This is a genomic window from uncultured Algoriphagus sp., assembly GCF_963974835.1.
Lineage (GTDB): Bacteria > Bacteroidota > Bacteroidia > Cytophagales > Cyclobacteriaceae > Algoriphagus.
Map to the genome: position 1 here is coordinate 115,343 of NZ_CAXBET010000009.1, position 108,742 is coordinate 224,084.

Annotated in this window: 100 protein-coding genes and 1 pseudogene (1 of these 101 only partly in view); 60 read left to right on the top strand and 41 right to left on the bottom strand. The window is 39.6% G+C overall.

Going from position 1 to position 108,742, the window contains the following annotated elements; all coding sequences use genetic code 11:
• The 10 genes from pdxA to AACZ73_RS16625 all read left to right on the top strand — a co-directional run.
• On the top strand, window positions 1–75 hold the 3' end of the coding sequence (gene pdxA / locus AACZ73_RS16580) for a 4-hydroxythreonine-4-phosphate dehydrogenase PdxA (RefSeq protein ID WP_339879564.1). The gene continues 948 nt to the left of window position 1, outside the view; 75 of the gene's 1,023 nt are visible here — the last part of the coding sequence; the start codon falls outside the window, past its left edge; it ends in the stop codon at window positions 73–75.
• 109 nt (window positions 76–184) lie between these two features.
• On the top strand, window positions 185–754 hold the full coding sequence (locus AACZ73_RS16585) for a DUF177 domain-containing protein (RefSeq protein WP_339879566.1): 570 nt from the start codon (window positions 185–187) through the stop codon (window positions 752–754).
• A gap of 18 nt (window positions 755–772) precedes the next feature.
• A complete protein-coding gene (gene rpmF, locus AACZ73_RS16590) occupies window positions 773–964 on the top strand; it encodes a 50S ribosomal protein L32 (protein WP_057938136.1) in 192 nt (63 codons plus the stop codon).
• A gap of 229 nt (window positions 965–1,193) precedes the next feature.
• Window positions 1,194–2,192 (top strand): beta-ketoacyl-ACP synthase III, encoded by a 999-nt coding sequence (locus AACZ73_RS16595; protein WP_339879568.1) that lies wholly within the window; start codon window positions 1,194–1,196, stop codon window positions 2,190–2,192.
• Window positions 2,193–2,220: 28 nt separating this feature from the next.
• Entirely contained in the window at window positions 2,221–2,784 is a 564-nt protein-coding gene (gene efp, locus AACZ73_RS16600) for an elongation factor P (RefSeq protein ID WP_339879569.1), read from the top strand.
• A gap of 96 nt (window positions 2,785–2,880) precedes the next feature.
• Window positions 2,881–3,357 (top strand): acetyl-CoA carboxylase biotin carboxyl carrier protein, encoded by a 477-nt coding sequence (gene accB, locus AACZ73_RS16605; protein WP_339879571.1) that lies wholly within the window; start codon window positions 2,881–2,883, stop codon window positions 3,355–3,357.
• Window positions 3,358–3,381: 24 nt separating this feature from the next.
• On the top strand, window positions 3,382–4,731 hold the full coding sequence (accC, locus tag AACZ73_RS16610) for an acetyl-CoA carboxylase biotin carboxylase subunit (RefSeq protein ID WP_339879573.1): 1,350 nt from the start codon (window positions 3,382–3,384) through the stop codon (window positions 4,729–4,731).
• Window positions 4,732–5,429: 698 nt separating this feature from the next.
• On the top strand, window positions 5,430–7,742 hold the full coding sequence (locus AACZ73_RS16615; RefSeq protein WP_339879574.1) for a PSD1 and planctomycete cytochrome C domain-containing protein: 2,313 nt from the start codon (window positions 5,430–5,432) through the stop codon (window positions 7,740–7,742).
• A 1-nt stretch (window position 7,743) separates the two neighbouring features.
• Window positions 7,744–9,198, top strand: a complete 1,455-nt coding sequence (locus AACZ73_RS16620; RefSeq protein ID WP_339879576.1) for a DUF1501 domain-containing protein — start codon at window positions 7,744–7,746, stop codon at window positions 9,196–9,198.
• 7 nt (window positions 9,199–9,205) lie between these two features.
• A complete protein-coding gene (locus AACZ73_RS16625) occupies window positions 9,206–11,335 on the top strand; it encodes a c-type cytochrome domain-containing protein (RefSeq protein WP_339879577.1) in 2,130 nt (709 codons plus the stop codon).
• A 9-nt stretch (window positions 11,336–11,344) separates the two neighbouring features.
• Here AACZ73_RS16625 and AACZ73_RS16630 read toward each other — a convergent pair whose 3' ends face one another.
• Window positions 11,345–12,229 (bottom strand): PPK2 family polyphosphate kinase, encoded by an 885-nt coding sequence (locus AACZ73_RS16630; protein ID WP_339879578.1) that lies wholly within the window; start codon window positions 12,227–12,229, stop codon window positions 11,345–11,347.
• 143 nt (window positions 12,230–12,372) lie between these two features.
• On the opposite strand from AACZ73_RS16630, the gene AACZ73_RS16635 reads away from it, so the two are divergent.
• The 5 genes and pseudogenes from AACZ73_RS16635 (at window position 12,373) to AACZ73_RS16655 (ending at window position 17,515) form a co-directional block, all read left to right on the top strand.
• A complete protein-coding gene (locus AACZ73_RS16635) occupies window positions 12,373–13,491 on the top strand; it encodes a DUF5009 domain-containing protein (RefSeq protein ID WP_339879580.1) in 1,119 nt (372 codons plus the stop codon).
• Window positions 13,492–13,568: 77 nt separating this feature from the next.
• Window positions 13,569–14,570, top strand: coding sequence for a hypothetical protein (locus AACZ73_RS16640; RefSeq protein WP_339879581.1), 1,002 nt, complete (start codon window positions 13,569–13,571; stop codon window positions 14,568–14,570).
• Between the two features lie 27 nt (window positions 14,571–14,597).
• Window positions 14,598–14,741: pseudogene (locus AACZ73_RS16645) on the top strand (DUF4287 domain-containing protein); the annotation flags it as partial.
• Window positions 14,742–15,131: a DUF5655 domain-containing protein gene (locus AACZ73_RS16650; protein ID WP_339879726.1), complete on the top strand. Its 390-nt coding sequence runs from the start codon at window positions 14,742–14,744 to the stop codon at window positions 15,129–15,131.
• Between the two features lie 95 nt (window positions 15,132–15,226).
• On the top strand, window positions 15,227–17,515 hold the full coding sequence (locus tag AACZ73_RS16655) for a DPP IV N-terminal domain-containing protein (protein ID WP_339879582.1): 2,289 nt from the start codon (window positions 15,227–15,229) through the stop codon (window positions 17,513–17,515).
• Between the two features lie 143 nt (window positions 17,516–17,658).
• Here the strand turns inward: AACZ73_RS16655 and AACZ73_RS16660 are convergent, their stop codons facing one another.
• Window positions 17,659–18,249 (bottom strand): riboflavin synthase, encoded by a 591-nt coding sequence (locus AACZ73_RS16660; RefSeq protein WP_339879584.1) that lies wholly within the window; start codon window positions 18,247–18,249, stop codon window positions 17,659–17,661.
• A gap of 110 nt (window positions 18,250–18,359) precedes the next feature.
• Here AACZ73_RS16660 and AACZ73_RS16665 point away from each other — a divergent pair, with 110 nt between their 5' ends.
• From AACZ73_RS16665 to AACZ73_RS16685, 5 genes are all read left to right on the top strand, one after another.
• Window positions 18,360–19,022 carry a protein-L-isoaspartate(D-aspartate) O-methyltransferase gene (locus AACZ73_RS16665; protein ID WP_339879586.1) on the top strand — a complete coding sequence of 221 codons (663 nt, stop codon included), beginning with the start codon at window positions 18,360–18,362 and terminating at the stop codon, window positions 19,020–19,022.
• 132 nt (window positions 19,023–19,154) lie between these two features.
• Window positions 19,155–19,673: an acyl-CoA thioesterase gene (locus AACZ73_RS16670; RefSeq protein ID WP_339879587.1), complete on the top strand. Its 519-nt coding sequence runs from the start codon at window positions 19,155–19,157 to the stop codon at window positions 19,671–19,673.
• Between the two features lie 98 nt (window positions 19,674–19,771).
• A complete protein-coding gene (locus tag AACZ73_RS16675) occupies window positions 19,772–20,338 on the top strand; it encodes a hypothetical protein (RefSeq protein WP_339879589.1) in 567 nt (188 codons plus the stop codon).
• The gene (locus tag AACZ73_RS16680) at window positions 20,338–20,655 is read left to right on the top strand and encodes a DUF3817 domain-containing protein (RefSeq protein ID WP_339879591.1); all 318 of its coding nucleotides are present in this window, start codon (window positions 20,338–20,340) and stop codon (window positions 20,653–20,655) included. The genes AACZ73_RS16675 and AACZ73_RS16680 overlap by 1 nt, the downstream gene beginning before the upstream one ends.
• 3 nt (window positions 20,656–20,658) lie before the next feature.
• On the top strand, window positions 20,659–21,681 hold the full coding sequence (locus AACZ73_RS16685; protein WP_339879592.1) for a hypothetical protein: 1,023 nt from the start codon (window positions 20,659–20,661) through the stop codon (window positions 21,679–21,681).
• Between the two features lie 6 nt (window positions 21,682–21,687).
• Here the strand turns inward: AACZ73_RS16685 and rfbA are convergent, their stop codons facing one another.
• A complete protein-coding gene (gene rfbA, locus AACZ73_RS16690; RefSeq protein WP_339879594.1) occupies window positions 21,688–22,548 on the bottom strand; it encodes a glucose-1-phosphate thymidylyltransferase RfbA in 861 nt (286 codons plus the stop codon).
• Window positions 22,549–23,145: 597 nt separating this feature from the next.
• Here rfbA and AACZ73_RS16695 point away from each other — a divergent pair.
• The 11 genes from AACZ73_RS16695 (at window position 23,146) to AACZ73_RS16745 (ending at window position 35,092) form a co-directional block, all read left to right on the top strand.
• Window positions 23,146–24,633 carry a glycoside hydrolase family 32 protein gene (locus tag AACZ73_RS16695; protein ID WP_339879595.1) on the top strand — a complete coding sequence of 496 codons (1,488 nt, stop codon included), beginning with the start codon at window positions 23,146–23,148 and terminating at the stop codon, window positions 24,631–24,633.
• 63 nt (window positions 24,634–24,696) lie between these two features.
• Window positions 24,697–25,041 carry a hypothetical protein gene (locus AACZ73_RS16700; protein ID WP_339879596.1) on the top strand — a complete coding sequence of 115 codons (345 nt, stop codon included), beginning with the start codon at window positions 24,697–24,699 and terminating at the stop codon, window positions 25,039–25,041.
• A 67-nt stretch (window positions 25,042–25,108) separates the two neighbouring features.
• A complete protein-coding gene (locus AACZ73_RS16705; RefSeq protein ID WP_339879597.1) occupies window positions 25,109–25,603 on the top strand; it encodes a hypothetical protein in 495 nt (164 codons plus the stop codon).
• Window positions 25,604–25,756: 153 nt separating this feature from the next.
• Entirely contained in the window at window positions 25,757–26,191 is a 435-nt protein-coding gene (locus tag AACZ73_RS16710) for a (4Fe-4S)-binding protein (protein ID WP_339879599.1), read from the top strand.
• Between the two features lie 11 nt (window positions 26,192–26,202).
• Window positions 26,203–26,763 carry an NAD(P)H-dependent oxidoreductase gene (locus tag AACZ73_RS16715; protein WP_339879601.1) on the top strand — a complete coding sequence of 187 codons (561 nt, stop codon included), beginning with the start codon at window positions 26,203–26,205 and terminating at the stop codon, window positions 26,761–26,763.
• An 11-nt stretch (window positions 26,764–26,774) separates the two neighbouring features.
• The gene (locus tag AACZ73_RS16720; RefSeq protein ID WP_339879603.1) at window positions 26,775–28,667 is read left to right on the top strand and encodes a monovalent cation:proton antiporter-2 (CPA2) family protein; all 1,893 of its coding nucleotides are present in this window, start codon (window positions 26,775–26,777) and stop codon (window positions 28,665–28,667) included.
• 58 nt (window positions 28,668–28,725) lie between these two features.
• Window positions 28,726–29,337 carry a TetR/AcrR family transcriptional regulator gene (locus AACZ73_RS16725; RefSeq protein ID WP_339879605.1) on the top strand — a complete coding sequence of 204 codons (612 nt, stop codon included), beginning with the start codon at window positions 28,726–28,728 and terminating at the stop codon, window positions 29,335–29,337.
• Between the two features lie 57 nt (window positions 29,338–29,394).
• Window positions 29,395–30,750: a TolC family protein gene (locus tag AACZ73_RS16730; RefSeq protein WP_339879607.1), complete on the top strand. Its 1,356-nt coding sequence runs from the start codon at window positions 29,395–29,397 to the stop codon at window positions 30,748–30,750.
• Window positions 30,751–30,752: 2 nt separating this feature from the next.
• The gene (locus AACZ73_RS16735; RefSeq protein WP_339879609.1) at window positions 30,753–31,805 is read left to right on the top strand and encodes an efflux RND transporter periplasmic adaptor subunit; all 1,053 of its coding nucleotides are present in this window, start codon (window positions 30,753–30,755) and stop codon (window positions 31,803–31,805) included.
• Window position 31,806: 1 nt separating this feature from the next.
• Window positions 31,807–34,839 carry an efflux RND transporter permease subunit gene (locus tag AACZ73_RS16740; RefSeq protein ID WP_339879611.1) on the top strand — a complete coding sequence of 1,011 codons (3,033 nt, stop codon included), beginning with the start codon at window positions 31,807–31,809 and terminating at the stop codon, window positions 34,837–34,839.
• 4 nt (window positions 34,840–34,843) lie between these two features.
• Entirely contained in the window at window positions 34,844–35,092 is a 249-nt protein-coding gene (locus AACZ73_RS16745; protein WP_339879613.1) for an acyl carrier protein, read from the top strand.
• Between the two features lie 91 nt (window positions 35,093–35,183).
• Here AACZ73_RS16745 and AACZ73_RS16750 read toward each other — a convergent pair whose 3' ends face one another.
• Window positions 35,184–35,657: a hypothetical protein gene (locus tag AACZ73_RS16750; RefSeq protein WP_339879614.1), complete on the bottom strand. Its 474-nt coding sequence runs from the start codon at window positions 35,655–35,657 to the stop codon at window positions 35,184–35,186.
• Window positions 35,658–35,679: 22 nt separating this feature from the next.
• Window positions 35,680–36,138 (bottom strand): lipocalin family protein, encoded by a 459-nt coding sequence (locus AACZ73_RS16755; RefSeq protein WP_339879616.1) that lies wholly within the window; start codon window positions 36,136–36,138, stop codon window positions 35,680–35,682.
• Between the two features lie 69 nt (window positions 36,139–36,207).
• Here AACZ73_RS16755 and AACZ73_RS16760 point away from each other — a divergent pair, with 69 nt between their 5' ends.
• Window positions 36,208–36,513, top strand: coding sequence for a YwbE family protein (locus AACZ73_RS16760; protein WP_339879618.1), 306 nt, complete (start codon window positions 36,208–36,210; stop codon window positions 36,511–36,513).
• Here AACZ73_RS16760 and AACZ73_RS16765 read toward each other — a convergent pair whose 3' ends face one another.
• From AACZ73_RS16765 to AACZ73_RS16790, 6 genes are all read right to left on the bottom strand, one after another.
• The gene (locus AACZ73_RS16765; RefSeq protein ID WP_339879620.1) at window positions 36,514–36,978 is read right to left on the bottom strand and encodes a DUF1456 family protein; all 465 of its coding nucleotides are present in this window, start codon (window positions 36,976–36,978) and stop codon (window positions 36,514–36,516) included. It lies immediately after the preceding gene.
• Window positions 36,979–37,242: 264 nt separating this feature from the next.
• Entirely contained in the window at window positions 37,243–37,680 is a 438-nt protein-coding gene (locus AACZ73_RS16770; protein WP_339879622.1) for a VOC family protein, read from the bottom strand.
• A gap of 153 nt (window positions 37,681–37,833) precedes the next feature.
• Window positions 37,834–40,554, bottom strand: coding sequence for a hypothetical protein (locus AACZ73_RS16775; protein WP_339879624.1), 2,721 nt, complete (start codon window positions 40,552–40,554; stop codon window positions 37,834–37,836).
• Window positions 40,555–40,910: 356 nt separating this feature from the next.
• Window positions 40,911–42,296: an arginine decarboxylase gene (locus tag AACZ73_RS16780; protein WP_339879625.1), complete on the bottom strand. Its 1,386-nt coding sequence runs from the start codon at window positions 42,294–42,296 to the stop codon at window positions 40,911–40,913.
• 129 nt (window positions 42,297–42,425) lie between these two features.
• A complete protein-coding gene (locus AACZ73_RS16785; protein ID WP_339879627.1) occupies window positions 42,426–42,848 on the bottom strand; it encodes a hypothetical protein in 423 nt (140 codons plus the stop codon).
• Window positions 42,849–42,983: 135 nt separating this feature from the next.
• Window positions 42,984–44,132 (bottom strand): methionine aminotransferase, encoded by a 1,149-nt coding sequence (locus tag AACZ73_RS16790; protein WP_339879628.1) that lies wholly within the window; start codon window positions 44,130–44,132, stop codon window positions 42,984–42,986.
• Window positions 44,133–44,455: 323 nt separating this feature from the next.
• Here AACZ73_RS16790 and rocF point away from each other — a divergent pair, with 323 nt between their 5' ends.
• The 8 genes from rocF to AACZ73_RS16830 all read left to right on the top strand — a co-directional run bounded on the left by rocF (window position 44,456) and on the right by AACZ73_RS16830 (window position 51,655).
• Window positions 44,456–45,406, top strand: coding sequence for an arginase (gene rocF, locus AACZ73_RS16795; protein ID WP_339879630.1), 951 nt, complete (start codon window positions 44,456–44,458; stop codon window positions 45,404–45,406).
• Window positions 45,407–45,463: 57 nt separating this feature from the next.
• Window positions 45,464–45,868 (top strand): GxxExxY protein, encoded by a 405-nt coding sequence (locus tag AACZ73_RS16800; protein ID WP_339879632.1) that lies wholly within the window; start codon window positions 45,464–45,466, stop codon window positions 45,866–45,868.
• 68 nt (window positions 45,869–45,936) lie between these two features.
• Entirely contained in the window at window positions 45,937–47,727 is a 1,791-nt protein-coding gene (argS, locus tag AACZ73_RS16805; protein ID WP_339879634.1) for an arginine--tRNA ligase, read from the top strand.
• Window positions 47,728–47,838: 111 nt separating this feature from the next.
• Complete coding sequence (locus AACZ73_RS16810; RefSeq protein ID WP_339879636.1) at window positions 47,839–48,423, top strand: glutathione peroxidase; 585 nt, start codon at window positions 47,839–47,841, stop codon at window positions 48,421–48,423.
• A gap of 19 nt (window positions 48,424–48,442) precedes the next feature.
• Window positions 48,443–49,363: a 1,4-dihydroxy-2-naphthoate polyprenyltransferase gene (locus AACZ73_RS16815; RefSeq protein ID WP_339879638.1), complete on the top strand. Its 921-nt coding sequence runs from the start codon at window positions 48,443–48,445 to the stop codon at window positions 49,361–49,363.
• A 62-nt stretch (window positions 49,364–49,425) separates the two neighbouring features.
• Window positions 49,426–50,283, top strand: coding sequence for a universal stress protein (locus AACZ73_RS16820; protein WP_339879640.1), 858 nt, complete (start codon window positions 49,426–49,428; stop codon window positions 50,281–50,283).
• Between the two features lie 69 nt (window positions 50,284–50,352).
• A complete protein-coding gene (locus AACZ73_RS16825; RefSeq protein WP_339879641.1) occupies window positions 50,353–50,706 on the top strand; it encodes a translation initiation factor in 354 nt (117 codons plus the stop codon).
• 61 nt (window positions 50,707–50,767) lie between these two features.
• Window positions 50,768–51,655: a DMT family transporter gene (locus AACZ73_RS16830; RefSeq protein WP_339879642.1), complete on the top strand. Its 888-nt coding sequence runs from the start codon at window positions 50,768–50,770 to the stop codon at window positions 51,653–51,655.
• A gap of 4 nt (window positions 51,656–51,659) precedes the next feature.
• On the opposite strand, the gene AACZ73_RS16835 is transcribed toward AACZ73_RS16830, so the two are convergent.
• The 3 genes from AACZ73_RS16835 to AACZ73_RS16845 form a co-directional block, all read right to left on the bottom strand.
• Window positions 51,660–52,562: a transglutaminase family protein gene (locus AACZ73_RS16835; RefSeq protein ID WP_339879643.1), complete on the bottom strand. Its 903-nt coding sequence runs from the start codon at window positions 52,560–52,562 to the stop codon at window positions 51,660–51,662.
• A gap of 88 nt (window positions 52,563–52,650) precedes the next feature.
• Window positions 52,651–55,191, bottom strand: a complete 2,541-nt coding sequence (locus AACZ73_RS16840; RefSeq protein ID WP_339879645.1) for a circularly permuted type 2 ATP-grasp protein — start codon at window positions 55,189–55,191, stop codon at window positions 52,651–52,653.
• A 40-nt stretch (window positions 55,192–55,231) separates the two neighbouring features.
• The gene (locus AACZ73_RS16845; RefSeq protein WP_339879647.1) at window positions 55,232–58,573 is read right to left on the bottom strand and encodes a transglutaminase family protein; all 3,342 of its coding nucleotides are present in this window, start codon (window positions 58,571–58,573) and stop codon (window positions 55,232–55,234) included.
• A gap of 249 nt (window positions 58,574–58,822) precedes the next feature.
• Between AACZ73_RS16845 and AACZ73_RS16850 the strand changes: the two genes are divergently transcribed.
• The 5 genes from AACZ73_RS16850 (at window position 58,823) to AACZ73_RS16870 (ending at window position 64,857) form a co-directional block, all read left to right on the top strand.
• On the top strand, window positions 58,823–59,497 hold the full coding sequence (locus AACZ73_RS16850; protein ID WP_339879649.1) for an ROK family protein: 675 nt from the start codon (window positions 58,823–58,825) through the stop codon (window positions 59,495–59,497).
• 194 nt (window positions 59,498–59,691) lie between these two features.
• Window positions 59,692–60,969 (top strand): serine hydrolase domain-containing protein, encoded by a 1,278-nt coding sequence (locus AACZ73_RS16855; protein WP_339879651.1) that lies wholly within the window; start codon window positions 59,692–59,694, stop codon window positions 60,967–60,969.
• Window positions 60,970–61,204: 235 nt separating this feature from the next.
• Window positions 61,205–62,419 carry a tRNA 2-thiouridine(34) synthase MnmA gene (gene mnmA / locus AACZ73_RS16860; protein ID WP_339879653.1) on the top strand — a complete coding sequence of 405 codons (1,215 nt, stop codon included), beginning with the start codon at window positions 61,205–61,207 and terminating at the stop codon, window positions 62,417–62,419.
• 203 nt (window positions 62,420–62,622) lie between these two features.
• Window positions 62,623–63,324, top strand: coding sequence for a pseudouridine synthase (locus AACZ73_RS16865; RefSeq protein WP_339879655.1), 702 nt, complete (start codon window positions 62,623–62,625; stop codon window positions 63,322–63,324).
• Window positions 63,325–63,384: 60 nt separating this feature from the next.
• A complete protein-coding gene (locus tag AACZ73_RS16870) occupies window positions 63,385–64,857 on the top strand; it encodes a M28 family peptidase (protein ID WP_339879657.1) in 1,473 nt (490 codons plus the stop codon).
• A 419-nt stretch (window positions 64,858–65,276) separates the two neighbouring features.
• On the opposite strand, the gene AACZ73_RS16875 is transcribed toward AACZ73_RS16870, so the two are convergent.
• The 5 genes from AACZ73_RS16875 to AACZ73_RS16895 all read right to left on the bottom strand — a co-directional run bounded on the left by AACZ73_RS16875 (window position 65,277) and on the right by AACZ73_RS16895 (window position 69,434).
• Entirely contained in the window at window positions 65,277–65,534 is a 258-nt protein-coding gene (locus AACZ73_RS16875) for a hypothetical protein (protein ID WP_339879659.1), read from the bottom strand.
• A 61-nt stretch (window positions 65,535–65,595) separates the two neighbouring features.
• Window positions 65,596–66,882, bottom strand: a complete 1,287-nt coding sequence (locus tag AACZ73_RS16880; RefSeq protein ID WP_339879660.1) for a nucleoside transporter C-terminal domain-containing protein — start codon at window positions 66,880–66,882, stop codon at window positions 65,596–65,598.
• Between the two features lie 207 nt (window positions 66,883–67,089).
• Window positions 67,090–67,686, bottom strand: coding sequence for a bifunctional nuclease family protein (locus AACZ73_RS16885; protein WP_339879662.1), 597 nt, complete (start codon window positions 67,684–67,686; stop codon window positions 67,090–67,092).
• A 6-nt stretch (window positions 67,687–67,692) separates the two neighbouring features.
• Complete coding sequence (locus AACZ73_RS16890) at window positions 67,693–68,661, bottom strand: electron transfer flavoprotein subunit alpha/FixB family protein (protein ID WP_339879664.1); 969 nt, start codon at window positions 68,659–68,661, stop codon at window positions 67,693–67,695.
• A 35-nt stretch (window positions 68,662–68,696) separates the two neighbouring features.
• Window positions 68,697–69,434, bottom strand: coding sequence for an electron transfer flavoprotein subunit beta/FixA family protein (locus AACZ73_RS16895; RefSeq protein WP_339879666.1), 738 nt, complete (start codon window positions 69,432–69,434; stop codon window positions 68,697–68,699).
• A 79-nt stretch (window positions 69,435–69,513) separates the two neighbouring features.
• Here AACZ73_RS16895 and AACZ73_RS16900 point away from each other — a divergent pair, with 79 nt between their 5' ends.
• Together AACZ73_RS16900 and AACZ73_RS16905 are read left to right on the top strand one after the other, a co-directional pair.
• Window positions 69,514–69,846 (top strand): tetratricopeptide repeat protein, encoded by a 333-nt coding sequence (locus AACZ73_RS16900; RefSeq protein ID WP_339879668.1) that lies wholly within the window; start codon window positions 69,514–69,516, stop codon window positions 69,844–69,846.
• 100 nt (window positions 69,847–69,946) lie between these two features.
• Window positions 69,947–70,432 (top strand): hypothetical protein, encoded by a 486-nt coding sequence (locus AACZ73_RS16905; RefSeq protein ID WP_339879670.1) that lies wholly within the window; start codon window positions 69,947–69,949, stop codon window positions 70,430–70,432.
• 6 nt (window positions 70,433–70,438) lie between these two features.
• Here the strand turns inward: AACZ73_RS16905 and AACZ73_RS16910 are convergent, their stop codons facing one another.
• Together AACZ73_RS16910 and dnaB are read right to left on the bottom strand one after the other, a co-directional pair.
• Window positions 70,439–71,437, bottom strand: coding sequence for a zinc-binding dehydrogenase (locus AACZ73_RS16910; protein WP_339879671.1), 999 nt, complete (start codon window positions 71,435–71,437; stop codon window positions 70,439–70,441).
• 6 nt (window positions 71,438–71,443) lie between these two features.
• Window positions 71,444–73,024: a replicative DNA helicase gene (gene dnaB, locus AACZ73_RS16915; RefSeq protein WP_339879673.1), complete on the bottom strand. Its 1,581-nt coding sequence runs from the start codon at window positions 73,022–73,024 to the stop codon at window positions 71,444–71,446.
• Window positions 73,025–73,349: 325 nt separating this feature from the next.
• On the opposite strand from dnaB, the gene AACZ73_RS16920 reads away from it, so the two are divergent.
• Window positions 73,350–74,705 carry a Mur ligase domain-containing protein gene (locus AACZ73_RS16920; RefSeq protein ID WP_339879674.1) on the top strand — a complete coding sequence of 452 codons (1,356 nt, stop codon included), beginning with the start codon at window positions 73,350–73,352 and terminating at the stop codon, window positions 74,703–74,705.
• Window positions 74,706–74,816: 111 nt separating this feature from the next.
• Window positions 74,817–75,620: an exonuclease domain-containing protein gene (locus AACZ73_RS16925; RefSeq protein WP_339879676.1), complete on the top strand. Its 804-nt coding sequence runs from the start codon at window positions 74,817–74,819 to the stop codon at window positions 75,618–75,620.
• Between the two features lie 32 nt (window positions 75,621–75,652).
• Here AACZ73_RS16925 and AACZ73_RS16930 read toward each other — a convergent pair whose 3' ends face one another.
• Together AACZ73_RS16930 and AACZ73_RS16935 are read right to left on the bottom strand one after the other, a co-directional pair.
• Complete coding sequence (locus AACZ73_RS16930) at window positions 75,653–76,018, bottom strand: hypothetical protein (RefSeq protein WP_339879678.1); 366 nt, start codon at window positions 76,016–76,018, stop codon at window positions 75,653–75,655.
• 100 nt (window positions 76,019–76,118) lie between these two features.
• Window positions 76,119–76,910 (bottom strand): M48 family metallopeptidase, encoded by a 792-nt coding sequence (locus tag AACZ73_RS16935; RefSeq protein ID WP_339879680.1) that lies wholly within the window; start codon window positions 76,908–76,910, stop codon window positions 76,119–76,121.
• Window positions 76,911–77,054: 144 nt separating this feature from the next.
• Between AACZ73_RS16935 and AACZ73_RS16940 the strand changes: the two genes are divergently transcribed.
• Window positions 77,055–77,501: a DUF4442 domain-containing protein gene (locus tag AACZ73_RS16940; RefSeq protein WP_339879681.1), complete on the top strand. Its 447-nt coding sequence runs from the start codon at window positions 77,055–77,057 to the stop codon at window positions 77,499–77,501.
• Here the strand turns inward: AACZ73_RS16940 and AACZ73_RS16945 are convergent.
• Complete coding sequence (locus tag AACZ73_RS16945; RefSeq protein ID WP_339879682.1) at window positions 77,498–78,235, bottom strand: carboxypeptidase-like regulatory domain-containing protein; 738 nt, start codon at window positions 78,233–78,235, stop codon at window positions 77,498–77,500. The two genes, AACZ73_RS16940 and AACZ73_RS16945, sit on opposite strands and share 4 nt — an antisense overlap.
• A 318-nt stretch (window positions 78,236–78,553) precedes the next feature.
• On the opposite strand from AACZ73_RS16945, the gene AACZ73_RS16950 reads away from it, so the two are divergent.
• Window positions 78,554–79,432, top strand: coding sequence for a glutamate--tRNA ligase family protein (locus tag AACZ73_RS16950; RefSeq protein ID WP_339879684.1), 879 nt, complete (start codon window positions 78,554–78,556; stop codon window positions 79,430–79,432).
• 45 nt (window positions 79,433–79,477) lie between these two features.
• On the opposite strand, the gene AACZ73_RS16955 is transcribed toward AACZ73_RS16950, so the two are convergent.
• From AACZ73_RS16955 to AACZ73_RS16970, 4 genes are all read right to left on the bottom strand, one after another.
• Window positions 79,478–80,959, bottom strand: coding sequence for a carboxypeptidase (locus tag AACZ73_RS16955; RefSeq protein WP_339879686.1), 1,482 nt, complete (start codon window positions 80,957–80,959; stop codon window positions 79,478–79,480).
• An 87-nt stretch (window positions 80,960–81,046) separates the two neighbouring features.
• Window positions 81,047–81,748 (bottom strand): potassium channel family protein, encoded by a 702-nt coding sequence (locus AACZ73_RS16960; protein WP_339879688.1) that lies wholly within the window; start codon window positions 81,746–81,748, stop codon window positions 81,047–81,049.
• Window positions 81,745–82,554, bottom strand: coding sequence for a PhzF family phenazine biosynthesis protein (locus AACZ73_RS16965; protein ID WP_339879689.1), 810 nt, complete (start codon window positions 82,552–82,554; stop codon window positions 81,745–81,747). The genes AACZ73_RS16960 and AACZ73_RS16965 overlap by 4 nt, the downstream gene beginning before the upstream one ends.
• A gap of 2 nt (window positions 82,555–82,556) precedes the next feature.
• Window positions 82,557–83,072 carry a DinB family protein gene (locus AACZ73_RS16970; RefSeq protein WP_339879691.1) on the bottom strand — a complete coding sequence of 172 codons (516 nt, stop codon included), beginning with the start codon at window positions 83,070–83,072 and terminating at the stop codon, window positions 82,557–82,559.
• Window positions 83,073–83,140: 68 nt separating this feature from the next.
• Here AACZ73_RS16970 and AACZ73_RS16975 point away from each other — a divergent pair, with 68 nt between their 5' ends.
• The 4 genes from AACZ73_RS16975 to AACZ73_RS16990 all read left to right on the top strand — a co-directional run bounded on the left by AACZ73_RS16975 (window position 83,141) and on the right by AACZ73_RS16990 (window position 87,512).
• Window positions 83,141–84,487, top strand: a complete 1,347-nt coding sequence (locus AACZ73_RS16975; protein WP_339879692.1) for a M28 family metallopeptidase — start codon at window positions 83,141–83,143, stop codon at window positions 84,485–84,487.
• A 99-nt stretch (window positions 84,488–84,586) separates the two neighbouring features.
• On the top strand, window positions 84,587–85,129 hold the full coding sequence (locus AACZ73_RS16980; protein WP_057938189.1) for a ferritin: 543 nt from the start codon (window positions 84,587–84,589) through the stop codon (window positions 85,127–85,129).
• A gap of 204 nt (window positions 85,130–85,333) precedes the next feature.
• Window positions 85,334–86,344 carry a hypothetical protein gene (locus AACZ73_RS16985; protein ID WP_339879695.1) on the top strand — a complete coding sequence of 337 codons (1,011 nt, stop codon included), beginning with the start codon at window positions 85,334–85,336 and terminating at the stop codon, window positions 86,342–86,344.
• Between the two features lie 73 nt (window positions 86,345–86,417).
• Window positions 86,418–87,512: a formylglycine-generating enzyme family protein gene (locus AACZ73_RS16990; RefSeq protein WP_339879696.1), complete on the top strand. Its 1,095-nt coding sequence runs from the start codon at window positions 86,418–86,420 to the stop codon at window positions 87,510–87,512.
• A gap of 180 nt (window positions 87,513–87,692) precedes the next feature.
• On the opposite strand, the gene AACZ73_RS16995 is transcribed toward AACZ73_RS16990, so the two are convergent.
• The 3 genes from AACZ73_RS16995 to AACZ73_RS17005 form a co-directional block, all read right to left on the bottom strand.
• Window positions 87,693–89,801: a plastocyanin/azurin family copper-binding protein gene (locus AACZ73_RS16995; RefSeq protein ID WP_339879698.1), complete on the bottom strand. Its 2,109-nt coding sequence runs from the start codon at window positions 89,799–89,801 to the stop codon at window positions 87,693–87,695.
• Window positions 89,802–89,816: 15 nt separating this feature from the next.
• Complete coding sequence (locus tag AACZ73_RS17000; protein WP_339879699.1) at window positions 89,817–91,691, bottom strand: family 16 glycoside hydrolase; 1,875 nt, start codon at window positions 91,689–91,691, stop codon at window positions 89,817–89,819.
• A gap of 230 nt (window positions 91,692–91,921) precedes the next feature.
• Window positions 91,922–92,821, bottom strand: coding sequence for a DUF3078 domain-containing protein (locus AACZ73_RS17005; protein WP_339879701.1), 900 nt, complete (start codon window positions 92,819–92,821; stop codon window positions 91,922–91,924).
• A 48-nt stretch (window positions 92,822–92,869) separates the two neighbouring features.
• On the opposite strand from AACZ73_RS17005, the gene AACZ73_RS17010 reads away from it, so the two are divergent.
• The 3 genes from AACZ73_RS17010 to AACZ73_RS17020 all read left to right on the top strand — a co-directional run bounded on the left by AACZ73_RS17010 (window position 92,870) and on the right by AACZ73_RS17020 (window position 95,935).
• Entirely contained in the window at window positions 92,870–93,145 is a 276-nt protein-coding gene (locus AACZ73_RS17010; protein WP_339879703.1) for a DUF202 domain-containing protein, read from the top strand.
• 3 nt (window positions 93,146–93,148) lie between these two features.
• Window positions 93,149–94,930: an SLC13 family permease gene (locus tag AACZ73_RS17015; protein ID WP_339879704.1), complete on the top strand. Its 1,782-nt coding sequence runs from the start codon at window positions 93,149–93,151 to the stop codon at window positions 94,928–94,930.
• Window positions 94,931–95,047: 117 nt separating this feature from the next.
• Window positions 95,048–95,935, top strand: a complete 888-nt coding sequence (locus AACZ73_RS17020) for a phosphatase (protein WP_339879705.1) — start codon at window positions 95,048–95,050, stop codon at window positions 95,933–95,935.
• Between the two features lie 16 nt (window positions 95,936–95,951).
• Here the strand turns inward: AACZ73_RS17020 and ppk1 are convergent, their stop codons facing one another.
• The 5 genes from ppk1 to AACZ73_RS17045 form a co-directional block, all read right to left on the bottom strand.
• Window positions 95,952–98,075: a polyphosphate kinase 1 gene (gene ppk1 / locus AACZ73_RS17025; RefSeq protein ID WP_339879706.1), complete on the bottom strand. Its 2,124-nt coding sequence runs from the start codon at window positions 98,073–98,075 to the stop codon at window positions 95,952–95,954.
• Window positions 98,076–98,185: 110 nt separating this feature from the next.
• Window positions 98,186–100,144 carry a DNA topoisomerase (ATP-hydrolyzing) subunit B gene (gene gyrB, locus AACZ73_RS17030; RefSeq protein WP_339879707.1) on the bottom strand — a complete coding sequence of 653 codons (1,959 nt, stop codon included), beginning with the start codon at window positions 100,142–100,144 and terminating at the stop codon, window positions 98,186–98,188.
• A 168-nt stretch (window positions 100,145–100,312) separates the two neighbouring features.
• Window positions 100,313–100,699 (bottom strand): CoA-binding protein, encoded by a 387-nt coding sequence (locus AACZ73_RS17035; RefSeq protein ID WP_339879708.1) that lies wholly within the window; start codon window positions 100,697–100,699, stop codon window positions 100,313–100,315.
• A complete protein-coding gene (locus AACZ73_RS17040; protein WP_339879709.1) occupies window positions 100,674–101,645 on the bottom strand; it encodes a GNAT family N-acetyltransferase in 972 nt (323 codons plus the stop codon). The genes AACZ73_RS17035 and AACZ73_RS17040 overlap by 26 nt, the downstream gene beginning before the upstream one ends.
• Window positions 101,642–102,460 (bottom strand): 1-acyl-sn-glycerol-3-phosphate acyltransferase, encoded by an 819-nt coding sequence (locus AACZ73_RS17045; protein ID WP_339879711.1) that lies wholly within the window; start codon window positions 102,458–102,460, stop codon window positions 101,642–101,644. The genes AACZ73_RS17040 and AACZ73_RS17045 overlap by 4 nt, the downstream gene beginning before the upstream one ends.
• A gap of 314 nt (window positions 102,461–102,774) precedes the next feature.
• On the opposite strand from AACZ73_RS17045, the gene AACZ73_RS17050 reads away from it, so the two are divergent.
• Window positions 102,775–103,671 (top strand): class I SAM-dependent methyltransferase, encoded by an 897-nt coding sequence (locus tag AACZ73_RS17050; RefSeq protein ID WP_339879713.1) that lies wholly within the window; start codon window positions 102,775–102,777, stop codon window positions 103,669–103,671.
• Between the two features lie 14 nt (window positions 103,672–103,685).
• On the top strand, window positions 103,686–104,873 hold the full coding sequence (locus AACZ73_RS17055; RefSeq protein WP_339879715.1) for an aspartate aminotransferase family protein: 1,188 nt from the start codon (window positions 103,686–103,688) through the stop codon (window positions 104,871–104,873).
• 27 nt (window positions 104,874–104,900) lie between these two features.
• On the opposite strand, the gene AACZ73_RS17060 is transcribed toward AACZ73_RS17055, so the two are convergent.
• The 5 genes from AACZ73_RS17060 to AACZ73_RS17080 form a co-directional block, all read right to left on the bottom strand.
• Window positions 104,901–105,062 (bottom strand): hypothetical protein, encoded by a 162-nt coding sequence (locus AACZ73_RS17060; RefSeq protein ID WP_339879716.1) that lies wholly within the window; start codon window positions 105,060–105,062, stop codon window positions 104,901–104,903.
• Window positions 105,063–105,178: 116 nt separating this feature from the next.
• On the bottom strand, window positions 105,179–105,739 hold the full coding sequence (locus AACZ73_RS17065) for a 1-acyl-sn-glycerol-3-phosphate acyltransferase (RefSeq protein WP_339879718.1): 561 nt from the start codon (window positions 105,737–105,739) through the stop codon (window positions 105,179–105,181).
• Window positions 105,736–106,539: a patatin-like phospholipase family protein gene (locus AACZ73_RS17070; RefSeq protein ID WP_339879720.1), complete on the bottom strand. Its 804-nt coding sequence runs from the start codon at window positions 106,537–106,539 to the stop codon at window positions 105,736–105,738. The genes AACZ73_RS17065 and AACZ73_RS17070 overlap by 4 nt, the downstream gene beginning before the upstream one ends.
• The gene (locus tag AACZ73_RS17075; protein WP_339879722.1) at window positions 106,529–107,368 is read right to left on the bottom strand and encodes an MBL fold metallo-hydrolase; all 840 of its coding nucleotides are present in this window, start codon (window positions 107,366–107,368) and stop codon (window positions 106,529–106,531) included. The genes AACZ73_RS17070 and AACZ73_RS17075 overlap by 11 nt, the downstream gene beginning before the upstream one ends.
• A 50-nt stretch (window positions 107,369–107,418) precedes the next feature.
• Window positions 107,419–108,366, bottom strand: a complete 948-nt coding sequence (locus AACZ73_RS17080; RefSeq protein ID WP_339879724.1) for an acetyl-CoA carboxylase carboxyltransferase subunit alpha — start codon at window positions 108,364–108,366, stop codon at window positions 107,419–107,421.
• Between the last annotated feature and the right edge of the window lie 376 nt (window positions 108,367–108,742).

Below are 108,742 nucleotides of genomic sequence, written 5' to 3' on the forward strand. Positions count from 1 at the left end.
GGCTCTATGCGCGCTGCGATTTTCTTAGCATCGGACATTATTCAACAACATAACCCGCAGGAGTTAGAGGATTAAGAAGGAAAACCAGAGATTTATTGAATTAAACCAAAGATTATTTCAAGATCTCTTTCATCCTTTTATAATTATTCACTATTTTTGCGGTCTTAAATCGAGAGGAGGTATCGTGAAATTCTGGAGAACATTTGATATTGAGGTCATTAAGTTCCTCGAAGGCATCCACGAAATTGACTTCGAAATTGGAGATTCATTTTTCCAACACTTCGAAGACAATGAATTAGTCGAAAAAGGCAAGCTGACCGCACGGGTCATCATGAAAGTCGGAGCAAACGTAATTGAAATGGATTTTCATATTGCAGGAACAGTCATACTGACTTGCGATAGAAGTCTGGAGCTATTTGAACAACCTCTGGATTTTCATGAAAAGATGATCTACAAATACGGAGCGGAAGAAAAAGAAATCGATGAAAACGTCATTATGATTACTAGGGATACTCCCAAAGTCAATGTCGCTCAGTTGATTTACGAATTTATTTTATTGGCTTTGCCTCTGAAAAAAATTCACCCGGATTACAGAAACGAAATGGATGATGAGGAATACGAAGGAGAAGGAATCTACGCTTATATAGATGGGCAGGATTCCAGCAGCTCGGAAGATGATTCAGAATCCGATGAAGATAATACACCAGTCGATCCTAGATGGGATCTTTTAAAAAAGTTAAAAAACAAGGAATAATCATAAACCACGCATAAAATGGCACATCCTAAACGAAAAATTTCGAAAACCAGAAGAGATAAGAGAAGAACTCATTACAAGTTAGAGGCTCCAGGTTTGGCTAAATGTCCTACTACAGGCGAAATGCACCTTCCGCACAGAGCTTTCTGGTTGGACGGTAAATTGTACTACAAAGGACAGGTTATCATCGAAAAAGAAATCTTGGCTTAATCAGCCACATAAATCTGAAAAAATCCATTTGCTAATTGCAGATGGATTTTTTTGTTTTTACCCTTATTCAATCTCCGTATTAAGTAGGGCTATTACTTTCCATTGATGGATTTCTTTTGGTTCAGAATGACAATTGTAATATTTTTGCCTTCCTTACAGGATAGAAAACATCCATAACATACAGCTCGAGATGATTATGATTTGATCATCTTAGCTTAAACCCAGCATAATGGACAAACTCAGAGCCATGATCACCGGAATACAAGGATACGTTCCGGAATATAGGTTGACTAACAAAGAACTTGAGAAGCTTGTAGATACGAACGACGAGTGGATCGTCTCAAGAACAGGAATAAAAGAAAGAAGAATACTTAAAGGAGAAGATCAAGGCACCTCTGTAATGGGAGCCGAAGCTGTAAGAGGTCTTTTAGAAAAAACCGGAACGGATCCCCTTGATGTGGATTTGATCATTTGTGCAACAGTGACTCCTGACATGCCATTTCCTGCCACAGGTAATTTTATCGCAAATCTAGTCGGTGCAAAAAACAGCTACAGCTTTGATGTAGGTGCTGCCTGTTCCGGGTTTTTATTTGCATTGCAGATGGGAAGTCAGTTTATACAGACAGGAACTCACAAGAAGGTTATCGTGGTAGGAGCAGATAAAATGTCTTCGATAGTTGATTACACTGACCGTGCTACTTGTATTCTTTTTGGCGATGGAGCTGGCGCTGTAATGCTGGAACCTACCACAGAAGATTACGGTATCATGGATGCTATACTGAAATCTGACGGATCAGGCGCTCCTTACCTTCACATGAAAGCCGGAGGCAGTAATAGACCAGCAACACACGAGACAGTCGACGCCAAAGAACACTTTGCTTATCAGGAAGGCTCTACAGTATTTAAGTTTGCTGTAACTAATATGGCAGATGTTAGCGCCGAAATTATGCAGAAAAACAACTTGACTGGTGAAGACATTGCCTGGTTAGTCCCTCATCAGGCTAATATGAGAATTATCAATGCAACGGCGAACCGTATGGGGATCGGATCCGAAAAGGTGATGATGAATATAGAAAAATACGGGAACACTACTGCCGCTACCATACCACTATGTCTGTGGGATTACGAAAGCAAATTGAAAAAAGGTGATAATTTAATCATGGCAGCCTTTGGAGGCGGATTTACCTGGGGTTCCATTTATCTAAAATGGGGCTACGACCCAAAATAATTTTATTAAAACAATACGATAATACTTTATGGCTAGTACCGCAGATTTTAAAAACGGACTTTGTCTGGTGATGAACAATGATATCTACACTATTGTAGAGTTTCAGCATGTCAAGCCTGGCAAAGGTCCTGCATTTGTGAGAACAAAAATGAAAGGAATCACTTCTGGGAAGACTCTTGATAAAACTTTCAGTGCTGGGGAAAAAGTAGAAACTGCCAGAGTGGAAAAAAGACCACATCAGTTTCTCTATGCAGATGACATGGGTTATAACTTTATGGACACTACCTCTTTTGAGCAGATTTCTATTGACGAGAAATTAATAGAAAGAGCCAATCTGCTGAAGGATGGTCAACTGGTGGATATTTTGATTCATGATGAGACTGAAACACCACTTGCAGTGGAGCTTCCTCCTTTCGTAGAATTGATGATTACCTACACAGAGCCCGGCATCAAGGGGGATACAGCGACAAATGCTCTAAAACCTGCTACCGTGGAGACAGGCGCTACAGTGATGGTTCCATTGTTCGTAGAGCAAGACATTCTTATCAAAGTGGATACTCGGGACGGTTCCTACTCAGAAAGAGTAAAATAACTTAGTTAAGCTGTCTGATTTCATTAAATTACACAGCTTTATTCTTTTAAAAAATCATTCTAAAATGCCTTTTGGCACACCTAAATAAATAGACCTATGAAAGCAAAAGAGATTCAGGAGTTGATTGATTACATCTCCAATTCTGGTTTGGCGGAAGTTAAAATCAAAACTGACGAGTTTGAACTTTCTATTAAAAAATATGCTGATTCCTCTGCCCCTAGAATGGTGGAAGCTCCCGCACCAGCTCCTATCGCAGCACCAGCCCCAGCTCAACCGGCAACACCACAAGCTTCGGCTCCTACTCCTGCAGCAGAGGCGGCTCCATCAAATTTGGTAGAGATCAAATCCCCAATGATCGGAACTTTCTATCTTACCTCAAGCCCGGATGCTGATCCTTTTGTAGCAGTGGGAGATACTGTAAAAGCTGGAGAGACAGTGTGCATAATAGAAGCAATGAAGCTTTTCAATGAGATCGAATCTGAAATTTCAGGGAAAATCGTTAAAATTTTGGTGAGCAATTCTACGCCTGTAGAATATGATCAGCCCTTGTTCCTTGTAGATCCAGCGGGTTAATTTTTTAATTAAAAATAAATAGCTGTGTTTAAAAAAATACTAATTGCCAATAGAGGCGAAATTGCACTCAGAATAATCCGTACCTGTAAAGAAATGGGGATTGAGACTGTGGCTGTCTACTCTACTGCGGATAAAGATAGTTTACACGTAAGGTTTGCTGATGAAGCAGTTTGCATAGGTCCGGCACCGAGCCGAGAATCCTACCTAAACATCCCAAGAATTATTGCTGCTGCAGAGATTACCAATGCAGATGCTATACATCCAGGATATGGATTCCTTTCAGAAAATGCAGAATTTTCTAAAATCTGTGAAGAGTACGGAATCAAGTTTATAGGTGCCAGTGCTGAGATGATCAATCAGATGGGTGACAAGGCTACTGCCAAAGCAACCATGAAAGCGGCTGGTGTTCCTACCATTCCAGGTTCAGAGGGAGTTTTGGAAACTATGGAGCAAGGCATCAAGCTTGCCAATGAAATGGGATATCCAGTTATCCTAAAAGCAACCGCCGGAGGTGGTGGACGAGGAATGCGTATTGTGAAGGAAGAAGCTGGTTTCAAAAAAGCTTGGGACGACGCAAGAATGGAATCCGGTGCAGCCTTCGGAAACGACGGCTTGTATCTTGAAAAATACGTTGAAGAACCTCGCCACATAGAGATTCAAATTATTGGAGATAAAACTGGTAAAGCATGCCATCTCTCAGAAAGAGATTGCTCTATTCAGAGAAGACACCAGAAATTAGTTGAGGAGACCCCTTCCCCATTTATCACTGACGAACTTCGTGAAGCTATGGGAAAGGCTGCTATCAAAGGCGCTGAAGCTATTGGTTACGAAGGAGCCGGAACCGTGGAATTCCTTGTCGATAAGCATCGCAATTTCTTTTTCATGGAGATGAATACCCGAATTCAGGTAGAGCACCCAATCACTGAAGAAGTTACAGATTTCGACTTGATCAAAGAACAAATCAAAGTAGCAGCTGGTGAGACGATTTCCGGAAGAAATTACTATCCAAAGCTTTACGCCATGGAATGTAGAATCAACGCAGAAGATCCTGCTCATGGTTTTAGACCTAGTCCAGGTAAAATTCAGAATCTTCATATTCCTGGTGGACGTGGAGTTAGAATTGATTCGCACGTATATGCAGGCTATGTCATTCCTCCTAATTACGATTCGATGATAGCCAAGCTGATAGTCAGTGGCCAATCAAGAGAAGAAGTAATCGTGAGAATGAAAAGAGCTTTGGAGGAATTTGTAATTGACGGTGTAAAAACTACAATTCCTTTCCATATCGCATTACTGGAAAATGAACAATTTAAGGAAGGTAACTTCACTACGAAATTCTTAGAAGACTTCGATTTCTCTGTAATCAAAGGATAATCAATAGTTACCTCAATTGAAAAGCTGCCTTTAAGTAGGCAGCTTTTTTTGCTTATATATCATCTGGACCAATAGGTCCATGCTAAAGTGGCACCCAAGCTTTCCGTCTAACTTTGATATACTCTATTTGATTTATAGGAATACGAATGGCCTTAGGTTGGTTTAACTTTTTGCCTCCATCCTTCCATACTTCTCCAAAGAGATACCCTCCCTCTCCTCTAGCAAAGACCAAGTAGGCCATCTTCATACCCTTTCTTGCTACTTTTATTTCTTCACCTTCCAGAATGTTTTGAAGTCCTAGGATTTCATCTGCAAGTTCAGGAGTCTCAATTATATACTTTGGATTAAGACTGTTGTGATTTTTGTAAGCCTTGCAGGAAGTTAGGAAAAGAATAGATTGTTAAAATGAAAAATGAAGCTCGTTTTTTCATTGCCAATTTTAGCCTTTGTTTAATCTAAACTTCTAATTAGTAAAACTATAGAACCTAAAAAATAAAACTTACTTCTGCAAAGTAGATGCTTGAAATTCATTAATTGCAAAATCTAAAATTTGCAAAACTTTCTTTTGTTAAATGATATTTTCACTTAAGTTATTGCCATTCAATTAAAAAACGAATTCAAAAATCTTCTGATCAGGATGCTATTTGTCCAAATTATCACTAGTTTGAAAATGTTTTAACCAGTGATCTGACCCAAAAATGACTTTCCCCACTATCAATAGACTTTTGGCATTAACTTGCCTCGGATTCACGATTTTTAGTTGTAATACAAAGCAGTCCAGCGAAATACAACTTTCGGAGATCGAACAGGTCAGCTACAACTTCCATATTCGGCCTATACTTTCTGACAAATGCTTTGCTTGTCATGGTCCGGATGCAAATAAAAGAGAATCAGATCTTAGGTTAGATACAGAAACTGGAGCTTTTGCAGCTTTGAAAGATGACCCCAGTCAATTTGTAATTAAGCCAGGCAACCTAGAAGAATCTACTGTTTATCATAGAATCACTTCCGAAGACCCAGGAGAGCTCATGCCTCCGCCAGAGTCAAATCTTGCCTTATCTAACACGGAAATAGAGCTAATCAAAAAATGGATTGAGCAGGGTGCCAAATACGAACCACACTGGGCTTTTGTACCAGCAGAAAAATCCCCTCTTCCTGAAGAAACTGCCTGGACTACAAACGAAATTGATCGCTTTACCTTAAAGAAAATGAAGGAAAAAGGCCTTCAGCCAAATCCAGAAGCTGAGCCTTATGAATTAATTAAAAGAGCAAGTCTAGATCTTACAGGCTTACCTCCTAGCCCAGAAGTATTGGATAAGTTTGGTGATTTCTCAGGAGAAAATTCTTATGAAGATTTACTGGATGGATTACTTGCTGATCCAGGTTTTGGAGAAAAACTAGCTATACTCTGGATGGATATATCCCGATATTCAGATAGCTACGGTTATCAGGATGATAATATCCGCACGCAGTGGCCATACCGTGACTGGGTGATTCATGCGTTCAATGAAAACATGCCATATGATCAATTTGTCACCTGGCAACTTGCTGGAGACCTTTTGCCAGATCCTAGCAAGGAACAAATATTAGCAACTGCATTCAATAGAAATCATAAGTACACTGAAGAAGGTGGTGTAATAGACGAAGAATACAGAATCGAGTACGTGCTGGATAAAACCAATACGGTAAGCAAGGGACTTTTAGGAGTCACTATGGAGTGCGCTCAATGTCACGATCACAAGTACGATCCTTTCTCGCAGAAAGAGTATTATCAGATGTTTGCCTTTTTTAATAATTCTCCTGAAAAAGGATATGAAGGTGACGTCTCTCAATCAAAGCCCGCTAAAACCCCGATTCTATGGGTGGACCAGGAAGATCTTTCTGGGGTAATGAGTTTCATTAACTATTCTGACACTACTAAACTGAGTGTTTCAGTAATGGGAGAATTAGAGGAACAAAGACCTACCTACATTCTGGATAGAGGTGTTTATGATGCTCCAACAGTGGAAGTTGAGCCATCTACGCCAATTTCGATCATGGAGTTCTCTCCAGAATTGGAAAAGAACCGTTTAGGACTTGCCAATTGGATTACTGACAAAAAGAATCCGCTGACTGCCAGAGTGTTTGTTAATTTGATGTGGCAGGAGATTTTCGGCCAAGGAATTGTCAAAACTGCTGGTGATTTTGGTATGCAGGGTGATCTACCGACGCACCCAGAACTTTTGGATTGGCTGGCAGTTGATTTCATAGAAAATGGCTGGGATATAAAAAGGTTGATGAAGCAAATACTCACCTCGTCAACCTACAAGCAAAGCGCTGTTATCACAGAAAAGCATCTCAACACCGACCCAGCAAACCTCTACTTAGCAAGAGCTCCCCGACTTAGACTACCTGCCGAAAACATTCAGGATTTGGTATTGGCTAGTAGTGGATTGCTTGTAAGAAAGCTTGGTGGACCTAGTGTTAAGCCTTATATGCCAGAAGGAATCTGGGAGGCTGCCACTTCTGGAAGAGGTGTATTGGCAACCTATGTTCAAGACAAGGGAGATAAGCTTTATAGAAGAGGGTTATACAATTTCATCAAATTAACTGTGCCCCCACCAAAAGCTATCATTTTCGATTCGAGCAATCGGGATCGATGTGAGATTGGTAGAAGCAGAACAAATACCCCACTACAAGCACTAGTAATGATGAATGACCCTATGATTTTGGAGGCATCCAGAGTCTTGGCGAGTAAGATGTGGGAGGAAAATAAAGAAGAGGAAAAAGCAATTGCGACCTCTTTCAAACGCATAGTTTGTAGGGATTTAACAAGTAAGGAGATGTCTATCCTACTCTCCTATTATGAAGACCAATTAAATCGATTTAATGAAAATCCAGATCAGATTCTTTCGACTTTAAGCGTCGGAGAATATCCTCTGGAAGAGAAAAACATAAACCCAGAAACTGCAGCGCTCATGCAAGTAATTGTAAGTATTTACAATCTGGAAGAAACTATTACCAAGAGCTGATATGGAAAAGGAAATATTAGAAGAAGGGATGAATCACAACCGTAGAAAATTTCTATCGAGACTTAGTCTTGGAGTAGGAAGTCTTGCATTGGGTTCATTATTGGTACCTGATCTTTTCTCAGGAAAATCAGAGGCAGAAGATGCCATGATGAATGCATTGCCTCACTTTGCTCCAAAAGCCAAAAGAGTGATTTATCTGTTTCAAAATGGCGCTCCAAGTCAACTGGAATCTTTTGATTACAAACCAGAATTGATCAAAAGAATGGGAGAAGAACTTCCTGAGTCCATTCGCGGGACTCAAAGACTAACAGGAATGACTGCTGGTCAATCTTCTTTCCCATTAGTTGGGTCTAATTATAAGTTTAATCAATACGGAGAATCAAGGGCTTGGATTTCAGAAGTTTTCCCACATACAGCTGGAATAGTGGATGATATCTGTATTGTGAAATCCATGCACACAGATGCCATCAATCACGACCCGGCACTTACATTTTTCCAAACTGGAGCTCAGGTTGGAAACCGTCCGAGTATGGGGTCTTGGCTGAGTTATGGTTTGGGATCTGAGAACAGCAACTTACCTGCGTTTTCTGTTCTACTGAGCCGAGGACGTGGAAATGGCCAAGGTGTGTATTCTAAACTTTGGAGCAATGGCTTTTTGGATGCTACTCACCAAGGCGTTCAGTTTTCAAACTCTGAAGACCCGGTCCTATATCTGAAAGATCCAGAATCAATGAGTCGCTCGGAAAGACGCAAAATGATTGATCAGATTGCAGCCATGAATGACATTAGCATGCAGCAATTCAATGATCCTGAAATAGCAGCTAAAGTGAAGCAGTATGAGATGGCGTACCGTATGCAAACTGCTGTTCCGGAAATGACTGATATTTCCAAAGAGCCAGAGAGCATCATCAAACTTTATGGACCAGATTGTTTGGTTCCAGGCACCTATGCTGCCAATTGTCTTCTTGCGAGAAAGCTTTCTGAAAGCGGTGTTCGCTTCGTGCAGCTCTATCATCAGGGTTGGGACCAACATGGCAATTTGCCAAATGAAATGCGCCTACAAGCTGAAGACGTAGATCAAGCATCTGCTGCACTAATTACAGATCTCAAGCAACGAGGTTTATTGGATGAGACACTAGTTATCTGGGGTGGTGAATTTGGAAGAACTAACTACTGTCAAGGAAAAATACAAGTTGACAATTACGGTCGTGATCACCATCCTAGAGCCTTCTCTATTTGGATGGCCGGCGGCGGTGTGAAGTCAGGAATGGTCTATGGGGAGACAGACGATTTTGGTTACAATATTTCCGAAAACCCAGTTCACGTACATGATTTCCAAGCAACAGTCCTTCACTTGATGGGAATCGACCACGAGCGAATGACCTATAAGCACCTAGGACGTAGATATCGACTAACGGATGTCTCAGGTAAAGTTGTAAAAGACATAATTGCTTAAAATCAATATGCTCAAGATTTCTTCGATCAGATCCTTTCTGGAAAGCACCCTTTTTATCTGGATAGGACTCACGCTCATCATTACCCTAGCGGGAAATGCACTCGTATTACCAGATTGGCTTCAGGTTGTTGGAAGAAGCCATCCTATTCTATTACATTTTCCCATAGTGCTGCTCTTAATGGGTTTACTTTTCTTCTGGATTCCAGGAATTGACAAAAAACCCGAGATTAGAGAAATCGGAGAAATCAGCTTTTTGGCTGGTTGCAATTTTGCTGGAATCACGGTGCTAGCAGGATTGATTTTAGCCCAAGAAGAGTATACAGGTGAGATTTTAACCTGGCATAAATGGGGAGGCTTAATTGTTTTCGCTGGTTGTGTTTTACTCTATTTTTTCAGATCTATCAAGGCAAATCTTATGCGCTTATCCAGCGTGGCTCTAGCTATTGCCATCATAGCTACGGGACATTGGGGCGCAGGATTAACACATGGCGAGGATTTTCTTTTGGCTCCTATTCAGTCTAAGGACATCGAGGTAATTCCGCTAGCAGAAGCAGAAATCTTTGGAGATGTGGTGCAGCCAATTTTACAGGCTAAATGTATCAGTTGCCATAAAGAAGGAAAGATTAAAGGAGAGCTGAGAATGGATCATATCGAAGGTTTGCAAAAAGGCGGTAAATCTGGGCCATTTGTTTTAGCTGGAGATTTTGAGAAGTCCATGCTCATCCAGAGAATCAATCTTCCTGAAGATGATAAAAAACATATGCCCCCTAAGAATAAGGCACAGTTGACAGATGAAGAGTTATTAATCCTTAGTGAATGGGTTGCCTCAGGAGCTAGTTTTGAACAGAAATTGGTTACCCTTCCTGCTAAAAACGAATTGTACCAACTGGCATCTGTGAAGTTTGAAGGAAATAAAATCTATTCCTTCGACCCTGCAGATCCAGACGATATCAAAGAATTAAACACATCTTTTCGATCAGTTCAGCCGCTTTTCCCTGAGTCACCTGCATTGGATGTCTCCTACTTTGGCATTTCAGCTTTTCAGCCTGAATCGCTCTCCGACCTCAAAAGGGTAAAAGACCAAATCGTTCGATTTAGCCTCAATAAGATGCCTTTGGCTAGTGTTGATCTCAAATTCTTGAAGGATTTTCAACATCTGGAAGAGCTTCAATTAAACTTTACCGAACTGAATGCAGATCAATTAAAGGTTATTTTCAGTCTGACTTCGCTTGAAGTTTTGGCAATTTCAGGAAATACGATAGATGAAAAATCACTGGAGGATCTTACTAAAATGATTTTCTTGAAAAAGCTTTTTGTATGGCAAACTGGCCTGAGAGAAAAAGACCAAGAAATGCTAAAGAAAGCACTTCCTGAAACTGAAATTGACTTTGGATTTGATGGAAAAGGGATAATCTATGAATTGAATAGCCCTATCATTTCACAAGCAGAAATGATCTACCAAGACAGCTTGAAAATTGTTCTTTCGCATCCAATCCCAACTGCAGAAATTCGCTACACACTTGATGGAACTGAACCTGACAGTATTACTGGAAAAGTTTATTCAGAGCCGATTTTCACCAAAAGCACTGGAAAAATCATTGCAAAAGCTTACGCATCCGAATGGAAAGGCTCAAAACCATCAGAATCAATATTCATACATTCAGGAATCCAACCAACTGAATCAGTTTTGGTTAACGATCCAAATCCAAAATATAAAGCCACAGGTGTTGCCACGCTGTTTGATTTGGTAAAAGCTGAAGCACCAAACCATAGCCAAAAATGGTTAGGATTTCAGGATGATCCGATGGTTTTGGAAGTAAGCTTTGAAAAGGAAAATAACCCAAAAGAAATCTCTCTTAGCCTTTTGTACAACGAAGGCGCCCATATCTTCCCTCCATCCAAAGTACTTGTACAGGGCTGGGAAAATGGAAGATGGACCCAGCTGGCAATTAATACTCCTAGTCCTTCTACCCAAGGCGCTCCTGCAAGATCCGAATTACTCAAACTTGCGCTGGAAAACACAAATTATGAAAAGCTAAAAATCACATTATCTCCCCTTCAAAGTTTACCAAAATGGCATCCAAACTCGGGAAGTAAGGGTTGGGTATTTGTAGATGAGGTGATTTTCAATGAGTAATAAAGGAATTCAATTTTCCTCCTTGCTCAGAATTTTCTTATACATTTCTATATTCTCCATGATATTGTTCTCTAGCTTTGGCTCTTCAATATCTTTTATTTTTTGCATCTCATTATAAATGATTTGAGCCACCAGAACCCGCGCAGCTTCTTTATTGTCCGAAGGAATAATGTACCAAGGCGCATGTTCTTTGGAGGTCTTATTAATAGCTTCCTCATAGCACTTTTGGTAGTCATCCCAGCGTTCTCTCTCCTTTAGATCACCTGGAGAAAACTTCCAATTATGCTTTGCCTTGTTCAAGCGGCGAAGCAACCGCTGCCTTTGTTCTTCTTTCCCTAGGTGTAGGAAAAATTTGAAAATGATGGTTCCGTTATCGCTAATTTGTTTTTCAAAATTGTTGATCTGCTCAAAGCGTTTTTCCCAAAAATCAAAAGTGATATCATCCACAGAATTAATTCCTGGGATGTTTTCTCCCAGAATATATTCTGGATGGACTCGAGTCACTAAGACATTCTCGTAATGAGTCCTGTTAAAAACACCATACTTTCCTCGTTGAGGCAAAGCAATTACATGTCTCCAGAGAAAATCATGTTGAAGTTCCAACTTTGATGGAGTCTTAAAACTGTGGACTACAACTCCCCGCGGATTGAATTCTTTAAAAACTTCCCTAATCAAGCTGTCCTTACCAGCAGTGTCCATGCCCTGCAGACAGATCAGTACTGAATATTTATTATGGGCATACATGATATCTTGATGCTCGCTGAGTTTTTCCCGCAATTTATTAAGTTCTTTTTCCTTCTTTTTTTCCGAAGCTTCAAGATCAATGGAGGTAGGGATTTCTTTTAGAGAGATAGACTTCGTTACTTTAAAGGAATCAGCTGAAATATCTTTCATGCGTTTTTTAATTTTTAGTGGATAATGAGTGGGTCATTAAGAAAAGAACAAGATAATATTTTATCTTACCCCTACAGAAAAACGCCATCATTTTACCCCAATTCACCAACCTTAAAATGGTACAAAATTCTATTTCTCCAGGCATGACTAATCGGTACCTGGCTCTTGACGTGCTCCGTGGCTTGACTATTGCCTTTATGGTCATAGTCAACACAGCCGGAGATTGGACCAATCTCTTTGCTCCTCTTGCTCATGCTAAGTGGCATGGCTTCACTCCCACTGATTTAGTATTCCCAACTTTTCTATTTGTTGTAGGCAATGCTATGAGCTTTTCCATGAAAAAGCTTCAGCAAATGAATCCTGCGGAATTTTTCAAAAAGGTAGGAAAAAGAACAGCTTTGATTTTCCTGATCGGCTGGTTGCTAAACGCATTTCCATTTTATGAACTATCTGATACTGGGGCTATGAGTATTAAGGACTTTACAGAAGTCCGACTTTTTGGAGTGCTTCAGCGAATTGCACTTTGCTATTTCTTTGGAGCGATAGTACTTTATTATGGAGGAATAAAGGGTGCCTGGATTTTCAGTGGAATCTCACTTATAGGTTATTGGGTGGTAATGTATTTCTTTGGCGATTCTGCTGATCCATATGGCCTTACTGGAAATGCTGCAATCAAGCTAGATTTAGCGCTGATCGGACCTGAAAGAATGTATGGCGGAGAAGGAATTCCTTTCGATCCTGAAGGTATTCTCAGCACCTTACCCGGAATCGTAAATGTTATCGCTGGCTATCTAGCCGGTATGATGATCCAAAAACTTGGTAATTCCGTGAAAACGATCAAGAAATTACTGGTTATGGGATTGATATTAATCATAGTAGCTTACATCTGGGATATATTTTTTCCGATCAACAAAAAAATCTGGACCAGCTCATATGTTCTTTTGACCATTGGGATTGACCTTATTTTATTGGCGATCATGGTGGTGATTATTGAAATCAAAAACTGGAAAGGTTGGACTTATTTTTTCGAAGTTTTTGGAAGAAATCCCCTGATTCTATATGTGCTATCGGGACTGGTTATTCGAATACTAGGTATGATTCCAATGGGAGAAACAACACTACGCGGTTTTATTTACACTAATTTCTATACAACCTGGCTGTCGCCAAAAATGGCTTCATTTCTATTTGCATTTAGTTATATGCTGCTCATTTGGCTAATCGGACTATGGATGGATAAAAGAAAGATCTATGTAAAAGTGTAAAATGTAATATTCTGATAATAAGTCTTTTGCCCAAAAACCGTAACTTATTGGTGTTTTTTAATTAACCCAATATTTTTATGATTCTGAAAATTGGAGTTTATAATGTAGAATGGATGAGAGATCTGTTTGACACAGAGGGAATTCCTAAAACAACTGGCAAAGAGCTTATTAGAAGTCAGCAATTGGCTGAGGTGATCCAGACAATGGACCCAGATTTTCTAGGTATAGTGGAAGGTCCAAACACCCTGGTGGATGGCTCAAAAACTGCTTCCGCACAAATGGAAATATGGACTAAAACTTTCATTCCTGGCTCAACTTACAAAGGTATTCACGGCTTCCCATCTGCAGGTCAGCAGGAACTTTGTGCTATTTTCAAGCCTGATAAAGTCAATGTACTTTTCACTCCTGAGACCAGGGAAGGAAATAGATTTGATGAACCTTTTTTGCAGGACACCACAAACCGTCTAATCAAAGAACAATACAAACATTATCGTCCCCCACTGGAATTGAGCATTTTAGGACTGGATGATTCTTTGATTACACGGGTGATCGTAGCTCATACGAAATCCAAGGGAATTTTTGATATGGTTGATTATGCCAGATTCGAGCAAATTTCCGCTCGTGACCGACTTAAGTTATTTGCAGAATGCATGTCTATTCGAGAGCGATGCGATGAGTATTTGGAAAAAAATCAGCAAGTCCTAGTGATGGGAGATATCAATGACGGATTTGAGTTGGATTTTTACGAAAATAAATTCTCTAAAAGTGCTGTAGAAATCCTACTTGGAGACGTTTGGAAGCCGGAATTTATCATGAAACCTGTTTTACCCAAACCAAAACTAAATAGCTATGGATACACTCCAAATTCCAGTAAATATAAAGACCGGATTACGGGAGATGAAATCAATGTTTTGATTGATCATATTTTGGCGAGCCAAGGATTAAAAGTCTTGCAAGGAACAGTGTGGAACCCATATCTTGAAAAAAGTAATCCAGCAATCCAATCTGTCAGCGACTCACTCAAAAAAGCTTCGGACCATTTTCCTGTGCTTTGTGAGATAGAAACAATAAACCCGTAAAAACCAATGGACCAAGCAGCACAGACAATGATCGATAACCTAGAGAAAAACACAGGTAAAAGCCTGGATCAATGGGTATCTATTGTTTAGAAAGAAAGTTTAAACAAGCACGGAGAAATTATAAAATTTTTAAAGTCTGAATATGGCTTTACCCATGGTTTTGCAAATCTTGTGGCCCACAAATCCTTAAAATCAGATTCAGGGTCAGCTGCGGATACAGATGAGTTGATCACAAAGCAATACAAGGGCAAAGAACATTTTTTAAAGCTTTATGAGAACTTAGGCTCTGAAATCAAAGCTTTTGGCTCAGATATAGAATTCGCTCCAAAAAATGCTTATGTGAGTGTAAAGCGCAAAAAGCAATTTGCCATGCTAATACCTGCTACTAAAACGAGATACGAAATAGGCCTCAATTTAAAAGGTCACCCAGCAGAAGGAGTTCTTGAAATTGACACCAAAACAAATGGTATGTGCAGTCATAAGATTTTGCTCACGCCTGAAAGCGATATTACTCCAGAAGTTATTTCTTGGCTTCAAATAGCCTACGAAGCTGCTGGATGACCACCCCTTTTACAAAATAGGATTACTTTCGGTCAATAACTGAAGTGTTTGCTATGAATTTTGGGGATACCTTGTTTTCAAAATTATCCCCCATTATGTTAAAATCGCCTTCTTTAAAATCTTTTATATATCGCTACTTCAATACTTTCCTCTTTCTCCTTTTGTTCCATAATTCATTTGGACAAATCACAGAAGAAACCTATCACAAGGCTGAATATTTCCTAAGTGATAATATTCAAAAAGAGGTATATCATCTCGAAGTAATTCCTCATTGGATAAAAAATCAGAATTCTTTTTGGCATCAGACTTATACAAAAGATGGAATGCGCTTTTTCATCACCAACCTAGATGAAAAGAGTACCAAGGAAGCCTTTGATCACAACGAACTTGCAAATTATCTCAGTGAAAAATCCGGAAAGGAAATCATTGGAGATGCTCTGCCCTTTACTTCTATTGAAATGGACGAACAGGGAAAAATATCATTTGAATGGATGAATCAAAACTGGAAGTTTGATGCCGAGAAGAAGGAATTAACCAGCGAGAAAGTAAAGGATAGGCCAACCCGTGATTTTGCTATTTCTCCGGATGGAAACTGGAAAGCTTTCACCCGAAATTTCAATCTATTTGTAGAGAACCTGCAAACTGGGGAAGAAATCCAGCTAAGTTTTGATGGAAAAAAAGACTACGAATATGCATCATTTTGGGGCTGGTCAGATATGATTTATGGAGAAAATGGAGAGCGCCCATATCACTTCAGCGCCAGATGGTCTCCAGATTCCAAATTCATTCAAACTCAGATTGTGGATCTTCGACTTGCAGAAAAAATGTTTTTGCTGGATTTCAGCCAAGATTCTAAATTTCGACCTGAGCTGATGGCATATTACCGTGGATCACCAGGCGACAGCACTGTGGTTACTTACACACCGGTTTTGTTTGAATTGGATTCTAAAGAAGAGACAAAATTTCCTCAGCTAACCTTACCACACTTCATCGGCATGAACCTCAATTGGAGTGCTGATAGCCAATTTTTAAGTGGTACTTATTTGGAGCGTGGATTCAAGAGGTTTAGTGTGATAGAAATTGATGCAAAATCGAAAGAGCTTCGAAAAATCTATTCTGAATCTTCCCCTACTCACGTTAATAACAATAATATTTTCAGACGCTTAGAAAATGATCAGTTCATTCTCGGTACTGAGAAATCCGGATGGAATCACTTGTCTCTTTACGATTGGAAAACAGGTAAGCTCATTAATACGATCACTTCGGGAGAATACGTGGTTAGTAATATTCTTTCAGTAGACGAGAAAAATGAGGTGATTTACTTTGAGGCGAACGGGAGGGAAAATGATCAAAACCCTTACTATTCCAATCTGTATAGAATAAATATGGATGGTTCAGGAATCGCGCTATTGACACCTGAAAACGCCTTCCATTCTATTTCTTACTCAGATGAAAAAGATTACTTTATCGACAATTATTCCACTGTAGATCAGCCAACAGTCTCTGTCGTACGTGAACTCAAATCAGGCAAAATCATTTATGAAATCTCGAAAGCAGATATTTCAAACCTGAAAAAGAAAGGATATCAAAGTCCCAAGCAATTTACTGCTACTGCAAAGGATGGGAAAACAACTTTATATGGCATCTATTATTTGCCAACAGATTTCAATTCTAAAAAGAGCTACCCAATTATTGACTACACTTATTCCGGTCCTCATATAGACATTACTCCTAAAACTTTCAAAGCTGGTCTAATCGGTTTACAGCAACCTATGGCAGAGTTAGGGTTTGTAGTGGTCACCATAGATGGGCTTGGCACCTCAGGAAGAGGTAAAGCATTTAACGATGTATCCTATAATAATCTCGGTGATGGGACCACAGATCATGTTCTTGCTATTAAACAATTGGCCGCTAAAAATAAGTTTATTGATATCGACAAAGTCGGAATATTTGGTCACTCTGCAGGTGGCTACGATGCTGGAAGGGCGATGCTTTTGCATCCGGATTTTTACAAAGTAGGTGTGGCATCAGCAGGAGATCACGACCACAGAATGGAAAAAGCATGGTGGCCAGAGATGTATATGGGATATCCAAGAGGCGATTTCTACCATGAGCAATCCAATGTAACCAATGCCGCTAACCTTAAAGGATATCTGTTATTAGCACATGGTGGAATAGATGAAAATGTCAATCCATCCGCCACTTTCAAGCTTGCAGAAGCGCTTATCAATGCTGGAAAAGATTTTGACCTTTTCATCTGGCCGAGTCGAAACCATAATTTTGGAAGAAGCAACGGAGACTACTTTACCAAAAAAAGATGGGATTACTTCATAGAGCATTTGATGGGAGAAGAGCCGATACGGCATTATCAGATCAAGAAATAAATGATTACACCGAGTTTTAGCAATTCAGATATAAAGTTTAAAAAGTTATACTAACTAAAATTCTGAAATCACATTTGTATTGAATACTTAAGAGGAGGTCCCAAATTTGGAAACCTCCTCTTTTACTTTGGACCTAGATAGCTTTAAAGGTAACCTTTAGTGATTCGCTGAATGTATTTTCCCAGAATATCAAATTCCAGATTGACTAAGTCACCGGGCTTCAACTGATGAAAATTAGTATGATCAAAGGTGTACGGAATTATCGCTACCGAGAATCTACCAGGTCCGGAATTGAAGCAGGTTAAACTGGTACCATTAATTGTGATGGAGCCTTTTTCCACGGTTACATTTCCGAGGCTATGGTCAAACTCTAAGTCAAAAACCCAAGATCCATTCTGATCAATAATATTTTTCACTTTTCCCACCTGGTCCACATGTCCTTGCACGATATGCCCATCAAAGCGTCCATTTGCAGGCATACAGCGTTCAAGGTTGACTTTCTTACCTACTTTCCACTGTGATAGATTCGTTTTCTGAATCGTCTCGTCGATTGCCGTCACTCGGTATAAATCGGGAGTTGTTTGAACTACAGTAAGACATACACCATCATGCGCTAAAGACTGATCGATCTTCAACTCAGATGCAAGTGTTGCTTCCAGATCAAAGTGGACATTGGTACCGTCCTGAGTTATATTTTGTATTGTGCCAATAGCTTCAATAATTCCTGTAAACATAGCGATGAATTTAACTTTCAAAGTTTCAATGACTAAGCAATAAATGCCCTATTCAAGTTCAAATTAAGCCAAATATTCTTTTATCTTCGATCACAGAATCGTAAATAACCATGCCCCTACTCAAACTCGAAGACACGTATTTACATAAAGGAAAACGGAGAGCTCTAGTAAATTTGCTAAGGGAAAAAGGAATTAAAAACGAACATGTACTTCAGGCTATCAACACGTTACCAAGACATTTTTTCTTTGATTCTGCATTGATTTCGCATGCTTACGAGGACAAAGCCTTCCCCATCGGAGAAGGTCAGACTATTTCCCAACCTTACACTGTAGCCTTCCAAACCGAACTGCTTGAGATCAAAGAGGGAGAAAGAATTTTAGAAATTGGAACCGGTTCAGGATATCAAGGAAGCATCTTACATCTACTTGGTGCAGAGGTATTTACTATAGAATACCAGAAGAAACTATTTGAGGGTACCAAACGATTTTTAACGAGGCTGGGAATAGAAATGCATCTTTTCTATGGCGATGGAACAGGCGGACTTCCAGCTTATGCACCTTACGATAAAATAATTGTAACAGCTGGAGCCCCGGTTGTACCCGAGGCTTTGGTTCAGCAGTTAAAAATTGGAGGAATTTTGGTAATTCCTGTAGGCGATAAGCGAAAGCAGGCAATGCTGAAAATCACCAAGAAGTCAAAAGATCAAGTCGTTCAGGAAGAATACGAGGGTTTTGCATTTGTACCGCTTTTGGGAAAAGATGGTTGGGGCTGAGTGGACTTCGGAATTTTGATTTCAATTTTATCTATACGCAAATCCATTCAATCTCAAAATAATATTCCGATAAAAACTCTCCATTGATTTTTCAACAAAATTTAATTTCTATTTTTGTTAAAATTTAGATTTATGAGCCTAAAGAAATTTGCAAGAGAGTCCGCAGTGATCATGACCGAAATGGTCCTTCCAAATGATACTAATACACTTAACAACCTCATGGGAGGTAAACTAATGCATTGGATGGATGTGGTTGCTGCCATTGCTGCACAAAAACACTCTAACAGCATAGTAGTGACTGCTTCTGCAGATAATATTTCCTTCCAGGAACCTATCGCCCTTGGTAATGTAGTTACCCTTAAAGCTCAGGTAACCCGTGCTTTCAACTCTTCCATGGAGGTTTTCATAGAAGTGACAGCGGAAGACATCCCTGCTAATAAAAAGGTAATGACCCACAGAGCCTTTTTCACTTTTGTGGCTGTTAATGAGAACAATAAACCATCTAGAATTCCTGAGTTAGTTCCAGAAACTCCAGAGGAAATTGAAAACTACGAAGGAGCATTAAGAAGAAGACAACTCAGACTTGTATTGGCAAAAAGAATGAAACCAGAAGATGCTGTTGAGCTGAAGTCAATTTTCAATATGGATTGACCAAACGAAAGCAAATTAAATATTCGAGGGGTAATTGAGATATTGCCCCTCTTTTTTTGTGTTAAGGCGAATTTTAAGCAATTTCCGACATGGAAAATATGAGCATTCAAGAGCTCCAACATATCATTACCGAAGATCTTTTCTTCTTCGAAAAAGAACTTAAAGCCGATCAGGGAAAACAGGATTCAAATCATTCAGTTGAGACAGAAAAACCAAAGACTCTTCCGAAAACAGTGCATTTGACAACCTCCACACCTTCCACCGAAGAAATAAAACTTGAGCCTTTAAAAGTGAGGGGGAATTTCGAAAAAGGAATTTTAGTTCTTCATGAAGAAGCTGAACTGAAGAGCGAGGTAATGGATATGCTGGTTAAAATGATTAATGCGGTTGGCCATTCGATGAATGAAGTTGGGCTACTTTCTTCCAAAGAATTGGAAGGCAGGACCCTCACTGAACTTTATGATCTGAATGCTCACATCGTTCTTAAGTTCGGCCGTCTAAAACACCCGATAAATGCATTGCCGGCATCCGACTATCAGATCCATATGGAAAAGGAAACTGAATACCTTTTTGCAGATGCGCTTACCACTATTTCAGAAGATAAAGTTCTTAAAGGAAAACTTTGGAATACCCTTAAAATATTATTTAACATAGCTAAAAAATAATGAGTCTAACTCCCCAACAACATACCTGGGCAAAACGATTTCGATGGATTTCACTTATTGAAGGTACTTCAACGTTAGTTTTATTTTTCATTGCTATGCCTTTGAAATACATGTGGGACTATCCGATGGCTGTTACATATGTAGGATCGATTCATGGAGCTCTATTCCTTATTTACATCTGCATGGTTTTCCCTACAGCTCATAATTTAAAATGGAATTTCAGCAGAACATTCTTTGCAATCATTGCTTCAATTCTGCCATTTGGACCTTTTATTTTTGATAGAAACCTGAAGAAAAGTCAAAAAGTGGAATTGTAGCATATGGCCTTAATCAGTAAAAAGAAGCGAATCTATCCTATCAGCAATGGACTGAGACGCTATCTGATTAAATATTCCCGTGAAGTAGATATCCCTATCCACTATCACGAATTGCTTCGCTATTCTAGTTCTATCGCACTATATGATTCCAAAGAACAAGACACGCTTTGGGAAACGGTATTCTACGACCAATCTGACCGTGAGGAAATCCACCTAAATGTCAAAAAGATCTATGCATTACTGAAAGCCGGTGGAGATATGTCGGTAATGGAGCACCTGTATGTTGACCGGATAGACTTGTGCGTCTATGGAAATACTCAGCCGTTTCGAGTACGCATCGTGAATAGAATCAACGATAATTTTGATTACTTCTATGTGAAAAACGCTGATGCATCACGCGTTTATGGGCTTGAGTTTGAGCATTTACTTTCACCCAATAGGATTTCCTATTTAGTTCATCAAAACACACTAATAGAGGAACATATAGCGGGCATTCCTGGTGACAAATTCATGCGAGCGCACATGACTGATCCTCATCTGAATCCCATTCGATTAGCGAAGGAATTCGTCAAATTCAACGAGCGTTGCTTTGTGAGATTATTGGGTGATATGCATTCATCCAACTTTGTGATTGATGTCACACCGGACTTTGAAGAGACGCATTATAGAATTCGCGCGATTGATTTTGATCAGCAATCCTACGAGGGAAAAAAATCCATTTACCTACCCCAATATTTCAAGGAAAACAATGTGCTTATTCAATTGGGCATGAAATACATCACCCCTGAGTCCATGGTGCAATACCAGAAAGAAGAGCGTGCATTAATCGCTACACGACTCAAATCTTCCCGGCAAGGCATCCTCGATATTTTGCGCTCCATGGAGCACGACACGATTTCCTTACCGGAAAATATTGCCTCTTTAAAAATCGACTTAGCGAAACATTATGGAAATGATAAGTTCCTGGAATGCAAAAGCATGGGTCAAATCATGAAAACAAGCCTTGAGGAACTTATCAAGAAATAATCGACTTTACTTTATCAATCTTCTCAAGTAACCACCATAGCCACTTTTTCCTAATTTATCAGCAGCTTCAAGTAGCTTTTCTTCCCCTATAAACCCAGCTCTGTAGGCGATTTCTTCTATACAACCGATCTTCAAGCCTTGACGCTCCTCGATTACCTCCACAAATTGGGCGGCTTGCAAAAGAGACTGATGCGTGCCGGTATCGAGCCAGGCAGTTCCCCTATTTAGGATAGCAACTTGCAGCTCGCCCATTTTAAGATACTCAGTATTGATATCTGTGATTTCGAGTTCACCGCGCGGACTTGGTTTGATTTTCTTCGCAATTTCGACTACTCTGTTATCGTAAAAGTAAAGCCCAGGAACAGCAAAATTTGATTTAGGGTTTTCAGGCTTTTCTTCTATACTTATTGCCTTCTGGTTTTCGTCAAATTCCACCACCCCGTATCGCTCAGGATCATTGACATGGTAGGCAAATACTACTCCTCCCTTTGGATTTGTGTGCTCCTTCAATGTATTGTGAAGACCAGAACCATAAAATATATTATCTCCCAAGATCAGAGCTACCTCATCGCCTCCGATGAATTTTTCTCCGATAATAAATGCCTGCGCCAATCCATCTGGGCTTGGTTGTACAGCATATTCAAATCTACATCCAACCTGTGATCCATCGCCCAAAAGTCGCTGAAATGCCTCGCTATCGTCTGGGGTCGTAATAATCAGTACTTCCTTGATCCCCGCCATCATCAATACAGATAGTGGATAATAGATCATTGGTTTGTCATAAACCGGCATCAACTGCTTACTTACCGAAATGGTCAAAGGATATAGACGAGTTCCAGACCCACCGGCCAAAATAATTCCCTTCATATTTTTTATTGTATAAATTTCAATTTTAAGACTTCTGTTACTTCCAAAAATGAATCCAACTATCTCAATACCTGAATCGGTAATTTATCAGATAAGGAAATAGCAAACTGGGCTAATCTGAGGTAAAAGATAGAAAATAGCGTTAGATTAAGGCTTAAATCTACTGAAAGGGCGAAAATTAAAAAAATAAGATACGAAAACAGTGATTGTTCCTTTAGGAATGCGAAGCGATATGGAATCTTTTTTAGCTCAGACAGAGATTTAAGCTGGAGCGGGACACAAAGTTATTTGTTTATGTACATAGCAATTCAGAGCAACAGTTTCCCAACTTGGGTATGAGTTCATCGAGTTTGCTTAAGGTTTATAAGAAACGCTGGAAACCCAAAGTGGAAAAACCATTATAGATAGCTGTAAAAATGCTTGGAAGAAACTTAATAGTTTTTTCAAACTGGCAAAGATAAATTTGAGACAGCTTTGAAGGACTTTTGTATAAAACCTAAATATGACGAAAATGCTTTTAAAGTTGCCACCAAGATGGAAAGTGAAGTAAAATGATAAAACATCCTAAAACTTGTTATCAATCAAAAATTTAATTGAATGAATCTTAATAACTCAGTTTTCCTAGTATTTTTTGCGATGGTAATCGCAAGTTGCCAATCAGATCCTGAAGTCAATTTTGAATCTCAGGTGACAGAGGAGTATAGGCCAGCCTACCACTTTACCCCCGAATCTGGCTGGATGAATGATCCAAATGGACTAACCTACCTTAATGGAGAATACCATCTATTTTACCAGCATTATCCTGACAGCACTGTTTGGGGACCTATGCATTGGGGACATGCCGTTTCTACCGATTTAGTAAATTGGGAGGATTTGCCCATAGCCCTATATCCAGATAGTCTAGGTTACATTTTCTCCGGAAGCGCTGTATATGATGCTGAAAATAGTTCGGGATTAGGAACAGCTGAAAATCCTCCCATGGTAGCAATCTTCACCTATCACAATGCTGAGGAAGCAAATACCTCCTCCTATACATTCCAAAATCAAGCAATAGCATTTTCCCTGGACAAAGGCAGAACATGGGATAAATACGATAAAAATCCTGTCCTACAAAACCCAGGAATTCGTGATTTCCGCGATCCTAAAGTTTCCCAAATCACAAATCCAGACGGCACAAAATCCTGGATAATGACTCTCGCGGTGCTAGACCATATTAATTTTTACAGTTCCCCTGATTTAATTAACTGGTCTTTGATTGGTGAGTTTGGAAATACTATTGGTGCGCATGGTGGAGTTTGGGAATGTCCAGATCTGCTGCCTTTCAAAACACCATCGGGAGAAAATAAATGGGTATTGCTAGTGAGCATAAATCCAGGTGGGCCTCAGAATGGATCCGCTACACAATATTTCATTGGAGATTTTGAGGATGGTCAATTCACTCCAGACGACACGATGATTCGATGGATTGACTATGGACCGGATAATTATGCCGGAGTTACTTATAGCAACCTTCCCACTGAGCAAAATAGAACTCTTTTCATTGGATGGATGAGTAATTGGATTTATGCCAATCAAGTACCTACAAAGGTTTGGAGATCAGCAATGACAGTTCCCAGAGAGCTAAGTTTATTTGACATTGATGGCACCTTGCTTCTAAAATCTGCGCCTGCTAAAGAACTTACTGATCTAAGAGAAAAAGAGTATGGAGTAAAGGATAGAAACTCTGGTTTACCATCAGAGGCGTTCGAAATTACGGCAGAGACTAAATCTGATTTTTTTAAGATTTCGTTCTCAAATGAAACAGGCGACAGTTTATTTGTCTCCAAAGAAAATGGTTTGGTAAGTATTGATCGTAGAGGTGCGGGTGAAAGTAATTTCAACAAAGACTTTTCTGCTATTCACTCTGCTCCCATGAGCTGGGAAGCAAAAGACATAAGAATATTTATGGATGCTGCCTCCATTGAATTATTCGTAAATGACGGTGAGTTAGTGATGACTTCTATAGTATTTCCATCAAGTCCTTGGAAAAATGTAGCTGTTTCAGAAAACCTCAATTCCTTAAAAATTTATAATTTGAAAAAATAAGGACGTCATACTATTGACATCTCATATTATTTTGGTTTAAATTAGTATGTTAACCGATAAAAAATGAAAAAGCATTTTTCACTCCTTATACTATCCATTAGTTGGATCTTATGGTTTGTAGCTGTTTTTACATTTCCTGTCTCTATTGTTTCTACCAATATTGACTACACACATGATTCGATTTCGAATCTTGAACAAGTTGCAAAAATTCAATTTAACGCTGCTCCAGAATTACTGGAAATCCCTGAATTCAAGATTGATTGGAGCTTAAATGCCAAGCTTAACCCTGAATGGTATTTTGACTTTCTAAGCCCTTTTAAAGTATACTTAGCTTCTTCATTTTTCAAGAAATCGATTCCACTTTTTGACGTTAAGGACACTTTCATCCATTTTTATTACACCTGGTAAAACAGAATAGAAACCCACGCTGTGATCCCAAAATCACAATTCATCTATTCAATTTAACCACACTCCTATGATCTCCATTGATCCTATCACACTTGCTGTGTCATCATTTGCTATGATGGCGTCTGCATCGCCATTCATCTACTACAGCTACAAACTAAAAAAAATCAGGAATGAAAATCTGGCAACATTTGAAGAATTTTCCACTTCAAATAACGTCATTCCTACTCTGCACGAACGCTGGAGAAACCATTACCATTTGGGTTTGGATAGCCAATTCAAAAAGTTGATCTACCATAGGTTTGGCAGCTATCCTGAGCAAAGTGTCATAGACCTCAAAGAGGTAAACAAGGTAAGCATACAGGAAAAAATCCGCAGAGTTCAAGTAGGAAACGAGAAACGCTACATTCTAGATTTTCTAGCCTTACAGTTTCATTTTAAAGACATATCGCATTCTCCAAAGACGATAGAAATTTACGACGGTGAATTATTCACTAGTGTAGCGGGAGAACGCGGTATTGCTGAAAAGTGGCAAAAAATACTTGAGAATAATCTTAAAGATTGAATTAATTAGCAAAGAATACTTTTATCAGATTGGTTTTATTGGTTATAAAAGACTCAGTAAAGTAACTGGGTCTTTTTTCTTATACGAGCTACTTTGTCTTATTTTAAAATAGAAAAATTTGTAATATTAAAAACGTCAAACTTTATCAACGAAATGTCAGACACACCTATTCATAAAGAGTATTCCAACGGAGAATTAACTATCACTTGGAAACCTCATAAATGTATACATTCCAAAAACTGCGTTTCCGGATTGCCTTCAGTTTTTGATTTTGAAAGAAGACCTTGGGTCAATGCAAAAGGAGCAAGTACGGAGGAAATTGTCAAGCAAATAGATAAGTGTCCAAGTGGAGCTCTTGGTTATTATTTCAAAGAGCAAAAAGAAACAAGTTCCGGTAATGTGATGTCAGAGCAATTGGTGGAAGTCATTGCCAATGGTCCGCTGATGGTTTACGGAAATCTCCAAGTTAAACTTCCTGATGGACACATAAAAAACCAAAGTAAAGTCTCAGCTTTTTGTAGATGTGGATCTAGCCAAAACAAGCCGTTTTGTGATGGTACCCATAAGAAAATTAACTTCCAAGGCTAAAGCCTAAATACATGCGTAAAGTACTCGTTCTTTTTGCTCATCCTAAATTTGAGCATTCTGAAGCAAATCAAGCTTTAATCCAGGCTGCTAATGGATTGGAAAATGTGGAAATCAGGGATTTATATGAACTCTATCCTGATTTTAACATTTCAATTCAGGATGAGCAGGAGGCACTTTTTGAAGCTCAAGTAGTCATCTGGCATCATCCCATTTATTGGTACTCCTGCCCTCCTCTTATGAAGCAATGGATAGATCTGGTCCTGGAGTTTGGTTGGGCATATGGTCCTGGTGGGATTTACCTGAAGGGCAAGCATATTCTAAATGCTATTACTTCAGGTGGATCTCAAGAAGCCTACCAATATGAAGGCAAAAATAATTATAAGATTGAGGATTTCCTTCGACCATTTGAGCAAACAGCCAGACTTTGCCACATGAACTATTTGGCACCATTCCATGTAGCTGGAACTTATAAAATTTCGGACTCTGAACTCATTAGAAAAGCAGATTCTTACAGAGAATTATTACTCAACCTTCGGGATAATGATGATCTTACCCCCTACCAAAACCGCTAAAATGTAAGCTTATGAATGGATTTTTAGCAAACGCAATCTTATATATTTTAGCAGCAATCATTTGCGTTCCGGTTGCCAAAAAGCTTGGAATGGGCTCTGTATTAGGGTATCTAATTGCAGGAATTTTAATTGGCCCCTACCTACTTGGCTTTATCACCAATGAAGGTCAAGGTCAGGATATCATGCACGCTACGGAGTTTGGAGTAGTTATGATGCTGTTCTTGATTGGACTGGAATTGGAACCCAAAAATCTGTGGAAAATGCGTCAGCTCATTCTTCAGGTGGGTTTGAGTCAGGTATTGGTCACTTCTGCCTTAGTATTTGGGATTGGGTTATTGCTCGATGTACGCTGGCAAATATCGCTTGCTGCCGGGCTTTCCACTGCGCTATCATCCACCGCTATAGTCTTGCAATCTCTCAAAGAAAAAAATCAAATGAACAGTCCGAATGGTAAGCTTTCATTTGGAGTTTTATTGATGCAGGACGTCGCAGTAATACCTATTTTAGCGCTGTTACCCCTTTTGATTTTCGGAGAGGTTGCTACTGTTGCGACCGAAACTTCTGGAATGCATGGCCTTATAGATAATCTTCCAGGTTGGGTACAGACGTTATCTATCTTTGCAGCTATAGGAATAGTTGTTCTTCTCGGAATGTTTGGGTTTGGTCCACTTTTAAACTGGGTAGCAAAGACTAGGCAGAGAGAATTATTCACAGCTTCTGCATTATTGATAGTGGTTGGGATCTCCTATCTGATGGAACTGGTAGGCCTTAGTCCAGCACTGGGAGCTTTTCTAGCAGGCGTAATATTAGCAAACTCTCCTTACCGACATGCTCTTGAATCCGATTTAGAACCCTTTAAGGGACTACTTCTTGGTTTGTTTTTTATGGCTGTAGGTTCTACGATTAATTTCAGCTTGATCATTTCAAATGCATCTACCATAGTATCTATTACTCTAGGGATTATTGTTTTGAAAACGATCATTTTGCTAGTAATTGGTAGAACCAAGAAGCTACGATTGACGAGTAATCTAAGCTTTGCAATAGGCCTTTCCCAGGTGGGTGAATTCTCCTTTGTCACCTATGCGTTCGCATTGCAATTGGGGATTTTTGACCAGTCAATTTCTGACACCTTAATGGCTATAACGGCTCTGAGTATGACCATTACTCCTATTCTCATGGTGATTCTCGATAAGGCTATCATCCCACATATCAACAAAGCTGCCAAGACAATCGAAAAAGAAATGGATAAAATTGACGAGCACAATAAAGTCATTTTGGTAGGTTTTGGACACTTTGGATCAACTTTGGGGCGCTTTCTTAGAGCCAATGGAGTGGAAGCAACTATTTTGGATGCTGATCCGGATCGGGTTGATTACCTGAGGAAAATGGGTTTTAAAGTGTATTTCGGAGATGGAACAAGAGCCGAGTTACTTCAGTCTGCAGGTGCAGAGGACGCTTCCATTTTAATATCGGCACTTGACAATACTGAATACAGTCTTAGGCTAGTTGAGCTTTGCAAAGAGGAATTTCCTCATCTGGAAGTTATGATTCGAGCCAAAAACCGATATGATGCATTTGAGCTGATGGAAATGGGCGTGAAAAATATTTACAGAGAACATCTGGATACATCTATTCGAATGGGAGAAGATGTGCTTAAGAAGCTTGGCTTCAGAGCTCATACCGTGCACCGTTTGGCTAAGCAATTTCGGGATTATGACGAAAGTGCTTTGAAAGTGTTGGTGAATTTTAAGGATAACAAGGATGAATACATTTCTAAAAGCAGGCAGCAAATAGAAATGCAGGAAAGTCTGTTAAATGGAGAACTGATGAGGAAATTTTCTGTTAATGATCATACTTGGGATAGCGATTCTATCAAAGATGCAGCAAAATCAGAAAAAAAGTAAAATCAAGTTAGGGTTATTAAACAGTGTTTAATTATATTTGACCGTTCACTGAAATATAATGGGAATTACAGATCGCAAAGAAAGAGAGAAGGAAGAATTAAGAGAGACAATATTGAAAGCTGCAAAGTCATTGTTTCTTGAAAGAGGAATTGAAAAGACCTCAATGAGAACCATTGCTGATAAGATCGAATATAGCCCTGGGATAATTTACCATTACTTCAAGGACAAAAACGAGATTTTCCATGCGCTTCATCAAGAAGGCTTTAAAGCACTTAGTGAAAAAATGGAGGTTCTCTCGGTAGTGCAGGATCCTTTGGAAAGAATCAAAGCTATGGGTAAGATCTATGTAAAATTTGCAATGGAAAACCCTGATATGTACGACCTTATGTTTATTAAAGACGCTCCTATGTGTCATGTAAATGATTCTGAAAAAGAAGAATGGAAAGAAGGCTGGTTTGCATTTAATGGGCTTAGAATGACAATAGTAGAATCTCTTGAAAAAGGATACTTCCCTGGTCATGACGCTGAGTCATTAGCTTATATGGTATGGTCTACTGTGCATGGATTAGTTTCTTTGAATATCAGAAAACGTTGTGAAGTCATAGATATACCACGTAGAGAAAATATTGTAAGCGATGGCTTAGAGGCTTTCTTTAAAATCTTGGGGTAACTCCCTTTTTTTTGCACCACCATTAAACACTGTTCATTATTTTAACGATGTATTAAAATGAAAATTTACACTTGGATTTTGCTCTTTCCTCTCAGCATTCTAGTCAGTAAGCCACTACTAGCACAAGGCATTTTGAAGGAATATATTGAACTGGGAATAGAGAATAACTTGGTCCTTCAAGAGAAAGACATTTCTATCGATAAAAGCATGCTGGCACTGCAGGATGCCAAAAGTTACTTTTTGCCTGTAGTTGATTTTGGTATGACCTATAACCTTGCAAAAGGAGGAAGAAAGATAAATTTCCCTGTGGGAGATTTGCTGAATGAAGCCTACAGAACGCTAAATGAATTGACTCAATCCTCCCAATTTCCTCAACTGGATAACGTCAATGTGAATTTTCTTCCAAACGATTTTTATGATGCCCGATTCCGGGTTTCCATGCCAATCATTAATCCGGACCTCTCCTACCAAAAAGACATTCGCGAAAAACAGGTACAGGTTACCGAGTATGACTTAGCCATTTATAAAGCCACACTCATACAGGACATTAAGCTGGCATACTACGATTTTTGTACCGCCCACACTGCAATTGAGGTAATAGCCAGCTCGAAAGAACTGGTAGAGCACAACCTGAAAGACAATGAGTCACTTCTCAAAAACGGAACTGGACTCCACGCTTCAGTACTTCGTGCAGAAAGTGAAGTTGAAAACATCAATGCATTGATGATAGAGGCTGAAAACAGAGAGAAAAATGCAATCTACTATCTCAACTTCCTCTTAAATAGACCATTGGACAGCCCCTTAGTTTTCAAAGAACAGGCTCCTGATTGGGATTTGATCAATACGCTCACACAAGATGAAAACCTTTCAGGAAGACCCGAGCTATTGCAGATATCAACTTACCAAGCTATTCAGGAAACTCAATTGAAAGCCAGTCAGAATTTCTGGATTCCAAGACTAAACACATTCGCAGATTTGGGAAGCCAGGCTTTCAACTTTGAATTCAGTAGCCAAAACAGCGCCTACGTCTTTTTCGGACTTAATCTTTCCATGCCTGTCTTTCAAGGCGGTAGAAATAGAAACCAAATACAGCGCTCTCAGCTGGAACTTCAAACTATTTCTATCCAGGAAAACCTATTGGAAAACAAGCTTAATCTAGACCTCAAACTTGCCAAAAATCAATTAAAAACGAGTGAGGCTTCGTACCGATCCGCAGAGAAAAAGACCGAATCCTCGAGTGCCTATCTCAGATTGGTTGATCGAGGATTTAAGGAAGGCGCCAATTCCTTGATTGAATTTATAGACGCTAGAAATCAATACACGCAAGCCGCTTTACAGAAAACCATTAACGCCTACGCTTTGCTGAAGGCACAGGCGACACTTGAAAGACAACTGCTCACTGACACTTACTAATCATGAAAAAATCTACACAACTCTCCGCTATTTTTCTCTTCGCAGGATTGCTTTATGGCTGCAAAGAAGCAGAAACAAAAAGTCTGATTCCACCAAAAGGTGAGGTGATCCCAGTCAAAGTGCAAGCTCTCCAAAAAGGAAGTTTTTCTACTCCCATTACCACAAGTGGGAATTTCACCACAAAAAATGAAACCACACTTTCATTTAAGGTTGGCGGAATTGTTTCTAAAGTGTATGTACAAGAAGGTGAACAGGTTAAGAAGGGACAGCTATTAGCAACGCTGAACCTGACCGAGATTCAATCCGGCTTAAATCAAGCCAAAATCAGTTTGGAAAAGGCACAAAGAGACTTTGACAGAGCTTCCAGACTTTTTGCGGACAGTGTAGCCACTTTAGAGCAAAAGCAAAATGCAGAAACCGCACTAGAAATAGCCAAGCAGCAGTTCAACGCTTCTCAGTTCAATCTGGATTACTCGCAGATCAGAGCAAATCAAAGTGGTTTTGTCTTAACAAAATTTGTAAATGAAGGCCAGCAAGTGACCTCTGGATCGCCTGTCCTGAGAATAAACGGAGCCAATGCTAGTGATTGGGTATACCAAACCAGCGTAAATGATCAGAATTGGGCATCTATTTCCTTGGGCGATTCTGCAAGCATTGTAACAGATACTGATGAAAGAAACTCTTTTTCTGGAAAGATCATCCGTAAGAGCCAAGCTGCTGATCCAGTCACTGGCGCTTTTTGGATAGAGATTTCTCCAGACTATCCTGCTGATATGAAATTGGCCTCAGGCATGTTTGGAAGAGCAACTATTTTCCCAAGTAATCGAACTGAAGCATGGCAAATCCCTTACGAATCTCTCTTAGACGCCCAAGGTGATCAAGGCTATGTATTTGTCACTAAAGACAAGAAAATGGCCGAAAAGGTTGAAGTAAAGCTGGGCAAAATCTCTTCCCAGTCGGTGCAAGTAACTGCTGGATTGGCAGAATATCCCTTTTTGATTATCTCCGGATCAGCCTACCTCACAGATCAGTCTCAAATCCAAATTCAGAACTAAGATGCGAATATCAGATTTTGCTGTAAAAAATTATCAGTTCACACTGATCATTTTCCTGATGGCCATTGCCGTTGGGGTGACGACTTTTTTCAACATGCCAAGAAGTGAAGATCCTGTAATTGAGGCTCCTCAGTTCCCCGTTGTAGTCGTTTATCCCGGTGCTAGTCCAGAGGACATGGAAGAGTTGGTTGTGGATCCGCTTGAAAATGTGATTTATGGGTTGGAGGATATTAAGCGAGTTAAGACGGAGATTCAGGATGGCGTGGCTGTGATCTTTGTAGAGTACAACTACAATGAGGATGTAAATGAAAAGTATCAAGAATTGGTACGAGAAGTAAACTCCCTTCGACCTGATTTACCCGCTGATATTTACAGTATAGAAATCAGAAAGGTCAGACCTTCTGATGTAAATATCCTTCAGCTTGCTTTGATCTCAGAAAATGCCTCGAAAGAACAAATGAAGCGTTATTCCGATCGGCTTCAGGATGCCTTGGAGAAAATCAACGAATTGAAGAAAGTAGAAATTCATGGGATTCCAGATCAAATCGTCAGAGTTGACTTAAGCTTGGATAAAATCTCCGAAATGAATATTCCGATCAATGCAATCATCGGAAGTATCCAAAGTGAATTGGCGAATATTCCCGGGGGAGCCGTGGAAGCTGGAAGCAAATCCTTTAATGTAAAAACCAGCGGAAATTATACTTCTGCATTAGAAATCGCCGAGACTATTATATTCTCCTATCAGGGTAAAAATATAGCATTGAAAGATGTAGCCACGGTACAAAATGACTTTGAAGATCAAAAGCATGTGACCAGACTGAATGGCTATCGCTCCCTATTCATCACAGCCGCCATGAAGGAAGGAAATAACATTTCCTCTCTTCAAGAAAAGTATCTTCCAGTACTGGAATCCTTCAAATCCGAATTGCCTGAAAATATTGCTCTAGTTACAGCTTTTGATCAGGCAGACTATGTAAACCGACGTTTGAGTGGCTTGGGGACAGATTTTCTGATAGCCATAGGATTGGTTTTCATTACGCTTTTGCCACTTGGAAATCGAGCTTCACTGATAGTGATGATCTCCATTCCTCTTTCACTTGCCATAGGTTTGGTATTGCTAAACGCCTTTGGTTTTGGGCTTAATCAGCTGAGTATTGTTGGGTTGGTAGTCGCACTCGGGCTTTTGGTAGATGACAGCATCGTGGTGGTTGAGAACATTGAGCGATGGATACGAGAAGGACATTCTAGACTGGATGCGGCACTTTTGGCCACCAAACAGATTTCTGTTTCCGTGGTTGGCTGTACCATTACACTGATCATTGCCTTTATGCCTTTGGTATTCTTGCCCGAGGGTTCCGGAGATTTCATTCGCAGTTTGCCTTTGGCGGTTATCATGAGTGTGCTCGCCTCCATGCTAGTTTCGCTGACCATTATTCCATTTTTGGCATCCAGAATCCTAAAAGAACATGGTGGGAGTGAAAATCGAGTTTTAACTTTCGTCCAAAAAGCGATACATGCTAGCTATGCGCCGGTTTTAGAGAAAGCTTTAAATAAGCCTGTACGCACGCTGACGATTGCAGGAGGAATATTCGCTGCTTCATTAATTCTATTTCCTATCATTGGCTTTAGTCTTTTTCCTCCATCCGAAAAGCCGCAATTCCTCATAAACATCACCACTCCCCTACAGTCCAACCTGGCAACGACAGATCAGGTAGCTCAAGAGGTAGAAGCTGAACTCAGCAAAGTACCTGAGCTAATGAATTTTTCCACTAACGTAGGAAAGGGAAACCCAAGGATCTATTACAATGAAATCCCAGAGAATGAGCGCACGGATTACGCCCAAATCTTTGTTCAACTTGATCCAAGTACTTCCCCACCCAAAAAAATGGCGCTTATTGAAGATCTGAAAAGTAAATTTATTGGGTATGCTGGCGCAAAAATAGAAGTGAAAAACTTCGAACAAGGTCCTCCTGTGACAGCTCCAGTGGAAGTAAGACTTAGCGGAGAAAACCTGGACACGCTCAGAAATCTAGCCTCCCGAGTTGAAAATCTCCTTAAAAACACAGAAGGAACACTCTACATCAACAACCCAATATCAAATCTAAAAACAGACATCAGAGTAGCTATTCAAAAGGATAAAGCAAGACAACTGGGAATCAATATTGCAGATATTGACCGGACGGTGAGATTGGCAATAGCAGGATTAACCTTGGGGACTTTCACTGACGAGTTAGGATCTGAACGTGACATTGTAGTCACAAGCCCACGTGTTGCAAAGGCTACTCTGGCTAATTTTGATGGCCTACACATCAATAACCAACAGGGAGCAGCAATCCCTTTATCTCAGATTGCAGATTTAAAATTGGAAAGTAGTAACCTTTCCATAGATCATTTCAATAAAATACGATCCGTTTCCGTCTCTGCCTTCGTAAATCCTAATTACCTGAATGACCGAGTGATAGCAGACGTTATTTCAAAAATGGATCAAATATCATTACCGGAAGGATACAGTTTCACTATGGGTGGAGAATATGAAACAAGGCAAGAGTCCTTCGCAGGATTTAATACAGTAATAATTGTCACCGTTTTCTTATTCATTGCCGTTTTAATTTTGCTTTTCAAAACCTTTAAGAGCACAATTATCGTATTGTCTGTCATCCCTCTCGGAATGGTAGGAGCTTTAATTGCACTTTGGGTAACCGGGAACTCTTTATCCTTTGTAGCGATTATTGGCCTGATTGCGTTAGCAGGAATAGAAGTGAAGACATCAATATTACTAGTGGATTTTACAAACCAACTCAGATTAGAAGGAAAAGCATTGAATGAAGCGATTCGTGAAGCTGGTGAGGTTCGCTTCTTACCTATTGTGCTGACTACAGTTACTGCAATAGGCGGTTTGATTCCAATAGCAATCTCTACCAATCCGTTAATCTCGCCTCTGGCCATAGTTTTAATAGGCGGTTTGATCAGCTCTACACTACTCTCAAGAATCGTAACTCCAGTTATGTATAAACTATTACCACCTAAAATATAGAACTATGAACCAACACTTTACACTACTAAAAAAAGCCATTGAAGTTTTTCACTCTTATGGCATCACGCTGATTGGTCAGCAAAAAAATGCTGATTTTATTCACCAATTGCATATGGACCCGGTATTTATCAACGGATTGATATTTGAATTGGAATATCAACTACAGGTAATTTTTCAAGATGAAAAACTAGGCACTGTGAATACACCAAAGGATTTAATTGCACTTCTAGTCAATATCCCACAGAGTAACTAAGAATTGATTTGGAAGTTGAACCAACTTAAAAGGGCTGCATTCTTAATTGAATGCAGCCCTTTTCTATTTTCAGGTGTCCTTTAAGGATTAATTACTTTTCAACTCGGTCATAAATAATGCCCACCGAGCTCGCTGTAATAGGCATTATGGTATGAAGTTCAGAATTCTTGTTTCTGAGTTGAAATTCTCTGATTTCGTTTTCTCTATCAATTAAACTTAGACCTTCCTTGTCCGAATACATCGTTCCACCTAAGTTCATGTAATGCTCTGTAATCGAAACAGCTACTTTATTTTCAACGATTTGGTAGTTGCCATTAAAATATTCCAGAAAGCCTAACACATTCTTGCTCTCCATCTCTCTAACAGAAACCTCAGAATAAACCTCACCATCTGACTTGAAATCAATTGAATACACTATATCATAGGACTGATCAGAATTTGTATATTCAATGACCTTTTGCCATTGGTTCTGAGTCAATACTTCGGGGTTGATTTCATCATTATCCTTGCAACTGAAGAGAAGTAGTCCAAGGACGATTAGAGGTAAAAGTCTTTTAATCAGCATAGTGTTTTTATATTAGATAAAACTATTTGATTTTTTTATATGGCTGCGGCGGAATACAATTTGCGTTAGGTGGACAACTAAAATAGAATTTAGAGAAATCATCCGAAATCAAATATTCATCCACGCGTTCAAAACCTTGTACTAAATTAAGCTTATCTTTTGTCGTATAGGTAATGTCTGGATCATTCAAATATGCAGCCTTTTTAAGAGTAACCGAAAGTTTGCTGCCTTCAATTTTATAGGTCCCTTCTACCTCACTTGTGTAGCCCAAGTCAACACTAGAGCCATTTTCTCTGACAGTTCCAGTTCCAATTATAGTCCCATCAGCATTAATTTGAATTGTCTCCACCCGATCATATTCAGAATTTTTATAAACGGCTTCCCAGGTACCTACTAGGCTTTGATCAGGTTTTCCCTCCTCCTTATCGCAGGAAAAAAGCAGAAATGAAACGATGCACAAATAAAACAAACTTACTTTCATAAGAAACTTGGATTTAGTTCAACTCCAATATGAGCTTTCAAACAATTTGAAAATCATTTCCATTACGATTTGAAACAGGCAAACGATACAAGAAAATCAAGATCCCCTTATCAAAAAACCAGATCTAATGTAATTTGCAGCATCTACATTAAATACCCCATGGAAAAGAAGACTCTCCCCGGAACCATCCGAAAAAATATCCAAATCGACAGCGAAGTCACCATTGTACAAAAACACCATCAGAGATCTGGTGAACTCACCGAAGGCTTCGTCAAGCGAATTTTAACCTCCTCTCCAACACACCACCATGGAATCAAAGTAATGCTGGACACCGGAGAAGTGGGAAGAGTAGTAGACGTCTTTGTCGAAGACTAACTAGACCGTTGGACGATGTTTCTTTTTCAACCCATTCAAGAAATTCCTGAGAATTTGATCCTTACAAGGTCTGTATTGCGACTGGCTAGGTTTTCTGAAAAAGGCACTCAACTCGTGTGGACTGATATGCATGCCAACGGAAGAAAGAATTTCAAGCACATCGTCTTCCTTCAGATTCAGGGCTATTCGAAGTTTCCTGAAAATGATATTGTTATTTAAGGACTTTTCAGGCTTTGGGTCCTCACCTTCCTTTTTCCCTCTTTTTTCGATGATAAAGCCGTTCAAAAAAGCTGCAAGATCTTTGTCCACAATGGCCTGAAAATGCTCCTCGTCATCATTTTTCAAAAAATTTGCTACTTCCTCACGCTTTAAATCCAATCCTCCCTCCTTAAAAATGCCGACCATTTCAGGGTCTTTAAAGTTAAAAATATAGCGTATCGTCCGTAAAATATCTGAATTAGTCATGAATGCTCTTTGGCGGTTTGTAATTCAAAGGTAAGGATGAATTAGGAATTGCTGGTTGAAAATTAGCAATCCAACGTTTTTCACAAATTCATTCATAGTAAAAGAGAAGGTTGTAATCAGCTCGCAATTGTCCTGCTTGAGGAAAAGCAGGACATAGATGGAATCCTAACCAAACTAATCGTGTAACACAAAGGGTGGACCTTGGTTAAAGTCTGAAGGCTTGTTTTATGCCAAACTGGATTGAATTAAATCTCGAAAGTTTGATCAACCCTGAGGCGCAGCTTCAGCAAAAGAGATCATCCAATTGATGCCAAATCGATCTGTGAGCATCCCAAAATAATCTCCCCAGAATGTAGTATCCATAGCCATTGTTACCTTTCCACCAGCAGAAAGCTGTTCAAAAAAGCTATCAGCTTTTTCCTTAGAGTCTGTATTTATAGAAATTGAAAAATTGTTTCCTACGGTAATGGGTCCGCCATGTCCACCTGTATCCGATCCCATTAAAACACAATCTTTGCTAATCGGTAAACTTATGTGCATAATTTGGTTTCGAAACTCATCTCCAACCGGATAGGTCGGATCAGCAGGCATATCAGAAAATCTTCCAACATGAGCGAATTCTCCTCCGAAAACAGAGCGATAAAAGCTGAAAGCATTTTCACAGTTGCCTTCAAAGGTTAAGTATGTATTTAAAGTTGTCATTTTGATCTGGGTTATAAATTGATCGGTGTAGCCAAACTTTTATTCGAAAAATAAATTTACATGAGTTAGACCTAAGCGACAAGAATAAACATTGAACATTTTCTTTCTTTAATTTAGAATGGGAAGATAGACATGCCTGTATTTATGTAATTCTTATAGTACCTGTAATGTCCGAGTTTGCTTTTCCTCTGTCCCGTAGACGGAATTTCTGAGCATAATCACAACCAAATAGCTACCGGTAGGAACGTATTTTCCATTAGATTTACCATCCCACGATAATATTGGAGTTTCCACCGGAATGTCGGTGGCAAGATTATGGTAAATTAGTTCTCCTTGACGATTTAATATAAACAGCTCTGCTTTACTAATCCCCTCACTCATCAGAACTCTAAAATCCTTGTTAGGATTACCTAAAATCATTGCATTTGGATAGACTACCTGATAATCACATACTACATATGTTGTGAAACTATCTTCAAATTCACATCCCTCTTTTGTAGTCACTATTAATCGATAATTGCCAATTTGATCTGGCTTATAAAGTCGATCCATAGATACCAATTGATCTTCTAAATACCATTGATACAATTCAAACTCTCCCGGGTCTATAGGGCTTATACTATTTTTCATAGTACATACGGGATACTTATCCTCTAAATCCAGAAGGGTGTATTGTGGGGTGACTTCAACAGAAATTACATTTCTTCCAATCTCACATCCCCGCTTATTATAGCCAACCACTTCATAGGTTCCGCTAGATTTAACCTGAACTTCGAAAAGATCATCAAACTCTACCTTTTCCTCGCGATTGTTTGCTTGATCATAATAAATCCATTCTGTAGATAGCACTTCATCTAGATCAGTAGACAAAGAAATAGTAACTGCCTCCAGGTCGGTGCATGATTGACCTGTTCCCAAATCCATTGGGACAGAATTGATAGGTGCTATTACCTCAAATTCCACTGGCTCCGCAGGACAAAATCCACTTCCTGTGGGTGAAACAATCAACGAAAACTTTCCAATTGAGGGAGGATAAAATTGCCTACTTCTGCCAACAATAGTCCCATCAGAATTCAGCCACCTTATATTAACTTTATTAAGATTTATACCTTCCAATTCTATTCCGTATCTGATTGGGTCGAAGCATTTATCTTCTATAAAAACAGGCCTATAAGTAAATGGTGAAAGCAAAGTCGCCTGAAAGTTTATTTTTTTTGCACACAATAGTGAATTGGGATCTATTGGCTTTGCCAAAAGAGAATAATTTCCACCCTCAGTTAAGTTGAACCCTTCTCCGCTCTTTACTGACTCTACCTTTCCTCCAGGATGAGTCAATGTGAAGAGCAGCTCTTCTTCCGAAGCAGGAGCAAGATAGAATGATTCGCAAATTGTGATTGCTGATGGAATGCTGAAATCTACCTGTGGGTTATTGAGAATAGAAATTTTCTCGGTTGGAAAAGTGCATCCTTCAATAATCACTTCGAGAAGATAATCTCCGGAATTTAATTCTACCTCAAATTTTCCACTTACAGGAATAGCTCCTGATTTCACCGTTCCATTAGTCGATGAGAGTATGCGGTATTCACCATTTTCAATTGACTCTCCAAAATCCACATTAACATAACCTGGATTTACTCCATTTACTGTACATATCTCATTCTCTTTGCTGATAGTCCAGTTTGGTTTGTAAGGAGTTGAGGTACCAGAGAGATTTTCAGACTTTAGCTGAATAAGCTCAGTTGAAGTGCAGCCATTTGCTAAATATTTGACAAGATATGTTTTTGCTTTAAGATCATTAAAAGTGAAAATCTGCCCTTTGGTGATGTTAGTTTTGGAAAAATCGAGTTCAGCTATTGACAGAGACTCCAAATCCGAACTTGCTTTCACTTGAAAAACTCCATTTTTAATATAGCATGCATCCGGTTGCTCCAGTATCTCTATCTCGATTTCAGGAGCTTGGACTATTTCAAACTCTATTTTTCTTTCAGACGGACAATCGGGATAATCAAAACTTGGGATTCTCACACTCACTTCATAAAATCCGGTCCCAGACAATTCCGATGAGGATATATTGATGCCAAATGCAGTTCCTAGTTTCACCTTTTCACCATTGGGCAGTTTCCGGATATAATACTCGCCAGTTAAGGGGACATCAGTAGATATATTTATACTTCCCCCTTCGCATACTTTAGTTGCTGACTTTGTAATTTGAAAATCTATTGCCGGACCAACATAGGTAGATCCGTTCACAGTACATGTTTGACTGCCTCCCGGATTTTGAAGATATAAATCGACTAAATAATAGCCCGCTTTAGTAGCAGTAAAGGTATTACCACTTCCCAACACCTTTCTGTTAGCATCCATCCAGGTAATGGTATAATTTTCAATATTAAGTGTATTAGGATCTAATGCGGTAAGCGATACAGGGTTGTCTCCACAAAGTAAGTAATCTGGAAGAAGAGAAAGCTTAGGACCATTTTGAACTCTGACGCTCATTTGCTCCTGGTAAAAATCAGAATTTGTTCCACGACGTATTTTAAGGAAAACAGTATATTCTCCAATCTCGGAGAAAGCAAATTTTATCGTCTCAAATTGCTCACCACCGCTTCTTTTATATAACTCTTCCCCTGTAGATTTTACTATTCTCCATTCATACACATCTTCTGGATCACCACCTGCACTGTAAATGCCGATGGTATTGCCCAACACCATGCATATTTCAGAATCACCAACTAGATTGGGAGTCGATGCATTTGAAATTTCTTTATTTTGAAACTGAACTGAGGAAGCTTGGATTGATGGGTAATAACCAAGAAATAAGTACAGAAATAGCGTAGCAATCTTACCGAAGGTAAATAGGTAATTTCTTTTCACGTTGGTTTAATAATGCTGGTTGACTGCTAATTTAACACAGCTTTACTAAAGCATTGATAATTAAGGATACACACCAAAATACCTGATACATAGATCAAAAAAATGGTGGGATTATTTTATTTATTAGTCAAAAAAAAATGATCTAAAAATTAATATCATAGTTAATCAAGTTTTTGATCATCTTATCAGTCAGCTCTTAGTTAATTCTCAAACTTGTATTTCGCAATTTAAAATCCCACTAGCGATTGGTGAGAAAGGTGCTGACAGACGCAAAAGTTATTAGCAGCTATTAAGTTCAATTTTGTTTCCCTATCACATAACAAAAAACCGCTCCATTTCGGGAGCGGTTTCCAATTTTAGTAGCCTAAAGTCTTTAACATGCTTTCTTCTGTCTGGTCATCAGCGAAAAGTCGGTGTGTGACATTTCCATTTTCGTCCCTATCTATCAGCACATGCTTAGGGGCCGGAATCAAGCAATGTTGAATTCCTCCATATCCACCTAAAGATTCCTGGTAAGCTCCTGTGTGGAAAAACCCTAAATACTGCACTTTCTCCTCTGGTTTTGGTAGGTAAATATTGTATTGGTGAGCCTCTGAATTGTAATAATCCATGCTATCGCAGGTCAAACCACCAAGGTTGATGTTGTGATATTCAGCGTCCCAGTTATTCACAGCGAGCATGATATATTTCTGATTAAGTCCCCAGCTATCTGGTAGTTGGGTGATAAATGACCCATCGATCATATACCAAAGCTCCTTATCGTTTTGCAGCTTTTCTTCCAAAACAGAATAAAGTACAGCACCGCTCTCTCCTACTGTGTAACTACCAAATTCTGTAAAAATATTTGGCTCCTCGGCATTGTTTTTACCGCACATCCACTTGATATTTTTCACGATTTGCTCCGCCATATACTGGTAATCATAATCGAAAAAAACATTGGTCTTGATCGGCCATCCGCCACCAATATCCATCGTGTCCAATGATGGTGCTATTTTTTTCAGGTCCACATATTTCTGGATAAAACGTGTCAATTCTGACCAGTAATACGCCGTATCTCTGATTCCTGAATTGATAAAGAAGTGAAGCATTTTCAGGCTTACATTCGGATTATCCTTGATTTTATCTTCGTAAAGCTTGATGATGTCATTGTATCTCACACCAAGTCTAGAGGTGTAAAAACCGAATTTTGGTTCCTCATCTGCAGCAATTCTGATCCCAACTTGGAAAGGCACTTTTACATGCTCTAAGTAATAGTCGATCTCAGTCAAATTATCCAAAATCGGCACACAGTTTACAAAACCGTCATTCAATAACTCAGTAATGTATTGCTTGTAAAGCTCACGCTTAAAGCCATTACAAACGATAAACGTATTCTTAGTGATTTTACCTTGAGCATAGAGACTTCTCACCAAAGGGATATCGAAAGTCGAGGAAGTCTCGATATGAATATCATTTTTCAGTGCTTCATTCAGCACAAAACTAAAATGGGATGACTTGGTACAATAGCAGTAAGTGTATTTTCCTTTATAGTCATGCTGCTCCATCGCATTCTTAAAATACGTTTTCGCATTCTGAATACTTTCGGAGATTTTCGGCAAATAGGAAAGCTTAAGCGGAGTTCCATAGGTTTTAATGATCTCCATCATATTCACTCCATTGAAATGCAGTTCATTGTTTTCCACTTTAAATTCCTTTGTAGGAAAATCAAATGTCTGTTCAATCAGATCTTTGTACGTATTCATCAGCAAAAATAATTGGTGTTAAAGCCCTGCAAAAATTACCTTTTATTGGGGGAATTCAAATGAAAAAGGGACAAATCCCTTAAGACTGTCCCAATATTAGTTAATAGTAATGATTTGTTAATTTCTCTCTCAAGCCATCATAGCATTGTGAAGCAGAAATTGCTCAGATCTAAAACGGTTTCTATTGATAATTACCTCTTTTAAAATCTTCTTAAACTTCACTTCCTTTTGAAGGACCAGAACCAATTCTGAAAAAAACTGGGTTACTTCAGTTTGATTGACTTCGGGATAGTAAAAGTATACTGCTTTCTCCACTGAAGAAAACCTCAAATTCAAGCTTTTAGGCTTTCCTGCTTCACTCAAACCTCTAAATAGCGGATATAGATTTTCAAATTTCTCTTCAAACTTGCACATTCCCTGCATTACCATTCCTGATTTTTGATTGAAAATCTTAACGATTTCCTGCTGATTAACAGAAATTTTAGAGAAGCCATTGGCTAAACTGATCACTTGATGTGATGGTGAAGGACTTGTCTGTGGTAATGCGCTCATTTTTGTGTCTTTTAGAATGTAACAACGCATCAAAGATAGAAGAGTTATTTTTATTATCCCACATTCCCTATAATTTTTATAGGGTTATAAACATATTTAACAACAGCTTAATGTTAAATACCTATTTTTTCAACACTAGAACCTTATTCCTTTTAATTTATCCAGTGCGGCATTCAAATCTGACTCCTCCTTTGCGAAGCAAAATCGCAGAATTTTATGATCTTTTTTGTCAGAGAAAAAGACTGAGATAGGAATGCTTGCTACCCCAATTTCTTTGGTAAGTCTAACCGCTAAGTCATAATCAGATTCTTGGGAAAGATGCCCATAGGATACCATTTGGAAGAAACTTCCTTGAGCTGGAGTGAATACAAAAAGAGTTTTTTTAAGCCCTTCACAGAATATATCTCTCTTTTGCTGGTAAAAGTCTGGAAGTGAAAAATAGCGTGAAGGTTTAGACATATAATCTGCTAAGGCATACTGTAAAGGCGTCGCAGTACTAAAGGTCAAAAACTGGTGAACCTTTCTAAACTCCTCCGTAAGTTGCGGAGGCGCAAGGCAATAGCCAATTTTCCAACCAGTAACATGAAAAGTCTTTCCAAAAGACCCACACACAAAGGTCCTTTCTCTCAATAGAGGCTGAGTCAAAAGCGAAAGATGTTTCCGACCATCGAAGGTGATGTGCTCATAAACTTCATCACTTACTACAAAAATATCTCTGTCCTCAATCAATTCAGCAAGCGTATTTAGATCCTCTTGAGTCCACACATAGCCACTTGGATTATGCGGTGTATTCACCATGATTAATCTTGTCTTATCGGTGATTGCTGATTTCACCTTTTCCCAATCCACCGAGAAATGAGGCATTTCAAGCGGGACATAGACTGGTATTCCCCCATTTAATTTCACCGAAGGTGCATAGGAATCATAAGCAGGATCAAAAAGAATGACCTCATCTCCGAGCTTTACGACAGCAGTTACTGCAGCATATAGCGCCTCGGTAGCTCCGGAAGCCACCGTTACTTCAGTTTCTGAATTCAATTCAACATCATATACCAACTTAGTTTTTTCAGCAATTCGCTCACGAAAAACCCGGATACCACTCATTGGCGCATACTGATTAAATCCGGCCTTCATGTACTTATTTACCAAATCGAGTAATTCGGGATCACATTCAAAACCTGGATAACCCTGCGATAGATTAATCGCTCCACAATCACTTGCGAGCTTTGACATCACGGTAAAAATGGTAGTTCCTACTTCAGGAAGTTTAGATGAAATCGACATACATCAAAACTATTGATTTTGAGATAAAATCTTATAATTAGTGTTGATTTCGCGCAGATTGACGAAGAAGAATACAGCGGATTTAATTGATAAGATATTTGAATTTAATCGACAATCATATCTGAAGAAGTTAGCGAAAATTGTCTTCGATCATTTGCGGGAAAAACTTCATAATAATAAATCCTCGCCTTTGAATTATTGAAAAGTGAACTCTGTCTTTTCTCAATTGTCTTTTGGTACTTGAAAATTGATCATTTAAAGGCATTTTTAGCTACTTTTGCCACGCTTCAAGCAACCCAATATAACTTTAAATTATTCTTCGAATGCGTGATATAAAATTAGTAGAAGTACGGTCTGAGATTGCTGCGGGAACCCGGGGAGCGAGTATGGGAATCGATGCTTTGAAGATTGCCAGCTTAGATAAAAAGTCTGATTTCTTCACTCAGTTTGATCCAATCAACGTTCCCGATGCTAATAACTATCTCTGGAAAGGAAATAATTTCCCCCATGCTAAATACATCGATGGCGTTTATCAAGTGCTAAAAAATGTCTATTCCACTATCGAGTCTTTGAGAATGGAAAAGAAGTTTCCCATCGTTTTGGCAGGAGATCATAGCACGGCAGCTGGCACAATCATGGGAATTAAAGCAGCTGACCCTGAAAAGCGTCTAGGCGTAATTTGGATTGACGCACACGCTGATTTGCACACCCCATTTACAACGCCTTCCGGAAATATGCACGGCATGCCGTTGGCAATGGTTTCCCAATTGGACAACATGGATTGTCAGGTTAATGAACCCTCAGAAGAGACTTTGGCAATCTGGAAACGGATAAAAACCATAGGTGGTGAATCTCCTAAAATTGATCCTAGGGATATTGTCTTTATCACGGTTCGAGATACGGAAGCTCCGGAAGATCACCTAATCAAAAATTATGGAATTAAAAACTTCAGCACCAAAGAAGTTCGCTCCAAGGGAATTGATCAAATCTCATCTGAAGCTCTGGAAACATTGAAAGATTGTGATCAAATCTATATTTCATTCGATGTGGATAGCTTGGACAGTTCTATTTCTGTTGGTACTGGAACTCCCGTTCCTGATGGATTAACTGTGCAGGAAGCAATAGAATTAAACGTCAAACTTATCCAAGATAAGCGGGTCTGCTGTTGGGAAATTGTCGAGGTGAATCCTACGCTTGACTCTGAAAATGTGATGGCTGAAAACGCCTTTGAAGTTCTAGAGGCAACTGTTAAGTCTTTGGTGGATAATTTTTAATTTTATAAACCGCGGAGTGCGCGGAGTTTTACGCAGAGACACTGAGAAAAAACAATTATGATTGACGAAGATCTCATACTTGAAAATGAACTTGCCACAAGAGTTATTGGTATAGCTATAGATGTCCATCGTCAATTAGGGCCTGGACTTTTAGAGAATGCATATAAGCAAGTTTTGGCCTATAAACTCCAGAAAGCTGGTATTTTTGTAGAAGTAGAGAAAAAAATGCCTTTGTTAGTTGATGATATTAAGTTAGATGTTGGCTACACAATTGATATTTTAGTGGAAAAAAAATTAGTTTTGGAATTAAAATCAGTCGAAATACTTAACGACGTTCATTTTGCCCAAACTCTTAACTACGTAAAAATCGGGAAATTCAAATTGGGTTTGCTTATTAATTTTAATGTTTCCCAACTTAAATATGGAATTCAAAGGGTTGCTAATACAAAACCCAAAATATAATCCAATAACATAACATGAATCAATTGCGCCCTCTGCGAAATCTTTGCGTGCTCTGCGGTTAAAAAAATATGAACATACAAGAATCAATACATAACGGCATTCAGCTTGCCTTTCAGAATATATTCAACCACGACCTTCCGTTGGACCAGATCAGCCTCGCTCCTACGCGAAAGGAATTTGAAGGAACTTACACCTTTGTGGTTTTTCCTTACCTGAAAGTTTCGAAAGCAACTCCTGAAGCTACGGCAAATCTGATAGGAGAATACCTAAAGGAAAATGTAGCTGAAGTTGCCGGTTTCAATGTGGTTAAAGGATTTCTGAATCTCGAATTGAACAACATGATTTGGGTGGACGTATTCCAAAAACTTATTGCCAACGAAAATGTAGGCCAACTTCCTGCAAATGGTCAAAAAGTAATGGTAGAATATTCTTCTCCAAACACCAACAAACCACTTCACCTTGGTCACTTGAGAAATAACTTCTTGGGTTTCTCAGTAGCAAATATCCTGGAAGCAAATGGCTATGAAGTCATCAAAGCCAACCTTGTAAATGATCGCGGAATCCACATTTGTAAATCAATGGTGGCTTATCAGCATTTCGGCAATGCCGAAACTCCTGAGTCTTCAGGATTGAAGGGCGATCACTTAGCAGGTAAGTATTATGTGATTTTTGATGAAAAATATAAGGAGCAAATAGCTGAACTGAAGGCACAAGGACAATCCGAAGATGATGCCAAAAAGAACGCTCATCTCTTCCTGGAAGCTCAGGAAATGCTTCGCAAATGGGAAGCAAATGATGAGGAAGTTGTTTCTCTTTGGAAGCAAATGAATACTTGGGTTTACGCCGGTTTCGAAAAGACTTACCAGCGCATGGGAGTGAGTTTCGACAAGTATTACTACGAGTCTGACACCTATTTATTAGGTAAGGATATCGTAACTGAAGGATTGGATAAAGGAGTATTTTTTAAGAAAGAAAATGGCTCTGTTTGGGTGGATTTGACAGATGAAGGACTGGACGAAAAGCTGGTACTTCGAGGAGATGGCACTTCTGTTTACATCACGCAGGATATGGGAACAGCTGATCTTAAGTATGATGATTTCGGAATAAGTAAATCCGTATATGTAGTTGGTAATGAACAAGATTACCACTTCGATGTCTTGTTTAAGATCATGCGAAAACTTGGTCGTCCTTATGGCGAAGGTTTGTACCATTTGTCTTATGGTATGGTTGATCTACCGACAGGAAAAATGAAGTCACGGGAAGGTACCGTAGTTGATGCCGATGACCTGATGCAAGAGATGGTTGACACTGCTGAGCAGCATACCAAAGAGTTGGGTAAAATCGATGGTTTCAATAAGGAGCAGGCAGCTGAACTCTATGAAACACTTGGAATGGGTGCTTTGAAATATTTCCTTCTGAAAGTTGACCCGAAGAAGCGCATGCTTTTCAACCCACAGGAGTCCATAGAATTCCAAGGAAATACTGGGCCATTTATTCAGTATTCACACGCACGTATTGCATCTATTTTGAGAAAAGCCGTTCAAATCGGAGTAGATTACAAGCAAGCTGATTTCTCAAAACTTACCAAAGTTGAAGAGTCAGAATCAAGTTTGATTTATCTTCTCAATGATTTTGAAAAAAAGATTTCTCAAGCTGGAGCTGATTATTCCCCTGCTATTTTGGCACAATACCTTTTCGATTTAGCCAAGGAATACAATAGATTCTATGCAGATCTTCCTATATTTCTGGAATGTGACCCAACAATTCTTGCTTTCCGAGTAGCGCTTTCGGCTCACACTGCCAAAACACTTAAAAAAGGAATGCAACTGCTTGGAATTGCCGTACCTGAACGAATGTAATTATGAAATCAAGCATGCTCCTAGTTTTAAACTTATTTGACGTTGGAGCTTGTGTGATTTAATAGATTGCCCCAAATATTCTGAGTGAAAAAAAAATTAAATTATATCCACATGAAAAATCTAATATTTTTAGGATGCCTTCTATTGCTAGTAAGTGCTTATTCTATCAGTAGAACTCATGACTCCAAGGCAAATCCCATATCTTCGAATTCTGAGAAGACAAAATCATTTTACGAATTCTCTATGAAAGACCTTGACGGAAAAGAAGTCGACTTCAATTCTTTCAAAGGCAAAAAAATCATGGTAGTAAACGTTGCATCCAAATGCGGCTACACCCCTCAGTATGAAGCTTTGCAAAAGCTGTACTCCGAAAACAGCGATAAACTGGTCATTTTGGGTTTCCCCGCAAATAATTTTGGTGGTCAGGAACCTGGAACAAGTGAAGAAATTAAATCGTTTTGCTCTGAAAACTATGGTGTGACATTTCCAATGTTTGAGAAAGTATCTGTGAAAGGATTTGACAAGCATCCGATCTACAGATGGTTAACAGATGCCGCAATGAATGGATGGAATAACGAAGAACCTAGCTGGAACTTCTGTAAATACATGATTGACGAAAAAGGTGAATTGATCAAATACTTCCCATTCAAAGTAGATCCATTGGATCAGGAGATTATTGATTTAATCAACGCCTAATCAGAACCTTTCCGACTGAGTGAAACAAGCTATTCAAACAAAAAAAGAAGCCTGGCTGCATGCAGTCAGGCTTCGTACATTACCACTAGCGCTAGCCAGCATATTTGCAGGTTCTTTTTTAGCAGCATATAAGGAAGTTTTCCGCTGGGAAATACTGCTCTTAGCCTCGCTTACTACCATTTTCTTACAGATTCTTTCCAATCTCTCCAACGACTATGGTGACACCATTCATGGTGCTGACCACCAAGATCGACAGGGCCCCATCAGAGCTGTGCAATCGGGATTGATTACCCTTGAGGAGATGAAAAAGGGAATGTATTTATTTGGAACCTTGGCTCTCCTCGCTGGATTAGCGCTTCTCTATCTAGCAGTTCAAGACTGGATGCTCTTTGGAATATTCCTAGGACTTGGTCTTTTAGCGATCTGGGCATCTATTTCTTACACTTCAGGAAGTAATCCTTATGGCTATGCAGGATTTGGAGATATTTCGGTTTTTATCTTCTTCGGTTTACTAGGAGTTTACGGTACCTATTTTCTACACAGTTTAACATGGGATGATTCGGTAATCTGGATAGGTGTTGCTTTAGGGCTGTTCAGCGCAGCTGTACTGAACATCAACAATATTCGAGATATTGAATCCGATACTACAGCAGGTAAAAAATCAATTCCAGTGAGAATTGGAAAGAAAGCAGCTGTCATTTACAATTGGTTTTTGATTTTGGGCGGCAACTATTGCTTATTCATTTTTGCCTTTATGACCAAAGAATGGACTTCCCTACTGGCGCTGGCCATATTTCCACTGATGATAAGAATTGGAATTTCTGTGCAAAAAGGAAAAGATTCGGAATCCATAGATCCTAACCTGAAAAAAATGGCCATTAGTACGTTGGTTTGGGTGCTATTATTTGGAACTGGTTTAGTTTTTTTAGGAAAAAGCTGACAAAAGTCCTTTTCTTATCTTCTAAAATGGGGTAATTTGGCATAAACCAATAAACCGTATTTATGACTAAAGTACTTGTGCCATATGATTTTTCAGAGCAGGCTCAGTATGCACTGGATTTCACGCTTTCCATCTCCGAAAAACTGGAAGATGCACACATCGTAGTTTTGCATGTGATAGAAGTTCCCTCCACAGCCAATCTGGGCACCATGGGAGGCGGCGAATTGGTTCCTGAAATGGACAATCAGATATTCTTTATTGAACTTATGGATCGGCGAAAACAGCAATTCAAGGAGCTAGAAGCTAAATATGCCGACAGTAAATTCCATCTGAACACCAAAATTTCTCTTGGAAATGCATTTGGAAACATTGACACAGCTATAAATGATGAGGAGCCAGACTTAGTGATCATGGGTTCTAAAGGCACAAGTGGTTTGGAAGAAATACTCATAGGTAGCAATACAGAGAAGGTGGTTCGAACTGCGAATTGCCCTGTAGTGACTGTAAAAAGCAAGATAGATCCAGTCAATTTCAAAAAAATTGTTTTTGCAAGTGATTTCAGAGAGGACGATTACAAGTTGGTATCTCAGATAGTTAATCTTCAGAAGCTATTTGATGCAGATTTATATTTGGTTATCGTAAACACTCCAAGCAATTTCGAAACGACAAGAGAATCTTCCATGCGAATAAAGACTTTTGTCAATAAAAATAATATCGAAAATGCTGTGGCTGAGATTTACAATTCTTCTTCTGAAGAGGCTGGTATTGTGGAATTTGCTGAAGATATCGATGCTGATTTAATCGCAATGGCTACGCATGGCCATACGGGATTTATTCATCTGATGGCGGGAAGTATAGCTGAAGATGTTGTCAATCATGCCAAAAGGCCTGTAATGACATTTAAAACCAAGAAAAAATAAAGAGGATCATATTAAGATCTTATAAATAAAATTTGACTCTGATAAGTCTTCAGTTTCATAATGAACACCATGGGAAGAAATAACAACGACTGGAAAAAAAGAGACGGAGTAGTATACTCCACCAGTGATGATTTTGAATTTCAAACAGGAGAAAAAGATGTTCAGGAAACATTAGCTTCCAATCAGCAAAACTTAAAAGTGATGCTGGACAAAAAAGCGCGTGCAGGAAAGAAAGTAACTTTGATTGAAGGTTTTGTTGGAAGTGATAACGATCTGAAAGAGTTGGGTAAAATGCTTAAGAGTAAGTGTGGAGTTGGAGGATCAGCAAAGGATGGGGAAATTCTCATTCAAGGTGATCATAGAGACAAGGTTTTGCAGGTTCTTCTTGGTGCTGGATATAAAGCAAAGAAATCTGGAGGATAATTCATGCACTTAATTTTCTGATGATTAATCCCGCACTTAGAACATATAATAAAATAGTTTTTTGACAGAGATCCTAATCATTTCCCTGGCTGTCAGTCTCAGAGTAGTATCTAATCCCCTGGGAAATGTTTTTCAAAAGCAACTGACACAAAAAGGATCTCATCCACTTTGGGTTAATTTTTTAACATATCTACTTCTTGCTGTACTCTGCCTGTTTGGCTTGATACTATTAAAGAGAATTGAGATTAGCAAAGAATTCTGGCTCTATTCAATTCTTGGAGGTGTTTTCGGCGCATTAGGAAATGGCCTGTTGGTTAAAGCTCTTCAAAATGGCAATCTTTCAATCTTAGGACCTATTAATTCTTACAAGTCCATAGTAGGTCTAATATTCGCCGCTATACTATTAGGAGAACTTCCAAATGCTTGGGGAATAGTAGGAATCGGAATTATTATTTATGGAAGCTATTTGGTTCTGGATACAACTGAAGAGCGTTTTACAGTGGCATTACTGAGAAATAAGGAAATTCAATTTCGTATAGGAGCAATGATCCTCACTGCAATCGAGGCCGTGTTTGTGAAGAAAGTTATACTTACATCCTCCCCTGCTGTAGCATTTATTTCTTGGTGTATTTTTGGAGCTGTATTTTCTTTTGTTCTAGTTCTTTTATTCCAAATTGAAATCAAAACAGAGATTAAAAAGTTTGATACTCAATCATTCACCAAGCTTCTATTTCTGATTATTTGCATAGGCGTCATGCAACTCTCTACTAATTTTGTTTTTGAAAACATGAAAGTCGGATATGCTTTATCCATTTTCCAACTCTCAATTATTATCAGCGTACTTTTAGGTTATCGCTTTTTCCAAGAGAAACACATTCTCAAAAAAATCATCGGCTCTGCCATAATGATAGCTGGATCTGTACTAATTATCTTAATGAAAAGTACTTGATATTTTATTCTTTGGATATCATGACTTCCTCCTCCTCCAAATTTCGTACGTCTACACTCACTTTCATCTCTTGCTCACTTCCGCTGTAGACTATTCCTTTCAGAGGAGTAATATCTGCAAAATCCCGACCTACTGCCACACGGATATGCTTATCGTTAACCAAAAGATTATTTGTCGCATCGAATTCTACCCAATCGTGCTCCGGAATGTATACAGCAATCCATGCATGGGAAGCGTCCGCCCCTATCAATTTTGGCTTGCCGGGAGGAGGTAAAGTCTCCAGATATCCACTTACATATCTAGCGGACAATCCTATTGCTCTCAGACAGGCTAAGGCAAAATGTGCGAAATCCTGGCAAACTCCTTTCCTATGCTTGAAAACTTTCTCCAATGGTGTACTGATGTCTGTGAATCCTGGGGTAAAGGCAAAATCCTTGAATATCCGGGTATTCAAGTCTAATACTGCTTCCATTATCGGACGCTCTGGAGTGAAGGATTTCAATGCATATTCCTTAATCCCATCCACAAATTGAACATGATTCGATTCCAGATAATACTGACGCACATCCGTACTCGTCTTTGTAGAATGAAGTAATGCTACCACTTTTTCCCACTCCATAGTTTCCTCTGCTTTCACATTACTCCACGACGGAACACTGAGTTCTACTACACTACGGGACATCACTGAGAGATTTTTATGCGATCTCTCCACAGAAAAATAAAGATATTTATTCCCAAAAAAATCAGTTCTTTCTATTTCAAAACTTGGCTTTGGACTGATTTCACAGATGTATTCATCCACATGTTGGAATGGAAGGTCTGGAGGGATCTGAAACATCAAGTTGTGGCAAAGTCTCGCCGGAAAATCATAGATGTAATCTGTGATATGTGTCACCTTATATTTCATGCGGTAAAAATTGTTTTTTTAATGATCACATAGAATCTCGCAGAAGGTATAATCATCACGTTGTCGGTCTTTTGAATAATTCTCGATTTCATATCTCAGGAATAACAGAGGATTGAATCATGCTATATCTCGTGTCAGTATGACTGAAATACTTCTCATAGATAAAGTCTGAGGTCTCGTGAAGGAGACATATGATCTCATCCAGAAGAGACGTTAATTCATCATATTCCAAAGTCGACTCATTAGTAGAAGATAGCCTTTGGATGTCACATAATCTGATCTTGGTAATGGCTTCCAGCAGCTTTTTACGGTCTGTGCTGAATAGCTCGTTTTCGTCTTGTTGAGGCAAGGTTTTTAGGTGATTATCAATTTCCAGTAACTGAAAAATCAGTGATCTTGGATTGTCTTCATGTAAAATCAACAAGCTCAGTACGCCGTGCATTTCCAGATTAGATCTGTATCGGTACCGATAGGTGACCAAACTCTCATTGCAACGCAAGGTATCCTCCATTAACTCTTTATTGGATTCCGAGTCAAAAGATTTACTAAGCATTCCCCTTAAAATCATACAGTTATTCGCAGCAGATTCAATAAAACGTCCAATATTCAACAAATGCCAAGTTGGTTCCCTAGTCATGTTGTCTATGTTAAGACCGTAAAATGCCATTAACTTAACAACCATATTATCCAGACTTTGGTAAGCATGCATAAGTGTGGTATCTGATTTCCGCATACGGGTGAGTTCTTCGGATATGCTGTCCAAAATCCTCCATGTGTCTAAACTTAGTCTATCTCTAACAGCATAGGCATTAGTTAGAAATGACTGAATGGAATATGCAATACTTCCTGATTTATCTACGTCATGGACCAAAGCCAATAACTCAGACTCGGGATTTTTTAGGTTCTTTTTAACATTGAAACCGGGTAGAGTGCCGGTCATTACCGTCAGGGTTTTTAGCAGCGTACTAAGTACCGGATTATCATGAATATGGATATCCTCATCAGCTTCATTATAAGAAAGTAAGGTCATACGCATCAGCCTGACTGAATATGCCGATCTCTCAAGATATCTCCCAAGCCAAAATAAACGCTCACCAGTACGGCTTGGCAATACGTTTCGAACCAAAGGCTGATTTTTTATCGCCTTTGGAAGAGTCGATGCAATATCTTTTCCTTTGCCGAGAACCCAAGTATCCTTGCTGATTCCACCCGTTTGATTGGATACTAAAAATGCACCTTGCTTTGGGGAGCTTCTGGATAACCCACCTGGCATTACTTTATAACTTTTGTTTTCAGAATCTGCTACAACATAGCTCCTGAATACGGCATTCCTTGCCTCGAGCTTATTATTGATCCAGGAAGGAGTTGTTGAAAATTCAACCATTTCCTGCCCAACATACATATAAGGGCTACGTCTGATTTCGCGCTTTAAATCTTCCAACTCAGCCTTTGACAGATTACCGCCAAACACGGATTTCTTTTGCGACCCCCGATAGATATTTCTTATGACAAGGGTATCTATGTGTTCAAAGACGTAAGTCAATTCCTTTGGCTGACCGCACCACCAGGTAGCTACAGAAGGTAAGATTAGCTCCTCGCCCGTCAGATGTCTGGAGATTTTTGGTAGAAAAGCCATTAAACCGGGGTTCTCTAACACTCTGCATCCCAACGGATTAATAACAAGTACTTTTCGCTGTCTAACCGCTTCCATCAACCCCACTACCCCAAGGTGAGAATCGCTTTTAAACTCCAAAGGATCGCAAAATACGTCATCTACTCTCCGGATTATTACGTCAACTTTTTCAAGGCCCTTAATCGTCTTCAGCCAAACATAGCCATCACTGACCGTAAGATCCTCACCGAAAGCAAGTGTAAATCCCATAAATGATGAGATGTAGGCATGCTCAAAAAAGGTCTCATTTGTTGGACCAGGAGAAAGTAAGACTACTCTGGGATTTTCCTTATTGTTTGTGGTAAGATTGCTCAGTGTATTCTTAAAGGTCTGATAATACGAAGTGATTTTCCTGGCTTGATTTTCACGGATCAGATCAGGAAACACTCGAGTCATTGCCGCTCTGTTCTCAAAGGTATATCCAGCTCCAGAGGGTGCATCTGTTCGGTCATGTAGCACCCACATTTTACCATTTGGTCCACGGGCTAGGTCTGAGGAATATTGGATGAGTTGTTGATCTCCATCCAGTTTTATGTTGTGCGCTTGTCTTAAAAAACCCCTGTGATTGTATATTAACTCAAATGGAATATGCCCCTCTTTAATCAAGGTTTGTTCTCCATATAAATCACTCATAATTAGATTTAAAAGCTCAGTACGTTGGAGTAATCCTTTTTCTATTCCTTCCCATTCTTCACTACTGAATACCATGGGAACGGGGTCCAAAATCCACGGCCTATTCATTCCATGAGGATCGCCATAGACATTATATGTAACTCCATTTTCACGAAGTTGACGACCAACTTCTTCATGAAACTGTCTCATTTTTTCAGAGCCGATCTGCTCATAATATCTGGCCAATCGTTCCCAATGGGGATGTATTTTACCTTGGTCGGTAGCCATTTCATCCAGAAACGGTGCGTTATTGAACATTTTGTCAATAAGATAAGACTCAATCATGCCCCAAAATTGAACTAATTACGATTGAAATAATAAACAATTATCGTTTTTTGTATCTGCGGAGATCCATGGTGTATGGAAACTCGGGGTTTATAATCTCCTCTGTCGCTTCATAATTATTCTGGGCATTTATTTTAGTTATATATCTACCTGATTTATGTTCGTCCTGTATTGTTGCAGTCGAAGTGCTCGCTGGTGTAATCGTGTGACCAAAGTCGAAAAACCTAGATATCCTTCTGGATTCAGCTTCATTGCTGTTGATAGGGAAATTTTCATAGCTGCGACCTCCTGGATGAACTACATGATATTGACATGCAGCCACCGATTTCTTTGTCCAGGTATCATACAGATCGATCACCAAAGGGGTATCAATTCCAATAGTTGGATGTAAGGCAGAAAATGGCTGCCACGCTCTGTATCGAATCCCAGCAACATATTCTCCTTGTACCCCTGTATTTTTCAGTGGTATTCTATAACCGTTACACAATAAATGATATCTGGAATCGGTCAAACCAGAAATTTTAACCTGAAGTCTCTCCAACGATGAATCTACATAGCGTGCTGTACCTGAACTGGACATCTCCTCTCCCAATACATGCCATGGTTCAATTGCCATTTTTATATCTATATGAATATCATCAACTTGAAGCTCGCCAATAAAAGGAAAACGGAACGAGAAGAAAGGATCAAACCAAGCGATGTCAAAATCATAGCCAGCACCTTTCAAATCATTTACTACTTCCATCATATCCTTTTCGCAGTAGTGCGGCAGGAGGAACTTATCGTGCAGGGAAGTACCCCATCTTACGAGCTTATGATCGTATGGCTGCTTCCAAAACCAGCTCATCAATGCTCTGATAAGTAGCAACTGCACCATACTCATTCTATAATGAGGCGGCATATCAAAGCCCCGAAATTCCAAAATTCCTAAGCGACCGCTGCTGGAATCAGGTGAAAACAACTTATCTATGCAAAACTCAGCCCTATGTGTATTTCCTGTAATATCTACGAGTAGATTTCTGAAGATCCGATCTACCATCCAGAATGGAATCTCATTTTCAGAGCCGTTTGGAACCTGCTGAAATGCTAATTCCAACTCATAAAGCATATCGTCTCTCCCCTCATCCACTCTAGGAGCCTGACTTGTTGGCCCTATAAACTGAGTAGAAAATAAATAGGATAGCGCTGGATGATGCTGCCAATAAGTAATAAAACTCTTTAGCACATCAGGCCTTCTAAGCAAAGGACTATTTTCTGGAGATGACCCTCCTAGTGTAATGTGATTTCCTCCACCAGTCCCCGTATGCTTTCCATCCACGTTGAATTTCTCACTGATAAGGCGGGACTCACGTGCTTTCTCGTAGAGTACTCCATAATTGTGAGTAATCTCCTTCCATGATTTCGCAGGTTGCACATTGACTTCAATCACCCCAGGATCTGGGGTGATCATCATCTTTTCAATTCGCTTATCAGCAGGAGGATCATATCCTTCTATCAAAATCGGAACTTTAAGTTTTTGGGCAGCCCTTTCTATAGCGCTAACCAAATCCAGGTAATGTTCTATGTAGGATACAGGAGGCAAAAACACAAAAAGTTTCCCTTCCCTTACTTCAGCAACCAAGGTTGTCTTGAAAATTCGTTTGGAATTAATAGGCTTTAATTTAGCAGAGTTTGTACGTCTATTTGAAGGAAGCTTCCCTACTTCTGCAAATAAGTCATTCTCCGGCTTGAGCGGCTCGTCTTTTGGAGCTGTATATTCTATCGAATCCAAGGGAAGTCTTAATCCGGCAGGAGAATTCCCAGGAACTAAGTAAAGCTCTTTGGAACGGAATTTCCAGCGGCAACTTTGCCATCTGTTTTCTTGATATTCCCATTCTAGGGGGATAGAATACCCCACTGGTTTGCCCAAGCCCTTTTTAAGGAGCTTGGCTAGTTTCTGACGTTCAAGTGAGGATTTAAGATTATATTTTGCCGGATTGATATTGACTGGGACTTTGCCTTCCTGCCAAATGAAATAAAACGGATCTTCATAAAGTGGAGTAATATTGAGAGGATCTACATTAAGCTGTTTAACCAAATTATCGATGAAACTCTTTGACTTCCTGTGTGTCAATTTATAATCTTTTGATAAATCTGCCATCAAAGCATCATTATGCCACATTGGAACGCCATCTTTTCTCCAGAAACAAGCCAATTTCCAGCGAGGCAAAGGCTCACCTGGATACCATTTCCCCTGTCCGTACTGCATCAGTGCACCAGCACCAAATTCCCCTTTTAACTTATGAAAAAGAATGTTGGAAAGACTTCGCTTATGCTCTCCATCGGCATCGGTATTCCATTCTGCGGCTTCCTGATTATCCACTGAAACAAAGGTAGGCTCACCCCCCATAGTCAGCCGTACATCATTTGCCTCCAAATCCTCATCGACTGTGTCACCAACAGACAAAATCTTCTCCCATTGCTCTTCTGAATATGGCTTGGTTACGCGTGGGGTTTCTTCTATTCTAGTAATTTCATTTTTAAAGAAAAATTCAGTCTCTGCAGGTTCAGCCATGCCAGAAATTGGTGCAGCATCCTGCGGGCTTGGTGTACAAGCTAATGGAATATGCCCTTCCCCTGCAAACAAACCAGATGTTGAATCCAATCCAATCCAACCTGCTCCCGGCACATAAACCTCCGTCCATGCGTGGAGATCGGTAAAGTCTTCTTCCGGACCTGAGGGACCATCGAGGGACTTTTCATCTGATTTTAATTGAACCAGATATCCCGAAGCAAACCTTGAGGCCAATCCTACATGACGCAAAACCTGTACAAGTAGCCAGGCAAAGTCTCTACACGAACCGGAACCAATAGTTAGCGTCTCCTCACAGGACTGAACTCCCGGTTCCATTCGCACATTGTAGCGTAGCTCCTGATTGATCATAGCATTGATAGCTACCAAATAATCAACCGTAATGATATCCTTCCTGATAAGTGACTTAGCCTTCTCCACCAGTTTCATCAATAGTGGATCAGACTCTTTAATCTCCAAATATGGCCCAAGCTGCGTCTTTAAGCTTTCGTCGTATTCAAATGGAAACTTATCAGCATAATCTTCTACAAAAAAATCAAAAGGATTAATCACCACCATATCAGCGATCACTTCCACATCAATCTCAAAATATTTTACTTTTTCAGGAAATACAATTCTTGCCAGATAGTTACCAAAAGGATCCTGCTGCCAATTAATAAAGTGATCTTCAGGCATTACATTGAGCGAGTATCCTTTGATGTAGGTCCGGGAATGTGGAGCAGGCCTGAGCCTGATTACTTGCGGGCTTAAACTTATATGTTTGTCGTACTCGTATTTCGTATAGTGCCGGATAGCAACTTTAATAGACATAGGCTAGGTTGGTAATTTTACTTCAAAAACGATCAAATCATTGCTGATATAAAAATGATTTGGGTTATCTGGGTTGCTGGTATTCCTTGTAATTTAAAGTAAGAAATGCGAGATCATAGCATTTGACAAAAGAAAAATCATTTCATCCCAAAATTAAGATTGCATTATCTGCATGCTAATTTTAGTCAAAATTCTGAATTGAATCAATTTCTTCTTCTGTAAGTAAACATTTCTATTTAGTTTCAATCGATGGAAAAAAACAAAAAGAAAATTCTGGTCATAGATATCGGGGGCTCAAATGTAAAAATCCTGGCTACAGGTGCAGAAGAAAGAATAAAAATCCCTTCAGGCTCCGATTTTTCTCCTGAACAAATGGTGGAACTGGTTAAAGAAAACGCTTCAGAATGGGAATATGACAGGATCACAATGGGTTTCCCGGGAGTAGTCAAAGAAAACAGAATAGTATCCGATCCAGTAAACCTTGGAGAGGGCTGGAACAAATTTGACTTTCAGGCCGCATTTAACTGCCCTATTAAATTTATAAATGATGCAGCCATGCAGGCTCTTGGTAGTTACGAAGGTAAAAAGTTGCTCTTCTTAGGCTTCGGAACTGGATTAGGCACCGCCATGGTCATTCACAATACGATTTTACCCTTAGAAGGCGGACATCTTCCTTTTAAGAAAAAGACCTTCGAAGAATATGTTGGAAAAGAGTATCTGACGAAGAGCGGATCTAAACGATGGGAGAAAAACGTGCTAAAAACCGTGGAATATTTCAGAGCAGCATTTCAACCTGATGACGTTTTATTAGGCGGTGGAAATTCAAAATTATTAACGACAATTCCTGAGGGATGTAGATTGGGTACAAATGAAAATGCCTTCAAAGGCGGTTTCAAGTTCTGGGAAGAGGATTTTAAGTTGTAAGATTTTGACTTAACTCATAATCCCAGTATGAAAGCGCAACGCCTTACATTCTCACTCCTTGGATAAACGTGTTTTTATCAGCCTGAGCAAAATCAACAGCTATTAATTACTGTTTCGTCTGCCGTTTGTTTTTTCGTATTTTTCTATCTGATTGGATTTAAACAATCAATTACCTAATCCCAAAATCCAAACCTATGAAACATCTATTCCTCTATGCCTTTGCGATCTTAATTTTTTCAAGTTGTGAGAAAAAGCAGACAGAAGATACCACTGAAACTCTCCTAGTAAATGAGAAAATCCGGGCAAGAATTGACTCTACCCTATCCAGCTTCGTAGAAAGCGGGAATCTAGCCGGAGTCTCTGCCTTGATTTTTGAAAAAGACCAGGAGGTTTATTACAATGCATTTGGCTATGCGGATCGGGAAAATCAGGTAAAAATGGATAGAAATACGATTGTGCAGATCTATTCCATGACTAAGCCGATCACTGGCACGGCATTAATGACACTTTACGAAGAGGGTAAATTCCAGTTGGATGATCCGCTTTCAAAGTACGCACCTGAGTTTGCTGATATGAAAGTGTATGACGGTGTAGATGAAAATGGAAACATCAAACTAGTAGATGCAGCCAGACCAGTTACTATCCGTGATATCACCCGTCATACAGCTGGCTTTCCAAACCGAGCTGATATTCCTGGTTTGAGTGAGATTTTGGCAGAAAAAGACCCAAGAAGTTTTGAAATCGATTTGAACGCAATGGCCAAAAGAATCGGTGAAATACCGCTTTGGTTCCAGCCAGGAACTCAATGGGAATATGGTCAATCCGTAGATGTTCAAGCTTTTTTGGTAGAAAGAATAGCTGGAGTTCCCTATAAAGAATATGTACAAACTCATGTTCTTGATCCACTTAAAATGAACGACACAAGATATTTCGTTCCTGAATCGGACAGAGCAAGAATGTCTGCTTCCTACAGAAGAACCGGTGAAGGTCAGCTGGAGCAAATGCCAAATGAGGAAGCTCATAAATTCAATATAAATGAATGGCCTCTTACTCCAGGTGGATTTGGATTTACTTCTACTTTGGATGATTACATGACTTTTGCCAGAATGTTGGTTCGCAAAGGAGAATTTGGGGGTGCTAGAATCCTCAAACCAGAAACGGTAGAACTAATGAGCACAAATCAACTTCCTGATTCAGTTACCGAAAGATCCTGGCTTCCAAGCAAGGGGAATGTAGGGTTTGGAATTGACTTCGCAGTACGAGTTGCACCGCCAAAAAGTGCCGCGGAGACTAATGGGACGGTTGGTGAATTCTTTTGGGATGGGGCTGCCAGTACACTGTTCTGGGTGGATCCAGTGAATGAAATCACAGCTGTCCTGTTCGTCCAGCTTTTTCCTTACGATCAGATCAAGCTTCATAAGAAGTTTAAAGATGCTGTATATGGCAAATATCAGCCTAGCGTCTCTAATTAAAATCAGCTAACCCACCGTTCAAGTCATCAGGATCGTTATAAAATCTTTGCTCATTACATTTCTCTTGCCGTCGTTCGTATCATCACGAACGACTTTTTTGTTTGAGTACTTTAAACAAATCAGAGAACAGTAGATTTCCCTTAACTTTGCGCGAAGCAGAACCATTTTCTAATTAAATGTTGTTCTACACTCATTGTAACCTAATGGACCTTGAATCCATTACTTATTACAGCGCATGAAGACAAGACCAAGAGTAGTAGTCGGCCTCTCCGGAGGGGTCGATAGTTCCGTCGCCGCTCACCTACTCATCGAGCAAGGCTACGAAGTCATCGGTATGTTCATGAAGAACTGGCACGATGAATCTGTCACAATTTCCAATGAATGTCCATGGATGGAAGATTCCACAGATGCAATGCTTGTGGCAGAGAAATTAGGAATTCCATTTCAAGCGATTGACCTCAGTGAAGAGTACAAGGATAGAATTGTGGATTACATGTTTGCAGAATATAAAGCCGGCAGAACTCCCAATCCTGATATTCTTTGCAATAGAGAAATCAAATTCGATATTTTTCTAAAAGCAGCAGAAAAGCTTAAGGCTGATTTCGTGGCTACTGGTCACTATTGCCAGAAAGGCGAAACCATAGGAGCTGATGGAAAAACAGCCTATCAGCTGCTTGCAGGAGCCGATCCCAATAAGGATCAGAGTTATTTTCTGTGCCAATTGAACCAAAGTCAGTTAGCCAAAGCACTCTTCCCTATCGGCCATATGCAAAAGCCTGATGTACGAGCAAAAGCCAAAGAAATGGACTTGATCACTGCTGATAAAAAAGACAGTCAAGGATTATGTTTTATTGGAAAAGTCAGATTACCGGACTTTTTACAGCAGCAACTAAAACCAAAAAAAGGAAAAATTATCCAAATTCCTGAGGACTTGGCAATCTATAAAAAACAGCTAATTCCTGCTGGAATTGCACCAGAAGACTACGATCAGGAAACCTTGGATGCGATTTCTCTTCCTACTCACTATACTCAAGATCAAGGCAAAGTTTTGGGTGAACATAACGGTGCCCACTATTTCACAGTTGGCCAAAGAAAAGGGCTACATGTAGGTGGCACAGGAAAGCCTTTGTTTGTGATTTCTACGGACACGCAAGAAAATGTGATTTACACAGGCTTGGGAGAAACACATCCTGGGCTTCTTCGTGATGGTCTGTTTGTCAAAACTGAAGATATACACTGGATTCGTCAGGACTTGAAGCTAAACGTTGGTGAGACAAGAAGGTATGATGCCCGCATTCGCTATCGTCAACCGTTAAGCGGAGCCACCTTGATTCAAAAAGAAAATGGCCTCTATGTCATCTTCGATCAACCTCAAAAAGGAGTAGCTTCTGGCCAGTTTGTAGCCTGGTATGATGGAGAGGAAAGTATAGGATCAGGGACGATATTTTAAGATTTACGATTTAGGATTTACGATTTAGGATTTACGGCGCTAGTGATAGTTGAAAATTTTGGTTCAATTCATTAGCCTCTTTTTACCTAATAAAAATCCCCCTACCCCCCTTTAAAAGGGGGAATAGCTAAACCTGAACCTCAATCATTACATTCAGATAGCCATTATTTTAAATTCTTCATTCATTCATTTTAAATTCCCCTGTGTTAGAAATCCTCTTTGAAGACGAATACCTTATTGCCATTAATAAACCGGCTGGTTTGCTAGTTCACAGAACTTCCATCGCAGCGGAGGAAACGGTATTTGCTTTGCAAATGCTTCGCGATCAGATTGGTCAACATGTGTATCCAGTTCATAGACTCGACAGACCGACCAGTGGGGTTTTGCTTTTCTCAAAAAAGGAAGAAATTCTGCCCATTTTGAAAGAGCAGTTTGCTGATCGATCAGTTCAAAAAACTTACCTGGCAATTGTACGTGGGATTCCTACCATAAAATCAGATTTGATTGATCATCCGTTGACAAGCGAGCGCTCTAACAAGCTTCAGGAAGCTCAAACTCATTACAAAGTTGTAGCAGAAACAGAAATACCTTTTGATACCACAGGAAGATATCCCACCAGTCGATATGCGTTATTGGAATTGAAACCTGAAACCGGCCGCACGCATCAACTCCGACGTCACCTGGCTCATATTCGACATTATATTTTGGGAGATAAAAAGCACGGCGACAACAAGCAAAACCAGTTTTTCGAGAAACAATTTAGGATGATGAACCTACTTTTGCATGCCAGAAAATTAGAATTCACTCATCCAGTTACCAAAGATAGAATCTCAGTTATGGCAGAACTTCCAACCCATTTCCAAAAAACAATTACAGATCTGGGCTGGCGAGAACTTGATTTATAAGGTGAACAGCCTCCTTTTCCTAAAATTGAATTACTTTAGAAAGCACATTAAATTAACCCTATGAACAAATCACTTTTAGGCCTTAGCCTTTTACTTTCTGTGTCTTTTGTAGCAGAAGCTCAACAAAAGAAAATTGATAAAAAATTCAATGAAAAAGCTGCTGTTGCTGAATTAACCTATCTCGCTTCTGATGAATTGAAAGGAAGAGACCCTGGAGCTCCAGAGATGGCTTTGGCCTATAATTTTATAGCTAAGCAACTTGAAGCTGCAGGTGCTAAACCATTATCCGGTGGCGATGGCTATTTCCAAAATATTCCTTTCATGATGTCTTCTCCTCCAAGCAAAGGCGAAATCAAATTGAAAGATTCGGTTTATTCCCAAGGTAAAAACATGCTTGTCATCAATGGTGATGCGATTTCCGGGAAATACGAGTTAGTGGACGTTGGTTTTGGACTTGCCGACGATTTGGAGGGGAAAGACCTGAAAGGCAAAATCCTACTGACTAATGTAGGCGCTCCAGATCGTATGAGTCCCGCTGATTTGTTTGCCTTAGGTAGCGAGAAAGCTAAACTTGCCGAAGCTGCTGGGGCGATTGGAGTCATTGAGCGCTTCAATATTCCATCTATTCCTTGGCCATTAATTGTCAACTACCTCAATCGAAGTCAGATGGTCATAGATAATGGCGAATCAAGCAAAATGCCATACATTTGGATCGAGGATGTGAAAAACATGCTTAAAAATCAATTGACTGCAGGAAAAGTTGAGGCAAATCTTTTAGTAGAAGGCAAGAATAACACTCCTGTGGAAGGTAAAAATGTACTCGCCTGGATTGAAGGATCAGACAAAACGCTGAAAGATGAATTTGTAATGCTATCTGCGCATTACGATCACGTTGGAATTGGAACACCAGATGCAAGTGGCGATTCCATCTACAACGGTACTCGTGATAATGCTGTAGGTACGGTAGCTGTGATGAATGCAGCTAAATTCTTTGCTAAAAACCCTCCAAAAAGATCTATCCTTTTAGCACTCTGGACTGCAGAGGAAAAAGGGCTTTTAGGCTCAGCATATTTTGCAGAAAACCCATTGATTCCTTTGGATAAAATCATTTACAATCTCAACATTGACGGTGCGGGCTACAATGATACCTCAGTAATTACTGTGATCGGATTGGGCAGAACTACCGCAGATGACTTAGTTTCTGAGGCTGTTGCAGATTTTGGTTTGAAAGCCATCGCAGATCCAGCTCCAGAGCAAGGACTTTACGACCGATCAGATAACGTAAATTTCGCCAAAGAAGGGATCCCTGCTCCTACTTTCAGCCTTGGGTTCACAGCTTTTGATGATGAGATCAACAAATACTATCACAAAGCTGGTGACCATGTGGATTCCATGGATTTGGATTATGTGACGCTTTATTGGAAATCATTTATCCTTGCTGCGCAAAATATCGCCAACGCCGAAAACCAACCAATGTGGGTTGCAGGTGATAAGTACGAGGAAGCAGGTAAAAAGCTATACGGGGATAAGTAAGTCCTTTTGCTTGTAAGTTTTAATTTCTGTAAGAGATAAAAAGTGAGAGGTGGTAAGTTGGATCCTGATGGATTCAATTTACCGCCTCTTTTTATGGATTATAGACTGTTTTACGGTTCGTCCCTTTGGCACTCAGGAGGATCTTTGGATAATTTATAACCCAGAATTTCAATCTGGGCTTTTACAGGTTGTGCCTTCAGCCCAATAAACCCAACCTCTTTTCCAATTTAGCTTTAGTGTTTTATAAGAAGTTGGATTCTGGAAAATTGCCAAAGGCAATTCCATTAAAAGCCCTAAATCCAGTGAAGCGGAATTCGGGGTTTAATCAAATCAATAAAAGATTCGGAGTGCCAAAGGCACGATCGGTAAATAGAAATAGCTATCCTTAAACTCCTCCAAAATAGGACTAATAATTCTAATTATTCAAATGGATTATGTACCCTCTCAAAAAGACCTTTGAAAGGAAAGTCAGGAGGAACGAGTCTCCATACATCTAGGCTCGAATTAGCTTGGAACCATCTATCCTCATCTAAACTAAGTTGGCTTTTGCCGTGAAAGTAAACTTTTGGTTCAATTTCATTTAATTCCTTCTCAGCCAACCTATCATCTAAATATTTGACAAACTGATGAAATTCTAAATACGATTTGAACTCTTTTATTTCTTTTAGCCAACTCATACCGTTCATTTCTTGGTTCTAAAGTCTTATATCTAACATCTTGCTACTTGACACTAAAAAACTACCCAAACAACATCCCAGCAATCGTCGCGGTCATCAGGCAAGCAAGCGAAGCCGCAAGCAACGACTTCAGACCCAAACGGCTAATATTTGCTTGTTGATTTGGAGCGATGATCGCAATCCCTCCCAACTGAATTGCTATTGAGCTAAAGTTAGAGAAGCCGCAAAGCGCATAAGTCGCGATCACAATCGACTTGGGACTAAGGCTTCCCATTTCCTTCATCTCGGAGAGACTCAAATAAGCTACAAATTCGTTAATCACTGTTTTCTGTCCCAGCAAACTACCAACTTGAAGGGTATCCACCCAATCCACTCCTATCACCCAGGCAAATACCCGAAAGACTTGGCCAAAAAGGTATTCCAAAGAAAAGCCCTTAAACTGGCCTCTAGTGCTGTTTACTACAAATTCATTAAGCCCTGTAAATTCACCGAATAAGCCCATTAGAAGGTAATTTAGAGCGGCTATCACAGCGATAAATGCCAAGAGCATTGCTCCTACATTTAGCGCTAATTTCAAACCTTCGGAAGCGCCTATGGACATCGCATCGATGAGGTTCACACCCATCGCTTCTTCGTTTACTTCCAATTTATCTTGAACCAATTCCTTTTCCACTTCAGGGATAAACATCTTAGACATCACTATAGCTGCCGGCGCATTCATGATACTTGCCCCAAGAAGATATGCAGCAAACCTACTTTGTTCTTCCAAACTATCACCACCCAGAAAGGCTACATAGCCGGCCAAAACTCCCCCTGCGATGGTCGCCATTCCTCCTGTCATCAGGCACATCAGTTCTGATTTACTCATCTTAGGGATAAAAGGGCGAACCAAGAGTGGCGCTTCAGTTTGTCCTAAGAAGATATTTCCAGCTGCTGATAAGCTTTCTGGACCTGAAAGTCTCATTGTTCTCGCCATAACCCAGGCTATGCCGAAAACTACTTTCTGAAGTATTCCCAGATAATATAATCCTGCCGAAACCGTAGAAAAGAAGATAATTGTAGGTAGAACCTGGAAAGCGAAAATGAAACCATAGCTATCTCCAGCCAAATCACCAAAAATAAATGCCGCTCCATCCCGACTAAAGCTAAGAAACTTTACAAAGCCACGACTAACCATCGCAAACGCACTTTCTACGATAGGAACTTGGGTGATTAAAAACCCAAAAACCAATTGTAATAAAATCCCTATCCCTACTAATCTCCAGTCTATTCTTTTCTTGTTACTTGAAAAAATAAAAGCCACCAAAACGATGACGGCCAAACCAAAGACTCCTCTTAAGTAATCCATTCAGTAATTATTGCAGATAAGGCCTAAAAATAAGGAACGCAGGTGCATAAAACAATCATGAGTTAGATGATTGGGGGTTTAAATGAGAGTTAAAGGTTAAAAAGTGAGCAGTCGTGGTGATCTGAATTAAGATCTGTAGTTCACATCAATTGACTTGGACTCAATAAGACACAAAAAAGCCCGAGCTAGCCCGGGCCTTTTATGTTATCAGTTTCTCTTATTGATTTCATCCCGAATCCGGGCTGCACGTTCATAATCCTCATTATTGATCGCTTTGTCAAGCATCTGATTTAGTTTGTCTAAACTAAAATCCTTCAAAGAGGCTTCTTTTTTAGTGGTAAATTTCTGACTTGGAGATTTCGGTTCGTTCTTATCGTCTTTCTTTTCTACCTCATAATGCTCGACTGCCCCTTCTGACATCGCTTTTTCAGTGCAGAAAACTGGACTTCCAAAACGTATAGCAATCGCTATTGCATCAGAAGGCCTCGCATCCACGTCAGTTTCCATTTGAGCGCTTTTACACTGGATTTTTGCGTAATAAACCCCCTCTTTCATATCTGTGATTACAATTCTTTCGATGTCAAAATCAAATCCAGCCGCAAATGATTTAAACAAATCATGCGTCATGGGACGATTAGGCACTATCTTTTCAATTTCCAGAGCTATCGCCTGAGCTTCAAACATTCCAATTACTATCGGTAAACGTCTAGACCCACCAACTTCCCCTAGCACCAATGTAAATGATCCTGACTGGGAATGATTGGACGATAGTCCCAAAATCTCAAGTTCTATGAGTTTTTCCACAAAAATTTATAATTCAGCTTTAAATGCTTCGTTTAGTTTAGGTACAATTTCAAAAGCGTCACCAACGATTCCGTAATCAGCAGCTTTGAAAAAAGGCGCATCTGGATCTTTATTAATTACTACGATACACTTTGAGGAATTGACCCCTGCAAGATGTTGAATAGCGCCTGAAATTCCTATCGCAATGTATAAAGTTGGAGCGACTTTTACACCGGTTTGCCCAACGTGCTCATGATGAGGTCTCCATCCCAAATCAGAAACAGGCTTGGAACAGGCAGTGGCAGCACCAAGAATTTTGGCCATTTCCTCGACCATTCCCCAGTTCTCAGGACCTTTCAATCCTCTTCCGCCTGACACAACTATATCAGCTTCAGGAAGTAAAACATCTCCGGTAGCACGTTCTGTAGCCGTAATTTTCGAGGCAAAATCCCCATCATTTAGCGATACATCAAAGGTCTCAACTTGGGCGTCCTCTCCATCCTGCTTCAAATCAATTGCATTTTTCTTAAGTGCGAGGATTTTATTATCGGTAGTTACAGTAGTTTCCGCAAAAGCCTTTCCTGTATAAATACTTCTCTTCACTACATATCCACCATCAGTTTTTGGTAATTCTACTACGTTGGAAACCAAACCTGCATTAAGCTTGATAGCAAGTCTTGCAGCTACAGAATCTCCCAGGGAGGATTTCGCCAGCACCAAGGTCTTTGATCCGATTTGATTAAAAGCCTGAGCTATTGCCGAAGCATGTGCCTGGATTACTCCTGCATCCAATTTACTATCCGCACAGTGCAACACTTTGGAAGCTCCGGCTTTACCTACTGCAGCTAATTCTTCCGCATCAATTGTTCCCAAAGCTACAGCGACCACATCTCCTTCACCAGTTTTTCCAGCTAAAGCATGTGCAAAAGAGACTGCCTCTAGGCTGGTCTTTTTTACTTTACCTTCAGCTTGTTCTATATATACTAAAATCGACATAATTTACTAATTTATAATAAGTTATTGGGTTTATACTAAAGTACTTTAGCTTCGTTTTTCAAAAGCTTCACCAACTCAGCTACATTATCTTTATCTACTAATTTTACAGCTCCTTTAGCTGGAGGAAGCTCATATTTACTTGCTTCAGCCTGAGTATCCTGAGAGATGGGTTCTACTACATTCAGCGGTTTAGTCCTGGCTGACATGATTCCTCGCATATTTGGAATTTTCCATTCTGCAATTGGTTCCTGGCAACCTGCAATCAAAGGAAGACTTGCTTCGAGCATTTCTTTTCCCCCTTCGATTTCTCTTGCCATTTTCACAGTAGAGCCGTCCACATCCAGCTTCATGACCGGGGAAAACGAAGGCATGCCAAGTAACTCGCCTACCATTCCATGGACCATCCCTCCATTGAAATCTATGGACTCTCTTCCCATTAAGATCAGATCGTATTTTCCCTCTTTGGCGTAATGTGCAATCTGCTGTGCCACAAAATAGGAATCCTTCGGAGCTGAATTCACCCGGATAGCCTCATCAGCACCAATAGCCAAAGCTTTTCTCAAAGTCGGATCAGAATCAGCCTCTCCTACATTCAAAACAGTTAACTTTCCACTCGCTTGATCTCTAAGTTCAACCGCACGCGCCAAGGCATAATCATCATATGGGCCAATAATATATTGAACTCCGGTAGAATCAAACTTGGTATTGTCGGCCGTAAACTGAATCTTGGAGGTAGTATCGGGTACGTGAGTGATACAAACAAGAATCTTCATTGGTTTAGTATTAGATTAGATTAGTTTAGATTTATTTCCCGTGAAAATAACAGTAAGGTCTTAATTAAAAAAACTATTGATGGGCAATCTGGACAGGATACAGCTACTAAGACAATTCACCAAGGAAGAACCGGAAAATCCTTTCAATTGGTATGCGTTGGCAATAGAGTTTAGGGAAACGGATTTTGAAGAGTCGTATTTGCTATTTTCTAAACTGCTTTCTGAGCATCCCGATTATCTTGCTACGTATTTTCCTTCCGCTCATCTCTTTGCAGAAATGGGTAAAATAGATCAGGCTAAAGTGGTTTTTGAAAGTGGGATATCTTTGGCAAAAGAGCAAAATAATTCAAAAGCTTTACAGGAATTACAAAATGCGTATCAGAATTTTCTCTTTGAAAATGACTTGGATTAATAGTTTTTAAAATAAATCCTCATTTGAACTTACATGATAGGTAATTAGATTATTTGGTCTTTTCTTACCTTCATTATAATTTACATGACACCTTTGCCCAATGATAAGCCAACAAGAAATGCTCTCTCACTTTCTCCCTCTCTTAGAACAAAGCGGAAGAAAATACAAAAAGAAAAGTCTGGTTCGCGCAAAGAAAGCAGAGCCTGGTTTGTTAGTAGTCACAAAAACATCTGATGGAGATGAGACTCAAAACACGGCTGAGTCAGGGGATTGGCTGGTAGAAAATCAAACTAGTACCAATGAACTTTATCTTGTAAAAGCGTCTACTTTCAAGAAGAAATATACGCTTGTCCAATCTCTTGAAAAAGGCTGGGGAAGCTATCAGCCAAAAGGCGAAGTATTGGGATTAAAAGTTTCTGAAAGCCAATTAGAAGCTTTGGGTGCCAAAAAAGTTTTGGAGTTTCAGGCACCATGGAAGGCTACCATGATCGTCAAAACCGGAGATATGCTGGTAGTCCCTCCAGAGAAGGATGAGATCTATAGAATAGCAAAAAAAGAATTTGGAGAAACTTACGTGGAAATTTAAACTGGTCTAAGGCACCAAAACAATTTTACCAGTTTGCTTTCCGTCACGCATTCTATCAAACGCTTTTTCCGCATCTTCAAATTTAAAAACCTGATCAATTATTGGCTTTATTTTCTTCTCATTTACTAGAGAAACCATATTTTTAAAATCCTGATCAGACCCCATGGTGGTCCCTATGATTTTGAGTTGATTCCAAAAGATTTTTCGAGCTTCCAGCTTTGTGGGATTGCCTAATGTTGCTCCATAATACACCACTTTACCTCCAGGTTTTGCTACTTGGATCAGATGATTTAACGTATCACCTACTGCTCCATCTACGATTAAGTCAAAGCCATTCGTCTCTTCCACAGCCTTTGATATCCAGTTGTGATCCAAATAGTTAAAGGTGTGTAATACTCCCAAAGATTTAGCTATTTCCAGCTTCTCGGGACTACTACTGCTTGTTGACACTTTTGCGCCGAGCGCCATACCAAACTGAACGGCAAATTGGGCTACTCCTCCACCAAAACCAGTGACCAATAAATTTTCACCAGATTGAATATTTCCCTGATAAGTAAGTGCCCGGTAAGCTGTCAGACCAGCCAGTGGTAACGCTGCTGATTCTTCCCAACTCATATGTTGAGGCCTTTCAAAAAGTCTATCTACTGGAACAATCACGGATTCCGCTAACGTACCATTACGGGGCATTCCTAAAATCTCAAATGAAGAACTTTGGACTTTTTGATTATCTCCCCAGTTAAGTGCTGGATTTATGATTACTTCCTTTTGCAGAATGGAATAATCCACTCCCTCTCCTATTTCACTCACTATTCCTGCTCCGTCCGAACCAAGAATAACACCGTCTTTGATATTTGGATAGCGGCCTTGCCTACACCATTCATCCCGGTGGTTCAATGCCGCAGCCTTGATCAACACCCGAACTTCTCCTGGCATCAAACTTCTTGTCTGAACTTCTGTCAGTAATAATCTTGACGGCTGAGTGCTATTGAGAGTAATTGCTTTCATATTCTGTTAAAAAGCGTCCTCTGAATTATTTCTATTTAATAAATCATCTCCGTCATCGCTGTTAGCCTTGCTCTGAAGCTTGATGGTATTACCAGAGTCAAACTCAGATATACCACTAGATTGAGTTGCAAATGTGGGACGGTAAACAGCATTTCCGCCCTGAGGATCCTGCATATTGCCAAATCCATCCAAATCCTGAAATTTAGTATAGCGACCGATAAACCGAAGCTTCACATTATCCAAAGAACCATTTCTGTGCTTTGCAATAATTACTTCTCCTACTCCCTGGGTGGAATTACCATCCTCATCTTCGGTGATGCCATAGTATTCCGGACGGTAAAGGAACATAACCATATCGGCATCTTGCTCGATGGCTCCTGATTCCCTCAAATCGGAAAGTTGCGGTCTCTTATCTCCACCTCTGGTCTCCACAGCCCTGGAAAGTTGCGAAAGAGCAATTACCGGCACTTCCAGTTCTTTGGCAATTTTCTTAAGAGCACGGGAAATACTCGCAATTTCCTGCTCCCGATTTCCTCCACCTCCACTTTTGGAATCTCCAGACATCAGCTGCAAGTAATCAATTACGATCATCTGAATATCATGCTGAGCCTTGAGTTTCCTACACTTTGCCCGAAGCTCCAGAATCGAAAGCGCTGGTGTATCGTCTACGAAAAGTGGAGCCTTGGAAAGCTTTGCCGTCTTATGAACCAACTGAGCCCATTCATGCTCAGCCAAAGACCCTTTTTTAATTTTCTCAGAATCCAGCTCAGCTTCGGAAGATATCAGACGATTCACTAATTGAACAGAGGACATTTCCAGGGAGAAAATAGCAACCGGACGATTATGATCCACAGCAGCATTTCTCAACACAGAAAGCACGAAAGCTGTCTTACCCATCGCTGGACGTGCTGCAATAATTACCAAATCTGATTTTTGCCATCCTGAAGTCACACGATCCAAAGCAGTCAATCCAGAAGGAACTCCTGTTAGACCATCCTTCTGACCTTTTCTCGCCTCCAATTCTATAATAGCCTCACGCATGATGGATTTCATGTCTGAGTAATTCTTTCGGATGTTTTTTTCTGAAATCTCAAATAGATTCTGTTCCATTTTATCCAGCAACTCAAAAACGTCAGTAGTTTCTTCGTAGGCATCTCTTTGAATATCAGATGCAATCTTTATCATCTCCCGCTTGATAGACTGTTCAGTGATTATCCTTGCGTGATATTCGATATTTGCAGCAGAAGCTACTTTTGAGGTCAGTTCGGTCACATAAAATGCACCACCTGCAATTTCCAAATTTCCACTTTTGCGAAGCTGGGAAGTAACGGTCAGCAAATCAATTGGCTGGCTTTCCGTAAAAAGATCTAGAATAGCCTGAAAGATTACCTGATGCGAATCTTTATAAAAGCTCTCCACTTTCAAAATATCGATCACGTTGGTAAGCGCGTCTTTCTCCAGCATCAAAGCACCGAGTACAGCTTCCTCAAGATCAATAGCTTGGGGAGGCATTTTACCTAGCATATTGGTATTTTGGTGAGTGGGTTTATTGCGGGTAATGCGTGGATTGCTGCTTTTTTCGGACATAGAACAAATGTATTGGGAAATAGACAAGAGTTTTAAACAACTTTTGCCAGAGTTATCAACACATACAAAGGCTCAATAATCACGCCTCAAAAGACAATTCTCACTAATAACCCATTCTGAAATATCTATGAACTATTAAGCAATAGTTATGGAAATAAATGTGTAAAAGGGCATTATAAATAAAATTTTGCTGACTAATCGGCTTAAAAAATAGTAGCAACTTATACCGCTCAGAGAAAATGTTATGAATTAGAATTGAGAAGGTCCTGAGCAGCCGATTATTATTTTTAAGTTTGAGACAGAATTCCAACTTTTCTATATCCAAATGAATAAATATCACTTTATAGCCATTGGAGGAGCTGTGATGCACAACCTAGCTCTTGCACTTGTGGAGAAAGGTTATCAAGTCACAGGTTCAGATGATGAAATCTATGAACCATCACGGACTAGACTGGAGAAAGCTGGGATTTTGCCTGATGAGTATGGATGGTTTCCTGAGAAAATCACCCCTGAATTAGACGGGATAATCTTGGGCATGCATGCGCGAATTGATAATCCTGAGCTGGTTAAAGCCCAGGAACTTGGAATTCCTGTTTACTCATTTCCTGAATTTATCTATAATCAAAGCCAGAATAAAAAACGTGTAGTCGTGGCAGGCTCACATGGAAAGACTTCCATTACTTCTGTGATTCTCCATGTGCTAAAAGATCAAAATGTGGATTTTGATTATTTGGTAGGCGCTCAAATTGAAGGTTTTGATTTGATGGTAAAATTATCGGATGCTCCGGTAATAATAATCGAAGGTGACGAATACCTTACTTCTCCCTTGGACAGAACGCCAAAGTTCTTTCACTACAAACATGACATTGTGCTAGTGAGTGGAATTGCCTGGGATCATTTTAACGTGTTTCCTGACTTTGAGGATTACAAGAAGCAGTTTAGCAAATTGATGAATTTGACTCCTGACTCCGGAGAATTGATTTATTGTGAAGCTGATCCATTGGTGAAGGAAGCTGCTGAGAGCGCAAGTATTGCCGCAATGAAAACTGCATATAAAGCTCATCCCGCAATTATCAAAGATGGAAAGACCTTTCTGGAAACGGATAATGGTTTAATTCCAATTTATATTTTTGGAGAGCACAATCTGCAAAATCTTCAAGGTGCCATGGATATCTGCTTGGCTTTGGGATTGACTAAGGAGCAGTTTTACGAAAGCATACAGTCATTTAAAGGCGCAGCAAAACGTCAGGAGCTTTTGGTACAAACTGACAACTCAAGCCTTTTTAGAGACTTTGCCCACGCCCCATCAAAACTCAAAGCAACCGTAGCAGCGGTAAAGACACAGTTTCCTGACAGGAAACTAATTGCTGTTCAGGAGTTGCATACTTACTCCTCCTTAAATAAGGAATTTTTACCAAACTATGCTCACTCAATGGAAGCTGCTGACTTAGCAATTGTGTATCTTGATCCTCATGCTGTGGCTTTGAAAAAGTTAGAGCTTATGGATGAGAATACTTTGAGGAATGGATTCAAAAGGCCTGACTTAAAATTATTTACAGATAGTAAAAGCCTGAAGGAGTTTCTTTTGGCTCAAGATTATACTAATTCCAACTTACTTTTGATGAGTTCTGGATCCTATGATAAAATGGATCTTGAGCCGATTAAAGCTAAATTTAAATAAACTTTAAATACGGCATGAATTACCCTCGTTTAGGGGGATGATTATTAGCATGCGATATTCCATAGCTTGCCCCGATTGTTCTGGGTAACTTATAAAATCAATTATAAACTCATGAAATTAAACCTGAAGAATTCTGTAGCATTTTTTGATCTGGAAGCTACTGGAGTGAATATATCTACTGACCGGATTGTAGAGATTTCCATTGTGAAAGTGAAGCCTGATGGTGGACAGGAAATCTATACCAAAAAGATCAACCCTACCATTCCTATTCCGCTGGAATCCTCCCTTATCCACGGCATTTATGATAAGGATGTAAAAGAGGAAAGGACATTCAAGGAATTGGCAAGGGAGATTTATCAGTTTATCGGGCAATCGGATTTAGCCGGGTTCAATGTGTTGAAGTATGATATTCCACTTCTGGTAGAAGAATTTCTTCGGGCTGGAATCGAGTTTGATCTGGATAAAAGAAATTTACTTGATGCACAGAAGATCTTTTTCATGATGGAAAAGAGAAATCTTACTGCTGCCTACAAATTTTATTGCGGGCGTACACTTGAAAACGCACATAGTGCTGAAGCGGATACCTTAGCCACACTTGACGTATTCAGAGCACAAATTGAACGATATGTGGGTGAGGAAATGGAAGACCTTCAAGGAAATAAATTGGGCGTAATTGAAAATGACATGAAAAAACTTCATGATCTTCTCAATGAAAAAATGGTAGACCTTGCAGGCAGATTTGTATTCAATAATGAGGGTGTAGAAGTTTTCAACTTCGGAAAGCAAAAAGGTACGCCAGTTACTCAGGTATTAAAAGATGAGCCAGGATACTATGATTGGATGATGCGAGGTGATTTTCCGCTAGACACAAAAAGAAAGCTTACACAGATAAAGCTTAGAGGATTTAATCAATAACAAAAAACCCGGAGTTGGATCCGGGTTTTTTGTTATTTTGAATATATCGATTTCAATTTGATAGATTCATCCATAAACTCATTGTAAGTCAATCCTAAATCAGCTAATGCAAGATCTCCATCGCAATTGTAAATTGCAGGTGGACTCGCGCTCAAATTATCCTGAAGCAGTATATAGATCGAAGATTTATATTTCATCAATTCTACAGCATAGTAGCCTGAGGGTTGTGATTCTGCTTTAGCTACAAATTGGTCGAGCCAGACAAAATCAGCCTTATCACTCTTGTCACAAGCAAAAAGAACTTCATCCAACGAATACTCTACACGGGTAAGTTTTTCTTCCTCACATCCTGCTAATCCAAAGATCACTACACAAAAAATAACTATTAGCTTATTCATCTTAAAGTTATTTCAATTCACTTTACTACTATTTTAAAGCGTGTTAAGCTAAAAAAAAACGGACCTAAGCCCGTTTTTATATAAAATCACTTCTAAGAATTTATTCTTTATAAAATTTCAATGCTTCCGGCATATTTTTATTCAACTTATCAATTCTTGTTTGGGATGCCGGGTGAGTAGAAAGGAATTCTGGCGGAGCGGCACCATTTTCTTTCTCCAGCATTCTTTTCCAGAAGATTGGAGCTTCCCGGGGATCATATCCCGCGATAGCCATAAAAATCAAGCCCATTTCATCAGCTTCAAGCTCATGCTTTCTGGAAAAGCTCAACATCCCCAATTGACTCCCTATACCCACAGACTGGAGAAATAATTCTTGAGTCATGGAAGGATTTTGGCCGATAGCAGCAGAAAGAGCACTTACTCCTAAATTAGCAGCCATGCCGTTAGACATTCGCTCTGCTGAATGTGATGCTACTGCGTGTGCGATTTCATGTCCCATAACTACTGCAATACCAGTTTCAGTCTCAGTAAGTGGCATAATACCAGTGTAGAAAGCTACCTTTCCTCCAGGCATACACCAGGCATTTACCTGATCACTTTCTAATAGGTTAAATTCCCAATCAAATGAATCAGCAAGTTCTTTATAACCTTGCGAAACCAAATAATTCTCAACAGCCGTCGCCATACGTTTCCCCACTTTGAGAACTTTCTGCCCATCAGCTGTATTCGTTACTACTTTGTCCTTCTTAAGGACCTCATCATACTGCTCATCAACCAAAGGTTGAATTTCTTCATTTGATACTAGAGCAAGCTGATTTCTGCCAGTCAAAGGAACTTTTGCACATGAATAAAGAATTAGTCCGGTGCAAAACAAAATTGCTATTTTTTTCATGGTGGTCATTTTTTTTCATCATTTGTTCCAAATTAAATACCAGAAAGCAATTTTCGTTACTTTATGATATCAATTGAGGAATATATGAATACCGTAAGGCCTTTAAACACTTTAAAACCAAAAGCTTTAGCATATCAAAAAAAAATGAGCAATCCGCTCTATTTTTGGTTTGGAATGCTATTTAAACTCCCTTCGGCCATTTTTTGGAAATTTAGGATTAAGGAACTAGATGCTGAAAAATGCATTGTTACCATCCCATATTCCTGGAGAACACAGAATCCATTTAAGTCAATCTACTTTGCAGCCATGGCTGGTGCGGGTGAGCTTAGTACCGGGGCTTTGTGCCAGCTAGCAATAAGTGGGTTAGGCAAATACTCCATGTTAGTTGTCGATTTCAAAGCAGAATACTTTAAGAAAGCCAATCAAAAAATAACTTTTACCTGCCAGCAGGGGTTAGAGTTATTTGGACTTCTAGAATCGCTAGCACCCAATGACACTGGCAAATTGACGATGATATCCAACGGTAAAAATCCTCAGGGCGAAGAAGTTGCCAGATTTTATGTGACTTGGTCTTTTAAAAGAAAGGCCTAATTAATCCAGCGCCGTTCTCTATCAATAAATTCACTTAAAGTTGCATAAACACGTTCCTTGCTCCAATCCAGGAATTCATGGTACGCATTGCCTTCATTGAAGCGAATAATAATTCTATCCCATTCTGATCGCTCCAGCTGATATTTGACCATCATATTTTGACGGACAGAATCCGAGTCCACAATTGCGTAATATCCTTCCCTTCTTCTCATCCACTCCTGCTTTTTCTGATATTCCCGCTCCTGCTTTGCTCTTTTGGTAAGTGAAGAAAGAACACCTGCAATCGCAATTCCACCAGTTGTGTTCGGGGAATCGAGATAACCTGCACTTATGCCTCCCTTTGTAGAATGAGCTTTCTCTTCATCCGGATCCACTATAGTAAGTTTTCCATCCTTAAAACGAAAAGAATAAGGTTCTGATTTAACCTCAAAAGTGGGTAACAATCTGGCTCTATCCTGAATCTGAATCTGCAAAAACCTTTCTTCAGCTAAAAGTATTTTCTGCTCAATAAATCCCGGAAAACTGAATCTAAGCGTATCACCTTGCGAAGCTGTTACTGAAAAATACCCCCTCGTATTAGTAATAGTCGAGCTTTGGGAATTGATTACTTCTACAGTCACTCCTTCCAAATAGCTTTTATCCGTAGCATCAAGCACATTTCCTGAATAGGACAGCTGTGCCAAGGTTGCTTTCGCAAAGCAAAAAGATAGAACTAGTAAAAGACGGAATTTCATCGGAGGGAAAATTAATAACTCAAATCCATCTCTGAAAATTTATGGAGTTAAAGAAACTTAAGCAACATTTCAAAGACGCTATTGAATAAAGGCTTAAATTTCAATGAGCTTATCATTTCTTAAAATCTCTAGTCTACTTATCCGATGTGAAGTTCAATTTTCAGGTATGCTCTCTTCTTCTAACTCTTTCTTTGCACCTTCAAGGAATATTGCTGAAACAGATTAAGATGTTCTCTCTATTTTAACTTAAAAAGGAAACTGTAAATCAGATTTGGATTTCATGATTTTAAGTTATCTGAATCTGAGTAATTTTACCCGATGGATTTTAAGCTTACAAGATTGGCCCCTACTCCCAGTGGATTTCTGCATTTGGGAAACCTCTATTCTTTCTTAATTACTAAAACTATAGCTGAAAAAAGTAGCGCAAACATTCTTCTGAGAATCGACGATCTAGATCGGGAAAGGTACAGGACAGAGTATGTGCAGGATATTTTTGACACGTTGGATTTCATGGAAATTGCGTATGATCAAGGTCCCAAAACAGTTCAGGAATTTGAGCAGGAATGGTCCCAAACTCATAGAATGAGTAGCTATCTGCAAGCCTTAGAGCAGATCAAGGAAAGAAATTTAGTATTCGCCTGCGATTGCACCCGAAAAAAAATCCAGCAGTTAGACTCTTCAGGATATTACCTGGGACACTGTCAAGTCAGAAATATTCCCTTGGAGAGAAATGACACCTGCTGGCGTATGGATACCTTCGACACAGACTTTATCAAAATCAAAACCTATTCGGAAGGTGAGAAGTCTTTTACACTTCCTGAAGATGCGGCATTTTTCATAGTTCGAAAAAAAGATAAGCTGCCTGCTTATCAACTCACCTCTGTAATAGATGATATCCACTATGGAGTAGATCTGATCGTCCGGGGAAATGATTTATTTGGATCCACTTTGGATCAGCAAATTATTTCAAATGGACTTGGCCTTAAATCTTTCCAAGAGTCTACGTTCCATCATCACCTACTTTTGAAAGGCCCGAAAAATAAAAAACTATCCAAATCAGATGGAGCAACTTCGATTCAATCACTCCGAAAAGAAGGAAAAAACCCGTCGGAAGTTTATCAAATACTGGGAGAAATGCTTGGATTAAATACTCCAATTACCAGTTTTGAAGATTTTAAAAGTCAACTTTCGCTATAAAAAAAGGCTTGAGAAAAATCCCAAGCCTAATGAATTATTGATCGATTAATTGTATTTCGCAGGTACATCAGGTCCCACCAATGAATTTTTGATGAATTGACGGATGTCTTCATTTGATGTCTCCAGATCTTCCGCTCTTAGATACATCATGTGTCCACTTCTATAGCCTTTCCATGAAATACGGTCAGCCATTTTGCCAGCCGGATCGATCTGCCAAAGGTTATATTTTGCATTAAAGAAATCTGTACCTCCATCAAAATATCCTGATTGGACCATCAGGTGTAAATATGGATTGGAGCGCATGGCCGTCCCCAAATCATATCCAGTATTCTCGTCGGAACGATCCCAAGGATGAACAGGCCCAAATAGATTATAAGTCAGATCGGTTTTATACTTAAGGTTTTCCTTTACATACACTTGGAAAGAAGGAGCAAATGCATGGTTCCAAGCTGTCAACGCAGGGTCAAAATCTGGTCTTGCACCTGTGCCAGCATAATCAAAACCCTTATATCTACTATCCAATCTACCGATAGTCATTCCTTGATCGCGAAGCAGTTCCTTCCAGAAGAAATTGGTTGGTATCAAAAGATTATGCTCCAATATAACTTCCTTACTTAAACCTGAGTAATGTGCATACTTAGTAGCAATGGCATCTCGCTCAGCTGCAGGCAGCATTCCACCTTTCACTACCGCCGGGATCAATTCATTGATCGTGAATGCTTCTACCTCAGGTAAGAAATCATCAAGATCCTGAGTCTGAAGATCTGAGTCCAGCGCTTTGTGATACCAAGCTGTAGCAGCATAATAAGGCAAGTAGTTTGAAGTATGGATAGCATCGCCACGCTCTATTCCCAAATCAGTCGGAGAAACCATGATTACACCATTGAAATACATCCAATGTGCACTTTGTAGCTGTGCAACAAGTCCAGCTACTCTTGTGGTACCATAGCTCTCGCCAATTAAATACTTCGGCGAAGACCAACGGCCTGCTCTAGTCACAAATGTATTCACCCAGTCAGCTAGATATTTAATATCTGAGTTGATTCCAAAGAATGTCTTGCGATCCACTTCAGTATCAATAATTCTGGAGTAACCTGTATTTACAGGATCTATGTATACAATATCCGCCACATCCAAGATCGAATGAGGATTAGACTTAGTACCATATGGTTGAAGTGGATATCCTTCATCATCTATTTTAAGAACGACAGGCCCTGTGTAAGCTATGTGCATCCAGATAGAAGCTGAACCAGGACCGCCATTAAAAGAAATGACTAAAGGCCGTGTAGTCTTGTCAGAAACATCCGTGCGCTCATAGTACGTGTAGAATAATGAAGCGATCGGCATTCCTTCCTCATTCCATACTGGCTGGGTGCCGGCAGTGGCTTTGTAAGGAACTTTCTTTCCTTTGATAGTAGTTTCATGCGTAGATTCCACCTTGGATTCTACTTCGATGTGGCGCTCAGTCTGTGCATGGACAAGGCCAAAACTGAGAGCTAATAAAATAGTAAAACTTAATTTTCTCATAAAGGTTGGGGTTAATAAGTTGTAAAAATGAAACTAGCAATTGATTAGATAACAACCCAAAAATTTACACAGATGGACGTATTTTCCTTAGATTTTACTTGAAGAAACAAGCCTGGCAATCACTACAGCAGGGTAAAGGATTCCTACTGTAGATAAAAAAACTGAAAGCATCTTTGACATTATCTGGATAGGATATAAATCACCAAAACCCACCGTGGTCAATGACACTAGACTAAAGTAGATATACAGCGCAAAATCTTTATCTATTCCTTCCAGCACTACATCTCCACCAATTCCTGAACCAGTAGTCAAAAATATAATTTCAAAGAGAAATGCTCCCAGTATTGCCACAAGCAAATATACATTGATAGCGCCGATGACTCTGTAAATATTTACTTCATGATTTCTAAATAATAACCTGATATTCAAAAATATAAAAACCAACATATTTAAAATACCCACGATTCTCTCGGCAAGGTAAAACTCAAAATCATAGTCAGAAAATCGGAGAATCCTAAGTCCCAACTGAGCTAAAAATAAAACCGTAGTCACAACTACCAATATCCTATATCGAGAAGACCAGATTCCTGTGAAAAACAAAAAAAGGAAAACTGTATTTACAAAAATTGCATTTACATGCCCATATTCTATCAATATGGGCAACACAAAAACAGTAAAAAGCAATATCAAAAGCAGAATGGCGAAACTTGCATCGGTAAGCCAGTAATCTGTAAATGATCGAAAAGCCGTCTTTACTTGTATTCCTCTTCTGGTTACAAATTGATTCATTTATCCATCTGGAATAACTCTATCACTCCTGATAACACTTTCACAGCATGCCCTCGGATAATCACACGATCCTCCCTCTTCTCCAAATTAAGCTCTCCTCCCCGCTTGCTAGCCTGATACGCTGAAATGCGATTCTTGCCAGACTTTTGGTACCAATAATCCATCAAGGCGCAATGAGCAAATCCTGTTACAGGATCCTCATCAATCCCCACATTGGGCCCAAAGAATCTACTGTAAATATCAAATTGTCCTTTTCCCACGGCAGTGATGATAATGCCTTCTTCACTATGCTTTTTCACCTCAGCGAAATCAGGTATACAAGCTTCAATTGCATCAGCATTCTCCAACTCGAAAATCCAGTTTTTTTTCAGTTTTGCTGAATTAATTATTTTTAGACCAAAGAAATCTTCCTTAAAAAATGGGTGGTCATCCTCTGTTGTAGGAATCAAAGGAAAGTCCATTTCTATCCAATCCCCATCACTTTTAACCCGAAGTTCGCCACTTCTAGTTTGAAATCTTATCATGCTACCTGCTTGTACCCAATCTGATTTGACCATCCAAAAAGCTGAGGCAAGAGTAGCATGTCCACAAAGATCAATTTCCAGACTTGGCGTAAACCAGCGTAAGCTAAATGAATCTGGTTCTGTAGTTCTCTCAACAAAGGCAGTTTCACTCAGATTCATTTCCATTGCAATAGTCTGCATCTGATCATCTGACAATTCATCATTCAATAAACAAATCGCAGCTGGATTTCCGGAGAATGCTTTATTGGTAAAAGCATCCACAGTAGTAATAGCTAGTTTCATAATCAATATCGCTCTTTAAGAATATTCAAATGATGGATAAAATGACCGGGAATAATCCATAACAAAGCCCTCGGCGTTATGGGATTTCCACTTGCTTTACCCACAAAATCCAGCGTGTCATCATGTAAAACTCTGATCATTGACAACAGAGAAATCCGCTCCGCTGCAAAATCGTCCAATAAATGCTGAAGTGGAACCTCTCCAAATCTTGCGTTTTGCACGTAAGGATCCTGGTCAAATCCTGGCAGGGCTGATGCTTCTCCCCTTGCAAAACAAAGTGCCCTGAAAGTCATAATCCGCTCTGTATCTATAATATGCCCCAACATCTCCTTTGGCGTCCATTTACCTTCTTCATAGGCTTGATCCGCCCATTCGGAATTTTTTTCATGGAATAGTTCTAAAAGTGAATCTACCTGTTCCATGATTTGCTCTTCATAGTTATTACCTGAGACTAGTTTAAGATAGGTAGAGAAAAAAGCCGAATACTCACCTTCTTTCGGTTGTTCTATGGTTTTCATGTAAAAATACTTTCGCTAGAATATTAATGAGATAAATTTAAGCCTTAAGTATAAACCACCTCCTAATCATGCATAAAAATTTACTTATTCTCTTTTTGGCTTTTTCGTATCAATTAGCCTACTCGCAAACCACAGTTATTAGAAATCCAGAAATTGCCCAGATGGTTTCTGAGATTTCTTCGGATTCACTTGAGCATCATGTTAGATCGTTGGCATCTTTCAATTCCCGTCATACATTAAGCCAGGATGAGGAAAATGGGATGCCGGCAGCTCAACGGTATGTACTCTTAAAATTCAATCATTTTGCGAAGCAATCCGGAGGTAGAATGACTTCAGAAATAGAAAAATTCACTATTTCAGGTGACAAAAGAAGAATTTTGGAAGATTCCCCAGGAGCTAACGTAGTCGCAACCTTAAAAGGAACTGATCCAGCTGATGATAGGATTTTCATTATTTCAGCACACATGGATTCCCGGAATAAGGATGTAATGGATTCGGAAGGAAATGCGCCTGGAGCAAATGATGATGGTAGTGGTACAGCCGCTGTGATAGAATTGGCCCGCGTGATGGCTTCCCACGAGTTTTCTTCCACTATTCTTTTCGTAGCATTCACCGGTGAGGAGCAAGGTTTGAAAGGTGCAACGTATCTGGCTGATAAGGCAATAACTAATAACTGGAATCTTGCCGCTGTACTCAATAACGATATCGTGGGAAATAGCAGTTCTTCCGAAACGCTAATAAAAGACAACCTAAAAATGAGAGTATTTTCTGAAACCATTCCAGTGGCAGAAACTGAGCAGGAAGGAAATATCCGCCGCTATACCAATGCAGACAATGATAGCAAATCAAGACAACTTGCGCGATATATCAAAGAGCTTGGCGAGCGTTATGTAGATCAATTTGAAGTGAAATTGATTTATCGAGCAGATAGGTTTCTTCGCGGAGGAGATCAAACTCCTTTTGCGAGAAATGCATTTACCGCTGTCAGGATGTCTGAAATGAATGAAAACTTTATTCATCAGCACGAAAATGTTCGCTTCGAAGATGGAATTCAATACGGTGACTTGCCGGAATTCATGGATTTCGAATACCTGAGAAAAGTAACCGCAGTAAATTTAGCATCTCTGGCATCTCTGTCAAATTCCCCTGACCAGCCACAGGAAGTTAAAATAGACGTCAGAGGCTTGAGTAATAAATCCACTTTGCTTTGGGAAGCTCCGGAAATCGGCAAGGTGAAAGGGTATTACGTGCTGATGAGAGAAACTTCTTCAGCCATGTGGGAGCGAAAATTTTGGACTACTGATACTTCTCTTACGATTCCTTACTCCAAAGACAATTACTTCTTTGCCGTGCAATCAGTCTCAGAATCAGGAGCCGAAAGCCTTCCTGTCTTCCCTACTCCACTTTCCAGATAGGAGCAATTCTTAATTAAAACAATTCCAAATTCATCCTAAAGCCAGCAGAAGTGGAACTGCAATGATTATATTTAGTTTACTATTTCAAACACTATGACTATGAAAGCTAAAGAAATCGTGACGCTACAGCGTTCCCTACTTATCGATACTGAGAAATTACTTAATAAACAGGTGGAAATGGAAGGTACTTCCTCTGCTTATTATCTTTCCATGGCTTCCTGGTGCCACATGATGGGATATGAGAACTCAGCTAAATATTTATACACCCATGCAGACGAGGAAAGAATGCATATGATGAAGATATTCCAGTATATCAATGAGGCCGGAGGACACGCGATCCAACCTGAGATTACAGGTATAAGACACAATTTCAATTCATTGAGAGAGATCTTTGAGCTGATTTTGGAGCATGAAATCAATGTGACTAGATCTATCAATAATATTGTAGATCACGCATTTTCCAAGAAGGACTTTGCTACGTTTAGTTTTATGCAGTGGTACGTCACCGAGCAGCGTGAAGAAGAAACAATGTCCCGAAGAGCGCTTGAACTTTTCGATATTATCGGAGAAGAAGGAGTTGGACTGTGGACTATAGATCAGGAACTAGGGAAGCTCCACGCAGCTGCCCACCCAACGGCATAAAAATTTACTAAAGCGGCTTTTCAGCCGTTTTTTTTTTGTTTTTCCTGAAATTGGTTCCATCAAAATATGCTTTAGCTAAATCTTCAGGTGATTTATTGTTTTCAAATTAGAAACATTTATTCCTCTATTCGTTTTTTCTTATTCATTCTTTACTATACCTTAATAAGGATTTTACTTTATCAAACCCAACAAATCCTTGTTTCTATGAGCTTCAATAAGAACCAAGCAGCATTTTTCCAAGCACTCAAATTGTCCTTGCCGAGCTACAATTCATTGGTTGATGAAATCGCAGAAATTTTAGAAATAAGCATCGATAGCGCTTATCGAAGAATCCGTGGAGAAAAATTACTCGATTTCAGTGAGCTGGAAATACTTTGCAATAAGTTTAATGTGTCAGTGGACACTTTTTTTAATCTCCATTCCAACAGCATTCTTTTTCAGGGAAATCAAAACGATTATCAGGAAAACAGCTTCATGAAATGGATGGAAGATGTTTTGGCACAGCTGAATTTGGTAAATAGTTTCTCCAAAAAACACATTTACTGGCTTGTGAAAGACATGCCTCCCTTTCATCATTATTATCATAAAGAACTTGCAGCTTTCAAGTTCTTCTTTTGGATGAAATCTATTCTTTTTACTGAAAGCCTTAAAGACACCAAGTTTTCTATCAGGAGTAATTCTTACGATCAATTTGCCGAAATCACCCAGAAAATTCTTCGGGCATACCATAAGATTCCTACTACCGAAATTTGGAATATGGAGGGGATCAACAGCACCTTAAGACAGATAGAATTATACCATGAAATGGGGATAATGACTTCCACTGAAGACACTCTTTTCTTATATAACTGCATGCACGAGGTCATTGACAATCTGGAGAAAATGGCAGAAAAAGGCAAAAAGATTCTTCCTGATCATCCTGAAATCGAAGGAGCTAACTACAATTTCTTTGTAAATGAATTCATTATCGGAGACAATACTTTTTTTGCAACAATGGATGAGAAAAAAGTTACCTATCTAAATCACAGTGTCATTTATTTTCATGGCACTTCAGACATTGCTTTTAACAATGGAATGTTCAGAAATTTGGAAAACCTCATAAAGAAATCCACTCAAATTAGTTTGGTAGGGGAAAAAGAGCGAAAACAATTCTTCAACAAATTGCGCAAAAAAGTAGCGGAAAGGATAAATGCCATTCCCATTGAGGAAGATTAATTCACAGTTACACTTATAATTCTTTTATATAAAGAAAAGATTCTTCTACTTTTAAATCTGATGTACCTCTATTATGAACACCCGAATTCAATATAGCCTTGCTCTCGTAATCATCACTGCATCTTATACCTCTTGCCAAAAAAGCAACTCGGAAAAAGTAATAGATGAGGAGAAAATGATTATTGCCAACAAGCCTGAGCCTTCAAAAAAGGTAGAAGGAATGGTTTGGATTCCCGGGGGAGAATTTTTGATGGGTACTAATGAAGCAGATGCATACGATGCCGAAAAGCCGGCTGTGAATCTTAAAGTGAATGGATTTTGGATGGATACCCATGAAGTCACTAACGCAGAATTCAAAAAATTTGTAGATGAAACAGGATACGTTACCGTGGCAGAAAAGAAGCCGGAATGGGAAGATCTAAAGCAGCAATTGCCTCCCGGAACTCCAAAACCCGATGAAGCACTTTTGGTAGCCGGATCAATGGTGTTCAGTCCACCGCACTATGCAGTTCCCACACAGGATATTTCACTTTGGTGGGTATGGGTGGAAGGTGCAAGTTGGAAAAACCCAGAAGGACCAACATCAGATCTGACAGGAAGAGAAAGCCATCCGGTAGTCCATATTGCGTATGAAGATGCTAAGGCATTTGCTGATTGGGCCGGAAAAAGACTTCCTACCGAAAATGAATGGGAATTTGCCGCAAGAGGTGGCGCAGAAGGTAAACGTTTTGCTTGGGGTGATGAATTGACACCAAATGGCCAATACTTAGCAAACACATTTCAAGGTAATTTCCCTAATGACAATGAAAATCTTGATGGGTTTGAAGGTACTTCGCCTGTTAAGTCTTTTGCTCCAAACACATTCGGTCTTTACGATATGATTGGAAACGTCTGGGAACTCACAGACGACTGGTATGACGCTCTGAAATACGCCAGACTAGCTGGACAGGCGCCAAAATTGGATTCGAATATGAAGCAATGCTACAACCCTGACAATCCCTACGCAATGGAGCGCGTGATCAAAGGCGGATCTTATTTATGTGCAGATAATTACTGCGTAAATTACCGACCGTCTGCACGCCAAGGTCAGGCATTCGATAGTGGCACTTCCAACGTTGGTTTTAGATTGGTAAAGGACGTTGAAGGGAAAGCAATCAGCATGAATTAAATTACTGAATTGTAAATGATTAAAACAGGGTTTTATTAATATACTGTTTCTGTAAGTAACTAGCATTCAAATTATTGATATAAAAAATAAAAGCGCAGATCTTATGATCTGCGCTTTTTCGTTATATGTAAAACTCTCCTTAAACTGTTAAGAAAATCTTTATCAGGCTAATATTAAAATTTACTTCACCACTTTCAATATGCCCTGCATGGTGTAAAAATGCCCTGGAACCGTACACACATAAGTATATTCACCAGGTTCGGTAGGCGCTATAAAATATATTGTTGTTAATTCACTTGGCTGCATCAGTTTAGTATGAACGAGTACTTTGCTGGTGTTTGGAATGTAGTCCTTTTGTTGACCTTCTAATCCTAGAGCCATCGCCGCCTCTCCCACTTCTATAGCCGTTCCTGGCATCACGATCACAAAGTTGTGCAGCATATCATCTACATTTTGAAATACCAACTTCACTTTACTCCCAGCCTTCACCTGAACCTGAGCAGGGTCGAACTTCAAGCCGGGTTTGGTTCCCATGTTTATCGTTATGTCTGCCTTACCATCCCATTCAGCGGGCATAGTCGTCACATGTTTACCCAGCTTTGGAACTGATGACTTATTAGCTGCTACCTGCTTTTTGGCTTCAGCTGCTTTTGCTTTTGCCTCTGCATCGGCCTGAGCTTTGGACACACTGTCCGCTGCAGCTTTCATTTTCATTTCATGTTCATGACGTGCTGCAACAAATGGTGCGATATCAATCTTCTCACCACCACCAAAATTATTCAGGGTATAATATCCCACTGTGTGAAGCAGTGGTTTCCCCTCTGTTGATCTAACTCCCTCTGCTTTAATCTCATGGATATAACCTAAGCGCAAATTATCGACGATCAAGCGGGCTTTCATCCCATCTTCAGAGACTACTACTCCAATGATGTCGCAATTTTCATTATTAATAACCGGGCTTCCATAAGCAGCCTGATACTTGTAAGTAAAGCCGGTCACCTGATAGTTAGATGGATCTTTTGCCAATTCCTTATTCACAGGTTCGGTAAATTCGATTTCGAATCCATCAGGCTTGGATTTGATAGTCTTCATTTCGAAAGGCATTCTGCCTGTCCAGACTAATCGCTGCAAACTGAATAACTCCTTACCAGTAGAGGACCAGCCACGGCTAGTCATGCCGACAAACATGGAAGCATCATTACCCCATACCATTCTGAGGATACCAGAAGAAAAGCCTTCTCTAAAAGGAAAAACAACACCTTGATATACTCCGTCAATTTTTTCAAAATCGACACGGGCAATAGTACTTTGTCCTTGATCACCCACGAAAACCTGATTGGCAAATGGCCCAAATCCACCTGATGTATTGTCATTCAAAAATCCGGAAGTTGAAATTCCCAGAATTCCATGTGGCAGCCAAATCGCCGGGGCCTTGAGCCCTGGTACACGCTTAGCCACATCATATAAAGGCTCCCCTGTATTTGGAATATCATTCTTCTTGAGCGTCACTGGGGAACCTGGTAAATCTGACCAAGCTAAGCTCTCAGCATTACCCAAGAAATCACCTTTTTCCACATGGGAAATCCTTCCTGAGCCCACCCAGTCTCCTTGATTTTCTGTATAAAAGAAATCTCCTTCCGCATTCATACCATAGCCAGCTGGCGAACGCATCCCTGCAGCATAGGGCATCATTTCTCCATCTGGAGTGATCTCTAAGGTCCAACCTCTCCAAGGCACCAAACTCACGCCATGCCCTAAGCTATTACTCCACCCTACATTCAGCGTAACTAGCATATTTCCATTTGGAAGAAATGTAGGACCATAAGAATACTCATGATAATTTCCCGATAGCGGCCAGGAAAATATTTTCTTATATACATCTGCTTCACCATCGCCATCCAAATCGCGTAAGCGAGTTAATTCACTTCTTTGTGTGACATAAATGTCTCCATAATGGTAGGCCAAGCCTAAAGGCTCATGTAGTCCGCTGGCAAACTTTTTATATAATGGCTTTTCGCTACCGGAAATTGTGGGGTTGGATACTATCCAAACCTCACCTCTACGTGTACAAATAGCCAAACTGCCATCAGGCAATGTGGCCATTCCCCCTACTTCTAAAATAACATCTTCAGGAACTGGTAGAGAGATCAATTTATAGAAATCATCTTCCGTCTCAGGCACCATCATGGGTGCAGTTTCCTGAGCTTTTAATTCAACTTGTCCGATTAATAGGCAAGCCAAGGCAAAAGCAAATCCTCTAGTAGTATTGAGTTTCATTAGATTTTTCATGCTTCTTCCTGTTAATTACCAAACAATTGAATATGTCACCTTGCCCATGTTGTCTTTCAACTGCATAGGCAAAATGAGTTCCTGAGTACCATCACTTGTAGATCGTAAAATAGGCGAAGTCTTCCTCTCAAACTCTATGTAATAGGATTTGTCATCAACTGCATAAAGTCCATTTGGCAATTTTTCAATTTTTGCTCCTTGAGCTACTAAGCAATAAAGTTGCTTACTTCCATCAGAGGTGACACTCAGCGAATGAACCAGTTTCTTTCCTGAATCCCGCGTTTCAAATGTTTCACGAATGCTTACTCCAGGCATTTCATAGGTGATCACGGGGTCACCATTGCTTAAAATTTCGTATTCTTTATAAGCAAATCCTTCTATCTCATCAGGCCATTCAGATTCCTCAGACGGAAGTATTGCCAAACTTGGCTTACCCACAAACTCAATGACATTTCCCAGCGGCAGCATCAGCTGAGTTTCGCCACGACCATACCACATTGGCGTTGTTTCCACAAAATCCCCTCTCCACACATTTAGTAATTCCCCTTTACTTAAATCAATTGCATAGTTTGCTCCGCCAGGCTCCCCTACTGCCACTGTGTGTGTGCGCTTCTCGCCATTGTGCATGATAAATCCGCGTTGCATTACCGCTTTGTCATTTACCTTCACTGCTATCTGTCCCACTGGATCATCAGCACGTAAAGGAACATTCAGAGCTGTTTTAGCAATGCCTTCCCCCTCTACAGTCAGTGTAATATCATTGCTCGGAGCGTACCAGTGTCCAAAAGTCTTGAAGTAATTCAACTTGATTTTATGAACTCCAGCAGCTAATTGAGTAGATCCATTTGCTTTGCCTGTCACTCCATCAACGTAAACCACTTCCTGGTCATCTATGAATAGTTTGCCCGCTCCGTTGATTACCCCTGGCGGAGTATCATCTGGAACCCATGCTAAATTCAGGTCAAAGAAATATTCTCCGGCGCTTGGCACTGTCAATGTAGCATCAATAGAACCTGAAAATTCATTTCTTGTAGCAGGAGCTAAATGAGCAAGAACATCAATATCCATTTTGCCAAGAGGAGTTGCTTGGGAAAAGTCGTTGATCGTTTTAATACCATCAAAATAGGAAAGTTTCATCCCTGTCAATGTCACCTTTTCAGCTCCATAGGTTTTGTACTTGATATCGCGTATCGCAACATCACCATGATCTCCCTGAATGACTAAAGGTCCAAGAGGTGACTCATCATCAAAAAAAGCAGCTTGAGTAGGTCCGGTTACTTCTATGTTCTTCTGAACCAGAACTCCATTTTGATGAACAGAAATAAATTTGGCATTTGAGACTTTTTTACCTTGCGAATCAAAGCGAGGAGCTCTGAACAAAATCTTTAATGTTTGCCAAAGTCCAGGGGCTCTACTCACATTGGCTAGCGGAGGATGACCTCCATACCCTTCACGACCTGTTCCTCTTGCTGCATCCCATCTCTGATAAATAGCCCCAGCATCCGAATATTTTGGGTTTTCTACTGCCCATGAGTCAAAAAGTTGTACCTCATATCTCCCTTGGAGATATACTCCGGAGTTACTTCCCTTTGGCATCATAAAATCAAGCTCCAATTCTAAGTCGCCATGTTCGAAGGTAGACTTAATAGGAAGGTCATCCCCTTTTTCGAGAGTATTTACCAAAACTCCCGTGCCGGGTGTGATTTTAGATTTGCCTCCATTAAGGTCATAAAAGACATCTCCTACGATGCTCCAATTATTTCCGGAAGATTGAAAATCGCTTAGATTTTGGAGTTGCAGTTCCTGAAATGGGATTGGACTCTCCTGTGCTTCAGATGCTATCGTCCTAAAAAAGAGACAACAACAAATCAAAAATAGTTTATTATTCATTATAGGTTATATAGGATACTCTTGACAAAGGTAGCTCACTATATAATTTAAAAAAATAGGATTATTCCAATTAAAAATTGACAACATTAGTATATATACAATAAAAAAGCAGGAGAATATCTCCTGCCCTTTATTTGAAAACTAAACCAACTATTATTTAACTACCACAATGAATTCAAAAATAATACTTTTATAATAGAATCAAAATTCCAAATAAAAATTTGTTAATATTATTTCTTCTCAGGGAAGTTTCCACGTTTAAATGCAATTCCTAATGCTAATCCTTGGGAAAATTGAATTTCACTGTCCTGATCCAAATCGTAGATCATCAAACTGGTCAAACTCACATTCACAAGATTGGAGACTTTCGCAGTCAAACCAAAATCTAAGCGATGGTCAATTGCATCAAAGGCAAAGGTTTCATAGTTGGCATACATTTGATATCTAATCATTAAAGAAAGATTATCAGATAATTTCTTATTGTAATCAGCCATTAAGCTAAATGCTAGCCACTCCGTTCTTACTGTCTCACCTATCTCGACACCATAGTTTTCCGGTACATTCAAATATAAATCTGTGTCCGTAACAAATGTCCATCTAGGTGAGAAAGGCGATATACGAAGGCTGAACTCCTCATTTGGCTTATATTCCACACCTAAAGAAGTGGTTAAATAAGCTGGATTTAAAAATTTGGAAATTAACACTCGGTCCTGGCCTTCCGGAAATTCGTAACCGGGAGCAAATTGTGAAAGGAAATTAACAGCAAAGAAATAATTCCACTTATCATTTATCTGATAGCCGATTTTGGAGTCCAAGAAAATACGGTCATTGGATTTGCGGCCATCCTCGTCTTTATTTTTCACCACACCATAGATAAGATCCATAGTATTGTCCCAACTCCACTTATCTTTTGCATAATTTGCCCGTCCGTTCAAATAGACGCCTAAAGCAATAGAGTTGACACCGCCACCTTGCCAGTTCCCACTGAAAGCGGCCTGATTAAGATTTAAACCTCCCGCTAATTCTTTCAGCCAATAGCTAGTATCTTGAGGTATTAAATCAGATTCTTCTTGAGCAAATATTTGCCCAGAGAACAAAATAAAGAGGAAAAGTGTAGAAATTCTTTTCATAATTAAGGGATGTTGAACTATTTCAATATAAATAAATAATATACAAATATGGAAAATGACTTGGAAAGAGAACTAATAATTCGAGATTATTTGGCGAGACAACGCACAACGCTTGCAAATAACCGTACCTTATTGTCCTTTATTCGCACTTCATTATACTTTTTAGTTTCTGGAACTGCCCTTTTTGAAGTTAAAGAATTGGACCATGTTAGAGACTTAGGATACTTGGCATTTGGATTGAGTCTGGTGTTCCTAATCGTCGGGTTTATTAGTTATTTCCGCATCCGTGAAAAGCTTAAAAAAGGCAACTACTTAAAAATGTAATTAATGACTTTTGAAATCGGTCTCGTCTTTTCAATTATAGGAATTGCAATTATTCTATTTTTTACAGAAAAATTCACAATAGATACAGTTTCCATCGGGGTTATGGTGGCTTTTCTGCTAACAGGAATTCTGGATGTAGAAGAGGGACTATCTGGATTTTCCAACCCTGCTACAATTACTGTCGCTGCAATGTTCGTGGTATCAGCTGCCATATTCAATACTGGTCTCCTCGACAGCTTCACCCAAAAATTAAGCTCCCAAGCCGGCAAGAGTACCGGTCACCTGCTATTCACTTTGATGCTGTCAGCTGGATTTCTGTCAGCATTCATTAGCGATACCGCAGTAGTAGCTCTGTTAATGCCTGCAGTCATTCGCCTTAATAAAACTGATAATATTCCCCCATCAAAACTACTTATGCCCCTGTCTTTTGGCGCGTTGATGGGCGGTATATGCACGCTGCTGGGAACCAGTACCAATATCTTAGTCAGTGGAATAGCAGAAAAAGCAGGATTGCCTTCTTTCGGGGTATTCGAGATGAGTTTGATGGGATTAGTGTTCTTTGCCACAGGATTAGTATATATGCTGACTATTGGAAGATGGCTGACCCCAACTAGAAAAGCAAAAACTGAATTGGGGGAAAGTATACAATTTGGAAATTACCTGTCAGAAATAGTTATCCTCGAAAATTATGGACAGCTAAATGAACCTCTTCTAAAACAGGCCATATTCAATAAATTGCCGATAAAGCCTTTGCAGATCATTCGTGTCGATGGAAACAAAGTACGGGTATATCCTAATACATCCATTCAGGAAGGTGACATAATCCGCATCAACTGTGACAAAGAAACATTAGAAAAGATCAAATCCACCGAAGGCATAGAGCTCAAAGCAGACTTGAAATGGGATGAGCAAAATATTACCGACGAGGAAGAAAGACTTTATGAAGCGCTAGTAACCCCTAACTCCTTCCTAGTGAATAAAAGCATTAAAGGATTAAACTTCAAAAAACTATATAATCAGGTTTTAGTAATTGGTATAAGGCATAGATCTGATATGCTTAATTCCCTTCTTTCCAAAACAGCCTTAAGAGCTGGCGATATCTTACTTCTCAGAGCAACTGAGGAATCTATTCAAAGTGTGGAAAGCAGTGATGATTTGTTGCTTCTTTCGGAGACTAAAAATAAATCACTAAATAAAACCAAAAGTATACTTACTTTAATTGTATTAGGCCTAATTATTGGCTTAGCCTCATTTGAGGTATTCCCGATCGTAGTGACTGCCGTAGCTGGTGCTATCACCTTGATCATGCTTAGGTCGCTAAGTACAGAGCAAGCCTATAAAGCTATAGATTGGAAAGTAATTTTGATGCTTGCGGGGGTTTTATCAATGGGTTTGGCACTGGAAAAGACGGGTGGATCTCAGTTAATAGGTGGATCAATAGTGGAAAGCGTAGGACAGTTTGGTCCAAGAGCTGTTATGAGTGCACTATTTGCTTTAACATTTATCATGACAAACGTGATGTCAAATAACGCTACTGCTGCACTACTTGCACCTATTGCTATCAGTATTGCTGCTGCACTGGAAGTGGATTCCAGGCCTATGCTTATGGCAGTTACTTTTGCTGCAAGTCTTAGTTTTATGACTCCGATGGGATACCAAACTAACACTATGATCTACACACCAGGCAATTACAGGTTTAGCGACTATATAAAGGTCGGAACTCCATTAAACTTATTGCTTTGGATAGTTGCAACCTTCGGCATCCCTTTCTTCTTCCCTTTCTGACCTGGGTATCCAATCACTTTCTTGAAATCCTAGATCTCATCAAAAATGATAACACTGGATTGAGGATCTAAAGAAGTAAATTGAATACATCTTTCACTTAAACCATGTCATTGTAACTTGAAATTAGCGGCAGTAGATATTGGCTCAAATGCCATCAGGATGCAAATTACCAGTGTAACTCAATATGAGGGAATCATTAAATTCAAGAAGCTGGAATATCTACGGTTTCCTCTTCGATTGGGCTTAGATGTATTTTACAGTCAAAAAATTTCTGAGATAAATAGAAGGAAATTTGTCAAGCTGATGAAAGCTTTTAAAATCCTGATTGATCTCTACGAAGTGGATGATTACATGGCTTGCGCTACTTCTGCCATGCGTGAAAGTGTAAACGGAAAAGACATAGCAGCAGAAGTAAAGGAAGAGATAGGATTAAAAATCAACATTATTGATGGAAACAAGGAAGCTGAACTCATCAACAAATCACTGAATAAGTTTTTTGATGAAAAGACCTATTTACATATTGATGTAGGTGGAGGTAGCACAGAATTAAATATTTATAAAAACCGTGAAAAGATAGCTTCAAAATCGTTTCAGATCGGCTCCGTGCGGGCCTTAGAGGATAAAGTTGCAACTCCGGCATGGAGCTCTATGGAAAACTTTGTGTTAAAACATTTATCAAACTCTCCCACTGTCACTTCCATAGGAACTGGCGGAAATATCAATAAGATTTTTGAGCTCTCCCTTCCAAGCAAAAACAAGCGTTATCTGGATTATGAAAAAATAGAAGAAGTGCTCGGCCAATTGCAGTCACTAACCTTTGAAGAGCGGGTGAATAAGCTAAATTTAAATCATGATCGTGCGGATGTGATTATTCCTGCCGGAAAAATATATCAGCGGGTGATGAAAGCTGCGAAATCCAAAAAAATGATAGTACCTGATCTGGGTTTGAAAGATGGAATCATTCAAGTGCTGTACGAAAGGAACAAAATCAAAAAGCCCCTATAAACGGGGCTTCTATATTTTAATCCACAAGTTTTACTTGCATCACATTTTCTACATCAAGATTGAAGAACTCCCGATGGACGTTAAATTCAGGCTCATCTCCTACTGGAAATTTAGCCAGATATGTTCCATCTTCCTGCATCACATAGGAGTTTACATTATCCCGAAGATTGTAAGCCAATATGTTCATCAACTGCTTTTCAAGCAATGTCGATTCGACTTTGAAAAGTGCCTCTAATCTCTTATCAAAGCTTCTTACCATCATATCAGCACTTCCAGCATAGGTTTTAGTATCGCCATTATTATGGAAATAATAGATTCTGGAGTGTTCCAGAAAATCACCCACAATGGACAATACCTCAATATTCTCACTTAATCCTACCCTTCCTGGCCTTAAACAACATATTCCTCTAACAACCAACTTGATAGTAACTCCTGATTGGGATGCACGATACAAAGCATAAATGGTTTCTGAATCCTCCAGTGAATTTACTTTGATAAAAATTCCGCTTGGAAGACCATTTCGTGCATTTTCTGCTTCCTGCTCTATATACTCAATAAGTTGATTTCTCATATCGCGTGGAGCTGTAATGAGATTTTTATATTGGGTTGGCATGGAATGACCCGTGATTACATTGAAAAACTCTGAAACGTCATTTGCTAATACCTCGTTGGTAGTCATCAGACCGATATCTGTATATAATCGGGCTGTATCTTCATTATAGTTACCGGATCCTAAGTGAACAAAACGTGTAATCTCACCACCATCCCTTTTGACAATTAGAAGAAGTTTGGTGTGAGTTTTCAAATGGGAAATGCCGTATATCACGAAGCATCCCGCTTTCTGCAATTTTTTCGCTTCACGGATATTATTCTCTTCATCAAATCTAGCTTTTACTTCAAACAGCACTGAAACATGCTTCCCGTTTTCTGCCGCCTTCAAAAGTGCTTTTGTGATTCTACTATCTTTAGCTAATCTATATATCGTCATTTTGATAGCCATCACATCAGGATCTTCTGATGCTTTTTCTACCAAATCCAAAATAGAGTCTATGTTATTATAAGGATGGTGAAGAAGAATATCTTTTTCCTTAAGAACATCAAAAATATCTGCAATACCTTCATCCTGATAGGACAATGGCTTTACAGGTGCAGGAATTTGGGGTAAACGATCACGGAATTTCTTATTGCCAACGATCTGCCAAAGGCCGGTAAAATCAATAAGACTTTCTCTCTTCACTAAAAAAACAGAATCCATTTTCAGGTTCCATCTTTCCAAAAGTGAATTCATCATCCATTTACTATACCCCTCCTCTATTTCTATCCGCACCACACGCCCACTCTTTCTCTCCATCAATTTCCGCTTTACTTCTTCCAGGAAGTTAGCATCCATATCTTCACTTTCTTCCAAAGTAAAATCCCCATTTCTGGTAATTCTAAAAAGACTAATTCCCTCAATTTCTACATTTCTGAAAAGTGATATAATATTTTCGCGGATCACCTCCTCAATAGGAACCAGCAAAAGAGAATCCTCTCGTTCAATTTCAAAAAAACGAGGGATATTCGCAGGAATTTGAACAAAACTCATCTTGCGCATATCCTGTCTGTCTCCAGGACTGGTCGTCACTACTCCAAAAACCAATAGTTTGTTCATCAGAATAGGGAATGTTCTATACCCATCATAAACCATAGGAGTAAGCATAGGATAGATCGCTTTCACAAAATAATCATGAACTTTCTCCTGCTCCTTTTCCGTCAGTTTAGACAGATTGCAAAGTACAACTCCTTGGCTCTGCAACTCCGGCATCATGACTTGGGAGAAATGCTCATGCTGGGAATTGTGAAAAGTATGACACTCATTCATCAACTTTGCCTTGAAAGGCTCCTCCCGAAGACCTGAGTAATCAACTCGTTCTTTATCGTAATCCAGGTAGTTATAAAGAGACCCTACTCTGATCATAAAAAACTCATCCAGATTGGATGCAGTTATTGCCAAAAATTTAAGTTTCTCAAAAATACTACGATGCTCTTTTTTTGACTGATCAAGCACACGCTCATTAAATTTCAACCAACTTAAATCCCTGCTTACCAGATCACTCTGTTGTATAATCGAATCGTATTTTTCAACTACTTCCAATTTCATTGCATTCAAGTTTTATATTATGAAAGCAAGTTAACTTATGCTTTCTTATTTTGGGTTTATGGTATTGTTAAGAATTAAAAAAAGGGGCTTTCCAGCCCCTTTATGAATGATTAGGTATCGATTTTGGCGTATTTCGCATTTTTCTCGATAAAATCTCTCCTTGGGGCTACTTCATCTCCCATCAGCACACTGAAGAGATGATCTGCCTCAGCCGCCGACTCAATGTTCACCTGTTTAATTGTCCTTACATTTGGATCCATGGTTGTAGTCCAAAGTTGCTCAGGGTTCATTTCACCTAGACCTTTGTATCGCTGAATGCCCACACTATCTTCTTTTCCATCTTTGGCCATTTCGGCAGTAAGTACTTTCCGCTCCTCTTCTGTCCAGCAATACCTCTCGTCTTTACCTCTTTTCAATAAATATAATGGAGGTAAAGCAATATACACGTAGCCATATTCAATCAATGTCCTCATGTATCTAAAGAATAAAGTCAGTATCAACGTTCTGATGTGAGATCCATCAATATCAGCATCCGTCATAATGATGATCTTATGATATCTCAAGCTGGTTAGATCTAACTCTTTGTCATCATTTACTGTACCAATCTTCACACCCAAAGCCGTCAAAATATTTTTGATCTCTTCGTTATCGTAGATTTTATGCTCGTGTGCTTTTTCAACGTTAAGAATTTTTCCCTTTAAAGGCAAAATAGCTTGAAAGTCACGATCTCTTCCCTGCTTGGCAGATCCACCTGCAGAGTCCCCTTCCACCAGATACAATTCACAAACGGTAGGATCACTATTCGCACAATCGGCCAATTTACCTGGCAATCCTCCACCTCCAAGCACGTTCTTACGCTGCACCATTTCACGCGCTTTACGGGCTGCATGTCTGGCTTGCGCCGCCAATATCACTTTACCAACAATGATTTTAGCTTCTTTGGGATGCTCTTCCAACCAAATCTGTAAAGCTTCAGAAACAGCACTGTCTACTGCTCCCACAACATCAGAGTTGCCCAACTTGGTTTTAGTCTGTCCTTCAAATTGCGGCTCAGCGACTTTCACAGAAATAACCGCAGTCAAACCTTCTCGGAAATCATCACCAGAAACCTCCATCTTCAGCTTATCCAACATTCCGGATTTATCTGCATAAGATTTCAAAGTTCTGGTCAATGCTCTTCTGAAACCGGAAACGTGGCTACCTCCCTCGTAAGTATTGATGGTATTTACATAGGATACCACATTTTCAGAGTATGAACTGTTATAGTTCATCGCCACCTGAACGGGAACTCCGTTCTTTTCAGTATCTATTGAAATCGGCGTATCAATTATTTTCTCACGACTGACGTCTAGGTACTGCACGAATTCAACCAATCCACCTTCAGAGAAGAACTCATCGGACTTCACTGATCCGTCATCTTCAGTTTCTCTAAGATCAGTCAGGAAAATTCTTATACCAGCATTCAAAAATGACATCTCACGAAGTCTATTCGCTATTGTCTCATATTTGAATTCAGTTATAGCGAAAATGCTTGCATCAGGCTTAAAATGAATCGTTGTTCCTCTACGCTCAGTTGTTCCTACTTGTCTTGCAGGATATTGAGGAACTCCGATTTTAAACTCCTGTTCAGTGATTACCCCATTTCTGTAAACCGTGGCTTTCAAATCTTCTGAAAGAGCATTCACACAGGAAACACCCACGCCATGCAATCCACCAGAAACTTTATATGTATCCTTGTCAAATTTACCTCCCGCATGCAATACAGTCAATACAACTTCCAGAGCAGATTTCTTTTCCTTAGCGTGCATATCTGTAGGTATGCCACGGCCATTATCTTCAACAGTTACTGAATTGTCTTCATTAACGGTGACTTTGATCGTATCGCAATGTCCTGCAAGTGCTTCATCGATAGAGTTATCTACCACTTCCCAGATCAAATGATGGAGTCCTTTGATTCCAATGTCGCCGATATACATAGCAGGTCTCTTACGAACCGCTTCAAGACCTTCTAATACCTGAATATTACCGGCACCGTATTCGCCTAGATTCTTCGCTTTTTCTTCACTCATATGTTTTGGAGAAAACCCTCAAATTGGGTCTAAAAAGGTGATTTTATGTTCTTTTTTAGATTCCGCAAGATACGCAAAAATTGTGACTTTACACAGCTTTTCCCGATACTCAGTTGCGCAAATGACGATTTGAAAAATGGCAGTTTAATTCACTGGTATACAGTGGATTCAATACTGATTTGATCCCAGCATAACAAGGGTGCATGCCTGCAAAACCTCAATTCCTTTTGCTTTAGCTTTAGTAAAAAATACAGGATTCTCTGTCCCCGGATTGAATATGATCCGTTTTGGTTGTAGACTGATTAAATAATCAATCCATTCTTCCTGATTGGAGGGCCCTATGTAGAGTGTGATAGTATGAATATTCTGTAATTCTGGCTTAGTGCGAAGATCCATAATCTTCTCACCAAAAACTTCACCTGATTTGATACCAATGGGTATAAAGGGAACACCTGCATTTGTCAGTCTGCTCGCAGCGAAATAAGCATATCTGGAGGCATTGGTGGTAGCCCCAACTATCAAAGTAAGTTTATCTGACATCTTCTCTGCTTCCATAAGTTTTGTCCCGCTCAAAGGTATCCATGTGTCTATGCTTCTTCGTCTCGTATATATCTGCAAGTGTGATCAAAATCCCCGTTTCTTCCACTTCCCCAAATTCATCATTTAAGGCTGTACCGAAGGTCATCATAGTTGGGGAAAGATTCATATAGGTATTGATCAATGGAGGAATATTTTCTCCATAGGTTCTGATGCGTCCATTCAGCAACTTATATCCTTCCTTGTATTCCAATCCTTCAAAAGGATTACCGGCGTCCGGCAAATCAGTTTCATAACCTAGCATCAATTCTGTCTTTGGCTTTACCAATCCTTCCTTATCCGGGAAATAGTAATTCATAAACATTAGGAGCAAATCTCTTGCTTCGCGGTTGAAATGAGGATACATGGTGACTTTGCCAAACAGGTATTTGACATCTGGATTCATCAATACCACTGCACCAAGTCCATCCCAAAGATTATCGAGGCTAAAAATCCCCTTCCTGTTATCGAACGCAGGCTGGTATTTTGGTTGAACGAAAGATCTCCCAAGTTCTATAGTAAAGGGAATGTAATCCTGGATAAATCGATCTGTGAAATCAAATAAATGTGTAGTGGAGAGATTTAACCTACCATCATCCTCAATTGAATTTTTACAGTTGATCAATCTATAACCCGCAACAATCTCTTCATCTTCCGGATTCCAGGTAACCAGCTGATCATAGCAGTTCTCACAAATATCATTTTCGTCCAAGTCAAGCTCAAGCCCTGTTCCTCCTCCCGCTGCCCTGAAAGTCAGTTCCCTCAATCTCCCTATTTCCCTAACTACATTGGGGGAATTATGAAAATTCACCAAATAAACTAGGTTGTCCCCATTGTTTGCATACCGTAAAAATCTCTCCGGAGTCAACTCAGCTTTCAGTAGCTCTTTATCTATTGCCGGAATTATCTCTGCTTCTTTCTTCATTCTTTTTTACCAAGTTCGTAAACTATATCCTTCACATGATCAGCCCACTGTCCATCAGATTTGGATGAGTTTAGGCTTTGATAGGAAATTTGTTCACCTACAGTGATCACCACTTTTTGACCTTGCTGCTTGTACAACTCATCAGCAAGATAAAACATTTCAATATTGGCTTTGATACCAATTCTCTTTCTCCAATAAGCCAAATTGTAGAAAAATTTTGAGTTTTTACCTCCTATAAAACAAGGTAATATATCTTTTTTGTATTTCTTCGCTTTAGATACAAAGCTCTTTTTCCATTGCAAATCACGAATCTCAGCTTCATCTTTCCTTGAAACTAACCCTGCGGGAAAAATTAAAACGGCGTAAGACCCGGAATATGCTGATTCGATTGCTGCAAGGGTGTCAGCAGAATTTTTACCATGTTTATTGATTGGAACAAACAAAGTCTGGAAATTTTTAAAGGCCATTAAGAGGTCGTTTACCAAAAATCGTATATCTGTCCTCACTTGTCCAATCGCCTGCATCAATGCAATGCCGTCAATTCCACCTAAGGGATGATTTGCTGCAATGATAATTCCCCCAGTTTTCGGAATATTTTCTCCTCCCACTAGCTCAACTTCAATATTAAGTTCCCGGATTAATCCATTTGCATAGTCAATGCCGTGCAAGTGCTCAACTTTCGCCAGCACCTCATTCATCCATTCTTCATGCGTCACCCGCTTAATGTAACGAAGTAAAAAGCCCGGCATCCATTTCAAAAGCGCAGGATTTTTGGAATCTATAGCTTTCTCTATATCGATAAATTTCTCAGACATTTATACTCTGCGGGGATTGAAGAGGTTTGAAAACAGGATAAATAGTTCTTTTTCCATTTCAAAATAAACCTAAAAGTACAAAAAAACAGATTTAACAAGGGGTTTCAAGCACGATCAATCAATTACTATCCTGATTACCAATCCAGTTAATTTAAATTCAGTGGTTGGGAAATACTAAATATCACATGCTTTCTATCAGTCTATGCATATTTAGTTTTCTGAAATACTCAGAAAGGTGAAAATCTGATTCTAGAGCACTCCTTCTGCTCGCCTCCAATTAATTCCTTATTTTTGCTCGCTGAAAACTATATCCTATGAACGAATCCATCCTATCCCTTTGTCCTGGCCTTTGGAAAGACTATGAACTCATAGACACAGGAGGTTTTGAAAAATTGGAGCGATTCGGGGACTTCATTTTAAGTAGGCCTGAACCTCAGGCGATTTGGGATAAGACACTTCCCGAAAGTGAATGGAGAAACCTAGCACATGCACACTTCGCCAAAGAGAAAAGTAATCCGGAGAAAGGAAATTGGGAGCAGTTGAAAAAAATGCCTCACAATTGGGCAATTGAATATAGCAATGTAGAGGGTTTGAATCTGAAGCTAAACTTGGCCCAAACCTCCTTTAAGCACATCGGTCTATTTCCTGAACAGGCTGTAAATTGGGATTATCTCTACAAAACCATCCAGCGATCCCCTGTGCCTAAACCTAAAGTGCTTAACCTTTTCGCATACACAGGAGCTGCAAGTGTTGCCGCAAAAGCCGCAGGAGCGGATGTGACTCACTTGGATTCAGTCAAACAGGTGGTTACTTGGTCCAGACATAATATGGAGTCTTCCGGTCAGTCCGATATCCGATGGATGGTGGATGACGCGATGAAATTCATCAAAAGAGAAGCACGCCGCGGAAACAAATACAATGGAATCATTCTGGATCCGCCAGCTTACGGGCGTGGTCCAGATGGTGAAAAATGGGTGTTGGAAGAGCAAATTAACGAAATGTTAAAAGTATGTGCAGAGATCCTCGATCCTAAAGATCATTTTCTCCTGCTGAACATGTATTCTCTAAGCTTCTCCTCGCTTATCGCAGCGAACCTAATTAACACTACTTTCAAAAATGTCCAAAATGCCGAACATGGAGAGCTTTATCTTCAGGACAACCAAAACAAAAAACTGCCGCTTGGAATCTTCTTTAGATTTTCCAGCTTTTGAATTAAACATCAGTAATGAATAACCGTCAGCTTTTCCTTCAGCATCTAGCTCAAACAACAGATTTCCCTTTGATGATAGAAGTGGAAAAAGCGGAAGGCATTTACCTATATGGTTCTAATGGAGAAAAATACATTGATCTAATATCCGGAATCGGTGTAAGCAATGTCGGTCATCGTCACCCAAAAGTTTTGGATGCTGTACAAGGGCAACTTGACAAATATCTGCATCTGATGGTGTATGGAGAATATGTTCAAAGCCCACAGTCTTTACTGGCAAAAGTACTCTGTGACACGCTTCCCGAAAAATTAGACAATGTCTATCTGGTAAATAGTGGCAGCGAAGCTATAGAAGGAGCCTTAAAACTTGCGAAAAGATATACTGGAAAGCCAAACTTAATTTCCTGTGTAAATGCCTATCATGGAAGTTCACACGGATCACTGAGCGTGGGCGGAAATGAGATTTTCAAGCAAGCCTATCGTCCTTTGCTTCCTGGCATAAGCCATATTAATTACGGAGAAATTTCTGATTTGGAAATTATTGACTCCAACACTGCCGCCGTCCTGATAGAAACCATTCAGGGCGAAGCAGGAATCAGGGTTGCGTATAAAGAATACTTTGAAGCATTACGGAAACGTTGCGATGACACTGGGACGCTGCTTATTTTAGACGAAGTACAATGTGGATTTGGGAGGACAGGGAAATTTTGGGCCTTCGAGCATTTTGGGATAATTCCGGATATAGTAGTTTGTGCCAAAGGAATGGGCGGCGGAATGCCAATAGGTGCATTTATAGCAAATAAAGATGTAATGGGAGTCTTTAAAAACAACCCCATACTGGGTCATATCACTACTTTTGGCGGACATCCTGTAAGTTCAGCCGCTTCTTTGGCGACTATTCAAATCATTCTGGAAGAAAAGCTAATTGAGGAAGTGGAAGCAAAAGCCACTTTGATCAAAGCTCTTTTGGTCCATCCAAAAATCAAAAGCATTAGAAATAAAGGCTTATTGATGGCTGTTGAGTTTGATTCTTTTGATACTCTCAAGCCAATCATTGATCGTGCGATAGAATTAGGAGTAATTACAGATTGGTTTTTATTCTGTGATGATTCTATGCGAATTGCTCCTCCTTTAACTATATCCAAAGAAGAAATTCATGAAGCATGTCAAATAATTTTGCAGGCAATTGAAGAGGTAAATGAATAGCTGATAGACGACTTCCCAGAGAAGCTTTCAATTCTTAAGATACTCAATTTTTACAATTACAAAAGCCAGTTCATCATTGATATTTTCATACATCCAAATGTTTCCATCCTTAGTAAAGTAAGTTGATGGAAGCTTATCCAGTTCTGATATCCCAGCCTCAGCTAATAGGTTGAAATCTTTATCAAGCACACTTAAAAAAATATCCGACCCACTTGAAAAGGCTTTAATGTTAATCTATTTATGAAGGAACTCCAAAGCAGATTTAGCCTCGTAGATTTTAGACTTCTAACTTCAGATTTTAGCTTTTAGAGAATTCCCTTCTCTGGATGCTTTCCAGTAACCGTTCTTCCGAATACTTTTAGCTCCTCAATCTGAGCATCCATATTTCCATCCGGATAAATGCATGGGCCTATTCCTGCCTCCTTTTTTTTGTAATCAAGATACCCAACTATTATGGGCACATTTGCTCCAACCGCTATTTGGTAAAAACCTGACTTCCATTTCTTTACCTGACTTCTTGTGCCTTCTGGTGTCACCATGATTACAAGTTCATCCCGTTCTTTAAGCATCGAGACCATGGATTCAGTATAAGTCTGCTTTCTGCCTCCTGGAATTCTTTTCCGGTCTATAGCAATAGCGCCTAGACCTCTTAGCATCCACCCGAGCGGTCCTACCATAGCTTCTTTTTTAATGGTAAACCTAACAGGTATATCCATTAGGAAAAAAGCAGCTCTTGCATATAAAATATCCCAATTTGAAGTATGTGGAATAGCGATCAAAACAGCTTTCTTCAACCCTTTTGGCCATTGGTCGTTCAGAGACCATCCTGAAAGCCAGAAAACAATACGTGACAAAAATTTCATCATACTTTCTCAGGTTTATTGTTTTTAGTCACCAATTCCAACATTGAAGGATTTTCCTGAATAAAATTCATGGTATACTCATACCCAACTTCAAATAGTTCAGGAGCTTTTTTGATATCAAAAACGCCGTAACGTCCTAATCCCGGAGGTTCAATAAAATAATCACATTTTGCTTTTCTGCTATAAACATTATAGTTCATAGCCATTATTACTGATCGTTCAATCAGTTTTTTCATGTTCTTAATGTTGGTTTCTTCGGGCAACTGATTACAATTTATTCCAATCACATAATCACAAATACCATCCAGTGGCTCTACAGGAAGATTATTGAGAACACCACCATCCACGAGATACCTATTACCTATTACTATAGGATCAAACATGCCCGGAATACATGACGACGCCATAATTGGCCTGATCAGCTCCCCTTCCGAATAGTAACGCACTTTAGCCTTTTTAATGTCAGTGGCAGCTACGGTCAATGGAATTTTCAATTTTGCGAAATCATCATGATCCAGATATAACCTAAATAGGTTGCCAACGGAATCCATTTTAAAAAAACCGGTCAAAGAAATAGCCGGGCGCAAAAACTTAAAGTAATTGGTCTCCACTATTATTTTCAGGATTTCTTCGGGGGAATAGCCCTGACAAAACATTGCTCCCGCAATCGCCCCGGCAGATGTACCTGACACTTTGGTTGGAAAAATACTGGATTCGGTGAGTGCTTTCAGCACACCCAAATGCGCAATCCCGCGAACCCCTCCTCCTGAAAGAGCTATCCCAATCTTTAGTTTAGATTTCATCTAGTCTGAATGTTTGATCTAAGCGTACGCCCCTATCAGTCATTTTCACAGTGCAGCATTCGTTATATGCATCATGTTCAAGAAACAGTACATATTGCTCACGTGCTGCCTCCTCTAGGAATTTAGCTTTCTCGTCCATTGTGATAAGTGGGCGTGTATCATACCCCATCACGTATGGTAAGGGAATATGCCCAACCGAGGGAAGTAAATCCGCCACAAAAACAACTGTCCTACCTTTATATTCAATCTTTGGAAGCATTTGCTTATCCGTATGTCCGTCTACAGTGATAAAGTCAAAGCCAGGAAGAAACGATTTCTTCTCCAAGTCTACATAATCCAACTGTCCAAGCTCCTGCATGGGGAAAATGTTCTCTTCGAGAAAAGAAGCTTTTTCACGGGGATTAGGATCAGTAGCCCACTTCCAATGAGCTTTATTTGACCAATAAGTAGCTCTTGGAAATGTCATCTCATATTGACCATGTGATCCATACTTTACACCGCCTCCACAGTGATCAAAATGCAAATGAGTCAAAAAATTATCCGTAATCTGATGGGAGCTGACGCCAAGTTTTTTAAGGTTCTTATCCAAAGAATCATCTCCATGAAGGCAATAATGGGAGAAGAATTTTGCATCCTGTTTATCTCCAATGCCGTTGTCGATTAAAACAATTCTGTTTCCGTCCACGGCCAGCAAAGATCTCATAGCCCAGGTACACATGTTGTTTACGTCTGCCTTATTAGTCCGTGACCAAAGTGACTTGGGAACGACACCAAACATGGCCCCTCCGTCCAATTTGAAAAATCCGGTATTGACTACGTATAATTCCATGGTATGAAAGAAAAATCCCGGACTCTGTGCAAAGTCCGGGTTTAAAATTTTTACTCGACTACTACACCCATCGAGCAAAACTTGTCGATACGTTGGTCAATTCTTTTTTCAGGCTTGATTTTATCGAGCTCCTTTAAAGCGCTTAGAATAGCTTCTTTTAATGTAATGGCCATTTTTTTCATATCACGATGCGCTCCACCAAGTGGCTCAGGAATAATTCCGTCTACGAGCCCGTTCCCTTCCATATCGATTGCCGTCAATTTCAAAGCTTCGGCAGCCTGCTCCTTATAATCCCAACTTCTCCACAGAATTGTAGAACAGTTTTCAGGAGAAATGACCGAATACCAGGAATTTTCCAGCATCAGCACCCTATCTCCAATAGCTATACCCAAAGCTCCTCCAGATGCACCTTCACCAATGATGATACAGATGACTGGCACTTTTAGCATAAACATTTCTTTGATATTACGGGCTATAGCCTCGCCTTGGCCCCTCTCTTCAGCTTCCAAACCTGGAAATGCGCCTGGAGTATCTATTAAAGTAATGATTGGCTTACCAAACTTTTCAGCCATTTTCATCAAGCGAAGTGCTTTTCTGTATCCTTCAGGATTTGCCATCCCAAAGTTTCTCATCTGACGCTGTTTGGTGTTTCTACCTTTTTGCTGGCCGATAAACATGACTGATCTACCATCCAAATCTCCCAACCCACCTACCATTGCCTTGTCATCAGCCACATTTCTATCCCCATGCAGCTCGACAAAATCATTTGTCATCTCATAGATATAGTCAAGCGCGTAAGGTCTTTCGGCATGTCTGGAAAGCTGAACTCGCTGCCAGCGGGTCAGATTTTGAAAAGTCTCTTTTTTCAAAGCAAGAATTTTATCTTCAAGGGATTCAATATCTGAGCTTAAATCGATATTTCTGCCGGTAGCCAACTCCTTCATTTCCTGAAGTTTCTGTTCTAAATCAGCTATAGGTTTTTCGAATTCTAATACCATTTTGGTGATTTTTGGGAAAAACAAAGATAAGCATATACCCTTGGGAATTAAAATTTTTAATCAACGGCCTTTTTATAATTATCGGGGAACTTATAAAATCCGGAAAAAACAATATGTTCCGAAGAAATTCGGGTCTTTAAACGGAATGGACAGCCTGTCCCGATTTTTTCCGGTAGGACTCGAACCCGCAACCTTCCCGATAAATCGGGACAGGCAGTCTATCCAGATATACTCTCAGCTATTAATACTTCAATAAATGATCAGGATTTTTTCATTTTAATAGCTCTTTCCATTTGTAGAGCTTCCTTTTTTGATTTAAATGATTTAGTCCAAACAATCTTCCATGGTTGCTTTCTTGCTGTGTATCCACCGTGCT

Bases quoted from the DNA above. Each gene is read 5' to 3' on its own strand.
- AACZ73_RS16705 (WP_339879597.1), top strand. From the start codon at position 25,109: ATGATCTCCATTGATCCTATCACACTTGCTGTGTCATCATTTGCTATG.
- AACZ73_RS16770 (WP_339879622.1), bottom strand. From the start codon at position 37,680: ATGACAACTTTAAATACATACTTAACCTTTGAAGGCAACTGTGAAAAT.
- AACZ73_RS16800 (WP_339879632.1), top strand. From the start codon at position 45,464: ATGATTGACGAAGATCTCATACTTGAAAATGAACTTGCCACAAGAGTT.
- AACZ73_RS16810 (WP_339879636.1), top strand. From the start codon at position 47,839: ATGAAAAATCTAATATTTTTAGGATGCCTTCTATTGCTAGTAAGTGCT.
- AACZ73_RS16745 (WP_339879613.1), top strand. From the start codon at position 34,844: ATGAACCAACACTTTACACTACTAAAAAAAGCCATTGAAGTTTTTCAC.
- AACZ73_RS16975 (WP_339879692.1), top strand. From the start codon at position 83,141: ATGCATAAAAATTTACTTATTCTCTTTTTGGCTTTTTCGTATCAATTA.
- AACZ73_RS16960 (WP_339879688.1), bottom strand. From the start codon at position 81,748: ATGAATCAATTTGTAACCAGAAGAGGAATACAAGTAAAGACGGCTTTT.
- AACZ73_RS16635 (WP_339879580.1), top strand. From the start codon at position 12,373: ATGACTAATCGGTACCTGGCTCTTGACGTGCTCCGTGGCTTGACTATT.
- AACZ73_RS16625 (WP_339879577.1), top strand. From the start codon at position 9,206: ATGCTCAAGATTTCTTCGATCAGATCCTTTCTGGAAAGCACCCTTTTT.
- AACZ73_RS17035 (WP_339879708.1), bottom strand. From the start codon at position 100,699: ATGGAAGCAGAGAAGATGTCAGATAAACTTACTTTGATAGTTGGGGCT.
- AACZ73_RS16640 (WP_339879581.1), top strand. From the start codon at position 13,569: ATGATTCTGAAAATTGGAGTTTATAATGTAGAATGGATGAGAGATCTG.
- AACZ73_RS16695 (WP_339879595.1), top strand. From the start codon at position 23,146: ATGAATCTTAATAACTCAGTTTTCCTAGTATTTTTTGCGATGGTAATC.
- AACZ73_RS16900 (WP_339879668.1), top strand. From the start codon at position 69,514: ATGGGCAATCTGGACAGGATACAGCTACTAAGACAATTCACCAAGGAA.
- AACZ73_RS16740 (WP_339879611.1), top strand. From the start codon at position 31,807: ATGCGAATATCAGATTTTGCTGTAAAAAATTATCAGTTCACACTGATC.
- AACZ73_RS16710 (WP_339879599.1), top strand. From the start codon at position 25,757: ATGTCAGACACACCTATTCATAAAGAGTATTCCAACGGAGAATTAACT.
- AACZ73_RS16720 (WP_339879603.1), top strand. From the start codon at position 26,775: ATGAATGGATTTTTAGCAAACGCAATCTTATATATTTTAGCAGCAATC.
- AACZ73_RS16655 (WP_339879582.1), top strand. From the start codon at position 15,227: ATGTTAAAATCGCCTTCTTTAAAATCTTTTATATATCGCTACTTCAAT.
- AACZ73_RS16905 (WP_339879670.1), top strand. From the start codon at position 69,947: ATGATAAGCCAACAAGAAATGCTCTCTCACTTTCTCCCTCTCTTAGAA.
- AACZ73_RS16880 (WP_339879660.1), bottom strand. From the start codon at position 66,882: ATGGATTACTTAAGAGGAGTCTTTGGTTTGGCCGTCATCGTTTTGGTG.
- AACZ73_RS16715 (WP_339879601.1), top strand. From the start codon at position 26,203: ATGCGTAAAGTACTCGTTCTTTTTGCTCATCCTAAATTTGAGCATTCT.
- AACZ73_RS16855 (WP_339879651.1), top strand. From the start codon at position 59,692: ATGAAACATCTATTCCTCTATGCCTTTGCGATCTTAATTTTTTCAAGT.
- AACZ73_RS16955 (WP_339879686.1), bottom strand. From the start codon at position 80,959: ATGAGAAAATTAAGTTTTACTATTTTATTAGCTCTCAGTTTTGGCCTT.
- argS (WP_339879634.1), top strand. From the start codon at position 45,937: ATGAACATACAAGAATCAATACATAACGGCATTCAGCTTGCCTTTCAG.
- AACZ73_RS17070 (WP_339879720.1), bottom strand. From the start codon at position 106,539: ATGAAATCTAAACTAAAGATTGGGATAGCTCTTTCAGGAGGAGGGGTT.
- AACZ73_RS16820 (WP_339879640.1), top strand. From the start codon at position 49,426: ATGACTAAAGTACTTGTGCCATATGATTTTTCAGAGCAGGCTCAGTAT.
- AACZ73_RS16660 (WP_339879584.1), bottom strand. From the start codon at position 18,249: ATGTTTACAGGAATTATTGAAGCTATTGGCACAATACAAAATATAACT.
- AACZ73_RS16980 (WP_057938189.1), top strand. From the start codon at position 84,587: ATGAAAGCTAAAGAAATCGTGACGCTACAGCGTTCCCTACTTATCGAT.
- AACZ73_RS16890 (WP_339879664.1), bottom strand. From the start codon at position 68,661: ATGTCGATTTTAGTATATATAGAACAAGCTGAAGGTAAAGTAAAAAAG.
- dnaB (WP_339879673.1), bottom strand. From the start codon at position 73,024: ATGTCCGAAAAAAGCAGCAATCCACGCATTACCCGCAATAAACCCACT.
- AACZ73_RS16730 (WP_339879607.1), top strand. From the start codon at position 29,395: ATGAAAATTTACACTTGGATTTTGCTCTTTCCTCTCAGCATTCTAGTC.
- AACZ73_RS16750 (WP_339879614.1), bottom strand. From the start codon at position 35,657: ATGCTGATTAAAAGACTTTTACCTCTAATCGTCCTTGGACTACTTCTC.
- AACZ73_RS17040 (WP_339879709.1), bottom strand. From the start codon at position 101,645: ATGAAGAAAGAAGCAGAGATAATTCCGGCAATAGATAAAGAGCTACTG.
- AACZ73_RS17055 (WP_339879715.1), top strand. From the start codon at position 103,686: ATGAATAACCGTCAGCTTTTCCTTCAGCATCTAGCTCAAACAACAGAT.
- AACZ73_RS16630 (WP_339879578.1), bottom strand. From the start codon at position 12,229: ATGAAAGATATTTCAGCTGATTCCTTTAAAGTAACGAAGTCTATCTCT.
- AACZ73_RS16850 (WP_339879649.1), top strand. From the start codon at position 58,823: ATGGAAAAAAACAAAAAGAAAATTCTGGTCATAGATATCGGGGGCTCA.
- rfbA (WP_339879594.1), bottom strand. From the start codon at position 22,548: ATGAAGGGAATTATTTTGGCCGGTGGGTCTGGAACTCGTCTATATCCT.
- AACZ73_RS16685 (WP_339879592.1), top strand. From the start codon at position 20,659: ATGGCCTTAATCAGTAAAAAGAAGCGAATCTATCCTATCAGCAATGGA.
- AACZ73_RS16595 (WP_339879568.1), top strand. From the start codon at position 1,194: ATGGACAAACTCAGAGCCATGATCACCGGAATACAAGGATACGTTCCG.
- ppk1 (WP_339879706.1), bottom strand. From the start codon at position 98,075: ATGAAATTGGAAGTAGTTGAAAAATACGATTCGATTATACAACAGAGT.
- AACZ73_RS16920 (WP_339879674.1), top strand. From the start codon at position 73,350: ATGAATAAATATCACTTTATAGCCATTGGAGGAGCTGTGATGCACAAC.
- AACZ73_RS17010 (WP_339879703.1), top strand. From the start codon at position 92,870: ATGGAAAATGACTTGGAAAGAGAACTAATAATTCGAGATTATTTGGCG.
- AACZ73_RS16930 (WP_339879678.1), bottom strand. From the start codon at position 76,018: ATGAATAAGCTAATAGTTATTTTTTGTGTAGTGATCTTTGGATTAGCA.
- AACZ73_RS16965 (WP_339879689.1), bottom strand. From the start codon at position 82,554: ATGAAACTAGCTATTACTACTGTGGATGCTTTTACCAATAAAGCATTC.
- AACZ73_RS17015 (WP_339879704.1), top strand. From the start codon at position 93,149: ATGACTTTTGAAATCGGTCTCGTCTTTTCAATTATAGGAATTGCAATT.
- AACZ73_RS16840 (WP_339879645.1), bottom strand. From the start codon at position 55,191: ATGATTGAGTCTTATCTTATTGACAAAATGTTCAATAACGCACCGTTT.
- AACZ73_RS16735 (WP_339879609.1), top strand. From the start codon at position 30,753: ATGAAAAAATCTACACAACTCTCCGCTATTTTTCTCTTCGCAGGATTG.
- AACZ73_RS16675 (WP_339879589.1), top strand. From the start codon at position 19,772: ATGAGCATTCAAGAGCTCCAACATATCATTACCGAAGATCTTTTCTTC.
- mnmA (WP_339879653.1), top strand. From the start codon at position 61,205: ATGAAGACAAGACCAAGAGTAGTAGTCGGCCTCTCCGGAGGGGTCGAT.
- AACZ73_RS16835 (WP_339879643.1), bottom strand. From the start codon at position 52,562: ATGAAATATAAGGTGACACATATCACAGATTACATCTATGATTTTCCG.
- rocF (WP_339879630.1), top strand. From the start codon at position 44,456: ATGCGTGATATAAAATTAGTAGAAGTACGGTCTGAGATTGCTGCGGGA.
- AACZ73_RS16995 (WP_339879698.1), bottom strand. From the start codon at position 89,801: ATGAAAAATCTAATGAAACTCAATACTACTAGAGGATTTGCTTTTGCC.
- AACZ73_RS16700 (WP_339879596.1), top strand. From the start codon at position 24,697: ATGAAAAAGCATTTTTCACTCCTTATACTATCCATTAGTTGGATCTTA.
- efp (WP_339879569.1), top strand. From the start codon at position 2,221: ATGGCTAGTACCGCAGATTTTAAAAACGGACTTTGTCTGGTGATGAAC.
- AACZ73_RS16790 (WP_339879628.1), bottom strand. From the start codon at position 44,132: ATGTCGATTTCATCTAAACTTCCTGAAGTAGGAACTACCATTTTTACC.
- AACZ73_RS16665 (WP_339879586.1), top strand. From the start codon at position 18,360: ATGCCCCTACTCAAACTCGAAGACACGTATTTACATAAAGGAAAACGG.
- AACZ73_RS16680 (WP_339879591.1), top strand. From the start codon at position 20,338: ATGAGTCTAACTCCCCAACAACATACCTGGGCAAAACGATTTCGATGG.
- AACZ73_RS17045 (WP_339879711.1), bottom strand. From the start codon at position 102,460: ATGTCTGAGAAATTTATCGATATAGAGAAAGCTATAGATTCCAAAAAT.
- AACZ73_RS17080 (WP_339879724.1), bottom strand. From the start codon at position 108,366: ATGGTATTAGAATTCGAAAAACCTATAGCTGATTTAGAACAGAAACTT.
- AACZ73_RS16765 (WP_339879620.1), bottom strand. From the start codon at position 36,978: ATGACTAATTCAGATATTTTACGGACGATACGCTATATTTTTAACTTT.
- AACZ73_RS16940 (WP_339879681.1), top strand. From the start codon at position 77,055: ATGAGCAATCCGCTCTATTTTTGGTTTGGAATGCTATTTAAACTCCCT.
- AACZ73_RS16780 (WP_339879625.1), bottom strand. From the start codon at position 42,296: ATGAATACGTACAAAGATCTGATTGAACAGACATTTGATTTTCCTACA.
- AACZ73_RS16725 (WP_339879605.1), top strand. From the start codon at position 28,726: ATGGGAATTACAGATCGCAAAGAAAGAGAGAAGGAAGAATTAAGAGAG.
- AACZ73_RS16910 (WP_339879671.1), bottom strand. From the start codon at position 71,437: ATGAAAGCAATTACTCTCAATAGCACTCAGCCGTCAAGATTATTACTG.
- AACZ73_RS16845 (WP_339879647.1), bottom strand. From the start codon at position 58,573: ATGTCTATTAAAGTTGCTATCCGGCACTATACGAAATACGAGTACGAC.
- rpmF (WP_057938136.1), top strand. From the start codon at position 773: ATGGCACATCCTAAACGAAAAATTTCGAAAACCAGAAGAGATAAGAGA.
- AACZ73_RS16990 (WP_339879696.1), top strand. From the start codon at position 86,418: ATGAACACCCGAATTCAATATAGCCTTGCTCTCGTAATCATCACTGCA.
- AACZ73_RS16825 (WP_339879641.1), top strand. From the start codon at position 50,353: ATGGGAAGAAATAACAACGACTGGAAAAAAAGAGACGGAGTAGTATAC.
- AACZ73_RS17075 (WP_339879722.1), bottom strand. From the start codon at position 107,368: ATGGAATTATACGTAGTCAATACCGGATTTTTCAAATTGGACGGAGGG.
- AACZ73_RS16925 (WP_339879676.1), top strand. From the start codon at position 74,817: ATGAAATTAAACCTGAAGAATTCTGTAGCATTTTTTGATCTGGAAGCT.
- AACZ73_RS17065 (WP_339879718.1), bottom strand. From the start codon at position 105,739: ATGATGAAATTTTTGTCACGTATTGTTTTCTGGCTTTCAGGATGGTCT.
- AACZ73_RS16870 (WP_339879657.1), top strand. From the start codon at position 63,385: ATGAACAAATCACTTTTAGGCCTTAGCCTTTTACTTTCTGTGTCTTTT.
- AACZ73_RS16895 (WP_339879666.1), bottom strand. From the start codon at position 69,434: ATGAAGATTCTTGTTTGTATCACTCACGTACCCGATACTACCTCCAAG.
- AACZ73_RS16670 (WP_339879587.1), top strand. From the start codon at position 19,155: ATGAGCCTAAAGAAATTTGCAAGAGAGTCCGCAGTGATCATGACCGAA.
- AACZ73_RS17000 (WP_339879699.1), bottom strand. From the start codon at position 91,691: ATGAATAATAAACTATTTTTGATTTGTTGTTGTCTCTTTTTTAGGACG.
- accB (WP_339879571.1), top strand. From the start codon at position 2,881: ATGAAAGCAAAAGAGATTCAGGAGTTGATTGATTACATCTCCAATTCT.
- AACZ73_RS16620 (WP_339879576.1), top strand. From the start codon at position 7,744: ATGGAAAAGGAAATATTAGAAGAAGGGATGAATCACAACCGTAGAAAA.
- AACZ73_RS16945 (WP_339879682.1), bottom strand. From the start codon at position 78,235: ATGAAATTCCGTCTTTTACTAGTTCTATCTTTTTGCTTTGCGAAAGCA.
- AACZ73_RS16785 (WP_339879627.1), bottom strand. From the start codon at position 42,848: ATGAGCGCATTACCACAGACAAGTCCTTCACCATCACATCAAGTGATC.
- gyrB (WP_339879707.1), bottom strand. From the start codon at position 100,144: ATGAGTGAAGAAAAAGCGAAGAATCTAGGCGAATACGGTGCCGGTAAT.
- AACZ73_RS16935 (WP_339879680.1), bottom strand. From the start codon at position 76,910: ATGAAAAAAATAGCAATTTTGTTTTGCACCGGACTAATTCTTTATTCA.
- AACZ73_RS17050 (WP_339879713.1), top strand. From the start codon at position 102,775: ATGAACGAATCCATCCTATCCCTTTGTCCTGGCCTTTGGAAAGACTAT.
- AACZ73_RS16615 (WP_339879574.1), top strand. From the start codon at position 5,430: ATGACTTTCCCCACTATCAATAGACTTTTGGCATTAACTTGCCTCGGA.
- AACZ73_RS16985 (WP_339879695.1), top strand. From the start codon at position 85,334: ATGAGCTTCAATAAGAACCAAGCAGCATTTTTCCAAGCACTCAAATTG.
- AACZ73_RS17005 (WP_339879701.1), bottom strand. From the start codon at position 92,821: ATGAAAAGAATTTCTACACTTTTCCTCTTTATTTTGTTCTCTGGGCAA.
- AACZ73_RS16970 (WP_339879691.1), bottom strand. From the start codon at position 83,072: ATGAAAACCATAGAACAACCGAAAGAAGGTGAGTATTCGGCTTTTTTC.
- AACZ73_RS16755 (WP_339879616.1), bottom strand. From the start codon at position 36,138: ATGAAAGTAAGTTTGTTTTATTTGTGCATCGTTTCATTTCTGCTTTTT.
- AACZ73_RS16950 (WP_339879684.1), top strand. From the start codon at position 78,554: ATGGATTTTAAGCTTACAAGATTGGCCCCTACTCCCAGTGGATTTCTG.
- AACZ73_RS16875 (WP_339879659.1), bottom strand. From the start codon at position 65,534: ATGAGTTGGCTAAAAGAAATAAAAGAGTTCAAATCGTATTTAGAATTT.